This is a genomic window from Luteimonas sp. MC1750 (assembly GCF_016615955.1).
Taxonomy (GTDB): Bacteria; Pseudomonadota; Gammaproteobacteria; order Xanthomonadales; family Xanthomonadaceae; genus Luteimonas.
This window is the reverse complement of sequence record NZ_CP067113.1, coordinates 1,357,176-1,472,518: the sequence shown is the minus strand read 5'-3', so window position 1 is coordinate 1,472,518 and position 115,343 is coordinate 1,357,176. Positions and strand designations below refer to the sequence as shown.

The window sequence follows — 115,343 nt, the reverse complement described above, 5'->3', positions numbered from 1 at the left end:
ACTTCCGCACCTGGGGCGCCACGCTGCAGGCCTTCCGGCTGCTGGCCGCGGCTCCGCCGCCCGCGGACGCCAGCGGACGCGCGCTGGCGGCGATCCAGCAGCAGGTGCTGGGCGACGTGTCCGGGCTGCTCGGCAACACGGTGGCGGTGTGCCGCAAATCCTACGTCGATCCCTGCGTGTTCGAAGGCTGGGAGGACGGCAGCCTGGCCCGCGCTGCCCGTCGCGCCCGCGGCCCCCGCCAGTGGGAAGAGGCGGCACGCCGCTACCTGGTCCGCGCCCATGCAGGCACGCGCGCGCCGGTCACGCGGCGGCAACGGAGCCGGCGCTAAGAACAGGGCATCCCAGAACCGCGAGGCCCGCCATGAGCCGTGACAGGAAAGACCTCCCCGAAGACCACGCCACGCGGGACGAGAGTCCCGGCGAACGCCGCGAGCGCAAGCAGAAGGAGAGCGAGAACCAGGACGAGGCGCTGGAGGAAACCTTCCCCGCCAGCGACCCTGTGTCGCCCTTCGTTCCGGCCAAGGCGCCCGACTGAGCGTGGCCACCGGCGCCCCGCCCGCGCTGCTGGTGATCGACATGATCGGGCTGCTCGACTTCCCGGGTGCCGATCGCGTGGCGCCGTCGGCCCTGCGCGCCGCCCGCGGCGTACGGACCCTGCGCGACCGGTTCCACCGGCGTGGCTGGCCGGTGGCCTACGTCAACGACAACTTCGCCCGCTGGCAGTCGGATTTCCGCGAGCTGGTCGCGATGGCTTCGGCGAGCCCCGGCCCCGCGCAGGCGATCGCCGGCCTGCTGGAGCCGACGCCGAAGGACTACTTCGTCCTGAAGCCCAAGCACTCCGCCTTCCTCGACACCGCCCTGTCGGTCCTGCTGGCCAAGCTGGGCGTGCGCCGCCTGCTGCTGGCCGGCATGGCGCTGGAGTCCTGCGTTCTGGCGACCGCGATCGACGCCAATGCACGCGAGTACGAGGTCGCGGTGGTGCGCGAGGCCGTCGCCGGCCAGCCGCCGCTGCGGGCCGCGGCGTTCAAGGTGCTCGCGGGATCGAAGGCCGCCGACGTGGTCGCGCTCGACCGCGCCGTGGCGTGGGCCGCGCGGCCCGCACGCCGAGCACGCCCGGGAGGAGTGGCCCGGTAGAATGCCGGGTTCCCACGCCACCGCAGTCCCGATGAACGACCCCGTCCGCACCGTCTTCCACGGCTTCGAGCAGATCCCCCTTCGCGAGTACGCCGAGCGCGCCTATCTCGACTATTCGATGTACGTGGTGCTCGACCGTGCCCTGCCCTTCATCGGCGACGGGCTCAAGCCGGTGCAGCGGCGGATCATCTATGCGATGAGCGAGCTGGGCCTCGGCGCGGCGTCCAAGCCGAAGAAGTCCGCACGCACCGTCGGCGACGTGATCGGCAAGTTCCACCCGCACGGCGACAGCGCCTGCTACGAAGCCCTGGTGCTGATGGCGCAGCCCTTCAGCTACCGCTATCCGCTGATCGAAGGCCAGGGCAACTTCGGCTCGCCCGACGACCCGAAGTCGTTCGCGGCGATGCGCTACACCGAGTCCAAGCTGACGCCGATCGCGGAGGTCCTGCTGGGCGAACTGGCGCACGGTACCGTGGACTGGGCGCCGAACTTCGACGGCACGCTCGAGGAGCCGACCTGGCTGCCGGCGCGCCTGCCGCACCTGCTGCTCAACGGCACCACCGGCATCGCGGTGGGCATGGCCACCGACGTGCCGCCGCACAACCTCAACGAGATCGTCAGCGCCTGCGTGCGGCTGCTGGACGATCCCGACGCCACCGTCGCCGACCTCTGCGAACACGTGCGCGGACCGGACTACCCGACCACGGCCGAGATCATCACCCCGGTCGCCGACCTGCGCGCGATCTACGAGACCGGCCACGGCAGCGTGCGCGCCCGCGCGACCTTCCTGAAGGAAGCGGCCAACATCGTCATTACCGCCCTGCCCTACCAGGTCAGCCCGGGCAAGGTGATCGAGCAGATCGCCGCGCAGATGCGCGCCAAGAAGCTGCCGTGGCTGGAGGACATCCGCGACGAGTCCGACCACGCCAACCCGGTGCGCGTGGTGCTGGTGCCGCGCTCGAACCGCGTCGACGCCGACCAGCTGATGGGCCATCTGTTCGCGACCACGGACCTCGAGAAGAGCTTCCGGGTCAACCTCAACATCATCGGCCTGGATGGCCGGCCCCAGGTCAAGAACCTGCGCAGCCTGCTGCTGGAATGGCTGGGTTTCCGCGCGGACACCGTCACCCGCCGCCTGCAGCACCGGCTGGACAAGGTCGAGCGCCGCCTGCACCTGCTCGAAGGCCTGCTGGTCGCCTTCCTCAACCTGGACGAAGTGATCCGCATCATCCGCAGCGAGGACGAGCCGCGGCCGGTGCTGCAGGCCCGCTTCGGGCTCAGCGACGACCAGGTCGACTACATCCTCGACACCCGGCTGCGCCAGCTGGCGCGGCTGGAAGAGATGAAGATCCGCGGCGAGCAGGACGCGCTGGCGGCGGAGCGCGACGGCCTGGTCGCGACGCTCGGCAGCAAGGCCAGGCTGCGCAAGCTGATCAAGGACGAGCTGCTGGCCGACGCCAAGGCCTTCGGCGACGCACGCCGCTCGCCCCTGGTCGCGCGCGGCGCGGCCCAGGCGCTGGCCGAGACGGACCTGGTGGCCAGCGAGCCGGTCACGATCGTGCTCAGCCAGAAGGGCTGGGTGCGCGCGGCCAAGGGCCACGACGTCGACGCCTCGACCATGTCCTACCGCGAGGGCGACGCCCTGCTCGGCGCGGTGCGCGGGCGCAGCACCCAGCAGGTGGCCTTCCTCGACTCGACCGGGCGTGCGTATTCCACGCTGGCGCATGGCCTGCCCTCGGCGCGCGGCAACGGCGAGCCGCTGACCGGGCGCTTCTCGCCGGCGGCCGGCGCCAGCTTCGTGGCCATGGCCAGCGGCGAGCCGGACGCGCGGTTCACCATCGCGTCCTCGGCCGGCTACGGCTTCGTCACCCGCTTCGAGAACCTGACCAGCCGGCAGAAGGCCGGCAAGACCATGCTGAGCCTGCCCGAGGGCGCGCGCGTGCTGCAGCCCTCGGCCGTGGCCAGCCTTGCGTCCGACCGCATCGTGGCGGTGACCAGCGCCGGCCACCTGCTGGCCTTCCCGGTCTCGGAGCTGCCCGAGCTGGAGCGCGGCAAGGGCAACAAGATCATCGAGATCCCCAAGGCCAAGCGCGGCACCGAGCGCGTGGTCGCGGTGGCCGCGGTACCGGACGGCGGCAGCCTGCTGGTGCATTCCGGCGCGCGCACCATGACCCTGGCCTGGCGCGATCTGGAGGCCTACCTGGGGGCCCGGGGCAGCCGCGGCGGACTGCTGCCGCGCGGCTGGCAGAAGGTCGAGGGGCTGTCGGTCGAATAAGGCCGCATGATGGCGGCGACCTCGGGGAGGGGTGTGCCGATGGTGAAGTGGTTCGCCCGCATCGCGGGACTTCTGGTGGCGCTGGCCCTGGTGCTGGCGCTGCTGGCCTGGTGGGCGCTGCGCGGCAGCCTGCCGCAGCTTGACGGCCATGCCGCGTTCGCCGGCCTGTCGGCGCCGGCAGACGTCTCGCGCGACGCGCTTGGCGTGGTGACCGTCGATGCGGCCAATGGCCTGGACGCCGTCCGCGCACTCGGCTACGTGCACGCCCAGGAGCGCGCCTTCGAGATGGACCTGATGCGCCGGTCGCCAGCCGGCGAGCTGGCCGCGCTGTTCGGCCCGGCCGCGCTGGACGTCGACCGCCGCCACCGCGTCCACCGCATGCGCGCCCGCGCACGCGCCGAGGTCGCCGCCGCACCGGAGGCCGAGCGCAGGTTGCTGCTGGCCTATGCCGACGGCGTGAACGCCGGGATGTCCGCGCTGCGCACGCGGCCCTGGCCCTACCTGCTGCTGCGCGCCACGCCCGAACCCTGGATGCCCGAGGACTCGGTGCTGGTCGGGCATGCGATGTACTTCGACCTGCAGGACGCCGGCAACGCGCGCGAACTGGCGCTGTGGAAAGCCCGGCCGCACCTGCCCGACGCACTGTACGCGCTGGTGGCCCACGCGGGGTCGGACTGGGATGCGCCGCTGGTGGGCCGCGCCATCGGCGACGCGGTCCTGCCCGGGGCGGACGTCGTCGACCTGCGTACGCTGCCCACGCCCGACGGCGAGCCGCAGGCCGGAGCGCCGCCTGCCGAGCCACCCGCGGTCGGAAGCAACAATTTCGCCGTGGCCGGCACGCTGACCGCGCACGGCTCGGCCCTGGTCGCCGACGACATGCACCTCGGCCTGCGCGCCCCCGGGATCTGGTTCCGGGCGCGGCTGCGCCACCCCGACCCGCGGGCGCCGGGCGGCCAGGTCGACGTGTCCGGATTCACCCTGCCCGGGCTGCCCGCGGTGATCGTCGGCAGCAACGGACACGTGGCCTGGGGCTTCACCAACAGCTATGGCGACTACCTCGACTGGGCGCTCGAGACGCCGTGCGACGGGCCGGCCAGCGACACCTGCACGCCGCTCGCGCGCCACCGCGAACGCATCGACGTGGCAGGCGGCGAGCCCGAAGACCTGGAGGTCGAGGAATCGTCCTGGGGACCGGTCCTCCATCGCCTGGCCGACGGCCGTGTGCTGACGCTGCGCTGGACCGCCCACCTGCCCGGTGCGATCAACCTGGGCCTGGCCGGCATGGCGCGCGTCCCGGACATCGAACGCGCCCTGCTGCTGGCGCGCGACATCGCGCTCCCGAACCAGAACCTGGTCATCGGCGACAGCGCCGGCCGCATCGCGTGGCGCCTGCTGGGACCGGTTCCGCTGCGCGCGGCGGGCTGCGATCCGACGGCGCCGATCGAGCCCGCGGCGAGCGACTGCCCGCCATGGACGATGGGCACCCGCCACGGCCCGACCGTGGCATCGCCGACCGCCGATCGCATCTGGACCGCCAATGCGCGGGTGGTGGACGGGGCCGCCCTGGCGACCATCGGCGACGGTGGCTACGCGCTGGGCGCGCGCGGCGCGCAGATCCGCGACGCACTGCGCGCACGCGAGCGATTCGACGAACGCGACCTGCTGGCGATCCAGCTCGACGATCGCGCCCTGTTCCTCGAGCGCTGGCACGCACTGATGCTTGAACGCGCGCGCGGCGGGGATCTCCCCGCCCTGCGTGCGCTCGCGGATGCCTCCGACGACTGGAGCGGCCACGCGTCCATCGAGTCCACGGGCTATCGGCTGGTGCGGGCCTGGCGGGTCGAGGTCAACGCGCGGATCGCGGAGGGCCTGCTGGCGCCGGCGCGCGCGGCGCTGGGCGAGGACTTCGAAATGCCGCCGCTGGCACAGCTGGAAGGCGTGGCCTGGCCGCTGGTCTCGCAGCGTCCTGGGCACCTGCTGCCGCGTCGACATGCGAGCTGGGACGCGCTGTTCGAGGAGGCCGCCGCCGCCGTGCGCGACGACCTCGCAGGCCAGGGGCCGCTGGGCGAACGCAGCTGGGGGGAAGCCAATACCGCGCGCATCTGCCATCCGCTGGCGCAGGTGCTGCCGGGCGCCCTGCGCGGCGCGCTGTGCATGCCGGCGGATCCGCTGCCGGGCGACGCCCACATGCCGCGCGTGCAGGCGCCGGCCATGGGCGCCTCGCAGCGCATGATCGTTGCGCCGGGCCGCGAGGCCGAGGGCATCATCCACCAGCCCGGCGGACAGAGCGGGCATCCGCTGTCGCCGTTCTGGGGCGCCGGCCACGCGGACTGGGTCCAGGGGCGGCCGTCGCCATTCCTTCCCGGCGACACGCTGCATACGCTCGCGCTCGGGAACTGAGCCGCCGCGCCCGGGTCAGCCGGGCAGCAGGCGTTCCAGCAGCGCCAGGTAAAGGTCGGGCAAGGCCTCCAGGTCGGCCACGGCGACATGCTCGTCGACCTGGTGGATGCTCGCGTTCACCGGGCCGATCTCGATGCACTGCGCACCCAGGGGCGCGATGAAGCGCGCGTCCGACGTGCCACCGCCGGTGCTTTCCTCGGGCGGTGCGCCCGCCGACGCGGCCAGCACCTCGCGCGCCGCCGCCCGAAGCGGCCCTTCCGGAGTGAAGAACGGCTCGCCGCTCCGGTGCCAGCGCAGCGAGACGTCCAGCCCATGGCGCTCGAGCACCGTCTCGATCTCGGCCTCCAGCCGCGCGGCGTCCCAGTGCGGGTTGTAGCGCAGGTTGAAGTCCACCCGCAGTTCGCCCGGAATCACATTGCCCGCACCCGTGCCCGCGGCGACATTGCTGATCTGCAGGCTGGTGGGCGGGAAGCTCTCGTAGCCGGCGTCCCAGCGGCGGCCGGTGAGCTCGGCCAGCGCCGCCAGCGCTTCATGCACCGGATTGCGCGCCTTGTCCGGATAGGCGACGTGTCCCTGCACGCCGTGCACGGTCAGGGCCCCGCTGAGCGACCCGCGCCGTCCCACGCGCAGCAGGTCGCCCAGCTGCTCGCTCGACGAGGGCTCGCCGGTGACGCACCAGTCGACGGGCTGGCCTCGACGGCGGAACTCTTCCGCCACCCGGCGCACGCCGTCGATCGCGTCGCCCTCCTCGTCCGAGGTCAGCAGCAGGGCCACCGTGCCGCGGTGGTCGGGGTGCGCCGCCACGTAGCGTTCCAGCGCGACCACGAAGGCCGCGACGCTGCCCTTCATGTCGGCAGCGCCGCGCCCGTACAGCACGCCATCGCGGATGTCGGGCACGAAGGGATCGCTGGCCCACGCCGCGCGCGGACCCGGCGGCACCACGTCGGTGTGGCCCAGCAACACCAGCACCGGCGCGCCGCTGCCGTGCGTGGCCCACAGGTTGTCGACCTCGCCGTAGCGCAGCGACTCGCAGAGGAAGCCGGCGCGAGCCAGCCGCTCCGCGATCAGCGCCTGGCAACCGGCATCGTCCGGCGTGACCGAGGGCCGCGCGATGAGTTCGCAGGCCAGGGCCAGCACGTCGCTCACGCGTCGGTCCCGAAGCGCTTGCGGAAGCCGTTGTCGCTGAAGCCCTGGGTGACGGTGCCATCCGCGGTCACCACCAGCGGCCGCCGGATCAGCTGCGGATACTCGCGCAGCAGCAGCTTCCACTCGGCGTCCGAGCCCGCGGCCTTGCGGTGGGGCGGCAGCTCGCGCCAGGTGATGGACGACTTGTTGACCATGGCCTCGAAGCCGCCCAGCCTCGCCGACCACTCCAGCAGGGTCTCGGGCGAAGGCTTTTCCTCCCGGTAGTCGACGAAGTCGTGGGCGATGTCGAAGCGGTCGAGCCACTTGCGCGCCTTGCGGCAGGTATCGCAGTTCTTCAGGCCGTACAGCGTGGCGGCCACCGGTGCGTCCCCGCTCACTGCGCGTGTCCGCGCAGCAGCTCGTTGACCGAGGTCTTGGCGCGCGTGCGCGCGTCGACCTGCTTGACGATCACCGCGCAGTAGAGCGAATGCGATCCGTCGGCCGCGGGCAGCGAGCCGGCCACCACCACGCTGCCCGGGGGCACCACGCCGTAGCTGGTCTCGCCGGTCATGCGGTTGTAGATGCGGGTCGACTGGCCGAGGAAGACGCCCATCCCGATCACGCTGTGGTGGCCGACGATGACGCCCTCCACCACCTCGGACCGGGCCCCGACGAAGACATGATCCTCGATGATCGTCGGCGCGGCCTGCAGCGGCTCGAGCACGCCGCCGATGCCGGCACCGCCGGAGATGTGGCAGTGCTTGCCGACCTGCGCACAGGACCCCACCGTGGCCCAGGTGTCGACCATCGTGCCGGCGCCGATCCAGGCCCCGATGTTCACGAACGAGGGCATCAGCACCACGTCGCGGCCGATGTGCGCGCCGCGGCGCGCGATCGCGCCGGGCAGGACACGCGCGCCGAGCTTGCGGAACGCGGCCTCGTCGAAGTCCTCGAAGCGCATCGGGATCTTGTCCCAGTACGGCGCCGGGTACTGCTCGCCGAGCTCCATCTCCTGCACGCGGAAGTACAGCAGCACGGCCTTCTTCAGCCATTCGTTGACGTGCCAGCCGCCCTTGCCATCGGGCTCGGCCACGCGCAGGCGCCCGGCCTCCAGGCCCTCGATGGCCTGGTCGACCAGCAGCCGCGTCGAGCCCTCGATTTCCTCGGGCGTCAGCATCGATCGCCGCGCCCAGGCGCTGTCGATCATGAAGGCGAGCTCGCGGTCGGCATCCGCCACGTGCGGATGCGCCGGGGCCTCGGCGGCGCCGGCGCCACCGGCGACACGGGACGCACCGGACGCACCGGACGCAGCCGGCATCATGCCTCCGGCGGTCGCGGTGACCTTGGCTGCTGGCTTCGTCGCGGACTTCTTCGTCGGGACTTTCTTGGCGACAGGGTTCCGCGCTACAGACTTCTTCGCTGCGACCTTCTTCGATGCGACCTTCTTCGTTGCGGCCTTCGCCGTTGCGACGTTCTTCGCTACCGGACTCTTCGCAACGGACTTCTTTGCCACAGGCGCCTTCGCGACAGACTTCTTGGCGGCAGACTTCTTGGAGGCGGACTTCTTTGCCGCCGCAGGCTTCGCTGCCGCCTTGCCCGCAGCCGAACCCGTGGCCAACGCCTTCTTCGCGCGGGCCTTCTTCGCAATGCTCATTTCGATCCTTCTCCGTCGATCCTGGCCAGGAGCGCCGCGCGCAGCCGCGCGCAGGCCTCCCCGTCCAGCGGTTGCTTGTCTTCTCCGGTCACCCGGAACACGTCCTCGGCGCGTGCGCCGAAGGTCGCGATGCGCGCGTCGTGCACGCGCAGCCCTTCGCTGCGCAGCACGTGCGCGACATCGGCCAGCAGGCCGGGGCGGTCGGTGCCCACCAGGCTCAGCACGGTGCTCGTGCCGTCGGCGCCGGTGGCGAACTCGACCTGCGGGGCGATGCGGAAATGGCGCAGGTGCCGCGGCAGCGTGCGCTGCGCCGGCCGCACCCGGTCCAGCGGACCCGCCAGCACCGCGCCGAGCTTGCGTGCGACCGCGTGCGGATCCGCATCGGCGCGCGCGTCCTCGGGCAGCACCTGGAAGCTGTCGAATACCGCGCCGCCCGGGCCATCGAGCGCACGCGCCTGCTGGATGGCCAGCCCCAGGCGGTCGAGGGTGACCACGATCGCGGCGAACAGCCCGTCGCGGTCCGCGCCGTGAACGAACACCTCCATCGCCTGGCTGCCGGGCGCGACCAGGCGAGCCTTGACCACCGCGCGCACCGGGTCGTCGCCACGGGCGTCATGGAGCGCCTGCGCCTGCCAGGCGATCTGTTCCGCGCGGGCACGCAGGAAGCTGTGCGCGGGGAACCTGTCGAGCAGCGCGTCGGCCGTGGCGGGCGCGATGCCGGCGTCGGCCAGCCGCTTCGACGCGGCGCCACGGGTCTCGGCGATCCGCTCGGCGGCGGCGACCGGATGTTCCAGGCCGCGCCGCAGCGCCAGGCGCGTGGCATCGCGCAGGTCGGCGAGCAGGCGGTCCTTCCACGCGTTCCACAGCTTGGGCGAGGTGCCGGCGATGTCGGCGCAGGTCAGCAGGTAGAGGTAGTCCAGGCGTTCGCGGTCGGCGACCTCGGTGGCGAAGCGATGGATCACCGCCGGGTCGGCGATGTCCTGCTTCTGCGCGGTGACCGACATCAGCAGGTGGCGCAGCACCAGCCACTCGACGAGCGCGGTGTCCCCTTCGCCGAGCCCCATCGTCTCGCAGAAGGCGCGCGCGTCGACCGCGCCGAGCTCGGAATGGTCGCCGCCGCGACCCTTGGCGATGTCGTGGAACAGTCCCGCGAGCAACAGCAGCTCGGGCTTGCGCAGGCCCGGATGCACCTCGTGCGCGCGCGAGAAGCGCTCGTCGGCCTCGCCGCTGGCGAAGGCCGCGAGGTTGCGCAGCACCGCCAGCGTGTGCTGGTCGACGGTGTAGACGTGGAACAGGTCGAACTGCATGCGTCCGGACACCTGTGCGAACGCCGGGATCCAGCGCCCCAGCACGCCCAGCCGCGCCATGCGCTCGAGGCCGCGCACCGGCGCCGGGCCGCGCAGCAGCGCCAGGAACGCGGCGCGCTGCGCGTCGCTGGCCGAGGTATACGGGGCCAGGGCGTCGAGCGCCTCGGCCAGAGCGCGCGCGGTGTGGGTATGCAGTCCGCGCAGTTCGCCCAGGCGCGCCCAGGCCGCGAACAGTTCGAACACCTGGCCGATGTCGCCGTGCGGCCAGCCGTGGTCGCGCGCGGCCAGGTAGCCGCGGCGCAGTTCGAAGCGCGCGTCGACGGGCTCCGGTTCGGCAGCGCCGTCGAAGTGCTCCTCGAAGCGCTGGTGCAGGCGGTCGCCGATCCGGCGCACCACCGCCGCGCTGCGGTAGAAGCCCTGCATCATCTTCTCGACGCCCAGGTTGCGCGCGTCGTCGGCGAAGCCGAGCCGCTCGGCCAGCGCCTTCTGGTGGTCGAAGCGCAGGCGGTCCTCGGCGCGACCGGCCACGAGGTGCAGGCCGTAGCGCAGCCGCTCCAGCGCCTGGCGCTCGCGTCCCAGGGCCGCCGACTCGTCGGCGCCGACGTGACCCAGCGCGACCAGCGGCTCCAGCTCGTGGGTGCCGAATGCGCGGCGCGCCATCCAGCCCAGGGTCTGCAGGTCGCGCAGGCCGCCGGGCCCTTCCTTGAGGTTGGGCTCGAGGTTGTCCGACGTGTCGCCGAAGCGCGCATGGCGCGCCTCCTGCTCGCGCGCCTTGGCCACGAAGAAGTCACGCGCGGGCCAGGCGCGGTCGGGCGCGATCGCCCGCGCCAGCGCCGCGCGGGCGGCCTCGGCGGCGACGACCGGCCGGGCCTCGATCAGCGCCGTCATCACGCTGATGTCCGCGGCGGCCTCCGTGCACTGGGTCGGCGTGCGCACGGCGTGGCTGGCCGCCAGCCCGGTGTCCCACAGCAGGGCGAACAGGCGCGACAGCGCGGCACCGGCGACGTCGTCGGGCTCGCGTTCGGCCAGCACCAGCAGGTCGATGTCGGAATGCGGGAACAGGCTGCCGCGGCCGTAGCCGCCCACGGCGAAGAGCGCCAGCCCGGCATCGTCCGGCACGCAGCGCCGCCAGGTGTCCGCCAGCACCGCGTCGACCGCGTGCGCACGCTCGGCAATCAGGCGGCTGACATCGCCACCGGCGTCGAAGCGTGCCGCCAGCGCTGCCGCGCCCGCGGCCAGCTGCTCGCGGCGCAGCTGCGCCCAGCTTGCATCGCCGGCGACATCGCTGCGGCCCTGCGCATCGGAAGGCGCGGCCGCGTCCACGTCAGAAATCGTTGTCGTCGCCGGGCAGGCGGGTGAGGATGTCCACGCCGTCGGCGGTCACCGCCACCATGTGCTCCCACTGCGCCGAGAGCTTGCGGTCCTTGGTGACCACGGTCCAGCCGTCGGGCAGCAGCCGGGTGTGGCGCGTGCCCTCGTTGATCATCGGCTCGATGGTGAAGGTCATGCCTGCCTCCAGCACCACGCCCTCGCCCGGGCGGCCGTAGTGCAGCACCTGCGGCTCCTCGTGGTAGACCTTGCCGATGCCGTGGCCGCAGTACTCGCGCACCACGCTGAAGCGCTCGGCCTCGGCGTAGCTCTGGATGGCATGGCCGATGTCGCCGAGCGTCGCGCCCGGCCTGACCGCGCGGATGCCGCGGAACATCGCTTCGCGCGTGACCTCGACCAGCCGCTTCGCCATCACCGACGGCGTGCCGGCAAAATACATGCGGCTGGTGTCGCCGTGCCAGCCGTCCTTGATCACGGTGACGTCGATGTTGACGATGTCGCCGTCCTTCAGGACCTTGGCCTCGTTCGGGATGCCATGGCAGATGACGTTGTTGACCGAGATGCAGGTCGCCTTGGGATAGCCCTTGTAGCCGACGTTGGCCGGCGTGGCCTGCTGCACGTTGACGATGTGCTCGTGGCAGAGGCGGTCGAGCTCTTCGGTGCTCACGCCGGGCTTCACGTGCGGGGCGATCATCTGCAGCACCTCCGCAGCCAGGTGGCCGGCGGCGCGCATCTTCTCGATCTGTTCGGGGGTCTTGGGGGTGATGGCCATCCGCGCATTATCGCCCATCGGCGGGCGCTGCTGTCCGGACCTTGCCCCTGCAGGCCCGGGCGGCTAGAATCAACGGGTTCCGCAGCCGGACCCCGGCCCGGAGCCGCCCACGACGGGCGCCACCGTCGAATACACACCCGCTGCAACCACCCGTTCCGGGGTGTCCCGCGCCTGCGAAGGCCGGGATCTGGATACGGAGGCGGCGGGGAGGCCCAACCCCGGAACCCATCGCCCGCCTCCGCGCGGGCAAGCCGCCCCTACCCTTCCGGCGGCCGGGTTCCATGCCAGGAGTTCTGCAATGCCCCAGATCACCATGCGCCAGATGCTGGAAGCCGGCGTCCATTTCGGCCACCAGACGCGCTACTGGAACCCCAAGATGGCGCCGTACATCTTCGGTGCCCGCGGCAAGATCCACATCATCAACCTCGAGAAGACCGTCCCGCTGTTCTCGGACGCGATGAACTTCATTTCGGGCATCGCCCAGAAGCGCGGCATGATCCTGTTCGTCGGCACCAAGCGCAGCGCGCGCGAGCCGATCAAGGAAGAGGCCGAGCGCTGCGGCATGCCGTACATGACCCAGCGCTGGCTGGGCGGCACGCTGACCAACTTCCGCACCGTGAAGGGCTCGGTCTCGCGCCTGAAGACGCTGGAAGCCGGCGAGACCGACGGCACCTTCGACAAGCTGGTCAAGCACGAAGTGCTGGGCCTGCGCCGCGAGCGCGACAAGCTGCTGGCCTCGCTGGGCGGCATCAAGGAAATGAACCGCCTGCCGGACGCGCTGTTCGTGATCGACATCGGCCATGAGGACATCGCGATCAAGGAAGCCAAGAAGCTCGGCATCCCGGTGATCGCGGTCGTCGACACCAACTACGACCCGGCCCTGGTCGACTACGCCATCCCCGGCAACGACGACGCCATCCGCGCCGTGCAGCTGTACGCCCGCGCCGCCGCCGACGCCGTGCTCGAGGGCAAGGCCGCCGCGCCGAGCGCCGCGACCGTGCGCGAGGAAGAGTTCACCGACGGCGCCGATGGCGACAAGCCGCGCCGCGGCCCGGCCCGCAAGAAGGCCGAGGCCACCGAGGCCAAGGCCGACGAGCCGAAGGCCGACGAGGCCAAGGCTGACGAGGCCAAGGCTGACGAGGCCAAGGCGGAAGACGCCAAGCCGGCCGAGTAAGCCGCTCGGCTTCGCACGCCTGACACGCGGCCGCGCCACCATGCGCGGCCGCGCACTTTGAAACACCCACAGATCCCGAGGTCCCCAATGGAAATCACCGCATCCCAGGTCAAGGAACTGCGCGAGCGCACCGGCGCCGGCATGATGGAGTGCAAGAAGGCGCTCACCGAAGCCGGCGGCAACATCGACGCCGCCGCCGAGGCGCTGCGCAAGTCGGGCCTGGCCAAGGCCGACAAGAAGGCCGACCGCGTCACCGCCGAAGGCCGCGTCGCGTTCGCGCAGGCCGGCAACCGCGCCGCCATCGTCGAGATCAACTCCGAGACCGACTTCGTCGCCAAGGACGAGAACTTCGTGGCGTTCTGCGAGACCGTGGCCCAGGCCGCGGTCGGCGTCGACGACATCGACGCGCTCAAGGCCGCCACCGTCGGCGGTCAGACCGTCGAGGAAGCCCGCGCCGCGCTGATCGCCAAGGTCGGCGAGAACGTGCAGGTCCGCCGCATGATCTCGCTCGAGAGCGGCAACACCGTCGCCGGCTACGTCCACGGCGGCCGCATCGGCGTGCTGGTCGAGCTCCAGGGCGGCGACGCCGAACTCGCGCGCAGCCTCGCCATGCACGTCGCGGCGATGAACCCGCCGCACAACAAGGCATCCGACGTTCCGGCCGAGTTCCTGGCCAAGGAGAAGGAAATCGAGCTGGCGAAGATGAGCGACAAGGACCGGGCCAAGCCGGCCGACATCCTCGAGAAGATCATCAGCGGCAAGATCGCCAAGATCGTCAACGAGGTCACCCTGTACGGCCAGCCCTACGTGCTCGACACCGACAAGTCGGTCGAGCAGGTGCTCAAGGCCGCCGGCGCGGACGTCGTCCGCTTCGAGCGCCTCGCCGTCGGCGAAGGCATCGAGAAGGTGGTCGAGGACTACGCGGCCGAAGTGATGAAGCAGGCCGGCCTGGCGTAACCGCCCGCGCCCTCGCCTGGACAGGATCCGGCCCCTTGCGGGGCCGGATTTTTTTTGCCTGCGCGATGGTCAGAAGCGGTAGGCCGCCGAGAACATCACGTACCGCGGGGTCTGCCTGGAGATCGGCAGCAGGTAGGTGTTGGACACCGTGTACGGGGCGTCGGTCCCCGAGGTGACGTCCACCTGCAGCGTCTCGTTCTGGTTGAACACGTTGAGCACCTGCATCCCGAGCGTGAGCCGGTTGTCGAAGGCCTGCGGGTTGTAGGTCAGGCCCAGGTCCAGCGCCTTGTTCCACGACGTGCGCTCGTCACCGGGCGTGGCCACCTCACCGAAGCAGGTGTGGTAGCTCGCCCCGTAGCCCACGGGATCGGCATCGGAGGTGTTCTCGTCGATGCTGCCGTCCGGGTTGTAGAGGCCCAGGCAGCTGATCGGCATGCCCGACTCCACCCGCAGGTTGCCCGAAACCAGCCACTCGGGCGTGATCGCGTAGCTGCCGCGGACCTTGAGCTGGTGCCTGCGGTCGTTGGCGAGGTAGCCGGAGGCGTAGCGCATCAACTCGGCCACGTCCCAGTCCTGGGTCTTGGAGATGTTGCTCTGGCCGAACTCGGACTTCACCTGGCCTTCGTTGTTGCCTTCGCTGAAGCTCAGGGTGTAGTCGACCCGCGCCTCCCACTTGCCGTCGAACGGACGCTCGAAGTACAGGTCGAGCGCCTTGTACTCGCGCTTCATGCCTTCCTCGAAGCGCCAGTCCTGCGGCCCCATGGTGACGTTGACGCGGCTTCCGGTGGGATTGCCGGCGTCATCCACGTTGGCGAGGCTGAAGGTGTTGGTGCCCCCGGGGTTGAACATGTAGCAGTACGCGACTTCCACCTGGCCCAGCTCGGCGCTGCTGGCGAGGTACTTGCCGTCCTGCTCGCCGTAGATCTCCAGGCCCGCCGCGTCCATCAGCGAGTACGGATCGCAGACGTCGTCGATCGAGGACTTGAGGTCGCGGTAGGTCAGCTTGGCGCCGGCCATCCACGTCTCGCCGAGCATCTTCTCGAAGCCGATGATGTACTCGTCCTGGTACATGTTCTTCAGGTCGGACGGGGCGAACGCGAGCACGTCCACGGCCGCGCCGGTCTCGCCGTTGGACGACACCGGGCCCGGCGCGGGCGCGCCGCCGACGCCAGGCACCGCCGTCAGCCCGGTCGGGCGGCCGTCGGGATCGATTCCGCTGTAGGTGAAGTACTCGTAGGTGAAGGTCGATGCCGAGGCGCCGCGGATCGCGACGTTGTTGGGCATCGCCAGGAAGTACCTGCCGGCGTTGGCGAACAGCTTGGCCGAGGCATCGCCGAAGACGTCCCAGGACAGGCCCAGGCGGGGCGCCCACTGGTCCTTGGCGTCCATGTAGGTCTCGCCAAAGTTGTTCTTGTTGGTGAACTGGTCGTTGCGCACGCCGATCGACAGCAGCAGGTTGTCGGTCACGTTCCAGCGGTCCTCGATGTACCAGGCCTTCTGGTCGAGCGACATGCTGGTGTTGGTGAAGTAGCGCAGCTCGCGGACGTAATAGTTGCTGCCCGGCGCCCCCACGCCGAGCGCCGGCGCGAGGTTGCTGTTGGGGTCGGCGACGCGCGCGTACTGCCAGTATTCCGCTTCCTGCGAGGTGCCCTCGTTGGTCGCCTCGAACTCGATGTTGTCGATGCCGAAGGTCAGCGTGTGGTCGCCGACGACCCATTCGAGGTCGGCACGCAGCGCCTTGGTCTCGCTCATGCCATCGCGGCCCTGGTAGGCCGGCTGGCGGTTCGGGATCGGACTGGACCCGACGATCGCCGGGTTCTGGTTGGTCGCGCCCACGACGTAGGGAACGCCCGGCAGGATGCCCGCGTTGATCTGCCGGTTGGTGAACTCGCTCTCGCCGTAGACCGCGCTCAGGGTCAGGACGTCGTTCAGGAACCCGGTGTATTTCAGGATCCTGTATTCGTTCTCCTGCTCGATAGGGGTGGGCGAGATGGTCAGCCGCTCGCCGACGGAGCCGGTGTCGAAGTCGTAGTCGTAGAACGCGCCGTCGCGGTCGATCTTCTCGCGCAGATAGGTCAGTTCCAGCAGGTGGTCGTCGCTGACGTTCCAGTCGAGCTTGCTATAGAGCTTTGGGCTGTCCTGGTCACGCGTTTCCCGGCGCGGGCTGCCCAGCGCGGTCGGCGAATAGGTGCTCTCCGTGCTGGAGTATTCGGCGCCGACGAAGAAGAACAGGCGGTCCTGGATGATCGGACCACCCACGTAGGCGCTGTACACCAGGTTCTCGGAGCTGGCGTCGCGTCCCCGGGAGTACAGGGTTCCGGGACGGTCGGGATCCTCGTACGCCCACTGGCACAACTCGTTGGGCACCGCAGGACCGGTGGGGCCGTCCGGATCCGGTCCACAGGTGCTGGGCAGGTTGGGGTTGGCGTTGGCACCGCTCAGGTCGATCGACGGGAAGTACAGGTCGTCGTTGTCCTCGCGCAGCGACTTGGGCGAGAACACCACCTGGCCGCCGAAGGTCCAGTCATTGGTGCCGCGCTTGCCGATCTGGCTGATCACGCCGCCGGCGGAGCGGCCGTACTTCGCGCTGTAGCCGCCGATGTAGGTTTCCTGCTGGTCGATGGTGCCGAACGGCAGGCTGAAGCCACCCAGGTTGGACAGCGGCTCGCCGCTGAAATAGCCGTTGATGTAGTACGCGTTCTCGGACACGCCCGAGCCGCCGAACGAGACCAGGTTGTCGAAGTAGCCGCCGGCTCCGGAGATCGCGCCCGGGGCGAGCAGCGCGATGGCCTCGGCCGAGCGCCGCAGCGGCAGCCGCTCGATCTGCTCGGCGGTGATGACGCTGCGCGTGTCGGTCGCCGAGATGTCGATTGGCGGCACGAACGAGCCGGTCACGGTGACCGCCTCCATCGTGGTCGCGCCCGCCGACCCTGCGAAGGAAATGTCCACGCCCGAACCGGCGCGGACCACCACGTTGCGGCTGCCCAGGACATCCCCGCCACGCTGCACCGTCAGCGTGTACTCGCCCACCGGCAGGGTGCTGAAGTTGTACCGTCCGCCGGCATCCGCCTCGACGGTGCGGCTGAAGCCGCTGTTGTTGCTGGCGACGACGCTGACCCCCTCCCCGGACGGAACCGTGCCGTACACGCTGCCGGTCGTGCTCTGGGCCTGTACGGCCCCGGCGAAGCAGAAGCCCAGTGCCACGCAGAGTGCGCTGCGCCGGATGCCCGCCAGTCCGTTCCTGTAACGCGATGTGTCTTCCTGCACGCTGAAGTCTCCCCGCAATATGACCCTGAGGGTCGGGAAATTTCCCCGCGTCGCCTGCCTGAGGTCATGGTTCAGGCACGGATGACACGAAGAAGTCAGGAACTTTTCATAAATGAAACCTGAACATTGTGATGACGATCACGCCACGACGGGCCCGACACAGGGAGCCGACACCCGGAACGGCGGACTATGGCGCATCTGGTAACATCCGCCCGGTTTGCCCACCGGAATCCGCACATGTCCCAGCTCGCCTATCGCCGTGTCCTGCTCAAACTGTCCGGCGAGGCGCTGATGGGGGACGAGGATTACGGCATCGATCCCAAGGTCATCCACCGCCTGGCGGCCGAGGTCATCGAGGCGCAGGCCGCGGGCGCCGAGGTGGCGCTGGTGATCGGCGGCGGCAACATCTTCCGTGGCGCGGGACTCGCCGCCGGCGGCATGGACCGGGTGACCGGCGACCAGATGGGCATGCTGGCCACGGTCATCAACGCGCTGGCGATGCAGGACGCGCTGGAAAAGCTCGGCGCCAAGGTGCGCGTGATGAGCGCGATCAAGATCAACGACGTCTGCGAGGACTACATCCGCCGTCGCGCGGTCCGCCACCTCGAGAAGGGCCGGATCACGATCTTCGCCGCGGGCACCGGCAATCCCTTCTTCACCACCGATTCCGGCGCCGCGCTGCGCGCGATCGAGATCGGCGCCGACCTGCTGCTCAAGGCGACCAAGGTCGATGGCGTCTACGACTCGGACCCGAAGAAGAATCCGGATGCCACGCGGTTCGAGCGCCTCAGCTACGACGAAGTCCTGGGCCGCGACCTGCAGGTGATGGACACGGCGGCATTCGCGCTCGCGCGCGACAGCGACCTGCCCCTGCGCATCTTCGACATGGAGCAGCCGGGCCAGCTGCTGCGCATCCTCAAGGGCGAGCCGATCGGCACCCTGGTGCAGGGCCGGAGCTGAGTCCGGCGCGCACGCCTTCCGCGTGCGCGACACCGCCGCGACTGGAATAGTGTCCGGGCCGACCGGGATGGCAGGCTGGCCGCATGCACCAGCATGACCACGGCGGCCACGGCCATCACCATCACCACCACGCGCCGCCGCCGGGCAGCGCGACGCGCACCTTCGCGCTGATCACCCTCGTCAACCTCGCCTACACCATCGTCGAGGCGGCCTACGGCTTCCTGACCGGTTCGCTGGCGCTGCTGTCCGATGCGCTGCACAACCTGGGCGACGTGCTGGGCCTGGCCATGGCCTGGGGCGCGGCGGCCGTCGCCCAGTGGCCGCCGACCGAGCGCCACACCTATGGCTGGCGACGCGCGACCCTGCTCTCGCCACTGGCGAACGCGGTCCTGCTGGTCGGCCTGTCCGGCGCGCTGGCGTGGGAGGCACTGCGCCGGCTGGGCGCGCCGCCGGAGGTGCCGGGGATGACCGTGATCGTGGTGGCGGCGATCGGCATCGCGGTCAATCTCGGCACGGCGCTGATGGTCAGCGGTGGCCATGGCGACCTCAACCGCCGCGGCGCCTACCTGCACCTGATGGCCGACGCCGCCATCTCGCTGGCGACCGTGGTGGCCGGCGTGGGCATGCTGCTGTGGGGCTGGGCCTGGCTCGATCCGGCGATCGCGCTCCTGGTCGGCGTGGTGATCGCGGCCGGCGCGGTGGGCCTGCTGCGCGACAGCTTCAACGCCGCCATGGATGCCGTCCCGACGGACATCGACACCAGCGAGGTGCGCGGGTTCATCGCCGGGCTGCCCGGCGTGGCCTCGGTGCACCACCTGCATATCTGGTCGCTGGGCGCCGGCGCCGTGGCCTTGACCGCGCACCTGGTCCGGCCCGGCGGTGGCGACGACGACGCGTTCATCCATGCGACGCGCGAGGAGCTGAAATCGCGTTTCGGCATCGACCACGCCACCCTCCAGCTCGAGCGGGGCGGCGATGCCTGCATCGACCGGGAGCATGCGCCGGAGGCCTGCGCGCACCGGCATGGCCTATAATCCCGCGATTGCGAACAGGAGCGGGCAGCCGATGCTCAACGAGATCAAGAAGGACGCGCAGACGCGCATGGCCAAGAGCGTGGAAACCCTGCGCCACGACCTGACCAAGGTCCGCACCGGCCGCGCTTCCACCGCGCTGGTCGACCACCTGAAGGTCAACTACTACGGCTCGGACATGCCCCTGACCCAAGTGGCGTCGGTGACCGTGAGCGACGCGCGCTCGCTGACCATCACGCCGTGGGAAAAGCCCATGGTCGCGGCGGTCGAGAAGGCGATCCTCGCCTCCGACCTGGGCCTCACCCCGAACACGGCCGGCACCACCATCCGCATCAACCTGCCCGCGCTGACCGAGGAGCGTCGCCGCGAGCTCACCAAGCTGGTGCACTCCGAAGGCGAGTCGACCAAGGTCGCGATCCGCAACATCCGCCGCGACGCCAACCAGCAGGCCAAGGACCTGCTGAAGGAAAAGGCGATCAGCGAGGATGACGAGCGCCGCTTCGAGGGCGAGATCCAGAAGATCACCGACGACGCGATCCGGGACGTCGACGACGTGGTCAAGGCCAAGGAACAGGAGCTGATGGCGGTCTGATGGCGCCGGCATGAGCGCCCCGTCCGCCACGACCACCGCCGTCCCGCGCCACGTCGCCATTGTCATGGATGGCAACGGGCGCTGGGCTGCGCGCCGGCGCCGGCCGCGCATGATCGGCCACCGCGCCGGCACGCGCGCGGTCAACCTGTGCATCGACTTCTGCATCGAGCGCGGGATCGCGGCGCTGACCCTGTTCGCGTTTTCCAGCGAGAACTGGGGCCGCCCGGCCGACGAGGTGGGCGCGCTGATGAAGCTGTTCCTCAACGCGCTCGACCGCGAGGTGGCCGAGCTGCATCGCCGCGGCGTGCGCGTGCGCTTCATCGGCGAACGCGGCCGCTTCGACGCCGGGATCATCGCGCGCATGGACGCCGCCGAGGCCCTGACCGCCGGCAACCACCGGCTGACCCTGGCCATCGCCGCCAGCTATGGCGGACGCCAGGACATCGCCGCCGCCGCGCGTGCGCTGGCGGTCGAGGTGGCCGAGGGACGCCTGCGCCCCGACGACATCGACGAGGCGGCGATCGCGCGCCACGTCGCCCTGTCCGACCTGCCGCCGCCGGATCTGTTCATCCGCACCGGCGGCGACGTGCGGATCAGCAATTTCCTGCTCTGGCAGCTCGCCTATACCGAACTCTGGTTCACCGACGTGCTCTGGCCGGACCTCGACGCAGCGACCCTCCAGCAGGCGCTGGACGTCTTCGCCGGCCGCGAGAGGCGCTTCGGACTGACCGCAGACCAGGTGGCCACGGCCAATCCCATGGAGGCCCAATGACCCGTACCCGCGTCCTCGCCGCGCTCGTGATGGCCCCGGTGGCCATCGCCGCCGTGCTGCTCCTGCCCACGCCCTGGATGATGCTGGCCGCGGCGATCGTGTTCCTCGCCGCCCTGTGGGAATGGTTCGGCCTGGCCGAGGTGGACGATTCCCTCGCCCGCAGCGCCCTGCTGGTGCTGAACCTGATGCTGATGGTGGCGCTGGTCTGGGGCACCGGCGGCACGGCCGCGACCCTCGTGCTGTTCAAGCTCGCGGTGGTCGTGGGCGTGGTCTGGTGGCTGCTGGCCATGCTGTGGCTGGTGCATTACGACTTCGCCTCCGACCACGACACGCATGCGCGGGTGTTCAAGCTTGCCGCCGCCACCCTGGCCGTGGTGCCCGCCTGGTGTGGCCTCGCCCTCCTCCACAATGACGGGCCCGGCTGGTTGCTGCTGGCCTTCATGATCGTCTGGGGCACCGACACCGGCGCGTACTTCGCCGGGCGCGCCTTCGGCAAGCGCCGGCTGGCGCCGCGGATCAGCCCCAACAAGACCGTGGCCGGCCTGGTCGGCGGCGCGCTGCTTGGCGTGCTGGTGGCGGTGGTCGGTGCGTGGATCCTCGGCACCGGCGTGGCCCAGCTGCCGCTGGTGGCGCTGGTGGGCCTGCTCACGGTGCTGTTCTCGGTGGTCGGCGACCTGCTCGAAAGCCTGCTCAAGCGCCATGTCGGGGTGAAGGACTCGGGCAACCTGATCCCGGGCCACGGCGGCGTCATGGACCGCATCGACAGCGTGCTGGCCGCACTCCCGGTGTTCGCGCTCGGCAAGATCTGGCTGGGCTTCTGATGCAGCGCGTCGCCGTCCTCGGCGCCACCGGCTCGATCGGCGGTTCGGCGCTCGACGTCATCGCCCGGCATCCGGACGCGATGCGGGCCTCGGTGCTCGCCGCCGGCCAGCAGGTGGACGCGCTGCTCGACGCCTGCCGCCGGCACCGGCCCGACGACGCCGCCATCGCCGACGAGGCCGCGCTGCCGCGCCTGCGCGAAGGCCTGCGCGAGGCCGGCCTGGCGACGCGGGCCCATGCGGGCATGGACGCCATCGCCTCGCTCGCCGCCGACGGCGGCAGCGACACCGTGGTCGCCGCGATCGTCGGCGCCGCCGGGCTGGATTCGACCCTGGCCGCCGCACGCGCGGGCAAGTGCCTGCTGCTGGCGAACAAGGAATCCCTGGTGCTGGCCGGCGAGCTGGTAATGGCCGCCGCCCGCGGGCATGGCGCGCGGATCATCCCGATCGACAGCGAACACAACGCCATCTTCCAGTGCCTGCCTGCCGACGGCGACTGCGCCGACGTGCGCCGGCTGGTGCTGACCGCGTCGGGCGGTCCCTTCCTCGGCCGCGATCGCGCCTCGCTGGCCGACGTGACACCGGCCCAGGCCGTCGCCCATCCGAAATGGTCGATGGGCCCGAAGATCTCGGTCGACTCGGCCACCCTGATGAACAAGGGCCTGGAGGTCATCGAGGCCCACCACCTGTTCGGCCTGCCGGCCGACCGCATCGACGTGCTGGTGCACCCGCAGAGCCTGGTGCATTCGCTGGTCGAGTTCGTCGACGGATCCACCCTCGCCCAGCTGGGTCTGCCGGACATGCGCACGGCGCTGGCGGTCGGCTTGGGCTGGCCGCGACGGATCGCCTCGGGGGTCGGCGGGCTGGACCTGCTGGCCCAGGGGCGGCTGGACTTCCAGGCCCCGGACACCGCGGCGTTTCCCTGCCTGCGCCTCGCCTTCGACGCGCTGCGCGCCGGCGGTACGGCCCCCGCGGTGCTCAACGCAGCCAACGAGGAGGCGGTTTCAGCCTTCCTTCAGGGCCGGATCGGCTTCCTGTCCATTCCCGCCCTGGTCGAGGACGCGCTGGCCGCGCTGCCGGCCGTCCCCGCCGCGTCGCTGGACGCGCTGCGCGAGGCCGACGCCCAGGCCCGCCACCGCACCCGCGCCGCCCTCTCCCGCCAGGGCTCCTGACGAGCACGCCATGATGACGTTCCTCGGTTCGGTTTGGTGGATGATCGTCAGCCTGGGCGTGCTGGTGACCTTCCACGAATTCGGCCATTTCTGGGTGGCGCGCCGCAACGGCGTCAAGGTGCTGCGCTTCTCGGTCGGCTTCGGACGCCCGCTGTGGACCCGCCTGGGCCGCGACGGCACCGAGTACGTCATCGCGGCCCTGCCGCTGGGCGGCTATGTGCGCATGCTCGACGAGCGCGAAGGCGACGTGGGCGCGGACGAACGCGACGCCGCATTCAACCGCAAGACGGTCTGGCAGCGGATCGCCATCGTCGCCGCCGGCCCGGCCGCCAACCTGCTGCTGTGCGTGGCCCTGCTGTGGACGATGTTCGTGATCGGGCGCCCCGACTACCAGCCCGTGCTCGGCCAGGTGCAGGGCGTGGCGGCGGCGTCCGGCCTTGCGCGCGGCGACACCCTGCTGGCCGTGGACGACCGCGCCACGCCCACCTGGAGCGAGGCCTCGATGGCGCTGGTGACCGCCGCCATCGACCGCCGCGACGTGGAGGTGCGGCTGCGCACCGCCGCCGGCCAGGACGCGTCACGCAGCCTGCGCCTGTCCACCCTGCCGGCCGAGCTGGACCAGCGCCGTGCGATGCAGGCCATCGGCCTGGTGCCGCAGGCCTTCGTGCGCCCCGCGGACGTCGGCCGGGTGGTCGAGGATGGCGCCGCGTGGGGGGTTCTGGCCGAGGGCGACCGCATCACCGCGATCGACGGCACGTCGGTGCACGCGTTCTCCGACATCCGGCCGCTGGTGCAGGCGCTGGGCGAACAGGGCGGCGGCGGCATGGTCGAGGTCGACCGGGACGGTGAGCGGCTGGCGCTGGAGATCGTTCCGTCCCTGGCCACCCCGACCGACGGTGGCGAGCCCTTCTGGGCCCTGGGCATCGAACCCGATGCCGGCGCCGGCGCGGAACACGACGCCACCCTGCGCCACGGGCCGATCGCGGCCGTACCCGCGGCCTTCGGCGAGACCTGGCGCCTGGCCCGCGACACCGTGGGCATGGTCTGGCGCATGGCCAGCGGCCGGGCGTCGGTCGAGAACGTCTCCGGGCCGATCACCATCGCCCGCTATGCCAACGCCTCCGCGAACCTGGGCCCGGCCTGGTTCCTGAACTTCCTCGCCCTGCTCTCGCTGAGCCTGGCGATCATCAACCTGCTGCCGATCCCGATCTTGGACGGCGGTCACCTGTTGTATTACCTTATCGAGTTGGTCAAGGGCAGCCCCTTGAGCGAGCGCGCCATGATCGCCGGGCAGTACGTCGGCCTGGCGATGCTCGCGGGCCTGATGGGCCTGGCGTTCTACAACGACATCCTGCAACTGGTGCGATGACGCCGCATGCAAGACCGCCGGACCCACCGCCCCACCCCCACGCAACGCCAGACCGGACGCCATTGATGACGCGATTCCCGAACCGCCGCCTGCTCGCCATCGCCCTCGCCTCGACGCTCGCAGCGCCGGCCTGGGCCCAGCAGCCGGTCGACCCCCAGGCCGCCTTCGGCGTCGCACCCCAGCCGGCCGCGGCACCCGTGCCCGGCGCGTTCACCGTGTCCGACATCCGCGTCGACGGCCTGCAGCGCATCGGCGCCGGCACCGTCTTCACCTACCTGCCGATCGAGCGCGGCGACACGGTCGATGCCAGCCGGATCGGCGACGCCATCCGGGCCCTGTACGCGACCGGCTTCTTCGAGGACGTCAGCGCCGGCCGCCAGGGCGACATCCTGGTGCTGCAGGTCAAGGAACGCCCGGCGATCAACAAGCTGACGCTGACCGGCAACAAGGACATCAAGACCGAGGACCTGACCAAGGGCCTGACCGACATCGGCCTGGCCGAAGGCGAGACCTTCGACCGCCTGGCGCTGGACCGCGTCACCCAGGAACTCACCCGGCAGTACAACAACCGCGGCAAGTACAACGTCCAGATCACGCCCACGGTGTCGCCGCTGGACCGCAACCGCGTCGACGTGGGCATCAAGGTCGACGAAGGCAAGGCCGCGCGCATCCGCCACATCAACCTGATCGGCAACGAGACCTTCGACGACGAGACCCTGACCGACACCTGGGAGTCCGGCACCAGCAACTGGCTGAGCTGGTACCGCCGCGACGACCAGTACTCGCGCGAGAAGCTCGAGGGCGACCGCGAGAAGCTGCGCAACTTCTACCTCGACCGCGGCTACGTCGACTTCAGCGAAGACAACATCCAGGTCGCGATCAGCCCGGACAAGCGCGACATGTACATCACCGCCGGCCTGACCGAGGGCGAGGTGTACACCGTCGACTCGATCGAGGTCACCGGCGACACGATCCTGCCGAAGGAGGACATCGAGCGCCTGGTGCTGCTGCAGCCGGAGATGACCTTCTCGCGCGCCCTGCTCGAGTTCAGCTCCGACCAGATCTCGGCGACCCTCAGCAACATCGGCTACACCTTCGCCCAGGTGAACGTGGTGCCGCAGGTGGACCGCGAGAACCGCCGCGTCGACATCAACCTGCAGGTCGTCCCCGGCCCGCGCGTCAGCGTCCGCCGCATCGTGTTCAAGGGCAACAGCCGCACCGCCGACGAGGTGATGCGCCGCGAGATGCGCCAGTTCGAGGGCGCCTGGTACTCGCAGGCCGCGATCGACCGCTCCAAGGTGCGCCTGCAGCGCCTGGGCTTCTTCGAATCGGGCAGCGTCAACGTCGAGAGCAAGCCGGTCCCCGGCAGCAACGACCAGGTCGACGTCGAGTTCAGCGTCACCGAGACCACGTCCGGCAGCTTCATGTTCGGCGTGGGCTATTCGCAGCTCAGCGGCATGACCACGTCGGTGCAGCTGTCGCAGAACAACTTCCTCGGCAGCGGCAACCGGATCTCGATCGAGGCGCAGCGCAACGTCTACCTGCAGCGCTATTCGTTCTCGTACATGAACCCGTACTTCAACGACAGCGGCCTGTCGCTGGGCTACAACCTGTGGTGGCGCGAATTCGACAACTCCGAGTTCAACACCGCGCAGTACTCGTCGACCAGCCGCGCCGCGCAGATGGTGCTGGGCGTGCCGATCACCGAGCACGACACCGTCTCGGCGATGTTCGGCATCGACAGCAACCAGATCTTCGCCTTCCGCGGCAGCTCGCCGCAGTCGATCGTCGACTACATCGACGTCATCGGCCAGCGCACCTTCCACGCCTGGCGCGGCGAGGTGAGCTGGGCGCGCGACACCCGCAACGACTTCCTCCAGCCCACCCGCGGCACCCTGCAGCGCGTCTCGGCCGAAGTCACCCTGCCCGGCTCCACCGCCGAGTACTACAAGCTCAACTACGAGTTCTCCAAGTACTGGCCGCTGTCGCGCGCGGTGGTGCTCAACACGCGGCTCGAGCTGGGCTATGGCGACAGCTACGGCGATCCGCGCGTCGGCATCGTCTACGACCCCTACATCCCCGCCGACGCGAATGCGCCGCCCACCGGCGACCCGATCCCGCGCGTGGCGGTGGCCGACGGCCTGCCGTTCTTCGAGAACTTCTACGCCGGTGGCGCACGCTCGGTGCGCGGCTTCCGCGACAACACGCTGGGCCCGCGCGAGGCCGCCTGGAACAGCAGCTACCAGCAGGTCATCGGCGGCGCGGTGAAGACCATCGGCTCGCTCGAGATGTTCTTCCCCACCCTGCTCGACTCCCCCGCCGCGCGCGTCTCGGCCTTCGTCGACTTCGGCAATGTCTTCAAGGATGTCGATGCCTTCGATGCCGGCGAGCTGCGGGCGTCCGCGGGCGTGGCGCTGATGTGGCGCGCGCCGGTGGGTCCGATCTCGATCAGCTACGCCATGCCGCTGCGCAAGGAGGACGGCGACGAGCTGGAGCGCCTGCAGTTCACCTTCGGCGGCGCGTTCTAGCCGCCGGCGACGCGGACATGCAGCCCACGACGCTCACGGCGGCGGCGCTGGCCGAACGCTTCGGGCTGGCGCTGCGCGGCGATGGCGAGGCGGTGGTCGAGTCGGTAGCGACCCTTGCCGGCGCCGGACCGCGCCAGCTCTCGTTCCTGTCCAACCCGCGCTACCGCAGCCAGCTGGCCGGCTCGGCCGCGGGCGTGGTGCTGGTCCGCGAGGATGACGCCGCCAACCTCGATCGCACGCTGCTGGTCGCGCGCGATCCGTATGTCGCGTTCGCGAAGATCGCGGCGCTGTTCGATCCGGTGCCGGCGGCGCAGCCCGGCGTGCACCCCTCCGCCGTCGTCGACGACTCCGCCGAGGTCGATCCCTCCGCCGAGATCGGCCCGCTGGCCTGCGTGGGCGCGCGTTCGCGCATCGGACCCGGGGCCATCGTCGGTCCGGGCTGCGTGATCGGCGAGGACTGCGTGGTCGGCGCCGGCAGCCGCCTGGTGGCGCGCGTGACCCTGGTGCGCCGCGTGCGCCTGGGCGACCGCGTGCTGGTCCATCCCGGCGCCGTGCTCGGCGCCGACGGCTTCGGCCTGGCGATGGACGCCGGCCGCTGGATCAAGGTCCCGCAGCAGGGCGGCGTGCGCATCGGCGACGACTGCGAGATCGGCGCCAACACCACCATCGACCGCGGCGCCATCGAGGACACCGTGCTCGAGGAGGACGTGCGCCTCGACAACCAGATCCAGATCGCCCACAACGTGCGCATCGGCGCGCATACCGCGATGGCTGGCTGCGTCGCGGTGGCGGGCAGCACCACGATCGGCCGCTACTGCCTGATCGGCGGCGCCGCCGGCATCGTCGGGCACATCAGCATCTGCGACCGGGTCACCATCACCGCGATGGCCCTGGTCACGGCTTCGATCGACGCGCCCGGCGAGTACTCGTCGGGCACGCCGCTCATGGACAACCGGAGCTGGCGCAGGAGCGCGGCCCGTTTCAGGCAACTCGATGCGCTCGCCCGCCAGGTGCAGGCGCTCGGCAAGGAGAAGACATGACCGTCGGCAAGTTCACGTTTCCCATTGGCGTGGAGGGCATCCGTACGATGCTGCCGCACCGCTACCCCTTCCTGCTGCTCGACCGCGTGGTCGAGTTCGACGCGGAGGCCCGGCGCGTGCTCGCCTACAAGAACGTGACCGCGAACGAGGCCTACTTCCAGGGCCACTTCCCCGACCGCCCGGTGATGCCGGGCGTGCTGGTGATCGAAGCCATGGCCCAGGGCGGCGGCGTGCTCACCCAGCTGGCGCGCGGCGGTGCCAGCCACGTGGGCCGGCTGTCCTACCTGGTGAAGGTCGACAACGCGCGCTTCGCCAACATGGTCGTCCCCGGCGACCGCCTCGACATCGAGGTCACGGTGAAGCGCGAGATCCGCAACATGACCCTGTATTCCGGCGTCGCCAGCGTCGACGGCGGCCAGGTGGCCAGCGCCGAGATCCTCTGCGCCGAGGTCGATGCCTGAGATGGCCGCCGCGGCGATCCACGCCAGCGCGAGCGTCGATCCGTCGGCCGTCATCGGCGAGGGCGCCAGCATCGGCGCCTTCACCATCGTCGGCCCCGGCGTCGAGATCGGCGCCGGCACGCGCATCGGCCCGCACTGCAGCGTGACGGGCCCCACGCGCATCGGCCGCGACAACCACGTCCACGGCCACGCCGCGATCGGCGGCGAGCCGCAGGACAAGAAGTTCCGCGGCGAGCCGGTGCGCCTGGAGATCGGCGACCGCAACGTCATCCGCGAATTCACCACGCTCAACCGCGGCACCGGCGACGGCGGCGGGGTGACCCGGATCGGCGACGACAACTGGCTGCTGGCCTATACCCACGTGGCGCATGACTGCGTCATCGGCAACCACTGCATCTTCTCCAACAACGCCACCCTCGCCGGGCACGTCGTGGTCGGCGACCACGTGATCCTCAGCGGCTTCGCCGGCGTGCACCAGTTCTGCCGCATCGGCGACCACGCGTTCATCGGCATGGGCGCCTTCGTCAACGGCGACGTGGCGCCCTTCCTGATGGTCGCGCAGGAGGGCTATGGCCGCCCGCGCGGCATCAATGCCGAGGGCCTGAAGCGCCGCGGCTTCGACCCCGAGCGGATCGCGGCGATCAAGCGCGCCTACCGCGCGGTCTACATGTCCGGCGAGGCGCTGGACGAGGCCCGCGCGCGACTGGTCGAACTCGCCGAAGGCAGCGACGACGTGCGCCTGATGCTCGACTTCATCGAGGGCGGCGACCGGCCGCTGCTGCGGTGAGCGCGGCGGGGCCGCGCTTCGCGCTGGTTGCTGGCGAAGCGTCCGGCGACCTGCTGGGTGCCGGCCTGGTCGAGGCCCTGCGCGAGCGCTTTCCCGATGCGCAGTTCGTCGGCGTGGGCGGCGACGCGATGCGCGCCGCCGGGATGGACGCCTGGCACGATGCCGGCGAGCTGGCGGTCATGGGGCTGTCGGAGGTGCTGGCCCACCTGCCGCGGCTGCTGCGCCTGCGCCGCGGCCTGCGCCGTCGCCTGCTGGCGTGGAAGCCCGACGTCTTCATCGGCATCGACGCGCCCGACTTCAACCTCGGACTCGAGCGCCAGCTCAAGTCCCGCGGCGTCTGCACGGTGCACTACGTCAGCCCCTCGGTCTGGGCCTGGCGCCAGGGCCGCGCGGCGAAGATCGGTCGCAGCGCCGACCGCGTGCTCTGCCTGTTCCCGATGGAGCCGGCCATCTACGCCCGCCACGGCGTCGACGCGCGCTTCGTCGGCCATCCGATGGCCGACGCCATGCCGCTCAATCCCGACCGCCGCGGCGCGCGCATCGCGCTCGACGTCGACCAGGACGCGCCGGTGCTGGCGGTGCTGCCGGGCTCCCGCCTGGGCGAGATCGAGCGCCTGGCGCCGGCCTTCCTGCAGGCCGCGGAACTGGTGGCGGAGCAGGTCCCCGGGCTCCAGGTGCTGGTGCCCGCGGCCAACGCCGCCTGCCGCGACGCCCTGGACGCGCTGCTGCCCCCGCCGGGGGCTGCCGCGCGGGTGCGCCTGCTGGACGGCACCGCGCGCGAGGCGATGGTCGCGGCCGACGTGGTCCTGCTGGCGTCGGGCACCGCCACGCTCGAGGCGATGCTGGCCAAGCGGCCGATGGTCGTCGGCTACCGGATCGCGCCAGCCACCCACGCCATCGTCAAGGGACTCGGGCTGCTCAAGGTCGACCGCTACGCCCTGCCCAACGTGCTGGCGGGCGAGACCATCGCGCCGGAACTGATGCAGGACCTGTGCACCCCGCGCGCGCTCGCCGACGCGGTGCTCGCCTGGTTCTCGCAGCCCGAAGCGGTCGAGGCGCTGGAGCCGCGCTACCGCGAGCTGCACCTGCTGCTGCGCCGCGACGCCTCCCGCGAGGCGGCGGCCGCGGTCATCGGGCTGCTCGACCCGCGCCATGTGTCGGTACCGGTCGAGGCGGCGCCGTGAGGCAGCGCGCGCCGCTGGCGGGGGTCCGCGCACGGCCGGCGCCCTGCAGCACGCCGGCGATCTCCTCGCTGGTGGCCGGCATCGACGAGGCCGGCCGCGGTCCGCTCGCCGGGCCCGTGGTGGTGGCGGCCGTGGTGTTCGACCCGGCGCGCCCGCGGATCAACGGCCTCGACGATTCCAAGCAGCTCACCGCGGCGCGCCGCGAGGCCCTGTACGCGCGGATCGTCGAGCGTGCGCTGGCCTGGCACGTGGTCGCGATCGAGGCCGACGAGATCGACCGCATCAACATCTACCACGCGACCATGCTCGGCATGCGCCGCGCGATGGAGGCGGTGGCGCACGTGGCGGGCCTGGCCCGCATCGACGGCAACGCGATCCCGCAGGGCCTACCCTGCGCGGCCGAGGCCTGGGTCGATGGCGACGCGCGCGATCGCAGCATCGCCGCGGCCTCGATCCTGGCCAAGGTCACCCGCGATCGCGCGATGGTGGCGCTGCACGGGGAGTTCCCCGCCTACGGCTTCGACGGCCACAAGGGCTACAGCACGCCGGCCCACCTGGCCGCGCTGCGCGCACACGGGCCCTGTCCACAGCACCGCAGGAGCTTCGCACCGGTGCGCGAGGCCGCGACGCCGGACCTGTTCGCCGCGGCCGGCTGCCCGCTCGCCCTCGCGACCTGACGGCGCGCCGCCAGCCCCTGCGCCGCGCGCATCAACGCGGCCCCGGGCGCGCGCGGATGCGCACCTCGGCCATCCCCGCGTCCCGCGCACGGGCGAGCTCGCGGTCCGCGCCGTCGCGGTCGCCGAGCAGTGCCAGCGTCGCCGCGTTGTGGAGCGCGACGTCCGCCGGATCACCCCGCCCGGCCGCGCGCGCGCGTGCCACCAGCGCCAGGGCCTCGTCGCGACGGCCGAGATTGGCGCTGTACCAGCCCAGCGCGGCCATCGCGCCGCCGTTGCCGGGATCCAGCGCGAGGTATTGGCGGGCGCGCCGCTGCGCCTCGCGGTAGGCATCGGCGACCTCCGCCGGCGGCGCGCCACTGGCGGCCAGCCCGTCGCCGAGCCGGCCCCAGTTGAGGTGGTCGTCCGGATCGAGCTCCAGCGCGCGCCGGTACAGCGCGACCGCTTCGGCATGCGCGCCGGCCTGTGCGCGCAGGGTGGCGAAATTCGCCAGCACGTCGGCGCCGGGCTCGATCGCGATCGAGCGCTTGAAGGCGCGCGTGGCCTCGTCCGGGTGACCCGCCAGCAGCTGCAGGAAGCCGTAGGTGTTCCAGTGGCCGGCGTGTCCCGGTGCCAGCTCCACCGCCCGGCGGTAGCGGGCGATCGCGTCCTCCAGCCGGCCATCGCGGTAGGCCTGGAAGCCGACCTCGGCGTGCACCAGCGCGTCGTCGGGCGCCCGTGCCAGTGCCGCGCGGAAATGTGCCTGGGCGCGGTCCTGGCGCCCCCGCGCGGCCTCGACCTTGCCCAGGCCGACCTCGGCCAGGGCGCCGCTGCCCGGCGCCGTACCGGCCAGCCGGAAATAGCGCTCGGCCTCGTCCAGCCGGCCGTCGATGCGGCCGAGGTTGCCGAGGGCCAGCGCGGCCTCGGGCGGCAGCGGACGCATGTCCTCGACCCGCGCGCAGGCCGAGCGCGCACGGGCATGGGCCTCGCTGTCGTTCCAGTATTCGAAGCGGCGCGCCTCGGTGGCGCACAGGGCCGCCTGCGCAAGCGCGAAGTCCGCATCCTCGGCCAGCGCCGCGCGGAAGGCCTCCGCGGCCTGCAGCTGCTGCACGCGTCCACGGGTCGCCCGCTGCAGGTGGCGGCCACGCAGGTAGGCATCGAAGGCCGCGACGTTCCGGGTGGGCGCCAGCCGGGTGCGCAGCGACTCGCGGGCCTCCGGCATCGATCCCAGCATCGACTCGACGACTTCGCCGGCGATCGCGCCCTGGGTGGCGAAGACCTCGGCCATCGAGTGCTCGTAACCGCGACTCCAGAGCACGTAGCCGGTGGCGGTGTCGCTGAGGCGCGCGTTGATGCGCACCCGGTCGCCTTCGCGGCGGATGCTGGCGTCCAGGATGGCGTCGACGCCGAGCTCGCGACCCAGCTCGCGCACATCGGCATCGCGCCGCGGGTCGGTGGACGCCATCAGCGCCGCCACCCGCAGTCCCGGCACCGACGCCAGGGCGTCGTGCATCTCCACGGCGAGTCCTTCGGCGAACCAGGCCTCGTCCTCGGCGCCGCCGAGCGCGGTGAAGGGGCGCAGCGCGATCGCCGCGCCATCGGCCGGCGCGTCCTCCGGCCGCTGCCACCAGGCCAGCGCCAGGACGATGGCGAGGACGACGGCGAGGTGCCGCAGCCAGGTCCGCCGGGCCGGGGGCCGGCGCGCCGCGACGTCCGTCGCCCGCCGCGCCCAGCGGAAAATTCCCCCGGACTGCGGCGGCGCGGAAATTTCCGTGGCCGGGTCCTCGACGGCCAGCACCTCGGGTACCGCGATGAAGCGGTAGCCGACCGCGTGCACGGTCTGGATGTAGCGCGGGTGTTCGGCCTCGTCGCCCAGGGCCTTGCGCAGCTGCGCCACCACCCGGTTCAGCACCCCGGGCGTGACGTGGCGATGGCCCCAGACCTGGTCCAGCAGCTCGTCGCGGGTGATCGCGTGCCCGTGCCGGGCGAGCAGCGCGAGGAGCACACCATAGGCCTTGGGCTCGAGCGCCAGCTCGCGGCCCATGCGCAGGACGCGGTGGGCGGCGGTATCGACCTCGATGTCACCGAAGCGGTAGATGCGCGCCTCGTCCGGCATTGCAGGCTCCCTCGCGGGTGCGCGTGGCAGCGGAAAAGGAATAAACGCGCCATGCAGGGAAAACCGGCTTCCATCGCGATTCCATCACCTGGCCCGGCGGTTTACCTCAAGCTTCCGGGCGACGGCCGCGCGAGACTCCGACAGCGCCGAGCCGGCGCGTCGCTGTGGAGCGCGTCATGTACGCCATCCTCGACAACCTGCCCCTGCCCGCCAGCCGGCCGGCCATGGCCCGGCGCCACCGCATCGCGGGCGCCGAGCCCGCGGCGCGGAGCCTGGCGCGCTTCGAGTCGGTCGCGCGTGCGCTCGCCGACAGGGACGACATTCCCAGCCTCGATGCGATCGCCAGCGCCTCGCGCAGCCTCGCCAGTACCTATGCGGGCCGTCCGCGCGCGCCCTGCATCCGCCAGCGCCGCCGCTGCCTGCAGGCGCTGCGCATGCTGGTCGACGAGCCGGGCTGGCAGCTGGGCCCGGGCCAGCTGGAACGCATCGCGCTGCTGGCCGATTACGCGCGTGGACGCGACCGCCTGGTGCCCGACGCGGTCCCGGTGATCGGCGGACTGGACACCGCCGTCCTGCTGGACATCGCCTGGCCGGAGCTGGCGGCCGACGTCGAGGCCTACTTCGACTTCCGTCGCCTGCGCGCCGAAGAGGCGCTGCTGCGCGGCGAGCGCCCGCGCCGCTTCGCGTTCGGGCGCGACGAGTGGCTGGAAGCACGCCGGGCCGAACTCGCGCTGCGCGCGCACGTCGCCATGCGCGGGGCCGACAGCTACCTGCACCACGGCGCGGCGACGCTGTTCCGCGTGCATTGAGGCGCTCCCGCAACGCCGCGGGTGTCAAGCCTTGTCCGCAGGTGGGCAGGCCCCTACCCTGCCTGCTGCACCTGCGGCCCCGCGATGTCCCGACGCTTCGTCCACCTGACCCTGCACAGCGAGTACTCGCTCGCCGATTCGACGATCCGGATTCCGGAACTCGTCAAGCGCTGTGTGGCCATGGGCCAGCCCTCGGTGGCGGTGACCGACCGCAACAACCTGTTTTCGCTGGTGAAATTCTTCCGCGCGGCCGAAGGCGCGGGGATCAAGCCGATCGCCGGTGCCGACATCAGCATGGCCGAGGGCGACGAGCCGCCGGCGACCCTCACCCTGCTCTGCCGCGACCATGACGGCTACCTGTCACTGTCGCGCCTGCTGACTCGCGCGTGGATGGAGGGCCAGCGCCACGACGGCGTGGTGGTGCGCCCGGACTGGCTGCGCGAAGACCATGCCGGCCTGTTCGCGCTCGCCGGCCGCCAGTCCCCGGCCGGACGGCTGGTGGCCGGCGGCCGCCACGACCAGGCCGAGGCCTGGGTGCGCGACTGGAGCGGCGTGTTCGGCGACGGGCTGCACCTGACGCTGGCGCGCGCCGGCTTCGCCGACGAGGCCGCGTTCAACGACTTCGCGCTCCAGGCCGCGTCGCTGTGCGCGGTGCCGGTGGTGGCGGGCAACGAGGTGCGCTTCATCGATCGCGAAGGCTTCGAGGCCCACGAGGCGCGGGTCTGCATCGCCTCCGGCCGCGTGCTCGACGATCCGCGCCGACCGCGCGAGTACACCGCCGAGCAGTACCTGAAGTCCGGCGAGGAGATGGCGGCGCTGTTCGCCGACGTGCCCGACGCGATCGACAACGCCGTCGCGCTGGCGCAGCGCTGCAACCTCGAGCTGCGCCTGGGCACCTACCACCTGCCGGCCTTCCCGGTCCCCGACCAGCACACGCTCGACTCGTGGATCCGCAGCGAGGCCCGCGACGGCCTCGCGCGCCGCCTGGAACACGCGCCGCTGGCCGAAGGCCATGACCGCGCCAGCTACGCCGCGCGGCTGGAGACCGAGCTCGACGTCATCATCCGGATGGGCTTCCCGGGCTACTTCCTGATCGTCTCGGACTTCATCCGCTGGGGCAAGGAACAGGGCATCCCGGTCGGACCGGGCCGCGGCTCCGGCGCCGGCTCGCTGGTGGCCTGGGCGCTGGAGATCACCGACCTCGACCCGCTGCCCTACGACCTGCTGTTCGAGCGCTTCCTCAACCCGGAACGCGTGTCGATGCCCGACTTCGACATCGACTTCTGCATGGACCGCCGCGACGAGGTGATCGACTACGTCGCGCGCAAGTACGGCCGCGACCGCGTCAGCCAGATCATCACCTACGGCACCATGGCGGCGAAGGCCGTGGTGCGCGACGCCGGGCGCGCATTGGGCTACCCGTTCGGACTGGTCGACGGCATCGCCAAGCTGGTGCCGATGACCCTGGGCGTGTCGCTGCCCGACGCCCTGGGGCGCACCGAGAAGGGGAAGAAGGACGACGCCTGGCGCTCGGACGAGCTGATCGCGCGCTACGGCGACGAGGACGACGTGCGCGAGCTGATCGACCTCGCGCTGCAGCTCGAGGACCTCACGCGCAACGCCGGCAAGCACGCCGGCGGCGTGGTGATCGCGCCCTCGCCGCTGTCCGACTTCTGCCCGCTGTTCGCCGAGCACGATGGCGACGGCGCCGGGCGCAACCCGGTGACCCAGTTCGACAAGGACGACGTCGAGGCGATCGGCCTGGTGAAGTTCGACTTCCTCGGACTGCGCACGCTGACGATCATCGATTGGGCCGTGAAAGCCATCAACCGGCGCCATGCCGGCGACGACGCGCCGCCGCTCGACATCGCCAGCCTGCCGCTGACCGACACCAAGACCTACGAGCTGTTCGCGCGCGGCGACACCGTGGCCGTGTTCCAGTTCGAATCGCGCGGCATGCGCGAGCTGCTCAAGCGCGCCAGGCCCGACCGCTTCGAGGACCTGATCGCCCTGGTCTCGCTGTACCGCCCGGGCCCGATGGACCTGATCCCCGACTTCATCGAGCGCAAGCACGGGCGCGCCGAGGTGCAGTATCCGCATCCGCTGCTGGAACCCGTGCTGGCGCCGACCTACGGCGTGGTGGTCTACCAGGAACAGGTGATGCAGACCGCCCAGATCCTCGGCGGCTACTCGCTGGGCGGCGCCGACCTGTTGCGCCGCGCGATGGGCAAGAAGAAGGTCGAGGAGATGGCGCGCGAGCGCGCCAAGTTCGAGGACGGCGCGCAGCTGACCCACGGCATCGAGCCCAGGGTGTCCGGGCCGATCTTCGACCTGCTGGAAAAGTTCGCCGGCTACGGCTTCAACAAGTCGCACGCCGCGGCCTACGCCCTGGTGTCCTACCAGACCGCGTGGCTCAAGGCGCACTATCCCGCCGAGTTCATGGCCGCGGTGCTGTCGAGCGACATGGACAGCACCGACAAGGTGGTCGGCTTCCTGGCCGAGGCGCGCACGCTCGGCCTGGAGATGCTGCCGCCGGACGTGAACCATTCGTCCTACATGTTCGAGGCCAACGATCCACGCACGCTGCGCTACGGCCTCGGCGCGGTGAAGGGCGTCGGCCAGGGCGCCTGCGAGGCGATCGCCGCCGAGCGCGGCACCGGCGGTGCCTACGTCGACCTGCTCGACTTCTGCCGCCGCACCGGCCCGGCCCGGCTCAATCGCCGCACGCTCGAAGCCCTGGTCAACGCCGGTGCGCTGGACGCACTGGGCCCGAACCGCGCCTCGCTGATGCTGCAGCTGCCCGAGGTGCTCAAGGCCGTCGACCAGCTGGCGCGCGAGCGCGAGGCCGGCCAGGCCTCGCTGTTCGGCGGCTTCGCCGAGCCCGAGGCCGCGGCGGCGCAGATCAGCCTGCCCGAGGTCCCGGAATGGCCGCTGGCGCAGAAGCTCGCCGGCGAGCGCGACACGCTCGGCCACTACCTCAGCGGGCATCCGCTCGATCCCTATCGCAAGGAGCTGCAGGCCCTGGTCGGCGCCGACCTCGGGCAGCTGGATGCGCTGTGGGAATCGGGCAGCTCCATGCGCAAGGGTGGCAACGGCAACGGCGAGGGCGGCCGCGGCGGCTGGCGCCAGGAGGTCACCGCGATCCTCGCCGGCCAGGTCACCGGCATCCGCAAGCGCGGCGAGAGCCAGGCCTTCGTGGTCCTGGAAGACGGTCGCGGCCGGATCGAATGCGCCTTCTTCTCCGAGGCCTGGATGGAACACGCGCCGCTGCTGACCACCGGCCGCATCGTGGTTGTCGAGGGGGGCCTGCGCGAGGACGAGTTCAGCGGCGGCTTCTCGCTGCGCGCGCGCCGGGCCTGGGATTTCCATGAGGTCTGCAACCAGTCGGCGCGACGGCTGTCGTTGCGGCTGGACCTGGCGGTGCCGGGGACCATGGAGCGCGTGGAGGCGCTGTTGTCGCCGCAGCGTCCCGGCCCGACCTCGCTGCGCCTCGACCTGCTTCTGGCCGCGGGTGCCGCCGGAACGCTGGATCTCGACGGCAGCCAGTCGGTGCGCGTGGACCCCGACCTGGTCGACCGCCTGCGCGGCGAGGACGGCGTGCGCGCCGCCCATGTCGCCATGGGCCAGCGGCCCTGGGCCACCTGACCCGACACCTGCAGGAGCCGCTACAGCGGCGACCCCGCCCGACGGAGCGCCGTCGATCGACCGCTGGCGGTCCGATCGCCGCCGTAGCGGCTCCCACAGGGAGGCGGTCGGCTAGACTGGCGGCTTTCCACGCTGTGCCACGCCGATGAATCCCAACTACCTCGACTTCGAGCAGCCCATCGCCGACCTGGAAGCCAGGATCCAGGACCTGCGCCAGGCCAGCTCCGGCCCCGCCGTCAACATCGACGCCGAACTGCGGACGCTGCAGGACAAGCTGCGCCTGCGCACCGCGCAGATCTTCCGCGACCTCACGCCGTGGCAGGTGTCGCAGCTGGCGCGCCACCCGGCGCGGCCCTATACCAACGACTACATCCGCTACGTCTGCGACGAGTTCCAGGAGCTCGCCGGCGACCGCGCCTATGCCGACGACGCGGCGATCGTGGGCGGCATCGGCCGCATCAGCGGCCGCAGCGTGATGATCATCGGCCACCAGAAAGGCCGCGACACCAAAGCCAAGGTGCGCCGCAACTTCGGCATGCCGCGCCCCGAGGGCTACCGCAAGGCGCTGCGCCTGATGAAGATGGCCGAGCGCTTCAAGCTGCCGCTCCTCACCTTCATCGACACGCCCGGCGCCTACCCCGGCATCGGCGCCGAGGAGCGCGGCCAGTCCGAGGCCATCGCCCGCAACCTGATGGAGATGGCCGAGCTGAAGACGCCGATCGTGTGCACGGTGATCGGCGAGGGCGGCTCGGGCGGCGCGCTGGCGATCGGCGTCGGCGACCGCACGGTGATGCTGGAATACAGCACCTATTCGGTGATCTCGCCCGAAGGCTGCGCGTCGATCCTGTGGAAGGACGCGGGCAAGGCCAAGGACGCCGCCGAGCAGCTCGGCCTGACCGCGAAGCGCCTGCACGGCCTGGGCCTGGTCGACAAGGTGGTGCGCGAGCCGATCGGCGGTGCGCACCGCAACCCGCGGCAGACGGCGCTGCGGCTCAAGGCGGTGCTGCTCAACCAGCTCGATGCGCTCGAGGCGCTGCCGGCCGACGTGCTGGTGGACAAACGCTACCGGCGCCTGCGCGGCTACGGGGCCTACGAGGCGGCCTGAGCCGCCTCCGCGTCGCCGGCGCGTGCGCCGCGCAGCCGAGGCCATGGAACCGACGCTCCCGGACGCCGTGTTCACCGTCCCCGACGGGGATGCCGACGGTGGGATCGTCGTCGCGCTGAGCGGCGGGCTCGACTCCACCGTCCTGCTGCACCGGCTCGCCGCCCTGCCGGCGATCCGCGCGCGCGGCCTGCGCGCGGTCCACGTGCACCACGGGCTGCACCCCGCCGCGGATGACTGGGCCGCCGGCTGCGATGCCGCATGTGCGGCGCTCCGCGTTCCGCTGCGGGTGCTGCCGGTGCAGGTGGCGCGCGACAGCGGGCTCGGCCTTGAGGCCTCGGCGCGCGAGGCCAGGCACGCGGCCTTCGCCGCCGCGCTGGACGCGGGCGAGGTGCTGGCGCTCGCCCACCACCAGGACGACCAGGCCGAGACCTTCCTGCTGCGCGCGCTGCGTGCCTCCGGCCCCGAAGGCCTGGCCGCGATGCGGCCCTGGCGGCGGTTTGGACCAGGCTGGATGTGGCGTCCACTGCTTGGCCAGCCCCGCGCCGGCCTCGAGGCCTGGGCGCGGGCGAACGGCCTGTCCTGGATCGAGGACCCGGCCAATGCCGACCCTGCCCACGCCCGCAGCCTGCTGCGCCACCAGGTCATGCCCCTGCTCCGGCAGCGCTGGCCGGGCGCCGATGCCGCCCTGGCCCGCAGCGCGACGCTGTGCGCCCAGGCGGCCGACCTCCTGGCCGACGATGACCGCGCGGTGCTCGATGCCCTGCTGACCGACGCGGCTGGCGGTCGGCAGGCGCGCCGGTTGCCGCTGGCGCCGCTGCGCGCCCTGCCGGCCGCGCGACGGGCACGCCTCGTGCGGGCCTGGGCCGCCGGGCTGGGGCTGCCACCGCTGCCGGCCACGGCGGTTGAAGCCGTCGACACCCTGTTGGGTGCGCGTAGCGACAGCGCAGGGGAAGTCCGCTGGGCCGATGCGTGCCTGCGCGCCTGGCGCGACGGGCTGCACGCGGTGCCCGCGGCACCATCCCTGCCGGCCGACTGGTCGCAGCTCTGGGACGGCCGGACGCCGCTGCCGATCCCGGGTGGCGGCGAGCTCGCGCTGGACGGCGCCGAAGCTTTCGCGACGCCCCTGCGCGTGCACGCGCGGCGCGGCGGCGAGCGCCTGCAGCTGCCCGGGCGCACCCACTCCCACGCCCTCAAGCACCTGCTCCAGGACGCCGGCGTCCCGCCATGGGAACGCACGCGCATGCCGCTGCTGTCCGACCACGAGGGCCGCGTGCTGGCCGCCGGCGACCGGTTGCTGTCGGCCACGCTGTGCGACTGGCTTCGCGACCATGGCGCGCGCCTGCGCTGGCGGCAGCTGGAGTAAACTCGAGGCCATGCCAGACCCCGCCGATACCGCCAACGCCGGCTCTCCGGTCGCCGATTTCGAAGCCTCGCTCGATGCCCTCGAGCAGCTCGTCGGCAAGATGGAGCACGGCGACATGAGCCTCGAGGATTCGCTCGCCGCCTACGAGCGCGGCGTCGGCCTCTACCGCCGCTGCCAGCAGGCGCTCGAAGCCGCCGAGCTGCGCGTGCGCCTGCTGACCGATCCGCAACAGCCTGACTCCGGAACCTCGTTCCCCGCCCTTGGCGACGATGCCTGACGCGACCGGCGGCACGGCCGCCGCGCAGCTCGACGCCTGGCGCAGCCGGATCGACGGCGTGCTCGCCTCCGCGCTGGCCGACCACCCCGCCGCCGAACAGCGCCTGGGCGCGGCCATGCGCCACGCCGTGCTGCTCGGCGGCAAGCGCATGCGTCCACTGCTGGCCTACGCCACCGGGACCGCATTCGGCGCCGACCCGTCCGCGCTCGACGCGGCCGCCGCCGCGATCGAGCTGGTGCACGCCTACTCCCTGGTCCACGACGACCTGCCGGCGATGGACGACGACGCCCTGCGCCGCGGCCAGCCCACCGTCCACGTCGCCTTCGACGAGGCCACCGCGATCCTGGCCGGCGACGCGCTGCAGTCGCTGGCCTTCGCGGTGCTCGCCGAGGCCCGCTGCAGCGACGCCGCGCGCGTGGCGATGCTGCGCGAACTCGCGCTCGCCGCCGGTGCCGGCGGCATGTGCGGCGGCCAGGCGCTGGACCTCGCCGCGACCGGCCAGGCATCGACGGCCGGCATCGACGCGCTGGAGCAGCTGCACACCCTCAAGACCGGCGCGCTGATCCGCGCCGCCGTGCGCATGGGCGCGATCGCCGCCGGTGCCGGTGACGCCGACCGCGCGCGCCTGGATGCCTACGCCGACGCGCTCGGCCTCGCCTTCCAGATCCGCGACGACCTGCTCGACGTCGAGGGCGAGAGCGCCACGCTGGGCAAGACCGCGGGCAAGGACGCCGCCCAGGACAAGGCGACGTTCCCGGCAATCATCGGCCTGGACGCCTCGCGCGCCCGGCTCGACGCGCTGGCGCGCACCATGGACGCGATGCTGGAACCCCTGGGGCCGCGCGGTGACCTGCTGGCCGCGCTCGGCCGCCTGGCGGTCGAGCGCTCGCACTGAGACGGCAGCGGCGCGTGGCCGCGGCCCTGGCGGCTACTTGATCAGCCGCAGCGTCAGCGGATAGCGGTAGGCGATGCCATCGTTGGCCTTGATCGCCGCGATGATGGTGAACACCAGCCAGGACAGGCCGACCACCACGAACAGCGGGCCGGTGATGATGATGCCGATGCCCAGGGTGAAGATCGTCATCAGGAACAGCACCAGGAAAATGATCGCCACGGTGATGTTGAAGTTCAGCGCTTCCTTGGCCTGGTCGCCGACGAAGGGCATGGTGTCCTTCTTGAGCAGCCAGATCACCAGCGGGCCGATGAAGCAGCCGATGCTGCCGCCCCAGGCCGTGGTGAGCAGCCCGCCCAGCAGCGCGGAGAGGTGCGCGAACATCGCCCACTGGCGCTGCTGCGGATCGATGGCGCCTCCGGCCGCCACCCGTGGTGCGTCGTCGTGATGGTCCTGGTCGAACATGTCGCGCCTCCCCGTCAGGATGGGTCTCCCCGACGTTAGCACGTCACTCCCGCCCGCCATCGGATGTGCGATCGCGATGGGTGGGGGCCGGCACGGACCCCGCCGGCCCTAGCGCATGGCCGGGACGGCCTGCCCGGCGCGACTAGATCAACTGGTCTGGACCCAGGTCGTCAGGCGGGAGACCCACTCCTCCGCCTCGGCATGGTTCCGCGCCGCACCCCACTTCCAAGTCTCCCCATGCCGACGGAACGGGACCTCGAACTTGGGGCGCTTCAGGTCACGCACATGAACCTCAAGCCGGCTGTCGAGATGGATGGCGCCTCGCGACATGAAGGCCAAGTTCCAGCGCAGAACATCTCCCTTGTCCACTACTGTCGACGCGCCGCTCTTGTCGCGGAGCCACAGCTTGCCGGACGCAGTGTCAATCGCAATATTTTCGTGGGCGAAGTCGGCGTTGAACCCGTCCGGAACCCGGGACGACCCAATGGGCGCACCACGCTTCATCATGAAGAAAACGACGATAAACACGCCAATCGACACCAGCGAGCTCAGGAAGCCCAAGCCCAACATGCCCGTGATGAACGAGGCGACGACTGCAGCAATCAACGCAACGACAAGAGCCAACAGGATACGCATGGAGAACCCCCTTTCGCTATTAGTTAGGTGCAGCTGTGGCGATCTGGTTCAGGCCGCCAGACTAGTTTCAAGGTCGTCAATGACTAGCGTGAATGTGCGTGGATCCCCGGTCTCCTGTATCGCGCGCTGCAGCGCACGACGCGTCGCCGTGGTGACAAGCGACTGGAGGTCACGGCCCGAGAATCCGCCGGTGCGCCTGGCGAGTTCTACGCATGCGGCTTCCACCTCGAAACTCAGCGGCTTTCCGGCAAGCTGCAGTGCGAGAATCGCTGCGCGGGCCGGCTCGTCGGGCAGTCCGATCTCGATGCGGCGCTCGAACCGCGACAGCAGCGCGCTGTCGATGCTCCCGGGATGGTTGCTGGCAGCGAGCAGGAATACCTGGCCCTTCTTCGTCGCCACACCGTCGAGTTCCTGCAGCAGCTGCGCCACGATCTCGCCGGTAAAGCTGTCTCCGTCGCCGCGCGAGCGGGCGACGGTGTCGAGCTCGTCGAGGAACAGGATGCACGGGGCCTGGGCGCGTGCCTTCTCGAACAGCTGGCGGACCAGTCCGCCGGACTGGCCGGTGTAGCCCGCCTTGAGTTCGCTGGAGCTGGCCGCGATGAAGGCGAGGCCGGACTCGGAGGCCAGCACGCGCGCGACCTGGGTCTTGCCGGTCCCCGGCGGGCCGTACAGCAGGATGCCGCGCGGCACGCCGACCCCCAGCTTGCGCAGTTCTTCGGCGTGGACGAGCTCCCGCCCCAGGCTCCTGAACTCGGCCAGCGTCGATTCCGGCAACACCAGCGCGTCCCAGCCCAGACGCTCGACCGAGGTGGATTGCTTGCCCCGCAGCTTGCGGACTTCAGCGGCGAAGTCCTCACGGGTCACTTCGCCGTGCAGGTGGCTGGCGACGATCTTCGACACCAGCGTGTGGATGTCACGCCCGGACATGCCCGCGGTCTCGCGCACCATGTCTTCGGTCGGCGCGAAGTGCAGCCGCGCCTTGGCGATTTCGTTGGCCAGGATGCGCTCACGTCCATGCGCGTCGGGTGCGGGGATCTCGATCGACTCGGTGAAGCGCGACATGACCGCGTTGTCGAGCAGCTCGTGGCGATTGGTGGCGCCGATCACGAACACCTCCCCCGCGCACTGGTTGAAGCCGTCCCACTCGGCCAGGAAGGTCTGCACCAGTTCGTTTCCGAACGCATCGGTGGTGTTCGAGCCGCGGGCGGCAAACACGCTTTCGCACTCGTCGATGAACAGGATCGTCGGCGCCCCCTTCCGGCAGCGCTCCCAGACCTCGCGCACGCGGGGCCCGGTCTCGCCGATATGCGGAGCCTTCAGGTCGGCGATCCCGACGGAGACAAAATTGCATCCGGCATGCTGGGCAAGCTTGCGCGCGATCAGGGTCTTGCCGGTGCCCGGCGGGCCATGCAGCAGGATGCCCTTGACGGGGCGACCCGACTTGAAGGAATCCACGAGGCTCAGGATCGCGTCGAGCGTTTCGGCCGGCAGGGCCACGTCGGACCAGGCCTGCTCCTGCCCGGACAGGGTTTCGATCCGCTGCTCGATCAGGCGCGCCCGCGACAGCTCGGCCTGCCAGTCACCCACCTCTTCGGCGAAGCGCTTGATGGCCGTGGCGTGCTCCACGGCGCCTGCGGCGAGCCCTTCCGCGAGTCCCGACCAGACCGCCCAGCGCGGGTCCGCACGCTGGAGGTCGTTGAACGGGATGGCCTGCAGGGAGAACCCGTCCACCGGAAGGCGAACCAGGATCAAGAGGTTGCGCGCGCCGTCACGCAGGCCGAGGAACGTGGCGCCGAACTGTGGTCCGTACGTCTTCGTGTCGGTCCGGATGTCCTGGGAGAAATTCTCGCCATTACCGACCGGCGCCATAGTGGCGCTGTACGGATAGTCGGGATCGGCGCTGCTTTTCACATCGAACGCCAGCAGCTGTGGCCGCAGTGCGCGAAAGCCCTCGATCGCAGCGCGCTCGGACGCGCTGGCGCGCTCGGCCTCTCGCCGCCGCCCCCAGTGCACCAGCCAGGCATACGCGCCCGCCACGGCGATCAACATGAGCAGACCGCCCATGCCAAGCAGCATCGCGACCACGGGAACGGCCACCAGCACTCCCATCCAGCACAGCGCCTGCGGACGGCCGGGGCCCCAGGGGGCCGACAGCGTGAGCGCTGCGGGCCAGGCACCACGGCGAGCGCGCTCAAGCGCAGCGGCGGCCGCCGCATCGCAGCTTCGAGCGGAATCGGCGGCGATGGCGGATGCCGCGGAAGAGAGCATTCGCTCGTTGCCTTCCCGCACCTTGGCCACAGCACCCTGCGAACGGGTCCTGACCTGGGCGAGTTCGGATTGCAGGCGCGTCATCTGCGCCTGGATGTAGCCCGAAGGCTGCGCAGCAAGCTGCGCGCTCACGCCGGAACTCCCGTTCCGTGGACGTCCCTGATCTGCATCGAGTTTTCCCCCTGTAACGGGGGACAAGCTATCGCCGCAAATCGTGAAAGTAAAGTCTGATCACCCCACGCCGGCCACGGTCATCGCGCCCACCAGGATCGATCCGGTGCGGATGTGCGAGCGTGGATCGACGTCGCGGCCGACCGCCTCGATCGCCATGAACATGTCGCGCAGGTTGCCGGCAATGGTGATGCCGTCGACCGGATGCACGATCGTGCCGCCCTCGACCAGGAAGCCCGCCGCGCCACGCGAGTAGTCGCCGGTGACGGTGTTGACGCCCTGCCCCATCAGGCTGGTGACGAGCAGGCCACGACCCATGTCGCGCGCCATGTCTTCGAGGCTGCCGGCGTTCGCGGCGACCTCGAGGTTGTGCACGCCACCGGCGTTGGCGGTGGTCTCCAGGCCCAGGCGCCGGGCGCTGTAGCTGCCGAGGACGTAGCGCTGCAGCACGCCGGCCTCCACCAGCGGGGCCTCGCGGGTGGCCACGCCTTCGGCGTCGAAGGCCGCCGAGCGCAGGCCGCGCTGCAGGAACGGACGCTCGTGGATCGCGAACCAGTCCGGGAACAGCCGGGTGCCGGCGGCGTCGACCAGGAAGCTGGCGCCACGGTAGAGCGCGCCGCCCGAGACCGCGCCCAGCAGGTGGCCGATCAGCGAGCGCGCCACCTCGGCCGAGAACAGCACCGGGTAGCGGCCGGTGGCGAGCGGGCGCGGATCGAGCCGCTCGACGGTGCGCCGGGCCGCGCTGCGCCCGATCGCGGCCGCGGGCTCGAGGTCGCCCGGGGCCAGCGCGTAGCTGTACCAGCCGTCCCGCTGCATCGCGTCGCCTTCGCCGGCGATCAGCGCGCACGACAGGCTGTGGTGGCTGGCGCGTTCGGCACCGACGAAGCCGTGCGAGTTGGCATAGACCGACAGCGAGGCGCCGCTGCCCACGCCGGCACCGTCCGAATTCGCGATCAGCGGATCGGCGTCGCGACCGGCCTGCTCGGCGGCAAGCGCCAGCTCGATCGCCTGCCGCGCGTCGATGTCCCAGGGATGCCAGGCGTCGAACTCGCGCGGGTCGCGCGCCATCAGCGAAGCATCGGCCAGGCCCGAGGCGGCATCGTCCTCGGTGTGGCGGGCGATCGCGCAGGCCTGCTCGACGGTGGCGGCCAGGCTCTCCTCGCGCAGGTCGGCGGTGCTGGCGCTGCCCCTGCGCTTGCCGAAGTAGACCGTGACCCCGATCCCGCGGTCGCGGGTCGATTCCACCGACTCGACCTCGCCCATGCGCACGTTGACCTCCAGGCCGCGGTCCTCGCTGCAGGAGACTTCGGCCTGGCTGGCGCCGGCGGCGCGGCAGCGCTCCAGCAGCTGGCCGGCGATGCCTTCCAGCCGCGCCAGGCGCTCGCGGCTGTCGTCGTGGAGGGCGCGGTCTGCGGTGATGGCGGTGGTCAATGCCTTATCCTTCGGGGTTCTTGAATGATTGAACGGGCGGCTGGGACGACATGCGTGGCAAGGACGACGATACCGGCGACTTCCTCGGACCCAGCCGCAGCGCCCAGCGCCGCGAAGCGCTGGACGTGCTGGAGCTGGCCCGGCAGCTGGTCGAACTCGACCCGGGCCGGCTGGCGAAGCTGCCACTGGGCGAGCATCTGCTGCCCTTCATCGCCCAGGCGCGCCGCATCACCTCCAACATCGCGCGCAAGCGCGAGATCGCCTTTCTCGCCAAGCAGCTGCGGCGCGAGGACGAGGAGGCGCTGGACGCGCTGCGCGACGCGCTCGACACCGACGGCGAAGCCGCACGCCTGGACACCGCGCGCCTGCACCGCGCCGAGGCCTGGCGCGAGCGCCTGCTGGGCGAGGACGGCAGCGACGCGCTGTCGGCGCTGATCGACGAATTCCCCGCCGCCGACAGCCAGCGCATCCGCCAGCTGGTGCGCAACACCCTGGCCGAACGCAAGGCCGGCAAGCCGCCGCGCGCCTTCCGCGAGCTGTACCGCGAAGTCCGCGTGCTGCTGGACGCTGACAACGCCCCCCCCGACGGCGACGACGCTGAAGACCCCTCCCTGTAGGAGCGGCTACAGCCGCGATCGCGTCGCCGCTTCGCCTGCACCGCAGGCTTCGCGCGCATCGCGGCTGTAGCCGCTCCTGCAGGGTATTGGCGCGTTGCTGCCATCGCGGCTGTAGCCGCTCCTACAGGGATGTGGCGCGGTTGGGGAACGCTCGGCATCAGGCGCGGGTGCCGCCAACGGTGATGCCGTCGATCAGCAGCGAGGGCTGGCCGACGCCCACCGGCACGCTCTGGCCATCCTTGCCGCAGGTGCCGACGCCGTCGTCGAGCGCCATGTCGTGGCCGACCATGCGCACCTTCTGCATCGTCTCGGGGCCGTTGCCGATCAGGGTCGCGCCCTTCACCGGCGCGGTGACCTTGCCGTCTTCGATCAGATAGGCCTCGGTCGCCGAGAACACGTACTTGCCGCTGGTGATGTCGACCTGGCCGCCGCCGAAGTTGACCGCGTACAGGCCCTTCTTCACCGAGCGGATCATGTCGGCGGGATCGTCCTGCCCGGCGCGCATGTAGGTGTTGGTCATGCGCGGCATCACCAGGTGCGCGAAGGATTCGCGGCGGCCGTTGCCGGTCGGCGCCACGCCCATCAGGCGCGCGTTGAGCGTGTCCTGCATGTAGCCGGTGAGCACGCCGTCCTCGATCAGCGTGGTGCACTGCGTGGGTGTGCCCTCGTCGTCGACGTTGAGCGAGCCGCGGCGGTTGTCGAGGGTGCCGTCGTCGACGATGGTCACGCCCGGTGCGGCCACGCGCTGGCCCATGCGGCCGGCGTAGGTGCTGGTGCCCTTGCGGTTGAAGTCGCCCTCGAGGCCATGGCCGACCGCTTCATGCAGCAGCACCCCGGGCCAGCCGCTGCCCAGCACGACCGGCATCACCCCGGCCGGCGCATCGATGGCTTCGAGGTTGAGCAGGGCCTGGCGCAGCGCCTCGCGCGCGAAGTGCTCCGGGCGGCCGTCGCCGAGCAGCGCTTCGTAGCCGTGCCGGCCGCCGTAGCCGGCGGAGCCGGTCTCGCGCCGCCCGCCCTGCTCCACGATCACCTGGATATTGAGCCGCACCAGCGGCCGCACGTCGCCCGCGACCACGCCGTCCGAGCGCGCCACCAGCATCGTGTCGACACCGCCCGACAGGCTCACCATCACCTGCTTCACCCGCGGGTCGGCGGCGCGCAGCAGGCGGTCGACGCGCCGCAGGGCCTCGACCTTGGCGTCGTTGGCCATGCCGTCGATCGGATCTTCGGCCGGGTACAGCGCGCGCGCGCCGGCCGGCACCAGCGCCTGCACGCGGTGCTCGCTGCCGCTGCGCGCGATCGCCCGCGCCGATCCGGCCGCGGCCAGCAGGGACTGCGCATCGATGTCGTCGGCATAGGCGAAGCCGGTCTTCTCGCCGCTGATCGCGCGCACGCCCACGCCCTGCTCGATCGAGTGCGCGCCGTCGCGCACGATGCCGTCCTCCACCGTCCAGCTTTCGCGCCGCGCGTGCTGGAAATAGAGGTCGCCGAAGTCGATGCCCGGGCCCAGCAGGGTGCCGAACGCGCGCTCCAACCCCGACACGTCCAGGCCCACGGGCAGCAGCAGGCGTGACTGGGCGATCTCGAGGGCTTGGGTCATGAGGGGGTCCGGCTGCGAAGGGTCAAGGTGAGAGGTGCGGGCATGTCGTCGGTGCTTCAAGGCGGGTCGCGCCGCCGCAGGGCGCGGGCGACCCCTTCACGGTACGGGCTTCGCCGAGGTGTCCGGAGGCGTGGCGTCCGCGGGCGCGGCGTCCTTGCCTTCCACCACCACCTTCGGGTCCTTCCACGGACCGGTGACATGGTAGGTCCGCGCACCCATGCGCCCGAGCGGCTTCTCGAACACCGCATTGGCCACCGCGCCGACCGCCGCCCCGACCGGGCCCGCGGTGAGCGCGCCCACCGCCGTCAGCAGGCCGCCGGTGCGCGGCTGCACCTCGATCACCTGGTCGTAGGTCTGCGCGCGCAGGTTGGCGCTGCCGCCGATGTGGATCTCGGCCGCGGCGCCGTCGATCACCAGCGATTCGCTGCGCGCAAGACCGTCGGCGAAGCGCACCGTGCCCTCGATGCGGTTGAAGGCGAAGCCGCGGGAGAAGAAGTCGCGGAAGTCCAGCATGAGCCTGCGCGGCAGCTCGGCCACGCTGAGCAGGCCGAGGAAGCGCCCGGCCCCCGGTTCGACCTCGACCAGCTGGCCGTCCTTGACCACCAGCGCCAGGCTGCCCTCCAGCTCGCCCAGCCGGAAGCCGGCCGGCGATCCCGGCCAGCTGGCGTCGAAGCGCGCCGTGCCGTCGCCGCCCTTGAGGCGACCACCCAGGCCGAGGCCGCCGAGCAGCGCGCCGAAGTCGCCGCTGTCCACCGCCACCTGCATCCGCGTCCGCGCGTCGGCACCGCGTCCGGTCCACGCCCCCTCGACGTCGATGGACTGCCGCGGTGCGCGCAGCCGGAAGGTGTCGACCTGCAGCCCGCCGGCCGCGGGCCGGGTACGCAGCTCGACGCGACCGAGGGGCGAGTCCGCCACGCGCAGGTCGTCGACGACGATGTCCAGGGGCGGGATCGCCCCCGGGTCGATGTCGGCGTCGGCGGGCGACGCGTTGGCAGCGGTGCCGGACGCCGCCCGCGCATCGCTGGCCGGACCATGTCCCCCCGACGTACCCGGGCGCTCGGCCGACGGGCCGGTGCCAGCTGCGCTGCGCCAGTGCAGGCGCTCGACGCGCGCGGAAACCGTGGCGCCGTCCGCCTCCGGAATCGACGCCGTCCCGGCCAGCGCCGGGCCGTCGAAGCGGATGCGCGTGAGCCCACGCTCGGGTCGCGCGACCACCCTGGTGGCGGGGAAGGTGCCGCCGAGGAGCTGCAGGCGATCGGCCAGCAGGTCGATGCCCTGCAGCGCGAGGCCTTGGCCGTCGCCCGCCGCGTCGCCGCCGCCGAACAGGCCGGCCCAGGCGACGGCGTCCAGCACCGGCGTGCGTCCGGTGATGCGGATGCCCGCGTCCGGGGGCGCGGCGTCGACGCGGTCGCGCCCAAGGACGGCCAGGACGCCCGTCCGTCCGCCGCGGCTGCGGGCACGCAGCGCGACGCGGCCGCCCAGCACCACGTCGACGTCGTCCTCGCCCAGCGGCAGCTTGAGGTCGATGCGCGCCGGCAGCGCCTCGGCCGCCGGCTTGCCCAGCGGCTCCGGCAGCGACAGCCGCGTGCCGACCAGGTTGGAGCGCAGCTGCAGCTGCCCGCCCGCACCGTCGCCTCCCGCATCCGCCGGCAGCCCCAGCGCCAGGGTCCAGTCCGAGCGACCGTCCAGGCGCGCGCCCAGCCACGCCAGCTGCGGCGCGCGCGCGGCGAGTTCGGACGAGTCCAGGCTGGCCTGCAGCTCGGCCTCGAAGCCCATGGCGGGCGACTGCACATGCCCCTCGCCCGCGCGCAGCGACAGCACCCCCGGCTGGCCGTCGCGGCGCACGCGCAGCCCGCGCGCGCTGAAGCCGGCCTGGTCGTAGCGGGCTTCGCCGCGCACGTCATCGAAGGCCAGGTCCCAGCGCGTCTCGGCCAGGCGCGCACCGGCCAGCGCGACCCGGCCGCGGATGCGCGGGCCGTCGCCCGCGTCGCCGTTGCCGAGCGGCAGCACCAGGCCGAAGCTCGCGCGCAGCGGACCCGTGGCCGACAGCGCGTCCAAGATCTCTTCGCGGCCCTCGCGCAGGGGGCTGGCCTGCAGCAGGGCCAGCACCGGAGCCGCATCGGCGGCGAACTCCGCGTCGACCCGCAGCGGCTGGTCACCGAAGTCCGCGATGCCCGCGCGCAGCGAGGCCACCAGCACCTGGCCCAGGCGGGCCCGCCCGTCCAGGCTGAAGCCGGCGGCAACGAAGTCGATCCGGCCATCCAGCGCGGTGGCGGCCGGCCACTCCGGATCGAACAGCACTTCCGCGTCCTCGAGCCGCGCCGAGGCATGGAACAGCCCTGCTCCGGCCGTTCCGCCGGCCGCTTCGAACGGCCAGTCGTCGAGGTCGCCCGAGACCACCGCGCGCCCGTCCAGGACCCGTCCGCCGACCAGCGCGGTATCCAACCAGTGCACCGCCGCGGGGGACATCAGGTGGCGGATCCAGAACCGGCGGGCCACCGGCACCTGCGCCTCGTCGACGTCGGCGGCCAGGTCGATCGCCGGCCGCGTGCCGTCGCCCTGGAACACCAGGCCGCCGCGCACCGCCGCGCCATAGCCCTGCCCGTCGACGCGCAGCGCCGGGGTCCGCACCTGCCAGCCGTCGCCATCGCGCCACGCCGTCACGTCGCCGCGAAGCCGGATCTCGTGCGCCGGGGGACCGAAGCCGGAGGGCCAGTCGAACACGACCGGCGCAGCGGGATCGGGCGTGAACACCAGGCCCGCGGCGTCGCCTTGGAGATGTCCGGACAGGCCGGCGAGTCCCGGCGCGTCGCCGACCGCGGCGAAGCCCAGGCCCTCGACCCGCGCGCGCGCGCGCAGCGCCCCGCCCGCGTCCCCGACGACCTCCACCGCGTGCAGCACGCCGCCGGCGCGCGCCTCGGCCAGCCACGTGGCCAGCCGCTCCGGCACGCCGGGGACCAGCGGCGCGAGGTCCAGCAGCGCACCGGCATCGATCCGGTCGGCCAGCAGCGCGCGGCGGGCACCGCCGGCAACCAGCAGTCCGTCCAGGACCTGGGCATCCGGGCTGGCGCCCAGGCGCAGGCGCGGCGCATCGAAGCGCCAGCCGTCGTCCAGCGCCGTCCAGCGCGCCTGGACCGCGACCTCGCCCAGCGCGACCTCGCGCGCGCCCGGACCATCGCCGCCACCCTGCAGCCGAAGGCCCTCGAGTTCGCTGCGCACGTCCACCCTGGCCACCCGATAGCCGCGCAGGTCGGCCCAGGCCTCGACCCGGCCCGTGCCCGCCGCCGCAGCGATGCCGCCCGCCCGCAGGGCCGTCCACGCCGAAAGATCGGCCCGGCGCAGCGCCAGCCAGGCCTGCGCATCGCCGCTGCCGCGGTCGAGTTCGGCGGTGATGTCCAGCGGCGAGACGCCGGGAACCATCCACGCACGCGCCGCCGCGCGCACCCGGTCGCCGTCCACGCGCAGGCGCAGGTCGACCTCGTCCAGGCGCGCCTGCAGGCCCAGCGCCGGAACGTCCACCACCAGCACGCCGTCGATGACCTGCAGTTCGCCCAGGCCCTCCAGCGCGGCGAACGGGTCGCCGCCCGACTGCGCCTGGCCCGGCAATCCGCGCACCTGCCAGCGCCCGTCGTCGTCGCGCTCCAGGGTCAGCTCGAGGCCGCGCAGGCGCAGCTCGGTGAACGAGCGCCCCGGCAGCAGGCCGGCGTACTGCGCCACCAGGATCTCGGCTTCACCGATGGCGATGGCATGGTCGCCCTCGCCGATGCGCAGCCCGTCGACGCGCAGCAGCGGGCCGCGCCGGGTCCACTGGGTCTCGAGGTGGTCGAAGGCCACCGGCCTCCCGGCGCGCTGGCCCAGCCAGTCGGCGACCCGGTCGGGGTGGCGCTCGGCCAGCGGCAGCAGCTGGCTGGTGATGCCCGCGCCCAGCGCCATCAGCACCAGGCCGATGGCGACCGCGTACCAGGCGCCGCGCCGCGCACGGCGCAGGGCGCGGCGCAGCGTGCCCGCCATCAGCGGTCCGCGCGCCGTGCGCGAGGCTCAGAGCAGGACGACATCGAACTGTTCCTGCAGGTACTGCGCGTCGGCCTGGAAGCGGATCGTCTTGCCGAGGAACTCCTCCAGCTCGGCCACCGCCGCCGATTCCTCCTCGGTGATGCGCGCCACCACCTTGGGCGAGGCGATCACCAGCAGGCGCTCGGCGTCGAACTGGCGCACCGCGCGCACCACTTCGCGGAACACCTCGTAGGTGACGGTCTCGGCGGTCTTGAGCATGCCGCGGCCGCCGCACTCGTGGCAGGTTTCGCTGAGCTGGCGCTCCAGGCTCTCGACGGTGCGCTTGCGGGTCATCTCCACCAGGCCCAGCGGCGAGAAGTCGTAGACCGTGGTCTTGGCGTGGTCGCGCGCCAGCGACTTCTCCAGCGTCCGCAGCACCTGGCGACGGTGCTCCGGATCGGTCATGTCGATGAAGTCGATGATGATGATGCCGCCGAGGTTGCGCAGCCGGAGCTGGCGCGCGACCGCCTGCGAGGCCTCGAGGTTGGTGCGGTACACGGTTTCCTCGAGGTTGCGCTGGCCGAGGAAGGAGCCGGTGTTGACGTCGACCGTGGTCATGGCCTCGGTCTGGTCGATCACCAGGTACCCGCCGGACTTCAGCGGTACTTCCTTCTCGAGCGCGCGGCCGATCTCGTCCTCCACGCCGTAGAGGTCGAACACCGGGCGCGATCCGGTGTAGTGCTCGATCTTCTCGTCCAGGCCCGGCATGTACTGGGCGGCGAAGGTCTTCAGGCGGTCGCAGGTCTCGCGCGAATCGACCTTGACCTTCTCCACGTCGCGGCGCATCAGGTCGCGCACCGCGCGCATCGGCAGCGTCAGGTCCTCGTAGACGCAGCTGCCCACGCGCGCGGTCGCGACGCTGCGCTCGACCAGCGCCCAGGCCCGCGCCAGGTAGGCGACGTCCTCGGCCAGGGCTTCGGCCGGCTGGCCTTCGGCGTTGGTGCGCACGATGTAGCCGTGGCCGTTGGCCAGCGCCAGGTCGCCGACCAGGGCCTTGAGGCGCGCGCGCTCGGCCTCGTCCTCGATGCGCGCGGAGACGCCGATCACCTTCGACTGCGGCAGCAGCACCAGGTAGCGCGAAGGAATGCTGATCTGGGTGGTCAGGCGCGCGCCCTTGGTGCCGATCGGATCCTTGACCACCTGGACCACGACTTCCTGGCCGTCGCGCAGCAATTCGCCGATCGGCGGCGTCGACTGCGGCTGGGGCGGCGGCGCGGGCGCACGCGGCGCACCGGGCTCCTCGACCGCGAGGTCTTCGGCGCGCCCCGGCCGCAGCACGTCGTTTGCATGCAGGAAGGCCGCGCGCTCGAGGCCGAGGTCGACGAAGGCCGCCTGCATGCCCGGCATGACACGCTGCACCTTGCCCTTGTAGATGTTGCCGACCACCCCGCGGCTCCAGCCACGCTCGATGTGCAGCTCCTGGAGCATGCCGTTCTCGACCACGGCCACGCGGGTCTCGCGCGGGGTGACGTTGACCAGGATCTCCTCGCTCATGCGCCGCCGTCCGCGCGCGGCGTGCGCGCCTGCAGGCCGAAGCCGCGCAGAAGCTCCGCCGTCTCGTGCAGCGGCAGGCCCATCACGCCCGAATAGCTGCCCGCCAGGCGGCGGATGAAGCGTTCGGCGCCGCCCTGGATCGCATAGGCACCGGCACGGCCCATGGGTTCGCCGCTGCCCACGTACTCGGCGATGTCGGCATCGGACAGGGTGGCGAACGTCACTTCGCTCTCCACCAGGGTCGAAGCCTCGCGTCCGGCCGAGACCAGCGACACGGCCGTCAGCACGCGATGGCTGCGGCCGGAGAGCCGGCGCAGCATGCCCTCGGCATCGGCGGCGTCGGCGGGCTTGCCGAAGACCTCGTCGCCCAGGACCACTTCGGTGTCCGAACCCAGGACGACCGCGCCGGGCACCGCGACCACGCGCAGCAGGCCGGCGCCGGCCTTCTCGCGCGCCACGCGCGCGACATAGCCGTCAGGGGACTCGCCCGGCGCGCGCTGCTCCGCGACTTCGACGTCGAGCACGCCGAAGTCGAGGCCGAGGCGCGCCAGCAGCTCGCGGCGGCGCGGGGATTTCGAGGCAAGGTGGAGCATCGTCGAAGGATACCGTGCCGGCGCGGGGCCGACCGTGCGCCCCGGCATCAACCCCGCTGCGGCTCACGACCCGTTCACTCCACCGGCACAACCCTTCCCCTGACCGTTTCCGGAGACCAAGATGATCCCCAGCCTGCAGCGCACGGCGTCCGTCGCCGCCCTCTCCCTCCTCATCGCCTTCGGGAGCCCCGCCTTGACCGCACACGCGCAGACCCCCGCCACCGCAGGCGCCACCGACGGGACGCTGCTCTCGGTCTCGGCCACCGGCGAAGCCAGCCGCGCGCCGGACGTGGCCACCGCATCGGCCGGCGTGGTGACCCAGGCCGCGGACGCCAGTGCCGCCATGCGCGCGAACGCCGCGCAGATGACCAGGGTGATCGCGGCCATCCGCGCCGCGGGCGTGGCCGAACGCGACATCCAGACCTCGGGCATCAGCATCCATCCGAATTACCGCCACGTGGAGAACGAGGAGCCGCGCATCTCCGGCTACAACGCCAGCAACTCGGTGAACCTCAAGGTGCGCGACATCGCGAAGCTCGGCGAGGTGCTGGATGCGCTCGTGGCCAGCGGCGCCAACAACGTCAATGGCCCGAGCTTCGGCATCGACCAGCCCGAGGCGGTCTATGACGAGGCGCGGCGCAAGGCGCTCGAGCAGGCGCGCGGCCGTGCCGACATGTACGCTGAGGCCCTGGGCCTGCGCGTGCGCCGGATCGTGAGCATCAGCGAAGGCGGCCGGCTGCAGACGCCGCAGCCGATGTACGCGATGCGCGCGATGGCCATGGATGCCGAGGCGTCGACCCCGGTCGCCGCTGGCGAGAACACCCTGGTGGCCAACCTGGAGATCGTGTTCGAACTGGGGCGCTGACAACCCCGCGGCCGGCGGCCGCGCGTTGGCATCCCCGCACCCCGGCAAGACGCCGGCAAACGAGGAGGTGGTCCATGGTCCTGCAGCACGCGCTCGGCAGTCCGCTCCCCGCCCTGTCCACCCGCCACGCCGCGGACGATCCACGCCGGCCCGATCCGGTTCGCATCGTCGGCATCGCCGGCGCCCTGCTCCTCAACGGTGCCGCGCTGATGCTGATGCTGGCGCCGCTCGGCCGCCCGGACACGGCTCCGGCACCGCCAAAGAGCCTGCAGGGCGAGTGGTTCGAGCCGAGGCCGCTGCCGCCGCCCCCTCCGCCCGAGCTCGTGCCGGTTCAGCCCGCGGTGACGCCACCGGCACCGGCTGCCCAGGCACGACGCGTGGTCGTTCCGGCGCCGACCGTCGCGGCCCCGCCGCTGGTCGACGGCGGCACCCTCCCGGCGGAGCCGTCGCCGGCGATGGACACCGGAATGGTCGACGTGGGCACCCGGCCCGAGGCGGGGCCGGTCACCGGCATGCAACTGGCGTATGCCGAGGCCAGCGCGCCGCCCTATCCGCGGGACGCGCTCCGCGCAGGCCACCAGGGCACGGTGGTGCTGAAGGTGCTGGTTGGCGTCGATGGACGGCCGCTGGAGGTCAGCGTCGAGAGCGGCAGCGGCTACCGCGCGCTCGACGAAGCGGCCCGTCGCCACGTGCTGCGCCACTGGCGCTTCCAGCCGGCCGTCCGCGACGGTCGGCCGGTGCAGGCCATCGGCGTGGTGCCGGTCGAGTTCCGCCTCGACCGCGGCTGAGCGGCGCGCTCAGGCGCGGTGGTAGGGGTGGTTGGCGAGCAGCGCCGCGGCGCGGTACAGCTGCTCGGCCAACACCAGCCGCACCAGCATGTGCGGCAGCGTGAGCGGGCCCAGCGACCAGGTCTCGTCGGCGCGGGCCAGCACCTCGTCGGCGTGGCCCTCGGGCCCGCCGACCAGGAAGGCCAGGTCGCGTCCCTGGCCACGCCAGTGTTCCAGGCGGGTGGACAGCGCCTCTGAATCCCAGGCCCGCCCACGACCGTCCAGCGCCACGACGTGGACGTCGCGCGGCAGGGCGGCCAGCACGCGCTGGCCTTCGTCGTGTGTCGCACGGGCGGCGTCGCGACCCTTGCCGCGCAGGCCCGGCGTGACTTCCACCAGTTCCAGCGGCAGCCAGTGCGACAGCCGCTTGCGGTATTCGGCGAAGCCTTCGGCCACCCAGGCCGGCGGGCGTTCGCCGACGGCCACCAGGCGAGCCTTCATCGCGCCTCAGCCGGCGTCGCGGTTCGCGTCGTCGCTGTCGCCGCGGCGATACCCGCCGCCGTCATCGTGGTCACCGGGCGGCTGGTCGCCCACCGTCCACAGCCGCTCCAGCGCATAGAACTCGCGCACGCGCGGCAGCATGACGTGGACCACGACGTCGCCCAGGTCGACCAGCACCCATTCGGCCTCGCGCTCGCCTTCGACGCCCAGCGGCTGGCAGTCGAGGCGCTTGGCGAACTTCACCACCTCGTCGGCGATCGACTTCACGTGGCGCGTCGAGGTGCCCGAGGCGACCACCATGAAATCGCAGACGCTGGTCTTGCCGCGGACGTCGATCTCGGCGACGTCGACCGCCTTGATCTCGGCCACGGCCTCGAGGACGGTGGAAAGCAGCACGTCGACCGACGGCGGCGGGCTGGGCAGGCTGGTCTTGATGACTTGGGCTTGGCTGGACAAAGGCTGTGGCTCGTTGGCGTGAGGCGGGATTATAGCGAAGGGCCCGTCGCGGCCCTGTATCCGTACAGCCGGTGTTCGCGCACGAAACCGGCCACGGGGGCCGGCAGCAGGGATTCCCAGTCGCCACCTGCGGCGATCCTGCGGCGCACCTCGGTCGAGGATTCGTGGCGCAGGCGCGGCAGCTCGAGCACGGCGAAGCCGCCCGCGGGCGTGTCGGCCAACGCTTCGGCGGGCCGGCGGCGGCTGCCGATCTCGCAGGCGACGGCCGGAGCGCGCGCGGCGATGTCCTCCGGCCCCAGCGGCGAGCCAGGGCGGGCGACCGCCAGCACGTGGCCGTGCGCGAACAGCTCGCGCCAGCGGTACCAGGCGTCGAGCTGGAGCAGCGAATCACCGCCGACCACCCAGGCGACCGGCCGATGGGGGCCCTGGCGGGCGCGGACCATGCGCAGGGTATCGATGGTGTACGACGGTCCATCGCGCTCGAATTCCAGCGGATCGATGCACAGGCCGGGCTCGCCGGCGATCGCCAGCTCGAGCATGCGCCCGCGCCGGGCGGCGCCGGCGTGGGTGGCGTCCTTGTGCGGCGGATCGGCCGCCGGCACCAGCGCGACCTCGGCCGCGAGCGCGTCGCGGACCGTCCGCGCCACGGCCAGGTGTCCCAGGTGGACCGGATCGAAGCTGCCGCCGTAGCAGGCGAGCAGGCTCACGCCGCCAGCAGGGCGACCGCGCGCGGGTCGGCCACGGCGAGCAGCAGGCGCTCCAGCAGCAGCCACTCGTCGCCCGCGCCGCGGCCCTTGGCGACGCGGTCGACCTCGCCTGCCACGGCCACGAAGCGCTCCCAGCGCGCCGCCGGATGGCGCTCCAGCGCGCGGCGATAGGCCGCCTCCTTGGCATCCCAGATGCGCTGGGCCTTGAATTCCGCGCCCAGGTTGCCGCCGCGGGCCTTGACCCGCGCCAGCGCGGCCGTGCGCTGCAGCTCCATCACCACCATGCCCATGAGGGCCGGCACCGCTTCGCCCTCGGCACGCAGCCCGGCGAGCATGCGCACCGCCTGGGCGCCCTGGCCGTTGAGCGCGGCATCGACCAGGCGGAACACGTCGTAACGCGCGGCGTCGGCAACCAGCGCCTGCATCCGCGCGGCGTCCAGGGTCCCGTCGGGCGCGAGCAGCGCCAGCTTGTCGATCTCCTGCGCGGCGGCGAGCAGGTTGCCTTCCACCCGCTCCACCAGCAGCTGCACGGCGGCCGTATCGGCGCGCACGCCGCGCCGGCGCAGCCGCGCCTCCACCCAGACCTGCAGCTCGTGGGGCTTGACCGGCCAGGCCACGGCGATGGCCCCGGCGCCGGCGATCGCCTCGCTCCACTTGCCACCGTGCTTGCGGCTCCATTCGCCGCCGGTGACCAGCAGGCAGGTGTCCGGCGGCGGCTGGGCGCAGTAGCCGGCGATCACCTCCGCGCCCTGCTTGCCCGGCTTGGCCGTGGGCAGGCGGACCTCGATCAGCCGCCGCGCCGAAAACAGGCTGGGCGCGCGCAGGCTGGCCTCGAGGCCATCCCAGTCGACGTCCCGGCCTTCGACCTCGAACACCTCGCGTTCGGCATAACCCTGCCCGCGCGCCGCGGCACGGATGGCATCCGCGCATTCCAGCACCCGCAGCATCTCGGCGCCGGCCACCAGGTACACCGGCGACAGCGGTCCGCGCGACAGCCCGGAGGCCAGCTGTTCGGGCGTCAGCTCACGGGCCATCGGCCGCGCGGCTCAGTCGTCGCTGGCGGCGGGGCCGGCGTCGCGCATGCGCGCCCGGTTCACCGCGTCGATCCGGCGCAGCACCGAGGCGGCCATCTCGCGCTGGAGCTCGCGCGAGAGCATCTCGCGCTCGCTCTCCGAGCCGGTGGAGTTCTCGGGCAGCGAGACGTACTCGCGCGACAGCTCGATCACCTGCTCCGGCACCAGCTCGTCGCCATTGGCGTCCTGGACCGAGAACACCGCCGCATAGCGCAGGGTGAACTCCTGGGCGCGGCCGAACTGGTCGACGCTGATCGCCTGCGAATCCCAGCCTTCGGAATGGATCCGGAGCACGCCGGTGCCCTGCGCCACGCCGTCCTTGACCTCGAGGCCGGCGTGTTCCAGCGAGCGCGTCAGCGCCTGGGCCAGCGCGCTGTAGGGGTCGGCGGCGACCACGCGGACACCGTCGAGGCCCGGCGGGAGCTGGAGCGGCTCGCGAAGGTGGAAACCGCAGGCCGAAAGGGCCAGCAGCATCAGCGCCGGGAGGACGATGCGGAGACGGGGTGCGGTCATCGCGCGAGTCTGGACGAGGCCGTCGCGTCCGGCAAGGCGGCGGCGCTTCATCCGGCCACCACGTTGACGATCTTGCCGGGGACCACGATGACCTTGCGCACCGTCAGGCCCTCGAGCACCCGCGCGACTCCCGGCTCGGCGAGCGCCGCGGCCTCGACCGCCTCGCGCGGCGCATCCGCGGCGGCCTCGATGGTGCCGCGCAGCTTGCCGTTGACCTGCACCGCCAGGGTCACCGCGTCGCGCACCAGCGCGCCCGGATCGACGGACGGGAAGGCGACGTCGTCGACCACCTGCTCGGCGTGGCCCAGCGCCTGCCACAGCGCGTGGCAGGTGTGCGGGGTGACCGGATTGAGCATCAGCACCATCGCCTCGAGCACCTCGTGGCGCACCGCGCGCCCGGCCTCGCTGGCGTCGTCGAACTTCGCGACGTGGTTCAACAGTTCCATCAGCGCGGCGATGGCGGTGTTGAAGCTGTGCCGGCGCCCGTAGTCGTCGCCGACCTTCTGGATGGTCTCGTGGAGCTGGCGTCGCAGCGTCCGCTGCGGGATCGACAGCGTGGCGACGTCGATGGCCGGCCGGCCACCCGTGTCCAGCGAGCGCCCATGCTCGTGCACCAGGCGCCAGAAGCGGCGCAGGAAGCGCGCCATGCCCTCGACCCCGGCCTCGTTCCACTCCAGCGACAGTGTCGGCGGAGAGGCGAACATCGAGAACAGGCGCACGGTGTCCGCGCCGTAGCGGTCCACCATGGCCTGCGGGTCGACGCCGTTGTTCTTCGACTTGGACATCTTTTCCGTGCCGCCGACCTTCACCGGCTGTCCGTCGGATGCCAGGTGCGCGCCGGTGATGCGGCCGCGCTCGTCGCGCTCGACTTCGACCTCGGCGGGATTGAACCACTCGCGCGCGCCGTTGCCGTCCTCGCGGTAATAGGTGTCGGCCACGACCATGCCCTGAGTCAGCAGGTTGACGGCCGGCTCGTCGCTGTCGACCAGCCCCTGGTCGCGCAGGAGCTTGTGGTAGAAGCGGAAATACAGCAGGTGCAGGATCGCGTGCTCGATGCCGCCGATGTACTGGTCGACCGGCGTCCAGTGCTTCGCCCGGCCGTCGACCATGTCGGCGGCGCCCGGCGAGGTGTAGCGCGCGTAGTACCAGCTCGACTCCATGAAGGTGTCGAAGGTGTCGGTCTCGCGCTCGGCCGCGCCGCCGCACTGCGGACAGGTCGTCCGGCGCCACTCGGGATCGGCCTTGATCGGCGACTGCACCACGCCGGAGGCGAAGGCGTCGGCCACGTCCTCGGGCAGCACCACCGGCAGCTGGTCCTCGGGCACCGGCAGCGCGCCGCAGGCGGCGCAGTAGATGACCGGAATCGGGCAGCCCCAGTAGCGCTGGCGGCTGACGCCCCAGTCGCGCAGGCGGAAGTTGACCTTGCGCGCGCCGATGCCCTCGCCTTCCAGCCGCGCGGCCAGGGCGTCGAACGCGGCGTCGTAGTCGAGGCCGTTGTATTCGCCGGAGTTGATCAGGAAGCCGCGTTCGGTATGGGCCTCGCGCTGCTCGATGCCGTCGAGGTAGCCGCGCACCACCGCGACGGCGGCCGCGGTGTCATAGGCATCGACGCTGCCGCCGGCCAGCGCGGCCTGGAACGGGTCCGCGTCGTGGGCGACGTCGCCGATCACCTCGGCCAGCGCATCGCGCACCGCGGGCGGGACGATCACCGGCCGCACCGGCAGGCCGTGCGCCTTGGCGAACTCCCAGTCGCGCTGGTCGTGCGCCGGCACCGCCATCACCGCGCCGGTGCCGTAGCCCATCAGCACGAAGTTGGCGACGTAGACCGGCAGGTCCTCGCCGGTGAGCGGATGGATCGCCCACAGGCCGGTGGCCATGCCGCGCTTCTCCTGCGTCTCCAGCTCGGCCTCGGACACACCGCCCTGGCGCAGCCCGGCGATGAACGCCGCCAGCTTCATGTCTTCCTGTGCGGCCTTCAGCGCCAGCGGGTGCTCGGCGGCGATGCTGAGGAAGGTCACGCCCATCAGCGTGTCCGGGCGCGTGGTGTAGACCGACAGCGGCGCGTCCTCGCCATCGACCCGGAAGCGGATCTCCAGGCCCTCGCTGCGGCCGATCCAGTTGCGCTGCATGGTCTTGACCGGTTCCGGCCAGCCGGGCAGCGCGTCCAGGCCGTCGACCAGCTCCTGGGCGTAATCGGTGATGCGCAGGAACCACTGCGGGATCTCGCGCTTCTCCACCAGCGCCCCGGAGCGCCAGCCGCGACCGTCGATGACCTGTTCGTTGGCCAGCACGGTCTGGTCCACCGGATCCCAGTTCACCACCGCGTTGCGGCGGTAGGCCAGGCCCTTCTTCATCAGCCGGGTGAACATGCGCTGTTCGTGGACGTAGTAGTCCGGGCTGCAGGTGGCGAACTCGCGCGACCAGTCGATGCCGTAGCCCAGCATCTTCAGCTGGCCACGCATGTGCTCGATGTTGGCGTACGTCCACTTCGCCGGCGCCGTGCGGTTCCGGATCGCCGCGTTCTCGGCCGGCAGCCCGAAGGCGTCCCAGCCCATCGGCTGCAGCACGTTGTGGCCGGTCATGCGCTTGTGGCGGCTGATGACGTCGCCGATGGTGTAGTTGCGCACGTGCCCCATGTGCAGCGCGCCCGACGGGTACGGCAGCATCGACAGGCAGAAAAACTTCGGCCTGGACGGATCCTCGACGACTTCCCAGGCCCGGGACCGGTCCCAGTAGCCCTGGGCCGCGCCCTCCACGTCGGCGGGTCGGTAGGAGGTCGTTTCGGGCGCTGCGCTGGGGTCGGACACGTCGTGGTTGCCGCGGAAAGTGGGCTGCCAAGCCTACCGCAGTGGCGCCGGCAGCCGCCACGCGGCGCCTACGCCGGCCTGCCCTATCATGGCGGCATGACGTCGACGTCCCGGCTCCGCCCCTATCGCCTGGCCGCCGCCGTGGCGGCGCTGTTGCTGCTGGTGGCGGTGGCCGCGGTGACCGTCTTCGGCGTCCGCCTGCTCACCGAAAGCAACCGCTGGGTCGAGCACAGCCATCGCGTGATCGGGCAGCTCGAAAGCAGCCAGTGGCTGCTGGCAGCCACCCAGGCCGCCGGCCGCGGCTACCGGCTCACCGGGCACCCGTCGCTGCGCAGCGAGTTCGACCGCGCGGGTCCGCAGGCCGTGGCCGCCGCGCGCGAGCTGGCCCGGATCACCCGCGACAACCCCGCGCAGCACGCGCGGGCCAAGGTCCTGCTGCAGCAGTCGACCGAGCAGGTCCGGCGGATGCAGGAACTGGCCGACATCCAGGATCGCGACGGTCCGCAGGCCGCCGTCGCGGCCATGCGGGTCAACGAGATGGTCGAGCGCATGCACGGCGTCAACGCCGCGAGCGAAGCGCTGCGCGCGGAGGAGCTGCGCCTGCTCGAGGAGCGACGGGCCACCAACGCGCGCCACTCCAACCTGCTGCTCGGGTTCGTGCTGCTGAGCCTGGCGATCTCGCTGGCGACGTTCTGGACCCTGCTGGTGAGCCTGTCGCGCGAGAACTCGCGCAATCGCAAGCTGGAGCGCGAGACCCGCGGTGCGCTGGATGACCTGAAGCGCGCCCAGACCATGACCGAACGCCTGTCGGCGCAGCGCTGGGCGCTGAGCGAGTACACCGGGATGCTGCAGAGCGCGCAGAACCTCGACGAGGCGATGGAGCTCACCTCGCGCACCTTCGAACGCCTGCTGCCCCACCTGGGCGGCCAGTGCTACCTGGGGCGCGGGTCGCGCGACCTGCTCGAGAGCCGCTCCAGCTTCGGCCGACCGGCGATCGCCAGCGCCGACGTGCTCGCGCCGGCCGAGTGCTGGGCGCTGCGCCGCGGCCAGCCGCACCACAACCAGGCCGGCGCCGGCGTGCGCTGCGCCCACGTCGACCATGGTGCCTCGATGGCCGGGCTGTCCACCCTGTGCATCCCGCTTTCGGCGCAGGGCGAAACGCTGGGCATGCTCCACGCCAGCGGCCCCGCCGACGGCGGAGAAGGCGACAACGACGCGGTGATCATCGAGCTCCTGGGCGAACAGCTCGCGCTCGCCATCGCCAACCTGCGATTGCGCGAGACGCTGCGCCAGCAGTCGCTGCGCGACCCGCTGACCGGCCTTTTCAACCGGCGCTACTTCGAGGAAAGCCTGCGCCGCGAGATGCTGCGCTGCGAGCGGCGGCGCCTGCCGCTGGCGCTGACGGTGATCGACATCGACCAGTTCAAGTCCTTCAACGACAACCAGGGCCACAGCGCCGGCGACGCCGTGCTGGCCCAGGTCGGCCGCTGCATCGCCTCGCTGGTGCGCGCGGAGGACATGGCCTGCCGCTACGGTGGCGAGGAGTTCACCATCGTCATGCCCGAAACCGACCTCGAAAGCGCGCTGGCGCGCGCCGAAGCGATCCGCCGGGCGGTGTCGCAGCAGACCATCTCGCACAACGGACGCACGCTGGGCCCGGTCACGGTTTCGATGGGCGTGGCGGTCTTCCCGCAGGACGGCGTGACCCCGGAGCTGCTGTTCGAGGTGGCGGACGCGGCGCTTTACCGCGCCAAGGCGGAAGGCCGCGACCGCGTGCTGCACGCCGACGCCGACGCGGTCGTGCCCGCCCGCTGAGCCGCGTTCACCCGGTCGCGGGCGCTCCGGACCGCCCCGTCCAGGCCACCCACGCGAGCCACGCGAACCACGCCGCGAAGGCCAGGCGCTGCGCCAGCGCCACCGGCACCAGCTCGGCCGCCAGCCAGCCCAGGGCGAACACCAGCAGGCCAGCGCCCAGGTGCGCGAGTGCCGCAGGCACGCGTCGGTGGCGGGCCGCGGCAGCGGCCAGCGCGAACGCCGACGCCGCGAAGGCGAGGCCCCACAGCGCCCACGCCACCCCGTGCAGGCGCCCGCGTCCCGCGTCCGGCGCCGATGCGTCCAGCGGCAACAGGCCCTGTGCTGCAAAGGCGAGCGCCGCCAGCAGGGCCAGGCTCCAGCCCATGCGCTCGGCGTAGCTTCCGCCGAGCACGAGCCGTGCGCGCAGCCGCAGCGCGACGAAGGCCGCGAGCAGCCCCGGCAGCAGATAGGCCAGCACGTTGAATGCACTGGCGCGGGGCACCCCCGACGCGCCCAGCAGCGCGACCGGCCAGGCGCGGTGGTCGTAGCCTTCGAGCGCGGCACCGAAACCCGCGAGCGCGCCGGCGAAGCACAGCGCCGCGGCGACGCCCGCCACGCGCACCGCCCTGTCCCGTCCCCCCGGAGATGTTCCTGCCATGCGCCGCCACGTCCCGGGGAAAGCGCGCATCCTGGCCCCGCCGGCTTGCAAACGGCAAGCACTGGCACAATCTCATGCTTCCCGCATACCGGATCGCGCAATGTCCTCCACGCACGCCACGACCCATGTCTTCGACGCCACCGCCGACACCTTCGAGGCCGACGTCCTCGACCGCTCGATGCAGGTGCCGGTCCTGATCGATTTCTGGGCCGAATGGTGCGGACCCTGCAAGACCGTCGGCCCGATCCTCGAGAAGCTGGCGGCCGACTACAACGGTGCCTTCGTGCTCGCCAAGATCGACGTCGACCGCGAACAGCAGCTCGCCGGCGCGTTCCAGATCCGCTCGATCCCGACCATCATCCTGGTCAAGGACGGGCAGCCGGTGGACGGCTTTCCCGGCGCGATGCCCGAGGGCCAGCTGCGCGAGTTCCTGGCCGGCCACGGCATCGTCCCGGCCGATGCGCCGGCGGCCATCGAAGAGGCTGCGGCGCCGGACGCCGACGCTGCCGCGCCGGTGGATCCGCAGGCCGAAGTCGCCCGCCTGCGCGACGTGATCGCGGCCGCGCCGGAAGACGATGCGCTGCGGCTCGACCTGGCGGTCGCCCTGCTCGCCATCGGCGAGACCACCGAGGCCGGTGCGCTGCTGGATGCCCTGCCCGCCAACCTCGCCACCGACGACCGCGCGCTGCGTGCCCGCGCCGCCCTCGGCTTCGCGGCGCTGCTGGGCGACGCGCCGCAGGCCCCGGCCCTCGAAGCCACGCTCGCCGCGGACCCGGCCGACCTGCGCGCGCGCCACCTGCTGGGCGCCCGGCACATGGTCGAGGGCCACCACGAGGCGGCGCTGGAGCAGTTCATGGAGATGCTGCGCCAGGACCGTGGCTACCAGGACGGCCTGCCGCGCAAGGCGCTGATCGAGGCCTTCCGGGTGATCGAGGACGCGGACCTGGTGTCGCGCTACCGCAGGCAGATGTCGGCGCTGCTGCTGTCCTGACCGGTGCGCGCCTCGATCCTGCGCCACGGCATGAACGCGTGGCCGCCGTTCCTGTTCGCCGGCATCCACATCACCGCGCTGTCCGACGACTTCCGCCATGCCCGCGTGGAATTGCGCCGGCGCTGGTACAACCGCAACTACGTCGGCACCCACTTCGGCGGCAGCCTGTTCGCCATGACCGATCCGTTCTGGATGCTGCTGACGATGCGGGCGCTGGGCCGCGACTACCACGTCTGGGACCAGGCCGCGGAGATCCGTTTCCTCAAACCGGGCCGCGGAACCGTGCACGCGCGCTTCGACCTCGATGACGGCGTACTCGATGCCATCCGCGCGGCCACGGCGGACGGCACCAAGCACCTGCACTGGTTCGAGACTCCGGTCGTGGACGACGCCGGCGAGACGGTCGCCGCCGTGCGCAAGCAGGTCTACGTGCGCCGCAAGCCCGCGGCGCGCGACGGAAGCGCCGGCGCGTGACGGACGTCGCAACCGCCTTCATCACATCCCTGCACGGGAGGGCTATCCTCCCTTGCGCCTAGGGGGGCCGGCATGACGCACGACAATCCAAGCAGCACCGCCGAGCCGATGCCGGAGATCCGCGGCTACCGGCTGACGCGCGTCGTCGGCATCGGCGGCATGTCCACCATCTATCTCGGCGAGCAGCTCTCGCTCGGCCGCGAAGTCGCGATCAAGGTGATGCTGCCCGAAGCCCTGTCCGACGAGGTCAGCCGCCGGCGCTTCGAGAACGAGGCGCGCACCGTTGCCCGCCTCGACCATCCCAACATCGTCGGCATCCACGACGTCGGCCGCACCCGCGACGGCCTGCCCTACTACGCGATGCCCTACCTGCCGCGCGGCCACCTCGCCCAGCGCGACCTGCGCGGCGACGAACAGGCGGTGCGCGGCATCCTGCGCAGCCTGCTCTCCGCGCTGCAGTACGCACACGCGCGCGGCATCGTGCACCGCGACGTCAAGGCCGAGAACGTGCTGTTCGACGACGGCGGCCGGCCGCTCCTGGCCGACTTCGGCATCGCGCTGCGTCGCGGCTACGGGTCGCGCGTGACCACCGCCGGCCTGGCGGTCGGCAGCACCGCGTACATGCCGCCGGAACAGGCCCGCGGCGAAGGCGTCGACGCGCGCGCCGACCTGTACAGCGTGGGCGTGCTGGCCTGGGAAATGCTGGTCGGCTCGTTGCCGTACAACGCCGCCGACGCGCTGTCGATGGCGGTGATGCACGTCCAGGACCCGATCCCGCGCCTGCCCGCCGGGCTGCGCCACTGGCAGCCCTTCATCGACCGCGCGCTGGCCAAGTCGCCGGCCCGGCGCTTCGCCGATGCGGCGCAGATGCTCGACGCACTGGAGCACGTGCCGGCCCGCGCCCACGGCGGGCTGCGTGGCGTCCTTGACGGCCTGGGCGGGCGCATGCGCGCGGTCCCCCCCACCGGCTGGGCAGCCGTGGGCGTGCTCGCGGCGGGCACGATCGCCGCCGGCATGTGGCTGGACGGTCGCGACGCCTCGCATGCCTTCTACCGCGCGTCCGATGGCGCCGGCCAGCCCGCGCTGGTGGCACCCGGCGACGCGAGCGGCTCGCTGCTGTCGCCGCAGGCCGCGACGCCGGGCAGCCCGGACGATGCGATGCTGCGCGCCGCGCCGGCTTCGGACGCCGAACGCTGGCTGGTGAGCGCCGAGCGCCAGCTGGCCGCCGGACGGCTGACCGCGCCCGCCGGCGACAACGCCTATACCAGCCTGCTCAACGCCTGGCAGGCCGACGCCGGCCACCTGCGGCTGGGACCGGCGATCGACGCACTCATCAAGGCCCTGGGTGCCACCGCCGAACGCGCGTTCGCCCGCGGCGAGACCGACGCCGCGCGCACCGCGGTCATGCAGGCCAGCCAGCTGGCATCGCGCACCTCGCGCGCCGACGGCGACGCGTTGCGCGGCGCGATGGCCGGCGTGGGCAAGGTGGTGGCGACGCAGGTGGAGCGCGCCGCCGCGAAGTACGACCGCGCCGAAGCGCTGGACGCGGTCGAGGCTGGCAAGCGCATGGGTCTGGATGCGGCGATGCTCGCCAAGCTGGATCGTCGCGCACGCACCATTCCCCTCCCCGGCGAGCGCCTGGGCGGAAACGGCGTGGACATGGTCCTGGTGCAGCAGGGCGGGATGCGCCTGGGCACGATGCGGCGGCTGGTCAGCCGGAACGAATTCGCGGCCTTTGCCGATGCGACCGGGCGCGAGCCGGCCCGCTGCCGCGAGCGCGCGTCGCTGCTGCGCGTGGTCGCGCCGCGGAACTGGCGCAGCCCGGGCTTCGAGCAGAAGGGTGGCGACCCGGTGGTCTGCGTGTCATGGGACGACGCGCGCGCCTATGCCCAGTGGCTGGGCCAGCGCGAGGGCCAGGTCTATCGCCTGGCCACGTCCTCGGAATGGGCACGCCTGCCCTCGTCGGGCGGCGCGCGCCGCCTTGCGGAATGGAACGTCGACTGCAGCGGAAAATGCGAGCTGCGCGTCGCCAACGGCAGCAGCTGGCGCGACGACTCCGCCGCGCCGGCTGCCCGCGAAGCCGACCGCGGCTTCGACGACGTCGGCTTCCGCCTGGTCCGCGACCTGGCCGCGGACTGACCGGCCTCAGGCGGACGAGCCGCCCTGGCTGCCGCGACGGCCACGGCCGCCACGGCTGCGCTCACTTGCCGCCTTGGGGCCCGCATGCGCCTGCGCAGCCGTCGGCTGCACCTTGCCGTGGCCACCCTGGCGGTGCGCCGGGCGGGCGGGAGCCCGGCTCGGACGCTGCTCGCCGGCACGCTGGTCACCGGCCGCCTGCGGCGGACCGCGGCGCTGGCCACCCGCACGCTGGCCGGCCGGACGCTGCCCGCGCCCACCCTGCGGCGGCATCGGCGCATCCAGCCGGATCGGACGGCTCGGCTCGTAGCCGGGCACCACGTCCATCCGGATCTCGCCCTTGAGCATCTTCTGGATCTGGTTGAGCAGCGCGCCCTCTTCCGGTGACACCAGCGACAGGGCCTCGCCCGTGGCGCCGGCGCGGCCGGTGCGACCGATCCGGTGCACATAGTCCTCGGCCACCATCGGCAGGTCGTGGTTGATCACCAGCGGCAGGTTCGGGATGTCGAGCCCGCGCGCGGCGACGTCGGTCGCGACCAAGATCCGGGCGCGCCCGGACTTGAACGCGTCCAGCGCCTTCTGCCGCTGCGCCTGGCTCTTGTTGCCGTGGATCGCCACCGCCGGCAGGCCGGACTTCTCGAGCTGCTCGGCCAGGCGGTTGCAGCCGTGCTTGGTCTTGCCGAACACCAGCACCTGGTCGGTGTGGCGCTTGGACAGGATGTCGACCAGCAGGTCGCGCTTGCTGGCCGAATCGACCGGATGCGCGCGGTGCACGATGGTCTCGGCGATGGTGTTCTGCGCCGCCACCTCGACCTGCTTCGGCGACTGCATGTAATCCAGCGCCAGCGCCTTGATGCGCGACTCGAACGTGGCCGAGAACAGCAGCGTCTGGCGCGACTTCGGCACCCGGCCCATGATCCGCTTCATCTGCGGCAGGAAGCCCATGTCCAGCATGCGGTCGGCCTCGTCGAGCACCAGCACCTCGACCGCGTCGAGCTTGGCGTGGCCGGCGTCCATGTGGTCGATCAGGCGGCCCGGGCAGGCGACGAGGATGTCGACGCCGCGGCGCAGGTTGTCGATCTGCGGCTGCATGCCGGCGCCGCCGAAGATGGTGGTGACGTTCAGGCGCAGGTGGCGGCCGTACTCCTTCAGGCTGTCGGCGACCTGCACCGCCAGCTCGCGGGTCGGCACCAGCACCAGGGCGCGCGGCTTGCGCGGGCCCTTGGGCGGGGTTTCCTTCGACAGGCGCTGCAGCATCGGCATGCCGAAGGCGGCGGTCTTGCCGGTGCCGGTCTGGGCGGCGCCCAGCACGTCATGGCCGGCCAGGATCAGCGGGATGGCCTGTTCCTGGATCGGGGTGGGAACGGTGTAGCCGCTCGTTTCGAGCGTGCGCAGCAGCGCGGACGAGAGCCCGAGGGCCTCGAAGGTCCGGGTATCGGACATGGATTGAACTCCTGGTTCGCAGCTTGCCCGGCGCTTTCCGTGAACCGCGCGGCGGGCAATGGATTAGACGGCTGCCGGAGATGTCCGGGCCGTGTCTGCGCGACGAGAGACGTGCGGGAGTTAAAGGGCCGGGGCGCCTTGCGGGGCCGCGGCTGGGCAATGACCGGATAACGGGCTGCCGTGCGCCAACCGGAGCATCATACGTGAACGCGCCTGAATCCGACACCTGGCCCCGGCGCAGCGGGGCGACCCGTGCGCATGACCTTCTGCACCCTGCGCCAGCCGCGGCGCAGGCGTACATTCGGTCCCCGGCCGCCCCACCTGGGGCGGCCGTTCCCTATTCCCATGCCCGCAAGGGCGGAGTCCGCATGAGTCACGCTTCCAAGTCCGCACCGAAGTTCCTGCTGCTGTCCCTGGCGATCGCCGGCGCCGTCGCCGGCTGCCAGCGCGACCCCGCCCCCGCCACCACCGTGCCCGAGGGCGCCGCGCCCGAGGCCCCGGCCTTCACCCTCGACGAGTCGACCCTGCCGGGCGTGAACAGCTTCAAGGCCGCCGACTTCGACGCCAACGGCAATGCCTGCACCGACTTCGGCGCCTACGTCAACGGCACATGGCTGGCCGCGAACCCGGTGCCGGGCGACCGCACCTCCTGGGGCGCGTTCGAGATGCTCGACGAGCGCTCGCAGGCGATCCAGCGCCAGCTGGCCGAACACGCGGCCGCGGTCGAGGGCGCGACCGGCGTCGAGAAGATCGTCGGCGACCTCTGGGCCTCGGGCACCAATGCCGAGGCGATCAACGCCCAGGGCCTCGCGCCGCTGGAGCCCGAGCTGGCCGCCATCGCCGGCCTGGACGCACCGGAGAAGATCGCCGACTACCTGCGCGCCAGCGCGGCCAAGGGCCAGTTCACCGTGTTCGGCTTTGGCCCCGAGGCCGACTTCATGGATTCGTCCATGAACATCGCCTACGCATTCCCGGCCGGCCTGGGCCTGCCCGACAAGACCTACTACTTCGACGCCGACAAGAAGGACAAGCTCGAGGCCTACCAGGCGCATGTCGCCAAGGTGCTCGAGCTGTCGGGCGTGCCGGCCGCCGACGCGGCCACCCAGGCCGCCGACGTGGTCGCGTTCGAGACCCGCCTGGCCAAGGTGTCGAAGTCCAGCGAGGAGATGTCGCGCGACGTCGGCCTGTTCTACAACCCGGTCAGCCTGGCCGACGCCGACAAGCTCGCCCCCAACTTCACCTGGACCCGGTTCTTCGAGTCGCAGGGCCTGGCCGCGCCGGAGAAGTTCTCGCTGGCGATCCCGGCCTTCCACGCCGAGGTGAGCACGATGCTCGGCGACGTCGCCCCGGCGACCTGGCAGTCCTACCTGCGCTTCCACACCGTCGACAGCGCCTCGCCCTTCCTGGCCGACGCCTTCGCCGAGGAGAACTTCAACTTCTACCAGGCCACCCTGCGTGGGCAGAAGGAGCAGAAGGAGCGCGGCAAGCGCGTGCTCGACACGATCACCCGCCAGACCGGCGAGGCCCTGGGCCAGATGTACGTGGACGTCGCGTTCACGCCCGAGGCCAAGGAGCGCATGGAGACCCTGGTCGGGAACCTCAGCCAGGCGCTCAAGGCGCGCATCGAGAACCTCGACTGGATGTCCGCCGAGACCAAGGCCAAGGCGATGGAGAAGTGGGCCAGCTTCACGCCCAAGATCGGCTATCCGGACAAGTGGCGTGACTGGTCCGGCCTGGCGACGTCGCGCGACAGCTACATCGGCAACCTGCTGGCCGCCAACGCCTTCAACTACAAGTGGATGCTGGGCAAGATCGGCAAGCCGGTCGACAAGACCGAGTGGGCGATGCCGCCGCAGATGGTCAACGCCTACTACAACCCGCTGGCCAACGAGATCGTGTTCCCGGCCGCCATCCTGCAGCCGCCGTTCTTCGACGCCAACGCCGACGACCCGCTCAACTACGGCGGCATCGGCGCGGTGATCGGCCACGAGATGACCCATGGCTACGACGACCAGGGCAGCCGCTTCGATGCCACCGGCAAGTTCCAGAACTGGTGGACCGAGGCCGACTCCAAGGGCTTCATGGGGCGCACCGACAAGCTGATCGCACAGTTCAACGGCTACGAGGCGGCGCCCGGGTTGATGGTCAACGGCAAGCTGACGCTGGGCGAGAACATCGCCGACCTCGGCGGCCTGGCCACGGCCTACGACGCGATGAAGAAGGCGACCGAAGGCAGCGAGGATCCGATGGTCGAAGGCCTGTCGCGCGACCAGCGCTTCTTCGCCAACTGGGCGACGGTGTGGCGCCGCAACTTCACCGGCGAGGAGCTGAAGGTGCGCATCGCCACCGATCCGCACGCCCCGGCGAACTTCCGCGCCATCGGCGCGCCGTCGAACCTGCCGGCGTTCGCGACGGCGTTCCAGTGCAAGCCGGGCGATGCGATGGTGCGCGAGGGTGATGCCCAGGTCGTGATCTGGTAAGTCGGCGTCACTCTGTTCCACCCACGGGCCCGGCATATGCCGGGCCTTTTTTTGGTTCTTCTCTCAAGTGCTTGATTCGTCTCTGAAGTGAGGAAAGCGCGCGCATGCAGGTTCCGCGGCGCTTCGACGCATGGCCTGCTGCCGCTCATGTCCCCCGGTGCCGGCCCGGAGGGCCGGCACCTCCTCCTTGACTTCCCGTCAGCAGGCCACGCGCCAAAGCGATGCGGGGGCTGCGGGCGCTCTGCACGAGAGCCAAAACCGCATGCCGCGCTGATCATGTGCCCTGCGTCCTGCGTCCGGCGGCAGAACTGATCCGGACCGTTGTGCGCACACACCCTGCGCCCGCGGCGGGCAGCGAGGACCTGCCAGCCGCGGACAGCACGCGTATTCACGAAGCTCCCCAGCGCATGCCGGCACTGACCATCGTGACCTCGGTAGAGCAGCCGGCTTGCTAGACTCCCGCGGTCATTTCGCCGGACTCCCTCATGCCCAAGCACGCCCCCCTCGCCCTCGCGCTCAGCGCAAGCCTCGTCCTCGCCATGGTGGCCGCGGACGCCAATGCCCAGCGCCGCGGCGCCGCGCGCGCGCCGGCGGGTCCGACCGCCTGTGGCGACTTCTACGCCTTCACCAACAAGGACTGGGTGGCCGCCAATCCGGTGCCGGAGGCGGGCGCGGTCTCGGCGCTGGGCGAGCTGCAGGCACGCGTGCTGGAGCAGCAGCGCGAGCTGCTGTCCACGGCGATGAACGCACCGCAGGGCGGCGTGCAGACGCTCCTCGGCGACTTCTGGGCCAGCGGCCTGGACGAGGCCGCGGTGGAGGCCGACGGCTCCAACCCGATCGCCCCGCTGCTCGACCGCATCAACGGCATCCGCCGCGCCAAGGACATCCCGCCGTCGATCGCCGCCCTGCACCAGGTCGGCATTCCGGTGGTCTTCAACTTCAGCGCCGACCTCGACCTCGCCGACCTCGACCGCCACATCGGCTACTTCGCCCAGGGCGGCACCGGCCTGCCCGACCCGGCCTACTACACCCGCGAAGACGCGGCCGCGCGCGAAATCCTCGGCCTCTACAACGCCTACGTCCGCCGCATCCTGGCCCTGACCGGCACCGCCGAGGCCGACCTCGAGGCCGAGTCGCAGCTGGTGATCGACCTCGAGACGCGCATCGCCCGCGCATCGCGCCCGGTCGCCGACCTGCGTGACCCGCGCCGCAACTACGCCCTGGTCCCGACTGCCGACCTGGGCAAGGCCTACAAGCGCCTGCAGCTCGACGCGTTCCTCGCCGCCCAGGCGGTGACCGACGACAGCGTCTCGATCGCCAACCCGGAACTCTTCGCCGCCCTCGACGGCCTGGTCGGCAGCCTCAAGCCGGCGCAGTGGAAGACCTACCTGCGCTTCCATGTCGGCGATGCGATGGCGCCCTACCTGTCCAAGGGCTTCCGCGACGCCGCCTTCGACTTCCGCGGCCGCGTGCTGCGCGGCGAGTCCGCGCAGCCGTCGCGCGAGCACCTGGTGCTGCACGCGATCAACCACGCCGCCGGGCAGATGGTCGCGCGCGAATACGTCGGCCGCCACCTGCCGGACGCCAACCGCAGCCGCGCCCAGACCATTGCCGTGCAGGTGCGCGACGCCCTGAAGCGCTCGGTCGGACGCGCCGCGTGGATGGACGACGCCACGCGTGCCGGCGCCATCGCCAAGCTCGACGCGCTCAGGATCGAGATCGGCGCCCCGGTGCGCGACATCGACTACACCGTGCAGCCGATGGGCCGCGGCAGCTTCGGCGGCAACATGCTGATCGCCTCGACCTGGCAGCACCGCGAGGAGATGAAGCGCATCGGCCGTGGCAACGCCCAGCGCCGCTGGCCGCTGCAGCCGCAGGAGCCCGCGCTGGCCTACGACGCCGCGCACAACCGCCTGCTGGTGTCGGCCGCGGTGCTGCAGGCGCCGGTGCTGGACATGTCCCGGGACGGCGCCGCGCACTACGGCAGCTTCGGTGCCATGGTCGCGCACGAGCTCAGCCACGCCATCGACGGCAAGGGCCGCCACCTCGACGCCCGCGGCGAGATCCGCGACTGGTGGACGCCGGGCACCGCCACCGCCTGGACCGACCGCCTGAACGCGCTGTCCGCGCAGTACGGCAACTACGACTACCCGGGCCTTACCGGCCGCAAGCTCAACGCCAGCCTGACCGGCGAGGAGAACGCCGCCGACCTGGCCGCGGTCGAGATCGCCTGGGACGCCTTCAGCCAGGCGCAGCCGGAAGCCGCGAAGGAAGGCCGACAGGCCTTCTTCGCCGCGTGGTCGGGGCTGTGGCGCGAACAGGTGTCGCCGGTGGTCGCCGAGCAGCGCGCCGGCACCGCGCTGCAGGCGCCGGGCCAGTGGCGCAGCAACGGGCCGCTGTCCAACCTGCCCGCCTTCAGCGAGGTCTACGGCTGCAAGGCCGGCAACGCCATGTTCCGCAAGGACGAGGAGCGCGTCAGCCTCTGGCGCTGACGCCCGGCAGGCGCGGGCGCGGCCTAGAAGTGCCGCGCCCGCGTCGGGCCGCGACGGAACGGCGGCTGGCCGCGCCAGTAGCGGATCAGCAGCCAGCCGAACAGCATGCCGCCGAGGTGTGCGAAGTGGGCCACGCCGGACTGGGTGCCGGTGATCCCGAGGTAGAGCTCGACCACGCCGTAGACGATGGCCAGCGTGCGCGCCTTCATCGGGATCGGCGGGATCAGCAGCATCACCCGCTGGTGCGGGAACAGCATGCCGTAGGCCAGCAGCAGGCCGAACACGCCGCCCGAGGCACCCACCGTCGGATACGGCAGGCCGCCTTCCAGCACCGCCCAGCTGGCCACGCCCAGCTGGCACAGGCCGGCGCCGGCCACGCAGACCAGGAAATAGGTCAGGAAGCGCTTCTGCCCCCAGACGTACTCGAGCTGGGCGCCGAACATCACCAGCGCCAGCATGTTGAACAGCAGGTGTGCGAGGTTGCCGTGCAGGAAGCCATAGCTCAGCAGCTGCCAGGGCAGGAAGCCCGGGACGCCGGCGGCCTGGGCATAGGCATCCATCCCCATCGGCCACAGCATCAGTGGCGCGAACAGCGCGCTGCCGAGCAGCTTCTGCAGCAGGAACACGCCGGCGTTGGCGATCAGCAGCGCCTTGGTGACGGGGGGGAGATTGGTCAGCATTCGGGGTCCTCGCGGGCAACCCCCATGATACCGGTTGGGCCGCAGGCGCCCGTCGTCGCGGGCGCTCAGCCGGGACCCCAGACCTCGCTGTCGAGCGAACGCGCGGGACGCGCCGTGCGCACGCGTCCGGCGACCACCTCCACGCCCTCCGCGCGCAGGCGTCGCGCCTGCTCGCGCCACGGGTCCGAGTCCGGCGGGAAGGCGATCCGCCCGTCGCTGCGCAGGACCCGATGCCAGGGCAGCGCGGGGTCCTCATTGGCCGCCAGCAGCTTCGCCACCCAGCGCGCCCGCCCCGGCAGCCCGGCGCGGCGCGCGACCTCGCCGTAACCGGCGACTTCGCCGCGCGGAATGCCGCGCACGGCGGCGAGGATGCGCTCTGCAGGGTCGACCGGAGCCATTGCGCTAGGATAGCGACACGTCCCGACGCGGGGGTTCCGCCATGCAGAACTTCGAACAGGTCCGCCGCCATCTCGGCAGCAACGGCTTCCGCACCACCGTCAGCGAGGCCTTCGTGGTCGGCGTCGAGCTGAGCCTGGACGCGGGCCGCCGCCACCAGTCGATCTTCCTGTCCGAACTCCAGGACGATGACGGCCGCTGCTACCTGCGGGTCAGCACCGCGGTGGCGCCGATCACCGGCGTCGACGCCCGCCGCGCCCTCGCCTACAACTGGGACAGCCGCGTCGGCTACCTGGCCATCGGCCAGCTCGATGGCGTGCCCTACCTGCAGCTGTGCGAGAACCGGCCCTACGACGGCCTGGACGCGGCCGAGGTCGGGCGCCTGGTGCTGGAGATCGGCGGCATGGGCGACCGCCTGGAGCGCGTGCTCAGCGCCGACGGCGACCTGCTCTGACACCCGCGTCGGGCCTGCCCGGCGGCGCGGCTCATTTGCACTCGAACAGCGCGATGGTCGCGGCGTCGGCAGGCGTCGGGTCGAAGATCACGTTCTGCCGACCGACGAAGCCCGCCGCCAGCACCATGGCGACGAATGCGAGCGCAGGCACGGCCAGCGACCGGCGCGACAGGTTCCACTGGCGGTCGCGAAGGCCGACCCCGGCGACCACGGCCAGTGCGAGCAGCAGCGGCAGCATCGGGAGCGTGAAGCGAAGCTCCACCGCCGAAGGCAGGGTCACCGCCGCCCATGCCGTGAACACCAGCGCCGGCATCCAGCGCGGGCCGAGCCTGGTGGCCTGCGCCAACCGGGTCCATCGCAGGTAGAGCCACATGCCGGACAGGCCGGCGAGCAGCAGGCCGATGGACAGCAGCCGGAACAGCCACTGCAGCGGTGGGTCGCGGTCCCGGACGTAGGCCGGCAGGAAGTCGAAGTCGAAGGCACCGACCAGCTTCAGCGCCAGCGTGCCGGCGCCGCGCGCGGGATGGCGCAGGTACCAGCCCAGTCCGTCCACGTCTCCGGCCGTCCCGGTCGCCAGCGGGTTCGGGTAGAACATGCGCGGATCGTCTTCGGGCACCGGGCTGGTGCCGTACTTGAGGTTGGTGATCCCCCAGATGATCTGGCCCGCGCGGAGGTCGCCGACCGGCAGCGGCGTCGCGCGGTCGAAGTGCAGCTGGTTGATCGCGACCTGGGGGCCCAGCGCGAGGAAGGGCATCAGCAGCGCCAGCACGACCGCTCCCAGCCCCTCGCGCCAGCCCCTGCGGGCGGCGAAGGCAACCAGAGGCGTGAGCAGCACCAGGTAGACATAGGCCGGCCGGATGGCGCAGGCGGCGCCCGCCATGGCGCCGGCCAGCGCGATCCATGCCCAGCGGTACCGTCCGGGTCGCGCGCCCGAAACCATCGCCGCCAGCCAGACATTGAAACAGGCGAGCGCGGCGCCGTCGGTCAGCGACACGCCGACATAGGGCAGCACGAAGGGATTGCAGGCCAGGAGCGCGAACAGCAGCAGGGCCGGGGCGGGCCTCCCGACGAAGACGCGCGCGCCCAGCAGCGCGCACGAGCCCAGGTGGAGGATGAACTGCAGGACGAACAGCAGCGGCGCCGCCCCCAGCGCCAGGGTTGCCGACAGCTGCAGCACCAGCATCAGCATGGCCGGGTAAAGCCAGGTCCGCATGTTCGCGGCGTGGTGCCCCGCGAAGATCCCGCCCTCCGCGTAGACACCGGCGATGCGCCAGTAGGCTCGCGCGTCGTGGCAGACCGGATGCACATGCACCTCCAGGTAGAAGACCGACGCGATCGCCAGCGCGAGCAGGACGACCGCGGCGACGATCCAGCCCGCGTGGATGCGCATCACCCCGCCACGCGGGACCGCGCGCCGCCTACAGCCACCCGAGCCAGCCCAGCAGCCAGTACAGCCCGTACGCGATGCCGCCCGACATCGGGATGGTCAGGATCCAGGCGCCGATCATCTTCTCGACCACCGTCCAGCGGATGGCATTGAGCCGCTTGGCCGTGCCCACGCCCATGATCGCCGAGGAGATGTTGTGCGTGGTCGACACCGGGATGCCCAGCGACGAAGCCGCCAGGATCACCGAGGCCGCACTGGTCTCGGCCGCGAAGCCGTGGATCGGGTGCAGCTTGACCAGCTTGTGGCCCAGCGTCTTGATGATCCGCCAGCCGCCGGCGGCGGTCCCCGCGGCCATCACCAGCGCGCAGCTGATCTTGATCCAGGTGTCGATGTCGCCTTCGGCCAGGGCGCCTTCGGACGGGTGCAGGAAGGCCAGCCACGGCGGCAACGCGTCGAGCGTGCCCGCCGACTGCGCGCTGACCAGCGCCAGGGCGATGATGCCCATGGTCTTCTGCGCATCGTTCATGCCGTGCGCGAAGCCCATGCCGGCGGCGCTGACGATCTGCGCCTTGCCGAAGAATCCGTTGACCCAGCGCGGCCGTGCGATGCGCGCCAGCACCCCGCCACTGCGCGCCATCATCGAGATGACGAAGAACAGCACGCCCATCATCAGGAAGCCCGCGGCGAAGCCGAGCACCGGCGAGCTGACCATCGGCACGATCACCTTCCACAGCACGCCGGCGCTGTTGTAGACCGGCTCGGCCGGCTGCGACCAGATGATCGAGTCCCAGTTGTTGGAGGTCGCCGCCAGCGCGGCGCCGATCAGGCCGCCGATCAGCGCGTGCGAGGACGAGGACGGCAGGCCGAACCACCAGGTGATCAGGTTCCAGGTGATGCCGCCCAGCAGCGCGCACAGGATCAGCTGCGAGCCCACCTCGACCACGCCGGCGTCGATCAGGCCGGACGCGATCGTCTTGGCCACCGCGGTCCCCGCGAGCGCGCCGATCAGGTTCATGCCCGCGGCCAGGCCCACCGCCTGCATCGGCGACAGCACCTTGGTCGCGACCACGGTGGCGATCGAGTTCGCGGTGTCATGGAAGCCGTTGATGTACTCGAACGTCAGCGCGACCAGGATGACCACCAGCACCAGGGTAAGCATGGTGCCGGCCTCAGCTGTTCTTGAGCACGATTTCGTAGGCCACGACGCCCGCCTCGCGGCAGCGGTCGATGGCCTTCTCGAGGATCTCGAAGAACTCCTTGAGCAGGAACATCTCGCGCGCGTCGAGCTTGCCGGAGTAGATGTCGCGATACAGCTCGAGCATCAGCCGGTCGGCCTCGTTCTCCAGCGCGCGCAGCTCGTCGTTGAGCGCCTTCATCGGCTCCAGCTTCAGGTGGCGCAGCTGCCGGACCATCTTCACCACGACGCCGGCGGCCTGTTCCAGCATCGCCGCGCGCGGCGCGAAGTCGATGTGCTCGAGGTGCGCGGTCGCCAGCGCGTAGCGGTCGGCGAACTTCTCGATCTGCTTGGGGATCTTGTACAGCGCCGAGCCCAGCGCCTCGATGTCCTCGCGCTCGATCGGCGTGATGAAGCTGTCGACCAGGGCCTGGCTGATCTTGTTCGAGGCCTCGCGTTCGCGCAGGCGCGCGAGCTTGAAGGCATCCAGCGCCGGCTGGCGGTCGGCCTCGCGCAGCATCACGTGGAGCGCGGTGGCGGCGTCCAGCGCGGCCTGGGCGGCCTCCTCGAGCAGCGTGTAGAACTGCTTGCCTTGGCCGAACATGGTCTGCAGGGAAAACATGGCGCGTCGCCTCTTCCGCGGGGGGCTGGGGAACTGCCCGGGATCGCGGGCCGCGGAATTATGACGGTATCGTGACCATCCGCCCAGCCCGCGCCACTCATCGGGACGCCGCGGCGGACTGGTATGATCCCGCCGTGCGCGCTGCGCACCCCGCCCCGGAACACCATGGACGACGACCCTAGATCCCCGCAGCGCCGCCTGCACCCCCGCTGCGCCGCGCTGCCCCCCCGGTTACACCCGCTTCCGGCCCGACGGGCCAAGGACGCCGGTCGCGATGATTGAGCTGATCGTCGTCATGGCGCTGATCGCGCTCAACGGCTTCTTCGCCATGTCGGAGATGGCCCTGGTCACCTCGCGCCTGCCGCGCCTGCGGCAGATGGCCGAGACCAGCCGTGGCGCCCGCGCCGCGGTCAAGCTGGCCGAACACCCCGACAACCTGCTGTCCACGGTGCAGATCGGCATCACCCTGATCGGCGTGCTGACCGGCCTGCTCGGTGGCGAGGCCATCGGCCTGCTGGTCGCGGACTGGATCGACGACGTCGTCCCGGCGGCCGCCGAGTACGCGCGCCCGATCGGGCTGGGCACCGCGGTCGGCCTGATCACCGCCGGATCGGTGATCTTCGGCGAGCTCATCCCCAAGCGGCTGGCGCTGACCAATGCCGAGACCATCGCCAGCATGGTCGCGCTGCCGCTGGAGTTCCTGGCCACGGCGGCCAAGCCGGTGGTCTGGCTGCTCGGCGCGATCAACCGCGGCGTGCTGCGCCTGCTGGGCATCCGCGACGACGAGCGCGGCGCGATCTCCGAGGAGGAGATCCGCATGCTGGTCAGCGAAGGCCATGCCCAAGGCGTGATCGATGCCGACGAGCGCAACATGATGCACCGGGTGATGGCGCTCGGCGACCGCCAGGCCGAGAGCCTGATGACGCCGCGCACCCGCATCGCCTGGCTCGACGCCGCCGAGACGCTGGACGAGAACCTGGCCACGATGCGCGAGACGCCCTTCTCGCGCTATCCGGTGTATCGCGGCAGCGACGCCGAAGTGGTCGGCATCCTCGAGGTGAAGTCGCTGATCGACCGGCTGCGTACCGGTGACTTCGACCTGTTCGAGCAGCTGCGCGAGCCGCTGTTCGTGTCCGAGTCGACACCGGCGATGAAGCTGGTCGAGATCCTGCGCGAGGAACAGCAGTCGCTGGCCCTGGTGGTCGACGAATACGGCGACGTCACCGGGATCATCAGCGTCAACGACGTGCTCGAGGCGGTCATCGGCCGCACCTCGAGCGGCGAAGGCGCGGATGCCCATCCGCTGGTGGTCGAGCGCGACGACGGCTCGCTCCTGGTCGATGGCGCGCTGGGCGCGGACTCGCTGCGCGAACTCCTCGACGGCAAGGCCCTGCCCGACGGCGACGACCGCGACTACAACACCGCCGCCGGCATGACCATCGCCCACTTCGGCCGCATCCCGAGCGTCGGCGAGCACTTCGAATGGGCCGGCTGGCGCATCGAGGTCGTCGACCTCGACGGTCCCCGCATCGACAAGCTGCTGCTGCAGCGGATCGATGCCGCGTCCGTCGGCGATGGCTGAGCCCCACGCGCCGCCGCCGCGCGCCACCGCGCGCGCGGTGCTGGCCGCGCTGGCGGCGGGTCCGGCCGACGACGTCGTGACCCTGAGTTCGATGCTGGAAGGCCTGGGCGGCAGCCTGTTCGGCATGCTGCTGTTCATCGCCACCCTGCCCGCCTTCCTGCCGATCCCCGGCGTCGCCGGTGCGCTCAGCGGACCGCTGGTGATCCTGGTCGGACTGCAGCTGCTGGTGCTGATGCGCCGCCCCTGGCTTCCGCGCGTGGTCGCCCGGCGGGGTCCCAGGCGCGGCACGCTGGCACGCTTCGAGCACCGGATCTCGCCGTGGCTTGCGCGCCTGGAGCGCCTGGTGCGACCGCGGCTGCCGGGGATGATCGACCACCCCGCCGCGACCTTCTTCACCGGCCTGCTGCTGGTGCTGCTGGGCGTGCTGCTGGCGCTGCCGATCCCGTTCACCAACTACGTCTTCGGCGTGCTGCTGCTGGGCTATGCCTTCGCCCTGCTGGAGCGCGATGGCGCGCTGATGCTGGTGGTCTGGGGCGCCGGGCTGGTGGCGATCGCGGCCTTCGGCGCCGCCGGCGGCACGCTGGGCGCGCTGGCGGTGGACTGGATCACGCCCGGCCGCTGAGGCCCGCCACGTCGCCTCAGCCCAGCAGGCCGCGGAAGTCGTGTCCGGTCATCGGGTGGCCCAGCCAGTAGCCCTGGGCCAGGTCGCAGCCACGCTCGCGCAGCACGTCGTACTGGCCTTCCTTCTCCACGCCCTCGGCCACCACGGTGATGCCCAGCGAGTGCGCCATGGCGATGATCGCCGTGGTCAGCGCCAGGTCGTCGGGATCGCGCAGCACGTCGGCGATGAAGCTGCGGTCGATCTTGACGCCGTCCACCGGCACCCGCCTCAGGTGGCTCAGGCCGGAGAAGCCGGTGCCGAAGTCGTCCAGCCAGACCTTGACGCCGGCATCGCGCAATCGCGCCAGGAGGCTGCTCACGCGCAGCTCGTCGCCGATCACCGCGGTCTCGGTCAGCTCGACGTGCAGGCAGGCCGCCGGCAGCCCGATGTCCTCGAGCACCTCGTCGACGACCGTCGCCAGGTCGCCGTTGCGCAGCTGGCGCGGCGAGACGTTGACCGAGACGAAGAGTTCGCAGCCGGGAAAGTCGCGGCGCCACTGCATGGCATCGGCACACGCCGCGCGCAGCACCTGCGGGCCGATGGTCTCGATCAGGCCGCTCTGCTCGGCCACGTCGATGAACACCGAAGGCGCCACCGCGCCGTACTCGGGATGCTGCCAGCGCAGCAGCGCCTCGGCGCCGACCAGCCGGCGGTCTTCGAGCCGGTACACCGGCTGGTAGGCCAGGCTGAGTTCGCCGCGCTCCCAGGCGCCGCGCAGGTCCTGCTCCATCCGCACCCTGCGCTCCACCGCCTGGTCCATCGCCCGGCTGTAGAAGCGGTGGCAGTTCTTGCCGGCGACCTTCGCCTGGTACATCGCGATGTCGCCGTTCTTCATCAGCATCGTGGCGCCCACCGCGTCGTCGGGGAACACGGTCACGCCGATCGAGGTGCCCAGGAACACCTGCCGGCCTCCGACCACGATCGGCCGGCTGAGCTCGGCCACCAGGGTCTCGGCCAGGTGGCCGGCCACCTCGCGGATCGGGTCGGACGCGTCGACGTCGGACTCCACCAGGATCACGAACTCGTCGCCGCCGAAGCGCGCCAGCACCGCGCCCTCCCCGCCCAGGCGGTCCACCTGCTCGGAGATGCGGTTGGCGAACTGCACCAGCACTTCGTCGCCGGCGTCGTGTCCCAGGGTGTCGTTGACGCGCTTGAAGTCGTCGATGTCGGCGAACAGCAGCGCGAGCTGACGGCCGGCGCCGTGCAGCTCCATCAGCCTGCGGTCCAGCGCCTCGCGGAACGCGAGCCGGTTGCCGAGCCCGGTGAGCGCATCGGTGTAGGCCATGCGCCGCATGTCGCGGTCGTGGCGGGCGATGCTTTCGCGCATGCGACCGAAGGCACGCACCAGGTCGCCGACCTCGTCGCTGCGGCGGCTGTCGGGCATGCCGGCCACGAAGTTGCCGCCCTCGATCTGGCGCGCGGCATCGGCCAGCTCGCGCACCGGGCGCACGAGGGTGCGCTGCACCAGCATGCCCAGCCCCACCGCCAGCAGGACCAGGCCGGCCATCAGGGTGGCGATCCAGCCGGCGTGGCGCTGCCCGATCGCGGTCAGGCGCGCGCCCATGCCGGCGGTGGCCCGGCGCTCGTCGTCGATCACCGAGGCCAGCGAGTAGCCCAGCCGCAGCCCGCCGAGGCGCACGTCGCCGATGTACAACGGCACCGCGACGTCGAGCACCTCGTCGCTGGCCTGGATGTGCGGCGCGCGCGCGGTCACCACCTCGAAGGCCATCGGGTCGTCCATCACCTGGCCGTAGGTGCGGATGTCGCGCGAGCCGTCGTGGATCACCGCGCCGTCGTTGTCGTAGACCAGGGCATAGGCGACGTCCGGCTGGCGCAGTGCGGCGCGCAGCAGGCTTCCGATCTCGTCCAGGTCGAAGTAGTACAGCGGGTTGACCAGGCCGCGGGCGGTCTCGACCGCCGCGGCTTCCGAGCGTTCGGCCAGGCGGTCGAAGGCCAGCGCGTGCATCGACTCGCGGCCGAGGTCGAGCACTTCGCTGCGCATCACTTCCTGGCGGTGCAGGACCACCGCCACGACCGCCAGCACCGCAAGAACGGCGAGCACCAGGGAGGCGAGGAAGCGGGCATACAGTCCGCCGCCCGCCCTCATTCGACCACCTTGCCGACGTTGGCCACGCCCGCGCGCAGCAGGTCCAGCGCGCGCGCCGTCTCGGCGTCGATCGGCAGGAAGCGCGTGGTGCCGAAGAAGCGCTGCAGGGCCTCGCTGGCCGCGGGGTCGTTGGCCGCGCCGGCCAGCACCTCGCGCAGCCGCGCGGCGATCGCCGGCTCGAGGTCGCCGCGCACCATCTCCAGCCCGCGCGGAAAGGCGGCGGTGGAGTGGAACACGACGAGGTCGCGGCGGTAGCTCTCGGGCATCCGCTGCACGCTCTCCCAGTCGAGGTTGCTGAAGGCGCCGGCGTCGACCAGGCCCTTGTGCACCCAGGTGGAGATGTTGAGCTCGGAGCGCGCGAACAGGTAGCCGATCGAGCCTTCCGCCGGCCGGTCGGTCGGCGACAGCAGGATCTCGAGCTCCAGTCCGCGGCCGATCAGGGTCATTGCCGGCACGAAGTAGGCACTCGTCGAGCTGGGATTCTGGAACGCGATGCTGCGCCCGCGCAGGTCGGCCAGCCCGGCGATGCCGCTGTCACGGCGCGCGATGAACACCGTGTGGTACGCGCCGACGCCGTCGCGCTCGGTCAGCAGCAATGGCGTGGCACCGGCGCGCGTCTGCAGCGCCATCGCGCTGCCCGAGGTCTCGGTGACCCAGTCCACGCGGCCGCGGCGCAGATAGCTCTCCATCTGCTTGCTGTCGCGCGCCATCAGCACGCGGCCCTCGCGGATGCCGACATCGGCCATGCGCGGCACCACGTAGTCGAGAAGCTGGCGCAGCTGGTCGTAGTGCGCGGCGGGATCGTCGCTGATCCGCCCGAGCACCAGCACCCCCGGCTCGGCGGCCGCCACGGGGGCACCGAGTGCCGGGACACAGAAGGCGAGCGATGCAGCCATCGCGAGCAGGAGCTGGCGGAGGCGGCGGGGCATCTTGCGTGTGCTCGCACCGTGCAGGCGGGGAATGCCGCAGGTTAGCCGAAAACATGACCGCCAGCACATATCAATCCGGGTCCCGGGCCGCCAGCCTCGCCATGCGCTGGGCGTCCGCAAGCACCCCGCGCAACAGGCGCACCTCGCGTTCGTCCAGGTCGCAGCGCAGGAAGATCCGGCGCAGCTTGCGCATCGCCGACTCGGGTGCCCGGCCCTTGTGGAAGTCGATCACGTCGAGGGTCTCGCCGAGCTGGTCGAAGAAGCCCTCGAGCTGGGCATGGCTTGCCGGCGCCTCGCGGTGGCCGTCGCCGCCGCCGGTCGGCAGCCCGGCGCGCTCCAGGGTCGCCACCCGCAGCTCGTAGGCGAGTACCTGCACCGCCGCGGCCAGGTTCAGCGAGCTGTAGCCCGGATTGGCCGGGATATGCACCGCCGCGTGGCAGAGCTGCAGCTCGTCGTTCTCGAGCCCGGTGCGCTCGCGGCCGAAGACCAGGGCCACGGGCGCACCCGGCAGCGCCGCATCGAGCAGGCGCGCCGCGCCCGCGCGCGGCGACAGCTCCTCGAGCTGGATCCGTCGGCTGCGCGCGGTGCAGCCCAGCACCAGGCTGCAGTCGGCGACCGCCTCGGCAAGGCTGGCGACGATCGTCGCGTTCTCCAGCACATCGTCGGCACCGGCCGCCATCGCCACGGCGTCGGCGTGCGGAAAGCGCTCCGGCGCGACCAGCACCAGCCGCTCGAGGGCCATGGTCTTGATGGCGCGGGCAGCCGAGCCGATGTTGCCCGGATGCGACGTGCCGACGAGGACGATGCGGACTTCGCCCGCTGGCTGGACGGTGTTCATGGGCGCGAATGGTAAACTGTGCGGCGGCCTCGAGCCGTCCCGCTCTTTCCCCCTGCTGCCCATCCCAACGCCGGAGCCCCCCTGCGATGCAACAACCTGCCGTCAACATCATGGTCAAGGCGGCTCGCGCCGGTGGCAACATCCTGCTGCGCCACATGCACAAGCTCGACGCGATCAACGTCGTCGAGAAGGACCGCATGGACTATGCCAGCGAGGTCGACCGGCTCGCCGAGGCGGCGGTGGTGAAGGAACTGCGCCGGGCCTATCCGGAGTACGCGGTGCTCGGCGAGGAATACGGCGAGCAGAAGGGCAGCCGCGGCGCCAGCCGCTACACCTGGGTCATCGACCCGCTCGACGGCACCAGCAACTACCTCCGCGGCTTTCCCCACTGGTGCGTCTCGATCGCGCTGTGCGAAGGCCCGGAGCCGCTGCACGGGGTGATCTTCGATCCGCTGCGCAACGAGCTGTTCACCGCCACCCGCGGCGGCGGCGCGCAGCTCAACGAGAAGCGCATCCGCGTGGCCGAACGCAAGGACCTCACCGGGACGACCATCGCCACGGGCTTCCATCCGCGCGAGCGCCAGCGCACCGCCGCGCAGTTCGACGCGCTGCGCCAGGTGCTGTCGGTCGCGGAGGACGTGCGCCGCACGGGTTCGGCCGCGCTCGACCTGGCCTACGTGGCCGCGGGGCGCCTCGATGGCTATTTCGAGGCCGGGGTGCAGGCCTGGGACATCGCCGCGGGCATGCTGATGGTGCGCGAGGCCGGCGGCAAGGTCACCGACTACAAGGGCGCCGTGATGGGTCCTGTGCACGTGGCGATGCACAGCCGCCAGATCGTCGCCGGCAACCTGCGGGTGTCCGAGGCGCTGCAGAAGAACATCGTCGCCTCGGGCTACGCCGCGGCGTACTGAGCCTCGCGTCAGCCCCCTGCCCGGGGGCTTTGCGGCGGCGCTGCTTCACGACTTGTCCGGTGTTGTCTGTGGGGGCGGAGCCTTGTTCAGGGCGTTCGCCCCGATCCGGTCGCTTCGTGATGATCCGCGCCGCCCGTCCCGCACGCAGGGGGTGTGCTCCCCCGTCCTGTCCGCATCCTGCTCCCAAGGCCGGCCGCCGGCCATCCATGGCCGGCTGTACGCACACCCCCTGCGCGCGGGACGGGCACCCGCATTCGTCGGCTTCGGAGCGGACATCAAGAGCGTCGACTCCGGCCGCGTAATGCGGTGTCGAGTTCCGAGCCTGCCTTCTCTCCGGAACAGAACGAAGCTCATGCCGCCGCCTAAACCCGGCACGCGCCATGCGGAACGGCGCACATTGGATGCGACGAGCTGCTCGCCGCACGCGACTGCTGCGGCGCCGAAAAGGGCAGGAAAGAATGTTCTTCTCCCGAGCTCGGCAAGAACCAGAAGGCGGCATTCTCCCCAAACTCAGCGGTTCGGGCGTCGGCGGATTTCGGACCGTCGTCCGGAGCGGTTCCGGCCGCAGGACGCAGCGCCTGCGCCACGGCCGGCGCACGGTTCCTGCTCTTCCTTGCTCTTGCTCTTGCACCGGTCCACCGCGGCCTGCATCGCTTTGGCGCGTGGCCTGCTGACGGGAAGTCAAGGAGGAGATGCCGGCCCGACGGGCCGGCATCGGGGGACATGAGCGGCAGCAGGCCATGCGTCGAAGCGCCGCGGAGCAGGCAGCACCTGCGCGTTGCCTCCCCCGGAGAGCAGCCACAAAAAAACCCCGCCACGAGGCGGGGTTTCCTGTTTGCTGCCGTGGCTGCCGTGCCAGCGCCTCAGGGCCTGCGGGCGAGCTCGGCTTCGTCGCGCGCCTTGGGCAGCAGGTCCTGCTTGGTGACCCTGAGGAAGCCCATGGTCAGCAGCGGACAGGCCACCAGGATCGACGACAGCGTGCCGATCACGATGCCGGCCATCATCGCCAGCGACATGCCTTCCAGCGAACCGCCGCCGTAGAGGAACAGCGCCAGCACGGTCAGGAAGGCCACCACCGAGGTGATGATCGTGCGCGACAGCGTCTGGTTGATCGAGGCGTTCAGCACCTCCATCGGCGGCGCGCGCATGCTGCGGAAGTTCTCGCGCACGCGGTCGAAGACCACGATGGTGTCGTTGATCGAGAAGCCCATCACCGACAGCAGGCCGGCGAGCACGGTCAGGTCGAACTCCTGGCCGCTGATCGCGAACCAGCCGGCCACGATCAGCACGTCGTTGAGTGTGGTGACGATGGCCGCGACCGCGAACTTCCATTCGAAGCGGAAGCCGATGTAGATCAGGAAGCCGACGACCACGAACAGCACCGCGTACAGGCCGTTCCAGGCCAGGTCGCGGCCAACCTGCGGCCCGACGAACGCGCTGCTCTGGATGGTGGCGCTGTTGCCCTCGACCGACGCCGCTTCCAGCACTTCGGTCGCGGTGCGCGAGGTGGCCTCGGCGCTGGTCTCGCCATCGCGCGGCTGCAGGCGCACCAGCAGGTCGCTGCCGCTGCCGAAGGTCTGCACCTGTGCGCCCGGATAGCCGGCGTCGGCCAGGCGCTCGCGCACGCCGTCGACGTTGGCCGGCTGCTGGAAGCGCAGCTCGACCACGGTGCCGCCGGTGAAGTCGAGCGCGTAGTTGAAGCCCTTGCCGGCGATCGCGCCGATGGCGACGACGGTGAGCAGCACGAAGGCGGCCACCGACACCCAGCGCAGGCGCATGAAGTCGATGTTCGGGGTGGCCGGGATGAGGCGCAGGGGAAAGATGTTCATGTGTCGTGTGCCCGCGTCAGATGGCCAGGGTCTTGAGCTTGCGCTTGCCGCCGTAGACCAGGGTGGCGATGCCGCGCGAGACGGTCACCGCGGTGAACACCGAGGTCAGGATGCCGATCACCATGGTCACCGCGAAGCCCTTGAGCGGGCCGGTGCCGAAGGCGAACAGCGCGATGCCGGCGAGCAGCGCGGTCATGTTGGAGTCGAAGATCGTGCCCGAGGCCTTGTCGTAGCCGTTGGCGATCGCCGCCCTGGGCGGCATGCCCGCGCGCAGCTCCTCGCGGATCCGCTCGTTGATCAGCACGTTGGCGTCCACCGACATGCCGATCGACAGCGCAAGTCCGGCGAAGCCCGGCAGCGACATGGTCGCGTTGAACACGCTCATGATCGCGACCACCATCAGGAGGTTGAGCAGCAGCGCGACGCAGGTGAACAGGCCGAACATCCGGTAGTAGATGCCGAAGAACAGCAGGGTGAACACGAAGGCGTACAGCACCGCGGTCGTGCCGCGCGCCACGTTCTCCTTGCCGAGGCTGGGACCGACGATGCGCTCTTCGATGAAGTCCATCGGCGCGGCCAGCGAGCCCGAGCGCAGAAGCCGCGCCAGGCCGTCGGCCTCGGCCTTCTCCAGGCCGGTGGTCTGGAACTGCTTGCCGAAGACGCCGTTGATGTTGGCGACCGAGATCACCTCTTCGCTCACGCGGAAGCTGCGGACGTCCTCGCCCGCGGCGTTCGTGGTCACCTGCGGCACGCGCTCGATGTACACCACCGCCATCGGCTTGCCCACGCTCACCGTGGTGAAGTCGAACATGCGCTGGCCGCCGAGGTTGTTGAGCGTGACGCTGACCGCGGGCATGCCGTTCTCGTCCAGCGTCGACTGTGCGGCGACCATCTGCTCGCCCGACGCGATCACGCGCTTGGACAGCAGCACCGGGATCGGCTTGCCGTCGATGCCGGTCTCGCGCCGGTAGTACACGCGTGCTTCCGGCGGGACGCTGCCCGAAGCCACGGCGTCGTAGGGGTCGCCATCGATCACCGCGCGGTATTCCAGCGTCGCAGTGGCGCCGATCATGCGCTTGGCTTCGGCGGTGTCCTGCACGCCCGGGAGCTGCACGACGACGCGGTCGTTGCCCTGGCGGGTGATCACCGGCTCGCCCACGCCCACTTCGTCGACGCGGTTGCGCAGGGTGGTGATGTTCTGGTCGATCGCGTCGGCCGAGATCTGGTTGAGCTCGGTCTCGGGCACGCGGATGGTGATGCGGCTGCCCACGGCCTCGCGCAGGAGCGTCGGCTGCGCGGTGGCCAGCAGTGTCATCGCGCGGTTGGCGTCGGCGGCGTCGCTCAGCTGGGCCACGGTCGTGCCGGTGGCGTTGCGCTCGACCGATTCATAGCGGATGCGGTTGTCGCGCAGGATCGCGCGGACCTCGTCGGCGTAGGCGTCCAGGCGCTTGTCCAGCGCGGCCTTCTGGTCGACCTGGAGCACGAAGTGCACGCCGCCCTGCAGGTCGAGGCCGAGCAGCATCGGCTTGGCGCCGAACCAGGACAGCCAGTCCGGCACGGTGGACGCGAGGTTGAGCGCGACCACGTAGTCTTCGCCGAGCACGGGGCGCAGCGCGTCCGCGGCGCGGGTCTGGTCGTCCAGGTCCAGCAACCGGACCATGCGCTCGCCCTCGCCTTCGGTGTCGACCGACTTCGGCGTCACGCCGGCCGTCGACAGCGCCTGGTCGATCTTCGCGTCCAGTTCGACGCCGGTGGCGGCGCCGCGGTTGGACGTGATCTGCACCGAGGGATCCTGCGGGTAGATGTTCGGCAGCGCGTAGAGCGTCGCCAGCAACACCACGAGGAGGATGGTGACGTACTTCCAGCGGGGAAATTCGAGCATGGTCAGGTCTTGCGCGAGGTCGTCCCGCGGGCGGGAGTGACGGGTTCTGGAGCAGGCGTCGGCACGGGCCGGCGCTTACGCCGGGCCCCGTGCCTCCGGCGGGTGTCAGGCGGCCTTGAGCGAGCCCTTGGGCAGCACGTTGCCGACGGCGTTCTTCTGCACGCGGATCTCGACGTTGTCGGCGATCTCGACGGTGATGAAGCTGTCGCCCACGCGGCGCACCACGCCGGCGATGCCGCCGCTGGTGATCACCTCGTCGCCGACCGAGAGCTTCTCGACCATGGCGCGGTGTTCCTTGGCGCGCTTCATCTGCGGGCGGATCATCAGGAAGTACATGATCAGCAGCAGGATCACCGGGAAGGCGAACATGCTCAGCGGGCTCTGCGCCGCGGGAGCGGCCTGGGCGTAGGCGGGGGCGATGAAGAAGTCGAGCAGGTTCATTCAGGGCGGTCCGATGCGGAAATCAGCGAAACAGTATGCCACGGGCCCACTGGGCCCGTGCTCCGACCTGTAGGAGCGGCTACAGCCGCGATTGCCAGGTCCGACCGGGACCGGACGCCGATCGCGGCTGTAGCCGCTCCTGCAAGTGGGCGGGTCAGGCCCCGGGGGCCTGCCGTGCCGCGAGGAAAGACCGCCGGAAGGCCCCGAAGGTTCCCGAGGCGATCGCGGCGCGCATGTCGGCCATGAGCTTCTGGTAGTACCAGAGGTTGTGCAGGGTGCCGAGGATCGGTCCCAGCATCTCGTTGCAGCGGTCGAGGTGGCGCAGGTAGGCGCGGGTGTAGCCGCCGCTGCAGGCCGCGCAGCCGCAGCCCTCCTCGATCGGCCGCAGGTCGCGCTCGTACTTCGCGTTGCGGATGCGCACCGTGCCGGTGGAGGTGAAGTAATGGCCGTTGCGGGCGTTGCGGGTGGGCATCACGCAGTCGAACATGTCCACGCCGCGGGCCACGCCGTCGACCAGGTCCTCCGGCCGGCCCACGCCCATCAGGTAGCGCGGCCGGTCGACGGGCAGTTGCGGGCAGGTGTGCTCGAGCATCGCGTTGCGCTCGGCCTCGGTCTCGCCTACCGCCAGCCCGCCGATCGCATAGCCGTCGAAACCGATGTCCCGGAGGCCGGCCGCCGAGCGCGTGCGCAGGTCCTGGTGCACGCCGCCCTGCACGATGCCGAACAGCGCCGCGTCGTTGCCCTCGTGGGCCCGCTTCGAGCGCCCGGCCCAGCGCAGCGACAGCTCCATCGAGCGCTCGATCACCCGCGGGTCGACCGGCTGGCCGTCCTTCTGCACCGGCGGGCACTCGTCGAAGATCATCACGATGTCCGAGCCCAGCACCTTCTGGATGTGCATCGATTCCTCGGGGCCGAGGAAGACCCTCGAGCCGTCGATGGGCGCGGCGAAGGTCACGCCGGCCTCGGTGATCCTGCGCCGGTGCGCCAGCGAGAACACCTGGAAGCCGCCGGAGTCGGTGAGGATCGGACCGTCCCAGCGCGCGAAGCCGTGCAGGCCGCCGTGGGCCTCGATCACTTCGAGGCCCGGGCGCAGGTAGAGGTGGAAGGTGTTGCCGAGGATGATCTCGGCGCCGAGGTCGCGCACCTGCCCGGGCAGCATGCCCTTCACCGTGCCGTAGGTGCCCACCGGCATGAAGGCAGGCGTCTCCACCGTGCCGCGGGGGAACGTCAGCCGCCCGCGGCGGGCGGCGCCGTCGCTGGCGAGCAATTCGAACTGCATTCGGGACATCGGCGGCCTGGCGTGGAAAGGGCCGCCCATTGTCGCGGTCTCAGTCGAAGCCGACCAGCGCGTCCTCGGCCAGCCGCAGGCGCAGCGGCGCGCCGGGCGCCAGCGCGCGCAGCGCGGCCACGTCGGCATCCTCCAGGTCCACCTCCACCACCGCGCCGCCGCCCAGGCGCAGCCCGATGACATGGCCGGGGCCGCGGAACGACAGCGCCACCAGCTCCGCCGCCACCGGACCCTCGGGGTCGGGCCGCAGCGCATGGGGCCGCAGCAGCACCTCGCCGCGGCGCCCGAGGCCGACGGCGGACGCCGGCACCAGGGTTCCGCGACCGATGAAGCCGGCCACGAAGCGGTCCAGCGGGCGCCGGTACAGCGCCTCGGCGCAGTCCCACTGCAGGATGCGGCCGCGGTCCATCACGCCGATGCGGTCGGCCATGGTGAAGGCCTCGGACTGGTCGTGGGTCACCATCAGGACGGTCGCGCCGGAGGCCTTCAGCAGGCCGCGCAACTCGGCCGCCAGTTGCTGCCGGGTATCGGTATCGAGGTTGGAGAAGGGCTCGTCGAGCAGCAGCAGCGCCGGCCCCGGCGCCAGCGCGCGCGCCAGGGCCACGCGCTGCTGCTGGCCGCCGGACAGCTCGTGCGGATAGGCACCGCCCCGATCGCCCAGGCCGACCAGGGACAGCATTTCGGCCACCCTCGCCCGCTGCTCCACGCGCGCGCGGCCGCGCAGGCCGAAGGCGATGTTCGCCGCCGCGTCCATGTGCGGGAACAGCGCGTAGTCCTGGAACATCATCCCGACGCTGCGCTGCTCCGGCGGCAGCGACAGCCCCGGCGCGGCCACGCGGCGACCCTGGACGTCGATGCTGCCGTCCAGCACCGGCTCGAAGCCCGCGACCGCGCGCAGCACCGTGGTCTTGCCGCAGCCCGATGCGCCGAGCAGGCAGCCGATCTCGCCCGCGCCCAGCGCCAGCGACAGGGCGTCGACCACGACGCGCGTCCCGCCTTCCGGGGCCGGATAGCCGACGCGGATGCCCGTGATGTCCAGCAGCGCCTCGGTCACGCCATCCTCTCCCGTCCATAGCGCACGCCGGTGCGTGCCAGCAGTACCACCGGCAGCAGGCCGACGGCGACGATCAGCAGCGCCGCCACCGCGCCTTCCTCATAGGTGCCCCGCGAGGCTTCGGCATAGAGCCAGGTCGCGAGGGTCTCGAAATTCAGTGGCCGCAGCAGCAGGGTGGCCGGCAGCTCCTTCATCGCGTCGACGAAGACCAGCAGCGCGGCCGCGGCCATCGCCGGGCGCAGCAGCGGCAGGTGGATGCGCCGCAGCGTGCTGCCCGGCGCGTGGCCGAGGCTGGCCGCGGCCTGGTCGAGGCTGGGCGGGATGCGCGCGAGGCCGGATTCGACGCCGCCGGCGGCGATCGCCAGGAAGCGCACCGCATAGGCCAGCACCAGCGCCGACGCCGAGCCCATCAGCAGCATCCGCGGCGTCATGCCGAAGCCGGACAGCACGGCGTTCGCGCCGTCGTCGAACCAGGCCAGCGGCAGCAGCAGGCCGATCGCCAGCACCGTGCCCGGCACCGCGTAGCCGAGGCTGCCGGCGCGCAGCGCAAGCAGCGCGCCGGCGGGCCGCCGGCGGCCCTGTGCCAGGCGCATCGACCAGCCCAGGACCAGGCCGGCGGCCAGGGTCACCACCGTCGCCGCAAGCGCCACGCCCACGGTATTGCCAACGCTGGCCAGCAGCTGCGGCGAGACGCCGTGGCGGCCGATGCGCTCCAGGGCCTCCCAGGCCAGGTAGCCCGCGGGCAGCACGAAGCCGACCAGCACCGGGAACAGGCCGAGCGCCAGCGCCAGCGCCGCCGCGCCGCCGCGCAGCCGCCGCGGCCGCATTGGTCGCGGCCGTTCGCCGGCCGCATAGCGCTGCCGCCGCCGCGCATGGCGCTCCAGCGCCAGCAGCGCGACCACGATCGCCAGCATCGCCAGCGCGATCTGCGCCGCGCCGGGCAGGTCCGAGCGCGTCACCCAGGTGGTGTAGACCGCGACGGTCATCGTCTGCACCCCGAGGAACTCGGATGCGCCGATGTCGTTGAGCACTTCCATCAGCGCCAGGGCCGTGCCGATCGCGATCGCCGGCCGCGCCAGCGGCAGCGCCACGCGCCGGAACACCTGCAGCGGAGTCGCCCCCAGGGTGCGCGCCGCGTCCAGCAGGCCGGCGGCCTGGGTCATGAACATCGCGCGCGTGGTCAGGTAGACGTAGGGATAGAGCACGAAGCCCAGCAGGACGATGCAGCCGGCCAGGCCGCGGATGTCGGGCAGGCGGAAGTCACGCGGGCTCTCATGTCCCAGCAGGTCGCGCACCAGGCCCTGCACCGGACCCAATGGATGCAGCAGGTCCAGGTAGGCGAAGGCGACGATGTAGGTCGGCACCGCCAGCGGGAGCAGCAGCGCCCAGGCGACGGTGCGCCGCCCGGGGAAGTCGAACGCGGTGACCAGCCAGGCCGCGCCGGTGCCGATCGCCACCACCAGCGCGCCGACGCCGAGCAGCAGCGCCAGCGTGTTGCGCACCGCCCCGGGAAGGACATAGCGCGCAACGTGGGTCCACAGCCCCTCCTGCCCGCCCTGCAGCGCGGTCCAGGCCAGCGAGGCCAAGGGCAGCAGCACCAGCGCCGCGATCGCCACCGCGGCCCACTGCCAGGGCCCTTCGGGCAACAGCCGGCCGAAGCCACGACGGGGCACGCCGTGGACGACCGGGTGCAGCACACCCGCTGGCATTCCCGTCGCCGCCATGCCGCCGGATCAGTTGTCGAAGCCGACCTTGTCGACCAGCGCGCTGGCCTCGCGGCGGTTGGCCACCACCTCGGTCAGCGGCAGCGGATCGACGGTGAGCTCGCCGAAGCTCGCGACCACCGGGTCGAGTTCGACGCCGGCCTTCACCGGATATTCGTAGTTGGCGCGCGCATACAGGCTCTGCGCCTCGTCGGACACCAGGTATTCCATCAGCGCCACTGCGTTGTCACGGTTGGGCGCGTGGCGGGCCAGGGCCGCGCCGCTGATGTTGACGTGGGTGCCGCCGTTGTCGACGTCGAAGGTCGGGCGGATGACCTTGATCGCCTCGCCCCACTGGTGCTGCTCGGAGCCCGGCTCGGCGTTCTTCATGCGGCCGACGTAGTAGGCGTTGGCGATGCCGATGTCGCAGATGCCGGCGAGGATGTCGCGGGCCACGTCACGGTCGCCGCCGGCGGCCTTGCGCGCGAGGTTGGCCTTGACGCCGCGCAGCCAGGTCTCGGTCTGCGCCGCGCCGTGGTGGGCGATCATCGCCGCGAACAGGCTGGTGTTGTACGGATGCTGGCCGGAGCGGATGCAGACCTTGCCCTTCCACTTCGGGTCGGCCAGGTCCTCGTAGTGGAAGCCCTCGAGGTCGAGGTCCTTGTGCGCGTACAGCACGCGGTCGCGCAGGCTCATCGCGAACCACTGGTCGTCACCGCCCCGCAGGTGTTCCGGGATGGCCGATTCCAGCGCCGCGGACTGCAGCGGCTGGGTATGGCCAGCCTCGACCAGGTCGAGCATGTTGCCGGTGTCGACCACCATCAGCACGTCGGCCACCGAGCGCTCGCCCTCGGCGCCCAGGCGTTCGAGCAGGCCGTCCTTGAGCAGCACGGTGTTGACCCGGATGCCGGAGCTGGCGGTGAACGCGTCCAGCAGCGGCTGGATCAGGCCCGGCTCGCGGGTGGTGTAGAGGTTGACCTCGCCGCCCGAGGCCGGCGCAGCGGCCGGGGCATCGGTCGACGCCGTGCCGGTGGCCGCCGCGCTGGCGTCGGCATCGGCCGCGGGCTGGCTGCCGCCACACGCGGCGAGCAGGAGGATGGCGCAGGCGCTGGCGAGCGCGGCGCGGGGCAGGCGGAATGAAGGGTTCACGGACAACTCCTGTGGCGGGCACGAGCGCGGCCGGGCCGCTTAATGAGAATGATACTCGACAACACCCGGATCAATCGTTGCGATGGAGCAACATCGCGTCGCCATAGGAGAAGAACCGGTAGCGCTCGCGTACCGCGTGCGCATACGCCGCCAGCACCCGCTCGCGCCCGGCGAAGGCCGACACCAGCATCAGCAGCGTCGATTCCGGCAGGTGGAAGTTGGTCAGCAGGATGTCGGCGGAGGTGATCCGGTAGCCGGGCACGATGAAGATCGCGGTTTCGCCGGCGAAGGGGTGCAGAACGCCCTCCACCGTCGCCGATTCCATCGCACGCATGACCGTGGTGCCCACGGCCACCACCCGGCCGCCAGCGGCGCGCGTGCGCCGCACCTGCTCGACCAGAGCCGCGCCGACGTTGATCCACTCGCTGTGCATGCGGTGCTCGCGCACGTCGTCCACGCGCATCGGCTGGAAGGTGCCGGCACCCACGTGCAGGGTGACGTGGCCGGCCTGCACCCCGCGCGCGTGCAGCGCGTCGAGCAGCGCCTGGTCGAAGTGCAGGCCCGCGGTGGGCGCGGCCACCGCGCCGGCCTCGCGCGCGAACACGGTCTGGTAGCGCTCGGCGTCGTCGGCGCCGGGGTCGCGCTGGATATAGGGCGGCAGCGGCATCCGCCCGGCCTTCTCCAGCCAGGACTGCAGCGCCCCGTCGACATGGAAGCGCAGGTGGTGGAAGCCGCCGTCGCGCCCCACCACCTCGGCCACGCCGCCGGCGTCGAGCTCGATCAGGTTGCCGGGCTTGGGCGTCTTGCTGGCGCCGACCTGGGCGCGCGCCTCGTTGCCCGGCAGCAGCCGCTCGATCAGGATCTCGACCCGCCCGCCGCTGCCCTGCTTGCACCCGAACAGGCGCGCCGGGATCACCCGGGTGTCGTTGAACACCAGCAGGTCGCCCGCGCGCAGGAAGTCGGGCAGGTCGCGCACCTGGTGGTCGCCATGGCCGGCGTCGCCGGGCGGGACCACCAGCATGCGGCTCGCCGAGCGCTCGGGAAGCGGCACCTGCGCGATCAGTGCCGGCGGCAGGTCGAAGGCGAAATCGGACTTCTTCAAGCGGGCCTCAACGTTCGAACTTGGTCGACAGCAGCAGGGTCGAGGTGGTGCGTTCCACGCCATCCAGCGCGCCGATGCGGTCGGTGAGCGCGTCCATCTCGCCGATCGTCGCCACCACCACCATCGCCACCAGGTCCCAGGCGCCGTTGACCGAATGCAGCGCGCGCACGCCCGGGTACTGGCGCAGCGCCTCGACCACGCCCGGCGCCTGCTTGGGGAACACGGTGATCATGACCAGCGCGCGGATGCGCTCGCGTTCGTGCTGGTCGTCCACCCGCACGGTGTAGCCCGCGATCACCCCGCTGCGCTCCAGGCGCTCGATCCGGCTCTGCACGGTGGTCCGCGACAGCTGCAGCCTGCGCGCGATCGCCGCGGTGGGCATGCGCGCGTCCTCGCGCAGCAGCGAAAGCAGGGCTTCGTCGGCGGGGCTCAGCTTCATGGCCGGATTCTATCGTCGATCCGCCGAAAACCACAGGGTTTCCGAGCAGATCGCACCTACCAACCGACGAACGCCTCCCGATACGATAGGGAATCGCCCGGCCATCCGGGCCTCGCCACGTCCGGAGGAACCGCCATGACCGCCACCATCACCGCCCTCGCCCCGCTCCGCGCCCGCAAGGGCCAGCGCCGGACCACGGGTCTCGACGACGCCACCATCGCGCGTTTCGCCGAAGGGCACTCCGACCTGGTCGCCGCCATCGACGCCGCCGCGGCGGAATTCGCGCGCATCGAGGCCGACTGCGCCGACCTGCTGGATCTCGACGAGGACGCCCAGATCCAGGCGGTCCAGGCCGGGTTCGTCAACTTCTATCCCCAGGATGGCGTGAACCCCTACGTGGCGCTGGCCGCCCGCGGCCCCTGGATCGTGACCCTCAAGGGTGCGGTGCTCTACGACACCGGCGGCTACGGCATGCTCGGCTTCGGCCACGCGCCCGCGCAGGTGCTGGAGGCCATGGCGAAGCCGCAGGCGCTGGCCAACATCATGACCCCGAACCTCTCGCAGCTGCGGCTGGACCGCGCGCTGCGTGCCGAGATCGGCCAGGCCGCCGGCGCGTGCCCGTACGCGGCCTTCATGTGCCTCAACTCCGGTTCGGAGTCGGTGTCGCTGGCCGCACGCATCGCCGACACCAACGCCAAGACCATGACCGACGCCGGCGGCCGCCACGCCGGGCGCACGGTCAAGCGCCTGGTGGTCAAGGGCGCCTTCCACGGCCGCACCGAAGCCCCGGCGCTGTATTCCAATTCCACCCGCAAGGCCTACGAAAACGCGCTGGCCAGCTACCGCCACGAGGACAGCGTGCTGGTGGTGGCGCCCTACGACATCCAGGCGCTGAAGCAGGCCTTCGCGGATGCCGATGCCAAGGGCTGGTTCATCGAGGCGATGTTCCTCGAGCCGGTCATGGGCGAAGGCGATCCCGGCCGCAGCGTGCCGGTGGACTTCTACGCCGCGGCGCGCGCGCTGACGAAGGCGCACGGCTCGCTGCTGCTGGTGGATTCGATCCAGGCCGGCCTGCGCGCCACCGGCGCGCTGTCGATCGTCGACTACCCGGGCTTCGAGGGCCAGGAAGCGCCGGACATGGAGACCTATTCCAAGGCGCTCAACGCCGGCCAGTTCCCGCTGTCGGTGCTCGCGGTCAACGCGCGCACGGCGGGCATCTACAAGCGCGGCACCTACGGCAACACCATGACCGGCAACCCGCGTGCGGCCGACGTTGGCGTCACCGTGCTGGGGATGGTGACGCCCGCCGTGCGCGCGAACATCCGCCTCCGCGGCGAGCAGGCGCTGGCGAAGCTCGAGGCGCTGAAGGCGGAGCTGGACGGGCTGATCACCAAGGTCCAGGGCACCGGGCTGCTGTTCTCGTGCGAACTGGCACCGGGCTTCAAGGGTTACGGCGCGGGCTCGACCGAGGAGTGGCTGCGCGAGCAGGGCCTGGGCGTGATCCACGGCGGCGAGAACTCGCTGCGCTTCACCCCGCGCTTCGAGATGGGCGAGGACGAACTCGACCTGGTGGTGTCGATGGTGAAGCGCGCGCTGCTGGAAGGGCCACGGGTGAAGGCCGCGGCCTGATACGGACACCCGCGCCACTGGAATCCGGTCGTGGACTGGATCGCTGGAATCCGGTCGTGGGCTGGATCGCGGCTGTAGCCGCTCCTACAGTGGTGGGCAGGCCGTTCCTGTAGGAGCGGCTACAGCCGCGATCATCCCTGTACCGAAGCGCGCGGTTGAAGCCGCCCTACTCCCAGCAGCGGTCCGCGCGGCCCTTGAGCGTTCCGGTACGCCCACAGTCGCGGGGGGCGATCCGGCCTTCGGTGTGCTCGACCACCCTGCGGCTCCCCGCGCGGTCTCCGACCAGCGAGAAGGCGTCGTACAGGCGCCCGGTCACCGTACGCGCTTCGTAGCGCAGCGTGTCGCCGTCGATGCGCACGACCTGGAACAGCTGGGTGTCTTCGCCCACCGGGGCCATGGTGTCGCGGGCCTCCTGTGACAGGAGGTACTGCTTGGCGCCGGCCACCGAGACGACGTACTGGGGCGTGGCCGCCCCCGAGTCACCGGCGCGACGGCCGTAGGTGTGGTCGTGCCCCTGCAGCACGAGGTCCACGTCATGGCGCTCGAGCACCGGCATCAGGTGCTCGCGCAGCAGGGCGTTGTCGCGCCCTTCCCGCGGCGAGTACATCGGCTGGTGGATGGTGACGATCGACCAGGCGCGCGGGTTGTCGCGCAGCACGCCATCCAGCCATTGCGCCTGCGCGGCGGCGGTGCCGAGGTCCAGGGCCGAGGTGCCGTCGAGCACGACGAAGCGGGCGTCGTGCATGTCGAACCAGTAGGTGGTGGCTTCGGCGCCGGGCGCCCCGTTGCCGGGCAGCGCGAACATGTGTGGCCAGTGCAGGCCGAGCACGCGGCGCTCCTGCGGCGTGTCCTCGAACTCCTCGAAGTATTCGTGGTTGCCGGTCACGGGGGCGATGAGCATGGTCGCGGCGACGGGGGCGGTGATGTCGGTCCATTCGCCCCACTCGTTGTCGTCTTCGCCGTCGCCGCCGCTGACCAGGTCGCCGGCGAAGAGTGCGAGGCGCGCGCGCGGGGCGTGGCGCAGGGCTTCGAGGAGGACGCGGCTGCCGTGGCTGGCGTTCTTGTTCTGGGTGTCGCCGAAGTACAGGAACTCGAGCGCGGTGCCGGGCGCGGCGGCAGTGCGCAGCTGGCGCCACGGGCTCCACCAGCCGGTGCCGCCCTGTACGCGGAAGGCGTAGAGCGTGTCGGGTTCGAGGCCGTCGACGTCCAGCTGGTGCTGGCTGCCGGCGCCGTTTTCGGTGGTGAAGGCGGTGCTGCGGGCAGCCAGGCTGCGCGGCTCGCCGACGGCGGGCGAGTCGCCCGCGACCACCAGCTCCAGCCGCGGCGCTTCGACGCCTGCGGCGGTGCGCCACGACACCTGGAAGCCGCGCGCGGGATCTTCCACCGGAGAGGCGACGATGCGGTCCGGGTACGCCGCGGGTGCGTAATGGAGATCACCTGCCGGGACCAGCGTGTTGGGCTCCAGCGCGACGATACCGGGGCCGAAGGCTTCATCGGCGAAGGCGGGTCCGGCCAGCAGCAGGGCGGGCAGCAGCGCAGTCAGCAGCCGCGCGCGGCAAGGTCTGGCCGCGGGCCTGGACCTGTTCACGGTTGCAGCCGCGCCGTCGCGCGGTGACATCGACCCGTCGGCGCGGGTCAACGCGCGCATGCAGGCAACTCCAGGGCCGAGGCGATCTCGCGCCAGTCGATGGCCACGGCGCCCTGGTCGTCGTGCACCGCGTACAGCACGCCGTCGGGGAAGCCCGTGGCCGGCGCGTCGTGCAGCCAGATGCCGTCGGTGTTGGCGACGGTGGGACCGGCCACCGCGCCGACGTGGTCCAGCGAGCCACGCTCGAACAGGTGGAAGGATGTTCGGCCCTTGCCCTGCTCGGTGGTGATCCACCAGCCGCTGCCGTCGGCGCAGGTCTTGAGCACGATGCCCTCGGCCTGCGCCTGCAGGAATTCCGCGCCGATGGTGCGTCCGCTGTACTTGCCCGCGAGGTCGTAGACCTTGAACTCGTTGGCGTAGGTCTCGTCTTCCTCGGCGATCAGCAGCTGGTCGTTGGCGGGATCGCCCCAGAGCGATTCGACCACGCGCAGCGCGCCGTCGGGGCTGGTGTCGCCGAACGCGCCGACATGACGGGCCGCGAAGCCGTTGCCCTGCGGGGCGAAGGCGAAGCGGTGCACGCGACGGTCGAGCTGGTCCAGTGGCGGCAGGATGTCCTCGCCCTGGGCGTCTTCCCCCGTCATCCAGGCGTCGGTCACGTAGATCTCGTAGCCTCCGTCGACCTCGTTGATCCACAAGCCGTAGGGCAGCTTGAGCACGTCGGCGCCGAACTCGGCGACGGTCTGCATGCCCGGCAGGCGAAGCACCTGCACGCGACGGTTGTCACGCTCGACCACGAAGGCGAGGTCGTCGGCGACGGCGATGCCGTTGGGGCGGTCGAACTGCCCCGCACCCGCGCCTCGCTCGCCGACATGCCGCACGAGCGCGCCCGTGGCACCGTCGTACACCACCAGGCGATGGGTGGACTTGGCGGTGGCCAGCAGCAGCACCTGGCCGTCGGGCGCGGTCCAGCTCGCAACCGAGTCGATGTTGTCCTCCGGGGTCATCGGGGTGGCGAAGGCCTCCGGAACGGTCACGGCCTCCGCGGCATCCGCGCGCACGGCCTCGCGGGCGCGATCAGCGCGATCCTCGGCGTCTTCGACCATGGCACTGCCGGCGTCGGGTGCCGTTGCCCCGCCGCAGGCGGCGAGCGCCAGCGCCAGTCCGCTGATGGCGAGCGCGCGCAAGGCTGCGTTCGGGATGGTCCGGTTCTTCATCATGTGCATCCTCAGAAATTGACCTTGACGCCGAGCGTGTAGCTGCGGCCATAGAGTTCGTTCTGCAGCGTGGTCGCCGGCGTGCCCTGGTAGAGCTCCAGCGGCTCGTCGAGCAGGTTTGAGGCTTCGAGGTACAGGCTCCAGTTGTCGGCGACCCTGTAGTCCAGGCTGAAGTCGAGCTGGGTGTTGGGCGCGACCCAGAGGTCGTAGCGGCGGTCGCTGCCGATCTCGTCCAGGTACTCGCTGCGATACACCGCCGCCAGGCGGGTGCTGACGCGCTCGTTCTCCCAGCCGATGTGCGCGCTGTACAGGCGCTCGGAGGACAGCGGGAGCATGAACTCCTCCCCCGCGCGGTCCTCGGTGCCGGCCACGAACTCGGTGTCGAGCCAGGTGCCGCTCAGCCCCACGAGCAGGCCGCTCCACGCACCCGGAAGGAAGTCCAGCTTCTGCTGCCAGTTGAGCTCCACGCCCAGCACGCTCGCGTCTTCGCCGTTGACCGGGCGGGTCACGTCATAGCCCGGGAAGGCCGGATCGTCGTTGGTCCAGGTCTCGACGATGTAGCCGTCGATCGACTTGTGGAAGATGCCGGCAGAGAAGATGCCCGAGTCGCCGATGTAGCGCTCGAACGACAGGTCGAAGTTCAGCGATTCGTAGGGATCGAGCTGCGGGTTGCCGAGGTCGACCTCCTCGTCGTCGCGGTTGATGCTGGCGCGCGGCGTGATGTCGCCGAAGCCCGGGCGCGCGATGGTCTTGGTGACCGCGCCGCGCAGCACCCAGTCGCCGTCGGTGTCGTAGCGCAGGTGCAGGCCGGGCAGCACGCTGGTGTAGGACTTGGACGCCGACGACGGCGCGGCGGTGAGCTCGCCATCCTCGTCCAGGTCCACCATCCATCCGCTGGCGTCGAAGTCGGTGCGTTCGACGCGGGCACCGGCCACCACGCGCAGGTTGCCGAAGTCCATCGTGCCCATGAGGTACGCGGCGAGTACGTCCTCGCTGGCCGTGTAGTCCTCGACCAGCGAGACCAGGGTGTTCTCGGCCACGTCGCCCGGGCGCTCGGAGAACAGCTGTCGGTTCCGGCGCAGGTAGCGGCGCATCGCGCTCGAGGACAGCCCGTCGCCCATGTTGCCGTGGCGATAGCCGGGCGAGCCGGTGGTCCAGCCAGCCAGGTCGATGTCGGGGCCGATGCGGAACTCGGCCTCGTCGACGTTGACGTCGCGATCGCGCCAGCGGCCGAGCAGGCCGCTCTTCCAGGTCACCGCTTCGCCGGTGTACGTGAAGTCGAGCTTCGCACTGATCGCCTCGTCGTCGACCTGCTTCGGGGCCACGACCAGCCGATCCAGCCCGTAGTTGGCGTTTCGCAGCCAGGCGTCGCCGCCCGCGGGATCGATCACGTCGAACGCCGGGATGCGGCCGGGGCCGACGCGGATCGCCATGTCCTCGTCGCCGAGGTACTCGAAGCGCATCTCGACCTCATCGTCCACGCGCTCGCGCGCCTGGGTGTAGCCGAGCTGGTAGTCGAACTTTGCGTGGCCCATGCGGTTCATGCCGCCGGCGCTGATGGTGAAGGTGTCCTCTTCCTTGGTGCGGTAGCGCAGGCGGCGCCCGAAGTCGTCGGCGGCGATGTCCTCCACCGTCCAGCTGTTGCCGTCGTAGCCGGTGATGTCGCCCTCGCCCACCGGGATGATGTGGTTCTGGCGGGTCTCGGCGTCGGTGAAGTCGGTGTAGAGCGTACGCAGGTAGTACTGGTTGTCGTTGTCGGGGCGCCAGTCGAGGTTGAGGTTCACACCCGTGCGCTCACGGTTGATCGTGTACTTGCGCTGCTGGATCTCGACCGGGGTCAGGCGTTCGCCGGCGGCGTCCTCGAACGGGTCGTCGTACTCGACCTCGATGTTGTCCGACTCGTAGTCGCGGTCCTGCCAGCTCAGGCCAAAGGCCACGCCGAAGGTATCGTTGTAGACCTCGCTGAAGTTGAAGGCGGCCTTGGGACTGGTTTCGCCGCTGAGGTTCTGGTGGCTGGCCTCGGCCTTGAAGCGCATGTTGCGGCCGGCGCGGTCGAAGGCCGACGCGGACTCGACCATGATCGTGCCGCCCAGCGAGTCACCCGGCAGGTCGGGCGTGGGGGCTTTGACCACGGTGAGGCGCTCGGTGGACTCGGAGGGAATCACGTCCAGCGGCGCGGCGCGGCTGCTGTCCTCCGGCGTGCCCATGCCGATGCCGTCGACGTTGACCGAGTTCTGCGCCGCGTCCAGGCCGCGGATCACGACGTAGCGGCCTTCGCCCTGGTCGCGGGTGACGCTGATGCCCGGCAGGCGCGACAGCGACTCGCCCACGTTCTGGTCCGGGTACTGGCCCATGGAGTCCGCGGACACCGTGTCCTGGATGGCATCCGAGGCGCGCTTGAAGTCGATGGCGCGCATCTGCGATTCGAACTGGCCGCGGACCTCGATGGCGGCGAAATCGACGGCCGCGGCGGCAGCCACCGCCTGCGCCGCCGCAGCGGCCGGCGGCGGAGCAGCTCCGGCCACATCGGGCGACACGACCCGATCGCGGGCATGGCCGTGCCCGGCGGTGGCCAGGGCAAGGCCGGCGACGATGGCGAGATGGAGCGGATGATGCTTGGACACGGCGGGACTCGGTATGGTCGACGCCGCACACCCTATTTCCGCGATGTTTCAGCCGGGTTACCGGCGTCACGTACGCCGCTGCGCGCTAGACTTCCGTCATGAAGATCGTCGAAGTCCGCCATCCGCTGGTGCAGCACAAGCTCGGCCTCATGCGCCGCGTCGACAACAGCACCAAGACCTTCCGCGAACTCGCGGGCGAGGTCGCATCCCTGCTGACCTACGAGGCCACCGCCGACCTGGAGTGTGAGGACTCGGAGGTCGAGGGCTGGGCCGGCACGGTCCGCGTGCGCCGGATCAAGGGCCGCAAGATCACCCTGGTGCCGATCCTGCGCGCGGGCCTGGGCATGCTGCACGGCGTGCTGGAGCTGATTCCCGCGGCCAAGGTCGGCGTGGTCGGCATCAAGCGCGACGAGTCCACGCTCGAGGCCATGGCGTACTACGAGAACCTGGTTGGCGACATGGCCGACCGCACCGCGCTCATCCTCGATCCGATGCTGGCCACCGGCGGCACCCTGGTGGCCACGGTCGACATGCTGAAGAAAGCCGGCTGCACGCGGATCAAGGGCCTGTTCCTGGTCGCCGCGCCCGAGGGCCTGCGCGCGCTCGAGGCACGCCATCCCGACGTCGAGGTCTACGTCGCCTCGATCGACGAACGCCTCAACGACCTCGGCTACATCCTCCCGGGCCTGGGCGACGCCGGCGACAAGATCTTCGGCACCGGCGCCTGACAGGCGCCCAGCCGGCTGGCCTGCAGGCCCGGCATCCCGCGTTGCCCGGGGTGTGGCCACCGCTCCGCTCCCGCCGACATCCCCGGCCCCCGGAGGCCGGATCCCGCCGCTCCAGGCTTCATTGGCGGAGGAATGGCTGTTCGGGCGCTATCGCCTGGTGCCCGCCTTCCGTCGACTGCATGCCGGCGAGCGCAGCGTGGAGCTCGATGCCCGGGCGCTCGCGGTACTCGAGTGCCTGCTGCGCCACGCCGAGCGCGTGGTGCCGCGCCCCACGTTGATCGCCGCGGCCTGGCCGGAGTCCAGCATCGTCTTCGACAGCGCGGTCTCCAAGGTCATGCGCCGGCTGCGGGTGGCGCTGGGCGACAGCCACGGCACGATCCTGCAGACGATCTATGGCGAGGGCTACCGGCTGGCGCTGCCGGCGACGCTGTTGCCGCCGAGGCCCGGTACCGCGGCCACGCTGCACGGGTCGGCCGGCACGCGCAACGGCGCCGCGCGCGAATCGCCGTTGCGACCGGAGCCGAGCGGAGCCGCTTTGATGCCGGGCGGCGGCCCGGCACGGGCACCGGAACCGGCACCGGCAGCGCCAGCGGCAGCGGCAGCGGCAGCGGACCAAGCGTTGCAACGTCCGAGGCCAATACCCGACGCCTCCGGCAAGGAACGCACGCCGCCCGAGCGCGCCCCGGCCTGGCAGCTCTGGCTGCCGTGGACCATCGCCGCGCTGGCGACCCTGCTTTCGGGCTGCCTCGCCTGGCTGCTGCTGAACCGGGCGGGCCCGGGCTGATCCTCAGCCAGCGGCGCCGAGCAGCCGCGCCTGCAGCCTCCGCACCTGGTGCACGCCGGTGAACCGGCCGCGTCCGTCGCGCTCCAGCTGCGCCAGCGCGCAGTCCGGGTCATGGGCGAAGAACAGGTGCACGCCCCGCGCGAGCTTGTCCTCGAGGAAGGCCTGCTTCTCGTCGATCAGGGTCTCGGCGCAGCGGTCGTAGCCCATGGTGATCGGCACGTGCACCCAGGGCAGCCCGGGCACCAGGTCCGCGCAGAACACCACGCCGCCGTGGTGACCGTCGCCGCGGCGCTCCGGCCCAAGCACTTCGGACAGCATCATGCCGGGGGTGTGGCCGTGGCTCCAGTGGAAGCGCACCGCGTCCCCGAGCGCCGGCGTCCGGTCGCCGTCGACCAGCTCGACGCGGCCGCTGGCCTCGAGCAGCGGCAGCAGCTCGGGGATATAGCTCGCGCGGTCGCGCGGGTGCGGATCCCGCGCACGCTCCCACTGCTCGCGCCCGATCACGAAGGTGGCATTGGGGAACAGGAGTTCCGGCGCGCGGCCCTCTTCCCAGGCCGACAGCAGGCCGCCGGCATGGTCGAAATGCAGGTGGCTGAGCACCACCACGTCGATGTCCCCGTGGCCGAAGCCGGCTTCGCGCAGCGAGTCCAGCAGCACGTGGCCGTCGCCGCCGATGGCGTAGCGCTCGCGCAGCTTCGGCTCGAAAAAGGCACCGATGCCGGCCTCGAACAGCACGGTGCGGCCGTTGAGCGGCGTCGCCAGCAGGGCGCGGGTGGCCAGCGGGATGCGGTTCGCCTCGTCGGGCTGCATCCACTTCGACCACATCGCCCGCGGCGCGTTGCCGAACATCGAGCCGCCGTCCAGGCGCTGGGTATTGCCTTCGATCGACCAGAGCTTCATCGCGACGTCCTAGAAAGATCACTGCAGGAGCGGCTACAGCCGCGATGGGCCGGAGCGGTGATCGTGTGCTTCAGGGTTTCCCCTTGGCGCGCACTTCGGCCTTGCCGACCGGGTTGCGCGGGTCGGTGCCGCCTTCCATGCGCGTGTTGGCGATGTCCCAGGCGACGGTCTGGAAATTGCCCCAGGCATCGCTGGAGCGGCGACCTTCGGCCACCTCGTCCTCGGGCCGCACCACGTTGTGGCCCATCGCGCGCAGCGCCTGGGCGGTGGCCACGTCGAAGGTCCCGGCCTCGGCCTGGATGGCGTCGGGCATCCACTGGTGGTGGTAGCGCGGCAATGCCGCCACGTCGGTCGCCGACAGCCCGGCGTCATAGCCGAGCACGCCCAGCAGCACCATGGTGATGATGCGGCTGCCGCCCGGCGTGCCGAGCACCGCGACCTTGTCGTCGGAGAGCATGAAGGTCGGCACCATCGAGCTCAGCATGCGCTTGCCTGGCGCCGGCGCGTTGGCGTCGAAGCCCATCACGCCGAAGGCGTTGGGCGTGCCGGGCTTCAGCGCGAAATCGTCCATTTCGTTGTTCAGCAGCACGCCGGTGCCCGGCGCCACCAGGCCCGAGCCGTACAGCAGGTTGACGGTCTGCGTCGCGCCGACCCGGTTGCCCTCGGCGTCGATGATCGAGAAGTGCGTGGTCTCCTCGTCCTCCAGCGGCGTGGGTGCGCCCGAGAGCAGGTCGCTGGGCGTCGCGCGCTCCGGATGGATCGTGGCGCGCAGGCCGGCGGCGTAGTCCGGGCTGGTCAGCAGGCGCTGCGGCACGTCGACGAAGTCGGGATCGCCCAGGTAGAAGGTGCGGTCGCGGAAGGCACGGCGCATCGACTCCACCACCAGGTGGGTGCCCTGCGCGTCGTCCATCGCGCCCAGGTCGTACGGCGCGAGGATCTGCAGCATCTGCGCCAGCGCGATCCCGCCCGACGACGGCGGCGGCGCGGTGACGATGTCCCAGTCGCGGTAGCGGAAGCGGATCGGCTCGCGCTCGCGCACGCGGTAGGCAGCGAGTTCGTCCGCGGTCCACTGCCCCCCCTCGGCATTGACGCCCGCGACCAGCTTGCGGCCGACGTCGCCGCGGTAGAAGCCGTCATGGCCGCGCTCGGCCAGCAGCTCGAGCGTGCGCGCAAGGTCGGGCTGGCGGAACAGGTCGCCTTCGCGGATCGGGCGCCCGCCGGCCAGGTAGACCTCGCGGGTGCCGGGATAGCGCTCCATGACCGTACGTCGCGCTTCGTAGCCGCGGGCCATGCGGCCGTAGACGGGGAAGCCCTCGCGCGCAATGCGGATCGCCGGGGCCAGGGTCCGCGACAGCGGCAGCTTGCCGTAGTTCGCCTGCAGGTGGACGAAGGCCGCGGGCAGGCCCGGGATGCCCGCCGACCAGGCGCCATTGGTGGCCCGGTCGCGGTCGAATCCGCCCTCGGCATCGAGGTAGCGCTCGGGCGCGGCGGCCGCCGGCGAGGTCTCGCGCGCGTCGACGAAGACGTCGCGCCCGGTCGCGGCATCGTGCAGCAGGAAGAATCCGCCGCCGCCGATGCCGGAGCTGATCGGCTCCACCACCGATAGCACCGCGGACACCGCGATCGCGGCGTCGAAGGCGTTGCCGCCGTCGGCCAGCACGGCCATGCCGGCGTCGGTGGCCAAGGCGTGCGCCGAGGCGATGGCGGCACCCGGCGGCTTCGCGCCCTGCGCCACCTGCGCGGCACGCGGCTGGGCTGCCGCTCCGTCCGCGGCTACGGCCAGGCCCGCCGGAACCAGGGCGAGCAGCAGCGGCAGCGCCATCCGGCGCAGCAGGGTCGATGGCGTCACGCAGCCTCCTCCGTCAGCCGCCGGAGCTTGGCCAGCAGCTGCTCATGGGTCTCGGGGATGTCGGGATCCGGGTCGATGCACTCGACCGGGCAGACGACGACGCACTGCGGCTCGTCGAAATGCCCCACGCACTCGGTGCAGCGCGCGGGGTCGATCAGATAGATGGTCTCGCCCTGCGCGATGGCCTCGTTCGGGCACGCAGGCTCGCAGACGTCGCAGTTGATGCAGAGCTCGTTGATGCGCAGCGCCATGGGGCCATTGTAGACCCTGGGCGCGGGAGCCGCCGCCGGCGCTGGAGGCCGGCGGCAGCCCGGTCGGGCTTACTTCGCCTCGACGAAGACGAACTCGACGCCGGCCGGCGCGACGGCGTCGGAGACGCGGGCCTGGTCGGCACCGCTCCCGATGAACACCACGCGCACGCCCTTCATGGTGTCGGGCGCGACGCTGGCGAAGGCGTCGACCACGATGTCGGCCATCTTCGTCGAATCCGACGAGGCGTAGGCCAGCATGTTGCCGCGCACGATGCCGCGCGAGACGTCGCTGCTGGCCTTGTCGGCCAGGCGCTCGTAGTTGCCGGCGTCCGCGGCCTCGTCGCCGGTCGGCGCCGGCAGGTAGTAGACGTAGGGCTGGTTGCCGATGCCTTCCATGTTGCGGGTCACCACGTCGGAGACGTAGGTGCGCCACGCGGCGTCGTCGGCGGTGGTCGGCGCGGTCACCGGCGCGGCGACGGTGGCGACGGGCGCTTCGTCCTTCTTGCAGGCGGCGAGCAGCGGCATCGCGAGGCAGGCGGTCAGCATCAGGCGCGGGATGGTCTTCATTGGTGTTCCCCAGGATGTTTCGTTGCGTTGGTGGTCAGTCTATCCCGCGCGCCGCCATTCGGCCTGCAGCGCCTCAGCCACAGCCGCCGGCACGAAGCCCGAGACATCGCCGCCAAGGCGGGAGATCTCGCGTACCAGCGACGAGGATATGAAGCCGTATTGCTCGGCCGGCGTCAGGAACAGGGTCTCCACCTCGGGAATGAGGTGGCGGTTCATGCTCGCCAGCTGGAACTCGTACTCGAAATCGGACACCGCGCGCAGGCCGCGCAGCAGCACGCCGCCGCCGATCTCCGACACGAAGTGGGCCAGCAGTGAATTGAAGCCGCGGACCTCGACGTTGCCATGGTGCGCAACCGCCTGGCGCGCGAGCTCCACGCGCAGCTCCAGCGGCAGCGCCGGGCCCTTGCCGGGGCTCTCGGCGACGCCGACCACCAGCCGGTCGAACAGCGGCGCGGCGCGATCGACCAGGTCGACGTGGCCGTTCGTGATCGGATCGAAGGTGCCGGGATAGACCGCGATCCTGTTTCGGGCTGTGCTCATGCCTGGCTTCGCCGTGTCCCTGGGTGGTCGATGCCGCGCGAGTGTATCAGCGCCGGATGGCGCCGGTCAGGGCGCGGGCGCGCGCCGCAACAGCGCATGGCGGGCGTCGCGGGTCGACGCTTCGCGGAAGGAGCGCCAGTCCGGCCCGGCCAGTGCCGGGGCGGTCGCCGGCGACTCGAGGTAGAGCCAGGCGTCGTCGGTGACCCAGGGCCCGAGCCTGGCGAGCGCTACGTCCCAGGCACCGGAATCGAAGGGCGGATCGAGGAACACGAGGTCGAAGCGCCCGTGCAGCGGCGCGCGCAGCAGCTCCAGCGCGTCCGCGCGCAGCACCACCGCCGCGTCCCCGGCGTCCAGCCGGGCGCAGGTGTCGCGCAGTGACTGCGCCAGCGCCGGGTCGCGCTCCACCAGCACCAGCTCGCGGGCACCGCGTGACAGCGCTTCCAGCCCGAGCGCACCGCTGCCGGCGAACAGGTCGAGCACGCGCGCGCCGGGCAGCATCGGCTGCAGCCAGTTGAACAGGGTCTCGCGCGCGCGGTCCGACGTCGGCCGCAGGCCGGGCGCGGCGGCTACCGGCAGCCGGCTGCCACGCCAGCGGCCGGCGATGATGCGCACGCTGCCGGGGGCTGCGGAACGGGAAGGAGCGCGTGGGGCCGGTGGTACCATGACGCGGCATTGTCCGCGCTTGCGCGAGCATGCGCACCCCCCTTTTTCCCGGTCCGATTGCGATGGTCAGCCTGTTCCGCCGCTGGAAACCCGACGCCGACAAGGCGAAGCCGGCGAAGGACGAACGCTCCCCGCTGAGCGCGGCCGCCGAGGCGATCGAGGCCGCGCGCGCGATGGGCGAGGCGGCGGCCGAGCACGCGCCGGCGGCGGAGGTGCTCGATCCGTGGAGCGTGTCGCGGGAAGCCGAACTGGCCGGGGCTGACGTCGTCGATGCGGCGGATGCGGTGGAGGCAGCCGCGTCGCGGTCGGCGTCGCTGCCCGCGGTGGAGCCTGCCGAGGCTGCGGAAGCGCCTGCAGTGGCCGAAGCACTCGAGGATCAGCAGACCCGCGCCCTACCCGAAGCAAGGGTCCCGCCTGCGACGCCCGGGACGCGGATGGGTGCTGCGCCTGCTGCGCCGGCCATCGCGAGCGCACCCGTCGCCGACGCCGCAGCGCACACGCCGACGCTGGTTTGGCCGGAAGCGCCCTCCTCTCCTCCCGTCGCCCTGACCCAGGAAAAGCCCGCGGCTGCACCCGGCAGGTCGGGCTGGCGCGAACGGCTGATGGGCAGCGGCATCGCCCGCGGCCTTGGTGGGCTGTTTTCGCGCAACCCGCGCCTGGATGACGACCTCCTCGACGCGATCGAGACCGCGCTCCTGACCGCCGACGTCGGCATTTCCGCGACCACGCGCCTGGTCGACTCGCTGCGCAAGCGCATGAAGGCGCGCGAGTTCGCCGATGCCAACGCGCTGCGCGGCGCGCTGCGGGCCGACCTCGTCCGGCTGCTGGAGCCGGTCGCCAGGCCGCTGGTGATCGACCCGGCGGCGAAGCCGTTCGTGATCCTCACCGTCGGCGTCAACGGCGTCGGCAAGACCACCACCATCGGCAAGCTCGCCAAGCGCTTCAAGGACGAGGGCCGCGGCCTGATGCTCGCCGCCGGCGACACCTTCCGCGCCGCCGCCGTCGCCCAGCTGCAGGCCTGGGGCGAGCGCAACGGCGTGCAGGTCGTCGCGCAGGGCCAGGACGCCGACCCGGCCGCGGTCGCATTCGACGCGCTGCAGGCGGCGCGGGCGCGCGGCACCGACGTGCTGATCGCCGACACCGCCGGCCGGCTGCACACCCAGCAGGGCCTGATGGCCGAGCTGTCGAAGATCAAGCGCGTGCTCGCCAAGGTCGACGCGGCCGCGCCGCACGAGGTGCTGCTGGTGATCGACGGCACCACCGGCCAGAACGCGCTCAGCCAGCTGCGCCACTTCCACCAGGCCGCGGGCGTCACCGGGCTGGTGGTGACCAAGCTCGACGGCACCGCCAAGGGCGGCGTGGTGTTCGCGCTGGCGCAGGAGTTCGGCATCCCGATCCGCTTCGCCGGCATCGGCGAGCGCCCCGAGGACCTGCGCGTCTTCGACGCCGAGGCCTTCGTCGACGCCCTGCTGCCGGAGGCGCTCGGGGCGTGAGGCTGCGCCGCGGGCTCGCGCTCGCCGCCGGCATCGCCGTGGTCGTGCTGCTCCTCGTCGCGCTGGCCGCGGCGGTGCTGATGCAGCCGCGCCAGCTGGCCCGGATCGCACTGGGCAGCGTGGGTGACGCACTTGGCCTCGACATCGGTTTCGAGGGCGAGGTGCGCTACCGCCTGCGGGGCACGCCGCTGCTGGAGGTTCACGACGTGGTCGCGCGGGCGCCCGGTGGCGGCGAACCCCTGCTGCGCGCCGGGCGGGTGCTGGTGTCGCTGCCGTGGTCGACGCTGCGCGATCGCGGCGCGCCGCTGGTCCTGGAGCGCATCGAGCTGGACGCACCGGTGCTGGAGCTCGCGCGGCTGCAGGCCTGGCTGGCCGGCCGGCCGCCCGGCGCCGGTCGCCTGCCGACCCTGTCCGACGGAATCGGCGTGCGCGACGGCCGCCTGCTCGGCGAAGGCTGGACGCTCGCCGGCCTGGACCTGGACGTGGCCTTGTTCGCCGAAGGCCAGCCGGTGGCGGCCGGAGCCCGCGGCATCCTGGAACTGGCGGCGCCGCTCCGCGTCGACTTCGACCTGCGCCTGGCCGCGACGCGGCCGGCCAACGGCACCGGGGTCAGCGCCCGGGGCAAGGTGCAGATCCACGGCGCAAACTGGCGGCTGCCGGCCTTTGTCGCGGCATCGGGGCCGCTGCGTTTCGACGACGGCGTGCTGCGGGTCGCACCGCTGAAGCTGGGCATGTCGGCGGAGTACCGCGGCGGCGGCGAGCCGCTGCGCTTCACGCTGGGTGCCCACGGGCCGCTGCGCCTGCGCGACGGCATCTGGACCCTGGTGCCGGCGGCCATCGCCCTGCGCGGCAAGGACCTGATACCCGATGTGGATGCCCACGGACGGTTCGCGTTCGGCGACGCGCTGCTGCTCGAACTCGACGGCGCGATGCCGGCCTGGCCTGCCACATGGCCGGCGCTTCCGGCGCCGTTGGGCACATCGACGTCGCCGCTTGCGGCAACCCTCGTCTATGCCGGCGCGCGCGACGCCTCGGACCCGGTCGGCCTGCACCTGCGGCGGGACGGCGCACAGGCGGTCGCGGGATTGCGCATCGCGGACGTCCTCACGTGGATGGACGCCGCGGCCACGGGCTCGCCGCTGCCTCCCCTGCACGCCCGCGCCAGCGCACCCAGGATCGAGATCGCAGGCGCGGTGCTGGAGGGCGTCGAGGTCGAACTGGAACCGGGTGACGCGCCGTGAGCCAAGCCATCGACCCTTCGCACTGCGCGGCCAAGCGTCCGGGCGCACCGGCCGACGACTTCGCGACGCCGCTGCTCGACTGGTTCGACGTCCACGGCCGCCACGACCTGCCCTGGCAGCACCCGCGCACGCCCTACCGCGTGTGGTTGTCGGAGATCATGCTGCAGCAGACCCAGGTGCGCGTGGTGGTGCCCTACTTCGAGCGCTTCGTCGCCAGCCTGCCCTCGGTCGCCGCGCTCGCCGCCGCGCCGCTGGACGCAGTCCTCGGCCTCTGGTCGGGCCTCGGCTACTACGCACGCGCGCGCAACCTGCATGCCGCTGCCCGCGCCTGCGTGGGACTCCACGGCGGCGACCTGCCGCGCGACTTCGACGCGCTCCTCGCGCTGCCCGGCATCGGCCGCAGCACCGCGGGCGCGATCCTCGCCCAGGCCTGGGGTGACCGTTTCGCGATCCTGGACGGCAACGTCAGGCGCGTGCTCGCCCGCTACCACGGCGTCGAGGGCTGGCCCGGCCAGCCCGCGGTGCAGAAGCGGCTGTGGGAATTCGCACAGCAGCACCTGCCGGCGAGCCGCCTGGCCGACTACACCCAGGCGCAGATGGACCTCGGTGCCACGGTCTGCACCCGCCACGCACCGGCCTGCAGCGCCTGTCCCCTGCGACCGGGCTGCGAAGCCCATGCACAGGGGCGCACCGCGGAACTGCCCACGCCCAAACCCACCAGGGCGCTGCCGACGCGCGAGGCCGTGCTCCTGCTGATGCGCGACGCCGAAGGCCGCATGCTGTTGCAGCGCAGGCCGCCGGCCGGCGTCTGGGCGCAGCTCTGGTCCCTGCCCGAAGCCGCCGACGAAGAGGCGGCGCGTGCCTGGTTCGAAGGCCATGTCGATGGCGACTACGCCCAGGCCGAGGCACTGGACCCCGTCGCGCACGTCTTCAGCCACTACCGCCTCACCATGCATCCCCGGCGCTGGCGCGCGGTCGCCAGCGCCGCCGCGGTGCGGGACAATGAGGACCTGCGCTGGGTACCGCGCGACGCGCTGGCCGCCCTGGGCATCCCGGCGCCGGTCCGCACGCTCGTCCAGGCGCAGTTCGAATCCGAACAGGAGCAGGAAACGTGAGCCGCACCGTGCATTGCGAATACGAAAAGCGTGAGGCCGAAGGCCTGGACTTCGTGCCCTGGCCCGGCGAGCTCGGCAAGCGCGTCTTCGCCGGCATCGGCAAGCCTGCCTGGGCGGCGTGGCTTGCGCACCAGACCATGCTGATCAACGAGAACCGCCTGTCGCCGATGGATCCGGAACACCGCGCCTTCCTCGAGCGCGAGATGCAGAAGTTCCTGTTCGAGGGTGGCGCCGAGGCGCCGGCCGGCTATGTCCCCGAAGACGGGGCCTGAGCCGCTTCCCTCGCCTCCTGTTCCGCCGCCTTGATGCGCATCGTGTCGAGCGGACGGATCTCGCGGATGCGGCAGGGCAGCTGCATCGAACTGCGGCCATCCACCAGCACCTTGTCGAAGCCGGCGTAGACCCTGCTGTTCTGGCTGGTGAGCCCGATCACCGGACTGTAGGCGACGTCCGGGCAGAGGCCGTGGAAGCCCAGCAGCCAGGCCTCGCGCGGCCGCGTCCACACGGCGATGTGCCCATCGTCGAGCGGCGTCCAGCCGCTGATCCGCCCGAGGTAGCTGAAGCTGGACACGGGTTCGCCGGCGGCGGCGCGATAGGTGGCGAGTTTTTCGACATCGGTCATGCCGGTGCTTGCGCAGCCCTGGAGGGCCAGGAGCGCAGCGATCGCGACGGCTGGAAGCCTGCCTTGCATGGTGCCTCTCCCGCCGCGGCGCGGCGCTGGAAACGGCCTTCGATCATCGCGCAATGGTGGCCGGGGAGGGAATCGAACCCCCGACACGGGGATTTTCAATCCCCTGCTCTACCAACTGAGCTACCCGGCCACTGGCGAGCCCGGAATGATACGGGAGCCCGCGTCTTCGCGCTACCCTGTCGCGATGCCGCCGATCACCGATCCCCGCGAAGCCGCGCTGCGCCGCCGCAAGGCGATCGCGCTCGGCCTGCTGGGCATCGCCGGCGCGGGGCTCGCGGTCGTCTCGGTGCTCGAGCGCACGCATCCGCACTGGGCCTTCGGCTTCCTCGCGGCGGTGTTCGAAGCCGCGCTGGTCGGTGGCCTGGCCGACTGGTTCGCGATCGTC

97 protein-coding genes and 1 tRNA gene (2 of these 98 cut by a window edge) are annotated in these 115,343 nt (G+C 71.6%); 47 read left to right on the top strand and 51 right to left on the bottom strand.

Annotated features, from left to right (window positions below; all coding sequences use genetic code 11):
- The 5 genes in view from JGR68_RS06880 to JGR68_RS06860 are tightly spaced (at most 39 nt apart) and all read left to right on the top strand, a layout consistent with a single transcriptional unit that may run on beyond the window.
- A protein-coding gene (locus JGR68_RS06880; RefSeq protein WP_199362157.1) for a DNA topoisomerase IB crosses the window boundary here: on the top strand, positions 1-329 show its 3' portion. It extends 772 nt beyond the left edge of the window; the window shows 329 of its 1,101 coding nt (coding positions 773-1,101); its start codon lies beyond the left edge, outside the window; the stop codon is at positions 327-329.
- A 32-nt stretch (positions 330-361) separates the two neighbouring features.
- Positions 362-535 carry a hypothetical protein gene (locus JGR68_RS06875; RefSeq protein WP_199362158.1) on the top strand — a complete coding sequence of 58 codons (174 nt, stop codon included), beginning with the start codon at positions 362-364 and terminating at the stop codon, positions 533-535.
- A gap of 2 nt (positions 536-537) precedes the next feature.
- A complete protein-coding gene (locus JGR68_RS06870) occupies positions 538-1,134 on the top strand; it encodes an isochorismatase family cysteine hydrolase (protein ID WP_255531895.1) in 597 nt (198 codons plus the stop codon).
- A gap of 31 nt (positions 1,135-1,165) precedes the next feature.
- Positions 1,166-3,409, top strand: a complete 2,244-nt coding sequence (parC, locus tag JGR68_RS06865; protein WP_199362159.1) for a DNA topoisomerase IV subunit A — start codon at positions 1,166-1,168, stop codon at positions 3,407-3,409.
- Positions 3,410-3,448: 39 nt separating this feature from the next.
- A complete protein-coding gene (locus JGR68_RS06860; protein WP_199362160.1) occupies positions 3,449-5,809 on the top strand; it encodes a penicillin acylase family protein in 2,361 nt (786 codons plus the stop codon).
- Positions 5,810-5,824: 15 nt separating this feature from the next.
- Here JGR68_RS06860 and dapE read toward each other — a convergent pair whose 3' ends face one another.
- Genes dapE through map form a run of 5 tightly spaced genes read right to left on the bottom strand, consistent with a single transcriptional unit; the run spans position 5,825 to position 11,996 of the window.
- A complete protein-coding gene (gene dapE / locus JGR68_RS06855) occupies positions 5,825-6,955 on the bottom strand; it encodes a succinyl-diaminopimelate desuccinylase (protein ID WP_199362161.1) in 1,131 nt (376 codons plus the stop codon).
- The gene (locus JGR68_RS06850) at positions 6,952-7,314 is read right to left on the bottom strand and encodes a Spx/MgsR family RNA polymerase-binding regulatory protein (protein ID WP_199362270.1); all 363 of its coding nucleotides are present in this window, start codon (positions 7,312-7,314) and stop codon (positions 6,952-6,954) included. The genes dapE and JGR68_RS06850 overlap by 4 nt, the downstream gene beginning before the upstream one ends.
- Positions 7,315-7,328: 14 nt before the next feature.
- Positions 7,329-8,588, bottom strand: a complete 1,260-nt coding sequence (dapD, locus tag JGR68_RS06845; protein ID WP_199362162.1) for a 2,3,4,5-tetrahydropyridine-2,6-dicarboxylate N-succinyltransferase — start codon at positions 8,586-8,588, stop codon at positions 7,329-7,331.
- Positions 8,585-11,218: a [protein-PII] uridylyltransferase gene (gene glnD / locus JGR68_RS06840; protein ID WP_234446616.1), complete on the bottom strand. Its 2,634-nt coding sequence runs from the start codon at positions 11,216-11,218 to the stop codon at positions 8,585-8,587. The genes dapD and glnD overlap by 4 nt, the downstream gene beginning before the upstream one ends.
- 1 nt (position 11,219) lies before the next feature.
- On the bottom strand, positions 11,220-11,996 hold the full coding sequence (gene map / locus JGR68_RS06835; RefSeq protein WP_199362163.1) for a type I methionyl aminopeptidase: 777 nt from the start codon (positions 11,994-11,996) through the stop codon (positions 11,220-11,222).
- Between the two features lie 298 nt (positions 11,997-12,294).
- Between map and rpsB the strand changes: the two genes are divergently transcribed.
- A complete protein-coding gene (rpsB, locus tag JGR68_RS06830) occupies positions 12,295-13,170 on the top strand; it encodes a 30S ribosomal protein S2 (RefSeq protein WP_199362164.1) in 876 nt (291 codons plus the stop codon).
- 87 nt (positions 13,171-13,257) lie between these two features.
- Positions 13,258-14,127: a translation elongation factor Ts gene (gene tsf / locus JGR68_RS06825; RefSeq protein WP_199362165.1), complete on the top strand. Its 870-nt coding sequence runs from the start codon at positions 13,258-13,260 to the stop codon at positions 14,125-14,127.
- A gap of 69 nt (positions 14,128-14,196) precedes the next feature.
- Here tsf and JGR68_RS06820 read toward each other — a convergent pair whose 3' ends face one another.
- Positions 14,197-17,394, bottom strand: coding sequence for a TonB-dependent receptor (locus tag JGR68_RS06820; protein WP_199362166.1), 3,198 nt, complete (start codon positions 17,392-17,394; stop codon positions 14,197-14,199).
- 237 nt (positions 17,395-17,631) lie between these two features.
- Between JGR68_RS06820 and pyrH the strand changes: the two genes are divergently transcribed.
- The 13 genes from pyrH (at position 17,632) to JGR68_RS06755 (ending at position 30,785) form a co-directional block, all read left to right on the top strand.
- Positions 17,632-18,354 carry a UMP kinase gene (pyrH, locus tag JGR68_RS06815; RefSeq protein WP_199362167.1) on the top strand — a complete coding sequence of 241 codons (723 nt, stop codon included), beginning with the start codon at positions 17,632-17,634 and terminating at the stop codon, positions 18,352-18,354.
- Positions 18,355-18,437: 83 nt separating this feature from the next.
- The gene (locus tag JGR68_RS06810; protein ID WP_199362168.1) at positions 18,438-19,388 is read left to right on the top strand and encodes a cation diffusion facilitator family transporter; all 951 of its coding nucleotides are present in this window, start codon (positions 18,438-18,440) and stop codon (positions 19,386-19,388) included.
- Positions 19,389-19,419: 31 nt separating this feature from the next.
- Positions 19,420-19,977 carry a ribosome recycling factor gene (frr, locus tag JGR68_RS06805; protein ID WP_199362169.1) on the top strand — a complete coding sequence of 186 codons (558 nt, stop codon included), beginning with the start codon at positions 19,420-19,422 and terminating at the stop codon, positions 19,975-19,977.
- A gap of 10 nt (positions 19,978-19,987) precedes the next feature.
- Positions 19,988-20,749, top strand: coding sequence for a polyprenyl diphosphate synthase (gene uppS, locus JGR68_RS06800; RefSeq protein WP_199362170.1), 762 nt, complete (start codon positions 19,988-19,990; stop codon positions 20,747-20,749).
- Positions 20,746-21,570 (top strand): phosphatidate cytidylyltransferase, encoded by an 825-nt coding sequence (locus JGR68_RS06795; protein ID WP_199362171.1) that lies wholly within the window; start codon positions 20,746-20,748, stop codon positions 21,568-21,570. Before uppS ends, JGR68_RS06795 begins: the two co-directional genes overlap by 4 nt.
- Entirely contained in the window at positions 21,555-22,739 is a 1,185-nt protein-coding gene (locus tag JGR68_RS06790) for a 1-deoxy-D-xylulose-5-phosphate reductoisomerase (protein ID WP_199362272.1), read from the top strand. Before JGR68_RS06795 ends, JGR68_RS06790 begins: the two co-directional genes overlap by 16 nt.
- A 10-nt stretch (positions 22,740-22,749) precedes the next feature.
- Positions 22,750-24,108 (top strand): RIP metalloprotease RseP, encoded by a 1,359-nt coding sequence (rseP, locus tag JGR68_RS06785; protein WP_199362172.1) that lies wholly within the window; start codon positions 22,750-22,752, stop codon positions 24,106-24,108.
- A 65-nt stretch (positions 24,109-24,173) separates the two neighbouring features.
- A complete protein-coding gene (gene bamA, locus JGR68_RS06780; RefSeq protein WP_199362173.1) occupies positions 24,174-26,636 on the top strand; it encodes an outer membrane protein assembly factor BamA in 2,463 nt (820 codons plus the stop codon).
- A 17-nt stretch (positions 26,637-26,653) separates the two neighbouring features.
- A complete protein-coding gene (gene lpxD / locus JGR68_RS06775; protein ID WP_199362174.1) occupies positions 26,654-27,676 on the top strand; it encodes a UDP-3-O-(3-hydroxymyristoyl)glucosamine N-acyltransferase in 1,023 nt (340 codons plus the stop codon).
- Positions 27,673-28,137 (top strand): 3-hydroxyacyl-ACP dehydratase FabZ, encoded by a 465-nt coding sequence (gene fabZ, locus JGR68_RS06770; RefSeq protein ID WP_199362175.1) that lies wholly within the window; start codon positions 27,673-27,675, stop codon positions 28,135-28,137. The genes lpxD and fabZ overlap by 4 nt, the downstream gene beginning before the upstream one ends.
- Position 28,138: 1 nt before the next feature.
- Positions 28,139-28,924, top strand: a complete 786-nt coding sequence (gene lpxA, locus JGR68_RS06765) for an acyl-ACP--UDP-N-acetylglucosamine O-acyltransferase (protein ID WP_199362273.1) — start codon at positions 28,139-28,141, stop codon at positions 28,922-28,924.
- Complete coding sequence (gene lpxB, locus JGR68_RS06760) at positions 28,921-30,108, top strand: lipid-A-disaccharide synthase (RefSeq protein ID WP_199362176.1); 1,188 nt, start codon at positions 28,921-28,923, stop codon at positions 30,106-30,108. Before lpxA ends, lpxB begins: the two co-directional genes overlap by 4 nt.
- A 14-nt stretch (positions 30,109-30,122) precedes the next feature.
- Positions 30,123-30,785, top strand: coding sequence for a ribonuclease HII (locus tag JGR68_RS06755; protein WP_207748911.1), 663 nt, complete (start codon positions 30,123-30,125; stop codon positions 30,783-30,785).
- Between the two features lie 31 nt (positions 30,786-30,816).
- Here JGR68_RS06755 and JGR68_RS06750 read toward each other — a convergent pair whose 3' ends face one another.
- Positions 30,817-32,877: a winged helix-turn-helix domain-containing protein gene (locus JGR68_RS06750; protein WP_199362178.1), complete on the bottom strand. Its 2,061-nt coding sequence runs from the start codon at positions 32,875-32,877 to the stop codon at positions 30,817-30,819.
- A 176-nt stretch (positions 32,878-33,053) separates the two neighbouring features.
- Between JGR68_RS06750 and JGR68_RS06745 the strand changes: the two genes are divergently transcribed.
- From JGR68_RS06745 to JGR68_RS06720, 6 genes are all read left to right on the top strand, one after another.
- Positions 33,054-33,686 carry a hypothetical protein gene (locus tag JGR68_RS06745; protein WP_199362179.1) on the top strand — a complete coding sequence of 211 codons (633 nt, stop codon included), beginning with the start codon at positions 33,054-33,056 and terminating at the stop codon, positions 33,684-33,686.
- A gap of 84 nt (positions 33,687-33,770) precedes the next feature.
- On the top strand, positions 33,771-37,331 hold the full coding sequence (gene dnaE, locus JGR68_RS06740; protein WP_199362180.1) for a DNA polymerase III subunit alpha: 3,561 nt from the start codon (positions 33,771-33,773) through the stop codon (positions 37,329-37,331).
- Between the two features lie 145 nt (positions 37,332-37,476).
- Positions 37,477-38,436, top strand: a complete 960-nt coding sequence (locus JGR68_RS06735; protein ID WP_199362181.1) for an acetyl-CoA carboxylase carboxyltransferase subunit alpha — start codon at positions 37,477-37,479, stop codon at positions 38,434-38,436.
- 43 nt (positions 38,437-38,479) lie between these two features.
- Positions 38,480-39,799 carry a tRNA lysidine(34) synthetase TilS gene (gene tilS / locus JGR68_RS06730; protein WP_199362182.1) on the top strand — a complete coding sequence of 440 codons (1,320 nt, stop codon included), beginning with the start codon at positions 38,480-38,482 and terminating at the stop codon, positions 39,797-39,799.
- Positions 39,800-39,809: 10 nt separating this feature from the next.
- Complete coding sequence (locus JGR68_RS06725) at positions 39,810-40,076, top strand: exodeoxyribonuclease VII small subunit (protein WP_199362183.1); 267 nt, start codon at positions 39,810-39,812, stop codon at positions 40,074-40,076.
- Entirely contained in the window at positions 40,069-40,971 is a 903-nt protein-coding gene (locus JGR68_RS06720; protein WP_199362184.1) for a farnesyl diphosphate synthase, read from the top strand. The genes JGR68_RS06725 and JGR68_RS06720 overlap by 8 nt, the downstream gene beginning before the upstream one ends.
- Before the next feature lie 33 nt (positions 40,972-41,004).
- Here JGR68_RS06720 and JGR68_RS06715 read toward each other — a convergent pair whose 3' ends face one another.
- The 4 genes from JGR68_RS06715 to pmbA all read right to left on the bottom strand — a co-directional run bounded on the left by JGR68_RS06715 (position 41,005) and on the right by pmbA (position 45,939).
- Positions 41,005-41,433 (bottom strand): DUF4870 domain-containing protein, encoded by a 429-nt coding sequence (locus JGR68_RS06715; protein ID WP_255527455.1) that lies wholly within the window; start codon positions 41,431-41,433, stop codon positions 41,005-41,007.
- Positions 41,434-41,580: 147 nt separating this feature from the next.
- Positions 41,581-42,069: a hypothetical protein gene (locus tag JGR68_RS06710; RefSeq protein ID WP_199362185.1), complete on the bottom strand. Its 489-nt coding sequence runs from the start codon at positions 42,067-42,069 to the stop codon at positions 41,581-41,583.
- A 48-nt stretch (positions 42,070-42,117) separates the two neighbouring features.
- Positions 42,118-44,469 carry an AAA family ATPase gene (locus JGR68_RS06705; protein ID WP_234446615.1) on the bottom strand — a complete coding sequence of 784 codons (2,352 nt, stop codon included), beginning with the start codon at positions 44,467-44,469 and terminating at the stop codon, positions 42,118-42,120.
- Positions 44,470-44,568: 99 nt separating this feature from the next.
- A complete protein-coding gene (gene pmbA / locus JGR68_RS06700; protein WP_199362186.1) occupies positions 44,569-45,939 on the bottom strand; it encodes a metalloprotease PmbA in 1,371 nt (456 codons plus the stop codon).
- 50 nt (positions 45,940-45,989) lie between these two features.
- On the opposite strand from pmbA, the gene yjgA reads away from it, so the two are divergent.
- Positions 45,990-46,556, top strand: coding sequence for a ribosome biogenesis factor YjgA (yjgA, locus tag JGR68_RS06695; protein ID WP_199362187.1), 567 nt, complete (start codon positions 45,990-45,992; stop codon positions 46,554-46,556).
- Between the two features lie 157 nt (positions 46,557-46,713).
- On the opposite strand, the gene tldD is transcribed toward yjgA, so the two are convergent.
- The 4 genes from tldD to JGR68_RS06675 all read right to left on the bottom strand — a co-directional run bounded on the left by tldD (position 46,714) and on the right by JGR68_RS06675 (position 54,296).
- The gene (gene tldD / locus JGR68_RS06690) at positions 46,714-48,156 is read right to left on the bottom strand and encodes a metalloprotease TldD (RefSeq protein ID WP_199362188.1); all 1,443 of its coding nucleotides are present in this window, start codon (positions 48,154-48,156) and stop codon (positions 46,714-46,716) included.
- Positions 48,157-48,252: 96 nt separating this feature from the next.
- Positions 48,253-52,167, bottom strand: a complete 3,915-nt coding sequence (locus JGR68_RS06685; protein WP_199362189.1) for a YhdP family protein — start codon at positions 52,165-52,167, stop codon at positions 48,253-48,255.
- Positions 52,168-52,194: 27 nt separating this feature from the next.
- Positions 52,195-53,703 carry a ribonuclease G gene (gene rng / locus JGR68_RS06680; RefSeq protein WP_199362190.1) on the bottom strand — a complete coding sequence of 503 codons (1,509 nt, stop codon included), beginning with the start codon at positions 53,701-53,703 and terminating at the stop codon, positions 52,195-52,197.
- Complete coding sequence (locus JGR68_RS06675; protein ID WP_199362191.1) at positions 53,700-54,296, bottom strand: Maf family nucleotide pyrophosphatase; 597 nt, start codon at positions 54,294-54,296, stop codon at positions 53,700-53,702. The genes rng and JGR68_RS06675 overlap by 4 nt, the downstream gene beginning before the upstream one ends.
- Before the next feature lie 121 nt (positions 54,297-54,417).
- Here JGR68_RS06675 and JGR68_RS06670 point away from each other — a divergent pair, with 121 nt between their 5' ends.
- A complete protein-coding gene (locus JGR68_RS06670) occupies positions 54,418-55,161 on the top strand; it encodes an SIMPL domain-containing protein (protein ID WP_199362192.1) in 744 nt (247 codons plus the stop codon).
- 74 nt (positions 55,162-55,235) lie between these two features.
- Positions 55,236-55,949 (top strand): energy transducer TonB, encoded by a 714-nt coding sequence (locus JGR68_RS06665; protein ID WP_199362193.1) that lies wholly within the window; start codon positions 55,236-55,238, stop codon positions 55,947-55,949.
- Positions 55,950-55,958: 9 nt separating this feature from the next.
- Here the strand turns inward: JGR68_RS06665 and rlmH are convergent, their stop codons facing one another.
- From rlmH to JGR68_RS06635, 6 genes are read right to left on the bottom strand one after another with little or no spacing between them, the layout of a single operon-like run.
- Positions 55,959-56,429 carry a 23S rRNA (pseudouridine(1915)-N(3))-methyltransferase RlmH gene (gene rlmH, locus JGR68_RS06660; protein WP_199362194.1) on the bottom strand — a complete coding sequence of 157 codons (471 nt, stop codon included), beginning with the start codon at positions 56,427-56,429 and terminating at the stop codon, positions 55,959-55,961.
- A gap of 6 nt (positions 56,430-56,435) precedes the next feature.
- Positions 56,436-56,885, bottom strand: a complete 450-nt coding sequence (gene rsfS / locus JGR68_RS06655; protein ID WP_199362195.1) for a ribosome silencing factor — start codon at positions 56,883-56,885, stop codon at positions 56,436-56,438.
- Positions 56,886-56,914: 29 nt separating this feature from the next.
- Positions 56,915-57,592 carry a nicotinate-nucleotide adenylyltransferase gene (gene nadD, locus JGR68_RS06650; protein WP_199362196.1) on the bottom strand — a complete coding sequence of 226 codons (678 nt, stop codon included), beginning with the start codon at positions 57,590-57,592 and terminating at the stop codon, positions 56,915-56,917.
- The gene (gene holA, locus JGR68_RS06645; protein ID WP_199362197.1) at positions 57,589-58,626 is read right to left on the bottom strand and encodes a DNA polymerase III subunit delta; all 1,038 of its coding nucleotides are present in this window, start codon (positions 58,624-58,626) and stop codon (positions 57,589-57,591) included. Before holA ends, nadD begins: the two co-directional genes overlap by 4 nt.
- A 12-nt stretch (positions 58,627-58,638) precedes the next feature.
- Positions 58,639-59,178 (bottom strand): LPS assembly lipoprotein LptE, encoded by a 540-nt coding sequence (gene lptE, locus JGR68_RS06640; RefSeq protein ID WP_199362198.1) that lies wholly within the window; start codon positions 59,176-59,178, stop codon positions 58,639-58,641.
- Positions 59,179-59,225: 47 nt separating this feature from the next.
- Positions 59,226-61,985: a class I tRNA ligase family protein gene (locus JGR68_RS06635; protein WP_199362199.1), complete on the bottom strand. Its 2,760-nt coding sequence runs from the start codon at positions 61,983-61,985 to the stop codon at positions 59,226-59,228.
- 96 nt (positions 61,986-62,081) lie between these two features.
- On the opposite strand from JGR68_RS06635, the gene JGR68_RS06630 reads away from it, so the two are divergent.
- Positions 62,082-63,800: a diguanylate cyclase gene (locus JGR68_RS06630; protein ID WP_199362200.1), complete on the top strand. Its 1,719-nt coding sequence runs from the start codon at positions 62,082-62,084 to the stop codon at positions 63,798-63,800.
- A 7-nt stretch (positions 63,801-63,807) separates the two neighbouring features.
- On the opposite strand, the gene JGR68_RS06625 is transcribed toward JGR68_RS06630, so the two are convergent.
- Entirely contained in the window at positions 63,808-64,395 is a 588-nt protein-coding gene (locus tag JGR68_RS06625) for a DUF998 domain-containing protein (protein ID WP_199362201.1), read from the bottom strand.
- A 142-nt stretch (positions 64,396-64,537) separates the two neighbouring features.
- Between JGR68_RS06625 and trxA the strand changes: the two genes are divergently transcribed.
- The 3 genes from trxA (at position 64,538) to JGR68_RS06610 (ending at position 68,041) form a co-directional block, all read left to right on the top strand.
- The gene (gene trxA, locus JGR68_RS06620; RefSeq protein ID WP_199362202.1) at positions 64,538-65,428 is read left to right on the top strand and encodes a thioredoxin; all 891 of its coding nucleotides are present in this window, start codon (positions 64,538-64,540) and stop codon (positions 65,426-65,428) included.
- A 3-nt stretch (positions 65,429-65,431) separates the two neighbouring features.
- A complete protein-coding gene (locus JGR68_RS06615; RefSeq protein ID WP_199362203.1) occupies positions 65,432-65,902 on the top strand; it encodes a DUF4442 domain-containing protein in 471 nt (156 codons plus the stop codon).
- A gap of 72 nt (positions 65,903-65,974) precedes the next feature.
- On the top strand, positions 65,975-68,041 hold the full coding sequence (locus tag JGR68_RS06610) for a bifunctional serine/threonine-protein kinase/formylglycine-generating enzyme family protein (RefSeq protein WP_199362204.1): 2,067 nt from the start codon (positions 65,975-65,977) through the stop codon (positions 68,039-68,041).
- A gap of 6 nt (positions 68,042-68,047) precedes the next feature.
- Here JGR68_RS06610 and JGR68_RS06605 read toward each other — a convergent pair whose 3' ends face one another.
- The gene (locus JGR68_RS06605) at positions 68,048-69,481 is read right to left on the bottom strand and encodes a DEAD/DEAH box helicase (RefSeq protein ID WP_199362205.1); all 1,434 of its coding nucleotides are present in this window, start codon (positions 69,479-69,481) and stop codon (positions 68,048-68,050) included.
- A gap of 401 nt (positions 69,482-69,882) precedes the next feature.
- Between JGR68_RS06605 and JGR68_RS06600 the strand changes: the two genes are divergently transcribed.
- Both JGR68_RS06600 and JGR68_RS06595 read left to right on the top strand, forming a co-directional pair.
- Positions 69,883-71,961 (top strand): M13-type metalloendopeptidase, encoded by a 2,079-nt coding sequence (locus tag JGR68_RS06600; protein WP_199362276.1) that lies wholly within the window; start codon positions 69,883-69,885, stop codon positions 71,959-71,961.
- A gap of 485 nt (positions 71,962-72,446) precedes the next feature.
- Positions 72,447-74,453 carry a M13 family metallopeptidase gene (locus JGR68_RS06595; RefSeq protein WP_199362206.1) on the top strand — a complete coding sequence of 669 codons (2,007 nt, stop codon included), beginning with the start codon at positions 72,447-72,449 and terminating at the stop codon, positions 74,451-74,453.
- A gap of 23 nt (positions 74,454-74,476) precedes the next feature.
- Here the strand turns inward: JGR68_RS06595 and JGR68_RS06590 are convergent, their stop codons facing one another.
- Positions 74,477-75,133, bottom strand: a complete 657-nt coding sequence (locus JGR68_RS06590; protein WP_199362207.1) for a rhomboid family intramembrane serine protease — start codon at positions 75,131-75,133, stop codon at positions 74,477-74,479.
- Between the two features lie 65 nt (positions 75,134-75,198).
- A complete protein-coding gene (locus tag JGR68_RS06585; protein ID WP_199362208.1) occupies positions 75,199-75,531 on the bottom strand; it encodes an MGMT family protein in 333 nt (110 codons plus the stop codon).
- Positions 75,532-75,572: 41 nt separating this feature from the next.
- Here JGR68_RS06585 and JGR68_RS06580 point away from each other — a divergent pair, with 41 nt between their 5' ends.
- Complete coding sequence (locus JGR68_RS06580) at positions 75,573-75,983, top strand: hypothetical protein (RefSeq protein ID WP_199362209.1); 411 nt, start codon at positions 75,573-75,575, stop codon at positions 75,981-75,983.
- Positions 75,984-76,014: 31 nt separating this feature from the next.
- Here JGR68_RS06580 and JGR68_RS06575 read toward each other — a convergent pair whose 3' ends face one another.
- From JGR68_RS06575 to JGR68_RS06565, 3 genes are read right to left on the bottom strand one after another with little or no spacing between them, the layout of a single operon-like run.
- Positions 76,015-77,373, bottom strand: a complete 1,359-nt coding sequence (locus JGR68_RS06575; protein WP_199362210.1) for a hypothetical protein — start codon at positions 77,371-77,373, stop codon at positions 76,015-76,017.
- A 28-nt stretch (positions 77,374-77,401) separates the two neighbouring features.
- Positions 77,402-78,529: an inorganic phosphate transporter gene (locus JGR68_RS06570; protein ID WP_199362211.1), complete on the bottom strand. Its 1,128-nt coding sequence runs from the start codon at positions 78,527-78,529 to the stop codon at positions 77,402-77,404.
- Positions 78,530-78,539: 10 nt separating this feature from the next.
- Positions 78,540-79,166, bottom strand: a complete 627-nt coding sequence (locus JGR68_RS06565; RefSeq protein WP_199362212.1) for a DUF47 family protein — start codon at positions 79,164-79,166, stop codon at positions 78,540-78,542.
- Between the two features lie 274 nt (positions 79,167-79,440).
- Here JGR68_RS06565 and JGR68_RS06560 point away from each other — a divergent pair, with 274 nt between their 5' ends.
- Both JGR68_RS06560 and JGR68_RS06555 read left to right on the top strand, forming a co-directional pair.
- Entirely contained in the window at positions 79,441-80,748 is a 1,308-nt protein-coding gene (locus tag JGR68_RS06560; RefSeq protein WP_199362213.1) for a hemolysin family protein, read from the top strand.
- On the top strand, positions 80,741-81,370 hold the full coding sequence (locus JGR68_RS06555) for an exopolysaccharide biosynthesis protein (RefSeq protein WP_234446614.1): 630 nt from the start codon (positions 80,741-80,743) through the stop codon (positions 81,368-81,370). The genes JGR68_RS06560 and JGR68_RS06555 overlap by 8 nt, the downstream gene beginning before the upstream one ends.
- 16 nt (positions 81,371-81,386) lie before the next feature.
- Here JGR68_RS06555 and JGR68_RS06550 read toward each other — a convergent pair whose 3' ends face one another.
- The 3 genes from JGR68_RS06550 to JGR68_RS06540 form a co-directional block, all read right to left on the bottom strand.
- On the bottom strand, positions 81,387-83,516 hold the full coding sequence (locus tag JGR68_RS06550; protein WP_199362215.1) for a GGDEF domain-containing phosphodiesterase: 2,130 nt from the start codon (positions 83,514-83,516) through the stop codon (positions 81,387-81,389).
- Entirely contained in the window at positions 83,513-84,445 is a 933-nt protein-coding gene (locus JGR68_RS06545) for a phosphate/phosphite/phosphonate ABC transporter substrate-binding protein (RefSeq protein WP_199362216.1), read from the bottom strand. Before JGR68_RS06545 ends, JGR68_RS06550 begins: the two co-directional genes overlap by 4 nt.
- Positions 84,446-84,515: 70 nt before the next feature.
- Positions 84,516-85,283 (bottom strand): RNA methyltransferase, encoded by a 768-nt coding sequence (locus JGR68_RS06540; protein ID WP_199362217.1) that lies wholly within the window; start codon positions 85,281-85,283, stop codon positions 84,516-84,518.
- 86 nt (positions 85,284-85,369) lie between these two features.
- On the opposite strand from JGR68_RS06540, the gene JGR68_RS06535 reads away from it, so the two are divergent.
- Positions 85,370-86,194, top strand: a complete 825-nt coding sequence (locus JGR68_RS06535; RefSeq protein WP_199362218.1) for an inositol monophosphatase family protein — start codon at positions 85,370-85,372, stop codon at positions 86,192-86,194.
- An 863-nt stretch (positions 86,195-87,057) separates the two neighbouring features.
- Here the strand turns inward: JGR68_RS06535 and secF are convergent.
- From secF to JGR68_RS06490, 9 genes are all read right to left on the bottom strand, one after another.
- Positions 87,058-88,023, bottom strand: coding sequence for a protein translocase subunit SecF (gene secF, locus JGR68_RS06530; protein WP_199362219.1), 966 nt, complete (start codon positions 88,021-88,023; stop codon positions 87,058-87,060).
- A 16-nt stretch (positions 88,024-88,039) separates the two neighbouring features.
- The gene (secD, locus tag JGR68_RS06525; RefSeq protein WP_199362220.1) at positions 88,040-89,905 is read right to left on the bottom strand and encodes a protein translocase subunit SecD; all 1,866 of its coding nucleotides are present in this window, start codon (positions 89,903-89,905) and stop codon (positions 88,040-88,042) included.
- Between the two features lie 105 nt (positions 89,906-90,010).
- Complete coding sequence (gene yajC, locus JGR68_RS06520; protein WP_199362221.1) at positions 90,011-90,346, bottom strand: preprotein translocase subunit YajC; 336 nt, start codon at positions 90,344-90,346, stop codon at positions 90,011-90,013.
- Between the two features lie 154 nt (positions 90,347-90,500).
- Positions 90,501-91,634, bottom strand: coding sequence for a tRNA guanosine(34) transglycosylase Tgt (gene tgt, locus JGR68_RS06515; protein WP_199362222.1), 1,134 nt, complete (start codon positions 91,632-91,634; stop codon positions 90,501-90,503).
- 40 nt (positions 91,635-91,674) lie between these two features.
- A complete protein-coding gene (locus JGR68_RS06510; RefSeq protein WP_199362223.1) occupies positions 91,675-92,688 on the bottom strand; it encodes an ABC transporter ATP-binding protein in 1,014 nt (337 codons plus the stop codon).
- Positions 92,685-94,397, bottom strand: coding sequence for an iron ABC transporter permease (locus tag JGR68_RS06505; RefSeq protein ID WP_199362224.1), 1,713 nt, complete (start codon positions 94,395-94,397; stop codon positions 92,685-92,687). Before JGR68_RS06505 ends, JGR68_RS06510 begins: the two co-directional genes overlap by 4 nt.
- Positions 94,398-94,421: 24 nt before the next feature.
- Positions 94,422-95,540 carry a Fe(3+) ABC transporter substrate-binding protein gene (locus tag JGR68_RS06500; protein ID WP_199362225.1) on the bottom strand — a complete coding sequence of 373 codons (1,119 nt, stop codon included), beginning with the start codon at positions 95,538-95,540 and terminating at the stop codon, positions 94,422-94,424.
- Between the two features lie 70 nt (positions 95,541-95,610).
- Positions 95,611-96,642, bottom strand: coding sequence for a tRNA preQ1(34) S-adenosylmethionine ribosyltransferase-isomerase QueA (gene queA / locus JGR68_RS06495; RefSeq protein ID WP_199362226.1), 1,032 nt, complete (start codon positions 96,640-96,642; stop codon positions 95,611-95,613).
- Between the two features lie 7 nt (positions 96,643-96,649).
- Complete coding sequence (locus tag JGR68_RS06490) at positions 96,650-97,081, bottom strand: Lrp/AsnC family transcriptional regulator (protein WP_199362227.1); 432 nt, start codon at positions 97,079-97,081, stop codon at positions 96,650-96,652.
- Positions 97,082-97,216: 135 nt separating this feature from the next.
- Between JGR68_RS06490 and JGR68_RS06485 the strand changes: the two genes are divergently transcribed.
- Positions 97,217-98,710: an aminotransferase class III-fold pyridoxal phosphate-dependent enzyme gene (locus JGR68_RS06485; protein ID WP_199362228.1), complete on the top strand. Its 1,494-nt coding sequence runs from the start codon at positions 97,217-97,219 to the stop codon at positions 98,708-98,710.
- Between the two features lie 166 nt (positions 98,711-98,876).
- Here the strand turns inward: JGR68_RS06485 and JGR68_RS06480 are convergent, their stop codons facing one another.
- From JGR68_RS06480 to JGR68_RS06470, 3 genes are all read right to left on the bottom strand, one after another.
- The gene (locus tag JGR68_RS06480; RefSeq protein ID WP_234446631.1) at positions 98,877-100,232 is read right to left on the bottom strand and encodes a metallophosphoesterase family protein; all 1,356 of its coding nucleotides are present in this window, start codon (positions 100,230-100,232) and stop codon (positions 98,877-98,879) included.
- 113 nt (positions 100,233-100,345) lie between these two features.
- Entirely contained in the window at positions 100,346-101,515 is a 1,170-nt protein-coding gene (locus JGR68_RS06475) for a phytase (protein WP_199361549.1), read from the bottom strand.
- Between the two features lie 8 nt (positions 101,516-101,523).
- On the bottom strand, positions 101,524-104,088 hold the full coding sequence (locus tag JGR68_RS06470; RefSeq protein ID WP_207750145.1) for a TonB-dependent receptor: 2,565 nt from the start codon (positions 104,086-104,088) through the stop codon (positions 101,524-101,526).
- A gap of 146 nt (positions 104,089-104,234) precedes the next feature.
- Between JGR68_RS06470 and upp the strand changes: the two genes are divergently transcribed.
- Positions 104,235-104,864 carry a uracil phosphoribosyltransferase gene (gene upp / locus JGR68_RS06465; protein ID WP_199361550.1) on the top strand — a complete coding sequence of 210 codons (630 nt, stop codon included), beginning with the start codon at positions 104,235-104,237 and terminating at the stop codon, positions 104,862-104,864.
- Positions 104,865-104,985: 121 nt separating this feature from the next.
- On the top strand, positions 104,986-105,648 hold the full coding sequence (locus tag JGR68_RS06460) for a winged helix-turn-helix domain-containing protein (RefSeq protein ID WP_199361551.1): 663 nt from the start codon (positions 104,986-104,988) through the stop codon (positions 105,646-105,648).
- 3 nt (positions 105,649-105,651) lie between these two features.
- Here JGR68_RS06460 and JGR68_RS06455 read toward each other — a convergent pair whose 3' ends face one another.
- The 6 genes from JGR68_RS06455 to rsmD form a co-directional block, all read right to left on the bottom strand.
- Positions 105,652-106,548 carry an MBL fold metallo-hydrolase gene (locus JGR68_RS06455; protein ID WP_199361552.1) on the bottom strand — a complete coding sequence of 299 codons (897 nt, stop codon included), beginning with the start codon at positions 106,546-106,548 and terminating at the stop codon, positions 105,652-105,654.
- A 70-nt stretch (positions 106,549-106,618) separates the two neighbouring features.
- Positions 106,619-108,370, bottom strand: a complete 1,752-nt coding sequence (gene ggt / locus JGR68_RS06450; RefSeq protein ID WP_199361673.1) for a gamma-glutamyltransferase — start codon at positions 108,368-108,370, stop codon at positions 106,619-106,621.
- A gap of 23 nt (positions 108,371-108,393) precedes the next feature.
- Entirely contained in the window at positions 108,394-108,648 is a 255-nt protein-coding gene (locus JGR68_RS06445; RefSeq protein ID WP_199361553.1) for a YfhL family 4Fe-4S dicluster ferredoxin, read from the bottom strand.
- A gap of 69 nt (positions 108,649-108,717) precedes the next feature.
- Entirely contained in the window at positions 108,718-109,215 is a 498-nt protein-coding gene (locus tag JGR68_RS06440; protein ID WP_199361554.1) for a hypothetical protein, read from the bottom strand.
- 39 nt (positions 109,216-109,254) lie between these two features.
- Positions 109,255-109,755, bottom strand: coding sequence for a pantetheine-phosphate adenylyltransferase (coaD, locus tag JGR68_RS06435; protein WP_199361555.1), 501 nt, complete (start codon positions 109,753-109,755; stop codon positions 109,255-109,257).
- Between the two features lie 66 nt (positions 109,756-109,821).
- Positions 109,822-110,418, bottom strand: coding sequence for a 16S rRNA (guanine(966)-N(2))-methyltransferase RsmD (gene rsmD / locus JGR68_RS06430; RefSeq protein ID WP_199361556.1), 597 nt, complete (start codon positions 110,416-110,418; stop codon positions 109,822-109,824).
- A gap of 29 nt (positions 110,419-110,447) precedes the next feature.
- Here rsmD and ftsY point away from each other — a divergent pair, with 29 nt between their 5' ends.
- The 4 genes from ftsY (at position 110,448) to JGR68_RS06410 (ending at position 114,539) form a co-directional block, all read left to right on the top strand.
- The gene (gene ftsY, locus JGR68_RS06425) at positions 110,448-111,911 is read left to right on the top strand and encodes a signal recognition particle-docking protein FtsY (RefSeq protein ID WP_234446613.1); all 1,464 of its coding nucleotides are present in this window, start codon (positions 110,448-110,450) and stop codon (positions 111,909-111,911) included.
- A complete protein-coding gene (locus JGR68_RS06420) occupies positions 111,908-113,152 on the top strand; it encodes a hypothetical protein (RefSeq protein ID WP_199361557.1) in 1,245 nt (414 codons plus the stop codon). The genes ftsY and JGR68_RS06420 overlap by 4 nt, the downstream gene beginning before the upstream one ends.
- 71 nt (positions 113,153-113,223) lie before the next feature.
- Positions 113,224-114,267 (top strand): A/G-specific adenine glycosylase, encoded by a 1,044-nt coding sequence (gene mutY / locus JGR68_RS06415; protein WP_199361675.1) that lies wholly within the window; start codon positions 113,224-113,226, stop codon positions 114,265-114,267.
- The gene (locus JGR68_RS06410) at positions 114,264-114,539 is read left to right on the top strand and encodes an oxidative damage protection protein (RefSeq protein WP_199361558.1); all 276 of its coding nucleotides are present in this window, start codon (positions 114,264-114,266) and stop codon (positions 114,537-114,539) included. The genes mutY and JGR68_RS06410 overlap by 4 nt, the downstream gene beginning before the upstream one ends.
- Here the strand turns inward: JGR68_RS06410 and JGR68_RS06405 are convergent.
- Positions 114,515-114,958, bottom strand: a complete 444-nt coding sequence (locus tag JGR68_RS06405) for a DUF6491 family protein (protein WP_199361559.1) — start codon at positions 114,956-114,958, stop codon at positions 114,515-114,517. The two genes, JGR68_RS06410 and JGR68_RS06405, sit on opposite strands and share 25 nt — an antisense overlap.
- A gap of 54 nt (positions 114,959-115,012) precedes the next feature.
- Positions 115,013-115,088, bottom strand: a tRNA-Phe gene (locus JGR68_RS06400).
- Positions 115,089-115,142: 54 nt separating this feature from the next.
- On the opposite strand from JGR68_RS06400, the gene JGR68_RS06395 reads away from it, so the two are divergent.
- Positions 115,143-115,343, top strand: partial view of a DUF445 domain-containing protein gene (locus JGR68_RS06395; protein ID WP_199361560.1) — the 5' end (the start) only. 1,083 nt of this gene lie beyond the right edge of the window; 201 of the gene's 1,284 nt are visible here — the first part of the coding sequence; its start codon is at positions 115,143-115,145; its stop codon lies beyond the right edge, outside the window.

Excerpts from the sequence above, each read along its gene's own strand:
- JGR68_RS06750 (WP_199362178.1), bottom strand. The coding sequence starts at position 32,877 with ATGCCGGACGAGGCGCGCATCTACCGCTTCGGTGACATCGAGGTCGAT.
- JGR68_RS06710 (WP_199362185.1), bottom strand. The coding sequence starts at position 42,069 with ATGCGTATCCTGTTGGCTCTTGTCGTTGCGTTGATTGCTGCAGTCGTC.
- ftsY (WP_234446613.1), top strand. The coding sequence starts at position 110,448 with ATGCGCACCCCCCTTTTTCCCGGTCCGATTGCGATGGTCAGCCTGTTC.
- JGR68_RS06405 (WP_199361559.1), bottom strand. The coding sequence starts at position 114,958 with ATGCAAGGCAGGCTTCCAGCCGTCGCGATCGCTGCGCTCCTGGCCCTC.
- upp (WP_199361550.1), top strand. The coding sequence starts at position 104,235 with ATGAAGATCGTCGAAGTCCGCCATCCGCTGGTGCAGCACAAGCTCGGC.
- yajC (WP_199362221.1), bottom strand. The coding sequence starts at position 90,346 with ATGAACCTGCTCGACTTCTTCATCGCCCCCGCCTACGCCCAGGCCGCT.
- JGR68_RS06585 (WP_199362208.1), bottom strand. The coding sequence starts at position 75,531 with ATGGCTCCGGTCGACCCTGCAGAGCGCATCCTCGCCGCCGTGCGCGGC.
- tilS (WP_199362182.1), top strand. The coding sequence starts at position 38,480 with ATGGAACCGACGCTCCCGGACGCCGTGTTCACCGTCCCCGACGGGGAT.
- JGR68_RS06875 (WP_199362158.1), top strand. The coding sequence starts at position 362 with ATGAGCCGTGACAGGAAAGACCTCCCCGAAGACCACGCCACGCGGGAC.
- bamA (WP_199362173.1), top strand. The coding sequence starts at position 24,174 with ATGACGCGATTCCCGAACCGCCGCCTGCTCGCCATCGCCCTCGCCTCG.
- JGR68_RS06440 (WP_199361554.1), bottom strand. The coding sequence starts at position 109,215 with ATGAAGACCATCCCGCGCCTGATGCTGACCGCCTGCCTCGCGATGCCG.
- JGR68_RS06605 (WP_199362205.1), bottom strand. The coding sequence starts at position 69,481 with ATGTCCGATACCCGGACCTTCGAGGCCCTCGGGCTCTCGTCCGCGCTG.
- trxA (WP_199362202.1), top strand. The coding sequence starts at position 64,538 with ATGTCCTCCACGCACGCCACGACCCATGTCTTCGACGCCACCGCCGAC.
- lptE (WP_199362198.1), bottom strand. The coding sequence starts at position 59,178 with ATGACCGCACCCCGTCTCCGCATCGTCCTCCCGGCGCTGATGCTGCTG.
- JGR68_RS06555 (WP_234446614.1), top strand. The coding sequence starts at position 80,741 with ATGGCTGAGCCCCACGCGCCGCCGCCGCGCGCCACCGCGCGCGCGGTG.
- JGR68_RS06725 (WP_199362183.1), top strand. The coding sequence starts at position 39,810 with ATGCCAGACCCCGCCGATACCGCCAACGCCGGCTCTCCGGTCGCCGAT.
- yjgA (WP_199362187.1), top strand. The coding sequence starts at position 45,990 with ATGCGTGGCAAGGACGACGATACCGGCGACTTCCTCGGACCCAGCCGC.
- JGR68_RS06860 (WP_199362160.1), top strand. The coding sequence starts at position 3,449 with ATGGTGAAGTGGTTCGCCCGCATCGCGGGACTTCTGGTGGCGCTGGCC.
- secD (WP_199362220.1), bottom strand. The coding sequence starts at position 89,905 with ATGCTCGAATTTCCCCGCTGGAAGTACGTCACCATCCTCCTCGTGGTG.
- map (WP_199362163.1), bottom strand. The coding sequence starts at position 11,996 with ATGGCCATCACCCCCAAGACCCCCGAACAGATCGAGAAGATGCGCGCC.
- JGR68_RS06810 (WP_199362168.1), top strand. The coding sequence starts at position 18,438 with ATGCACCAGCATGACCACGGCGGCCACGGCCATCACCATCACCACCAC.
- JGR68_RS06580 (WP_199362209.1), top strand. The coding sequence starts at position 75,573 with ATGCAGAACTTCGAACAGGTCCGCCGCCATCTCGGCAGCAACGGCTTC.
- JGR68_RS06575 (WP_199362210.1), bottom strand. The coding sequence starts at position 77,373 with ATGCGCATCCACGCGGGCTGGATCGTCGCCGCGGTCGTCCTGCTCGCG.
- fabZ (WP_199362175.1), top strand. The coding sequence starts at position 27,673 with ATGACCGTCGGCAAGTTCACGTTTCCCATTGGCGTGGAGGGCATCCGT.
- JGR68_RS06540 (WP_199362217.1), bottom strand. The coding sequence starts at position 85,283 with ATGAACACCGTCCAGCCAGCGGGCGAAGTCCGCATCGTCCTCGTCGGC.
- JGR68_RS06590 (WP_199362207.1), bottom strand. The coding sequence starts at position 75,133 with ATGCTGACCAATCTCCCCCCCGTCACCAAGGCGCTGCTGATCGCCAAC.
- JGR68_RS06595 (WP_199362206.1), top strand. The coding sequence starts at position 72,447 with ATGCCCAAGCACGCCCCCCTCGCCCTCGCGCTCAGCGCAAGCCTCGTC.
- JGR68_RS06795 (WP_199362171.1), top strand. The coding sequence starts at position 20,746 with ATGACCCGTACCCGCGTCCTCGCCGCGCTCGTGATGGCCCCGGTGGCC.
- coaD (WP_199361555.1), bottom strand. The coding sequence starts at position 109,755 with ATGAGCACAGCCCGAAACAGGATCGCGGTCTATCCCGGCACCTTCGAT.
- JGR68_RS06745 (WP_199362179.1), top strand. The coding sequence starts at position 33,054 with ATGTACGCCATCCTCGACAACCTGCCCCTGCCCGCCAGCCGGCCGGCC.
- JGR68_RS06715 (WP_255527455.1), bottom strand. The coding sequence starts at position 41,433 with ATGTTCGACCAGGACCATCACGACGACGCACCACGGGTGGCGGCCGGA.
- JGR68_RS06545 (WP_199362216.1), bottom strand. The coding sequence starts at position 84,445 with ATGCCCCGCCGCCTCCGCCAGCTCCTGCTCGCGATGGCTGCATCGCTC.
- ggt (WP_199361673.1), bottom strand. The coding sequence starts at position 108,370 with ATGGCGCTGCCGCTGCTGCTCGCCCTGGTTCCGGCGGGCCTGGCCGTA.
- JGR68_RS06735 (WP_199362181.1), top strand. The coding sequence starts at position 37,477 with ATGAATCCCAACTACCTCGACTTCGAGCAGCCCATCGCCGACCTGGAA.
- pyrH (WP_199362167.1), top strand. The coding sequence starts at position 17,632 with ATGTCCCAGCTCGCCTATCGCCGTGTCCTGCTCAAACTGTCCGGCGAG.
- JGR68_RS06475 (WP_199361549.1), bottom strand. The coding sequence starts at position 101,515 with ATGATGAAGAACCGGACCATCCCGAACGCAGCCTTGCGCGCGCTCGCC.
- JGR68_RS06445 (WP_199361553.1), bottom strand. The coding sequence starts at position 108,648 with ATGGCGCTGCGCATCAACGAGCTCTGCATCAACTGCGACGTCTGCGAG.
- JGR68_RS06570 (WP_199362211.1), bottom strand. The coding sequence starts at position 78,529 with ATGCTTACCCTGGTGCTGGTGGTCATCCTGGTCGCGCTGACGTTCGAG.
- holA (WP_199362197.1), bottom strand. The coding sequence starts at position 58,626 with ATGGCCCGTGAGCTGACGCCCGAACAGCTGGCCTCCGGGCTGTCGCGC.
- JGR68_RS06630 (WP_199362200.1), top strand. The coding sequence starts at position 62,082 with ATGACGTCGACGTCCCGGCTCCGCCCCTATCGCCTGGCCGCCGCCGTG.
- parC (WP_199362159.1), top strand. The coding sequence starts at position 1,166 with ATGAACGACCCCGTCCGCACCGTCTTCCACGGCTTCGAGCAGATCCCC.
- JGR68_RS06535 (WP_199362218.1), top strand. The coding sequence starts at position 85,370 with ATGCAACAACCTGCCGTCAACATCATGGTCAAGGCGGCTCGCGCCGGT.
- rseP (WP_199362172.1), top strand. The coding sequence starts at position 22,750 with ATGATGACGTTCCTCGGTTCGGTTTGGTGGATGATCGTCAGCCTGGGC.
- JGR68_RS06670 (WP_199362192.1), top strand. The coding sequence starts at position 54,418 with ATGATCCCCAGCCTGCAGCGCACGGCGTCCGTCGCCGCCCTCTCCCTC.
- uppS (WP_199362170.1), top strand. The coding sequence starts at position 19,988 with ATGAGCGCCCCGTCCGCCACGACCACCGCCGTCCCGCGCCACGTCGCC.
- rng (WP_199362190.1), bottom strand. The coding sequence starts at position 53,703 with ATGAGCGAGGAGATCCTGGTCAACGTCACCCCGCGCGAGACCCGCGTG.
- JGR68_RS06675 (WP_199362191.1), bottom strand. The coding sequence starts at position 54,296 with ATGCTCCACCTTGCCTCGAAATCCCCGCGCCGCCGCGAGCTGCTGGCG.
- JGR68_RS06720 (WP_199362184.1), top strand. The coding sequence starts at position 40,069 with ATGCCTGACGCGACCGGCGGCACGGCCGCCGCGCAGCTCGACGCCTGG.
- rpsB (WP_199362164.1), top strand. The coding sequence starts at position 12,295 with ATGCCCCAGATCACCATGCGCCAGATGCTGGAAGCCGGCGTCCATTTC.
- JGR68_RS06685 (WP_199362189.1), bottom strand. The coding sequence starts at position 52,167 with ATGGCGGGCACGCTGCGCCGCGCCCTGCGCCGTGCGCGGCGCGGCGCC.
- JGR68_RS06455 (WP_199361552.1), bottom strand. The coding sequence starts at position 106,548 with ATGAAGCTCTGGTCGATCGAAGGCAATACCCAGCGCCTGGACGGCGGC.
- JGR68_RS06490 (WP_199362227.1), bottom strand. The coding sequence starts at position 97,081 with ATGAAGCTGAGCCCCGCCGACGAAGCCCTGCTTTCGCTGCTGCGCGAG.
- dapD (WP_199362162.1), bottom strand. The coding sequence starts at position 8,588 with ATGAGCATTGCGAAGAAGGCCCGCGCGAAGAAGGCGTTGGCCACGGGT.
- JGR68_RS06505 (WP_199362224.1), bottom strand. The coding sequence starts at position 94,397 with ATGCCAGCGGGTGTGCTGCACCCGGTCGTCCACGGCGTGCCCCGTCGT.
- JGR68_RS06560 (WP_199362213.1), top strand. The coding sequence starts at position 79,441 with ATGATTGAGCTGATCGTCGTCATGGCGCTGATCGCGCTCAACGGCTTC.
- frr (WP_199362169.1), top strand. The coding sequence starts at position 19,420 with ATGCTCAACGAGATCAAGAAGGACGCGCAGACGCGCATGGCCAAGAGC.
- rsmD (WP_199361556.1), bottom strand. The coding sequence starts at position 110,418 with ATGGTACCACCGGCCCCACGCGCTCCTTCCCGTTCCGCAGCCCCCGGC.
- lpxA (WP_199362273.1), top strand. The coding sequence starts at position 28,139 with ATGGCCGCCGCGGCGATCCACGCCAGCGCGAGCGTCGATCCGTCGGCC.
- secF (WP_199362219.1), bottom strand. The coding sequence starts at position 88,023 with ATGAACATCTTTCCCCTGCGCCTCATCCCGGCCACCCCGAACATCGAC.
- JGR68_RS06565 (WP_199362212.1), bottom strand. The coding sequence starts at position 79,166 with ATGTTTTCCCTGCAGACCATGTTCGGCCAAGGCAAGCAGTTCTACACG.
- tgt (WP_199362222.1), bottom strand. The coding sequence starts at position 91,634 with ATGTCCCGAATGCAGTTCGAATTGCTCGCCAGCGACGGCGCCGCCCGC.
- JGR68_RS06550 (WP_199362215.1), bottom strand. The coding sequence starts at position 83,516 with ATGAGGGCGGGCGGCGGACTGTATGCCCGCTTCCTCGCCTCCCTGGTG.
- JGR68_RS06665 (WP_199362193.1), top strand. The coding sequence starts at position 55,236 with ATGGTCCTGCAGCACGCGCTCGGCAGTCCGCTCCCCGCCCTGTCCACC.
- tldD (WP_199362188.1), bottom strand. The coding sequence starts at position 48,156 with ATGACCCAAGCCCTCGAGATCGCCCAGTCACGCCTGCTGCTGCCCGTG.
- JGR68_RS06610 (WP_199362204.1), top strand. The coding sequence starts at position 65,975 with ATGACGCACGACAATCCAAGCAGCACCGCCGAGCCGATGCCGGAGATC.
- rlmH (WP_199362194.1), bottom strand. The coding sequence starts at position 56,429 with ATGAAGGCTCGCCTGGTGGCCGTCGGCGAACGCCCGCCGGCCTGGGTG.
- lpxD (WP_199362174.1), top strand. The coding sequence starts at position 26,654 with ATGCAGCCCACGACGCTCACGGCGGCGGCGCTGGCCGAACGCTTCGGG.
- tsf (WP_199362165.1), top strand. The coding sequence starts at position 13,258 with ATGGAAATCACCGCATCCCAGGTCAAGGAACTGCGCGAGCGCACCGGC.
- JGR68_RS06485 (WP_199362228.1), top strand. The coding sequence starts at position 97,217 with ATGACCGCCACCATCACCGCCCTCGCCCCGCTCCGCGCCCGCAAGGGC.
- dnaE (WP_199362180.1), top strand. The coding sequence starts at position 33,771 with ATGTCCCGACGCTTCGTCCACCTGACCCTGCACAGCGAGTACTCGCTC.